Genomic DNA, 114,564 nt, shown 5'->3' with positions numbered 1-114,564 from the left:
TCCTCGGTGATCAACGGTTTTGCGACGATCGTCCTGGCGGTCGTTATCGATCCGCAAGTTTCAGTCATGACAGACGACGTGATCGAAGGCCGGGTTTCGGAAAACAGCTTCCGGCGAGCGATTACCACGCTTGTGGGGGCACGCGTGCTCGGAACGCTATGCGCGCAAGCGGTGCTTGTGCCAGCGGCATTTCTCATCGTTCGTATCGCGGAACTCATCTAGCGTGGCGATCTTACGGAGGCCGTCTCCCAGCCGGGTTTCATGATCCGTTTGCAAGTGCGGGACGCGTTCGAATCCCGCACCGCAAACCTCACGAGATCAGTGAAGCGTTTTGAGTTGCGACCACAAGCGATTCTCAAGGCGCACGATTTCAACCGATGTCGGCTTCATCAGCGTCATTTTCCTGAGTACGTCGTCGGGCGGGTACACCGTCGGGTCCTGCGCCACCGCCGGCATGACGAACTGGCGCGCCGCCTGATTCGCCGTCGGATAGAAGACCTCGTTGGTAATCGCCGCATTGACCTTCGGGTCCTCGATATAGTTGATCCACTTGAGCGCCGCTTGCGGGTGCGGTGCGTCTTTCGGGATCGCCATCATGTCGAACGCCACCAGGCCACCTTCCTTTGCGTTCGAGAACCTGATGTCATACGAACGTTTGGCTTCGGTGCTGCGCCGGCGCGCGATGCCGACGTCACCGGCAAAACCGATCGCCACGCAGATGTCGTTGTTCGCGAGGTCGTTGATATAGCCGGACGAGTTGAACTCCGTGATGTACGGCCGCACCTTTTTCAGCATCTCGAACGCGGCCTGATAATCGGCCGGGTTGGTGCTGTTCGGGTCTTTGTGCAGGTACTGTAGCGCCGCGGCAAATACATCGACCGACTCATCGAGAAGTGAGACGCCGCAACCCTTGAGCCTGGAAACGTTAGCGGGGTCGAACACCAGCGCCCAACTGTCGACCGGCGCGTTCGCACCGAGCGCTTTCTGCACGGCCTGCACGTTGTAGCCGATACCGGTGACGGCGAACGCCCAGGGCACGCCGTACTGATTGCCCGGGTCGGCGCCCGCAACCATCTGCATGAGTACAGGGTTGAGATTCTTCAGGTTCGGCAGTTGCGATTTGTCGAGCTTCTGATACACGCCGGCGGGAATCTGCCTCGCCATGTAGTTCGATGTCGGCACCACGATGTCATAGCCTGAACTGCCCGCCAGCAGCTTGGCCTGTAGCGTGTCGTTGCTGTCGTAGTTGTCATAGCGCACGTGAATGCCGGTCTGTTTCTCGAAAGTCGGGACCGTTTCCTTCGCGATGTAGTCCGACCAGTTGTACACGTTCAGCTCGGCGTCCGCGGCGCGGGCGGCGGGCGTTGTCCATGCCGTGAGGGTCGCCGCAATACAGGCGCCGGCGGCGGCCGCGCGACGCAGACGAATGACAGGATGGCAAGCGCGCATGATGTTTTTCCTTGCGAGGTGACGTTGCGAAAATCTCAGTGGTTTTGCGAATCAAACATTTCGCACTCAGGACTCGGTTCTTGCCTGAAGCGCTTCATATCGCAGACGTATCGAGGCGCCGATGTCGAAGAATGGCCGAGGGGGAAGCCATCCAGGTTTCGCGCTGCCGAGAACAGAAGTCAGCAACGCTGACTGGCCTCCCGATGCCATTTCGGCCAATAGCCGCCCCCACAGCGTGCCGCGCGCTACGCCGGAGCCGTTGCATCCGGCTGCGGAATAAATGCCTTCCGCCAGTTTTCCGAAGCGTGGCTCACCTGATCGCGTGGCGCTGAGGTGGCCAGTCCAGGTAAATTGCAGATGCTCATCGGTGATCCAGGGGAACCGGCGTTGTAATCCGCGCAGGTGTCTGGCCCGGCGTGCCGCGAGAGCATGGCCGGCCAGATCGCGCCGGCGATATTCCACCGTGTTGCGGATCAGCAGCCGTCTGTCCGGGGTCAGGCGCAACGTGGCGCCGGCAGGGCGAGTCGAGAGTACGCCCCAGGGCGCGGCGCTCCCCAGGCGCAGATACTCGTCGTCGGTCAACGGCCGGCTGAGCGACGCGCTGAGTTCAAGGGGGAATACCGTGTTATCCGTCAGCCCGATCCTGGGCAAAAATGCGCCGACACATGCAATCACCCGGTCCGCCTCGATGTGGCCGTTGATGGACCGCGCGCGAATGCCGCCGTGGCTCAAACGCTCAAGACCGGTGATGTCAGTGTTTTCGTAGAGCGAAACATTGGCGGGCAGCGTGTCCAGCAATCCCTTGGCATACTTCGCCGGCTGCAAGAGCCCGTTCCCACTCCTGCACCAGATCCCTGCCCGGTAGAACGGCGAGCCCAGCCGTTGCGACAGCGCCTCGCCCTCCAGCAGTTCGGCGCTCGCACCTGCTTCACGCAGGGTTTGCACCTGGAGCTTCGCGTCAGCGAGTTTGGCCGGATCGTGGGCCGCGAAGAAATAACCGGCGTCGCTCAGATCGCATTCGATGCCGAGACTCGCCACACGCCGGCGAACTTCGTCACTGGCGGCTTTGCCGATGGCGCTCGCGACGCGGTAATGGGCATTCAGTTGCTGACCGCTAAGCTCGTTCGGCGCAGGCCGCTCATAGGCGACCACAAAGCCCGAGTTTCGCGCCGACGCACCTTGGGCGGCGCGCTGACGATCGACCACGATGATGCGCGACTGCGGATGCAGTTCAGCGAGCGTATGCGCCGCCGACAGTCCCGTGAAGCCTCCCCCGATCACCAGCCAATCTGCTTTCTGTGTTCCCTTCAGGGTCGCGCCGGACGGCGAGACGCCGGCTTGAGCGATCCAGCCGCAGATATTTTCGACCACAATCGTGTCCCCTCAGTATTACGGATAACCAAGGCGGTCTAAAGTATGAATAATTAGCATGCTCGACCGGCACCGCCTTCACTTGAGTGTCAATATATTGGGAGCTGGATACGTTATCCAGCGCTATTAATTCATTCGAGTATTCTAAAAACGCATGGATAAACTCTATCGTCCGCCGTCTGTCAGCGCCCTGCAGACACTGTCGCTCGTGGCTGAGTCGGACAATTTCACCGAAGCGGCAGAAAAGTTGCACCTGACCCAGAGCGCGGTGAGCCGGAAGATCCAGCAACTGGAAAGTCACTACGGCGTGCCCCTGTTCGTTCGGAACAGTCGCAGCATGCAGTTGACCGAGCACGGTGAAGCGGTGCTGGAGGTGGCGCGAAAGATACTCAGAGAACTCCAGATGCTCGATGAGCGGATATCGCCGCGAGACAGGCCGTTTCGCATCCGCATCTTCGTGTCTCTGGCGGTTCGCTGGCTATTGCCGCGCCTGACGGGTTTCTATGCCCGGCACCCCGATCTGTCGCTGTCGATCGAAACGGTCGCGACCGAGTTGGTCGATCCTTCGGGTCACTGCGACGCCTATATCCTTTATCTGCCCGAACCGCCGGATGACCCTGCCTTCATCACGCTGTTCGATGAAATCCTCGTGCCGGTGTGCGCGCCGTCGTCCGTGAACGACAAACCCCTTCCAACGTCTCTGGAAGCGTTGACGCAGTACACGCTCATTCACGGTTCAACGGGTCAGCACGAGTGGGCAACGTGGTTGAAGGCCCACGGCGGATCGGCTGCCCGAAAATACAAGCACATCACGTTCAATCTGGATGAGCTTGCGATGAATGCCGCCGCTCGCGGGTTGGGCGTCGCGATGACGGACCTGACGCTGGCGCAGGAATCGATCAATCGCGGCGATCTGGTGATCCCGTTCGGCACGCCTCTGAAGACCAAAGGGGTCTATGTGCTCTGGCTGCAGACCGCAGGCGCGCTGCATCCGGCCCGGCAACGCATCTTGCAGTGGCTCGCCCAGCAGGAGCACGCCACACGCTAACCCGCCTTCGGCGCGCCGGCCTGCTGATGGTGATCGGCGGCGAGAAACATATACATCGCGGGCACCACGAACAACGTGAAGAGGGTGCCGATCGAAAGCCCCGTGAAGATCACGAGCCCCATTGCGTTGCGGCCCGCCGCGCCCGCGCCCGAGGCGATTACGAGCGGCACGACGCCCAGCACCATCGCCGCCGTCGTCATCAGAATCGGGCGCAGCCGCACGCCGGCCGCTTCTTCCAGGGCTTCGCGTTTCGATTTGCCGGCGTGTTGCAGTTCGTTGGCGAACTGCACGATCAGGATGCCGTGCTTGCTGACGAGCCCCATTAGCGTGACGAGCCCGACCTGCGTGTAGATGTTCAGCGTCGTCAAGCCGACGTTGATAAAGATGAGCGCGCCGAACAACGCCATCGGTACTGAAACCAGGATCACGATCGGGTCGCGGAAACTTTCGAATTGTGCCGCGAGTGCGAGGAACACGATGATCGTCGCGAACAGCAGCGTGATGACGAAACCACCGGACTCCTGCACGAATTGCCGCGATAACCCCGAATAGTCCGCCGAATATCCCGCGGGTGCGGCTTGCGCGGTTGCCTTGCGCAGAAAATCGAGCACTTCGCCTTGCGACACGCCCGGCACGGTCACGCCTGAGATCGTCGCCGAGTTGAGCTGCTGGAAGTGGTTGATCGATTCCGGCACGACGTTGTGTTCGATATGCGCAATCGTCGACGCCGGAATGACACTGCCGTCCGGCGTGCGCAGGTAATAATCGAGCACCTGCGAAGGATTCAGGCGGTCGGTCTGCAAGACCTGCGGGATCACCTTGTACGAGCGCCCGGCGATCGAGAAATAGTTGACGTAGCCGCCCCCGAGCGCCGAACCGAGCGCTTGCCCGACGTCGCTCTGCGAGAGCCCGAGCGAGGCGACCTTGTCGCGGTCGACAACGAGTGTGGCTTCCGGCTTGTCGAGCTTGAGATCGCTGTCGACGAAGAAAAACATCCCGCTCGCACGGGCTTTTTGCAGGACGGCTTGCGATACTTCATTGAGGTTCTCGAATGGCTCGGTCGTGCTGATGACGAACTGCACCGGCAAGCCCTGCGAGCCCGGCAGCGGCGGAAACTGGAACGCCGCGACGCGCGCCCCGGCAATCTGATTCCATTTCTGCTGCAATTCCTGCTGCAAGGCGGTTGCGCCCTTGCTGCGCTGGTCCCATGTCTTGAACAGCACACCGCCGATCCCCTGGTTGAGGGTCGGCGCGCCGGTGAGCTGGAACATCTGCGAGTATTCGGGCAACGCTTTGGAGATGTTGAATACCTGGTCCGCGTACGTCTGCATCTGCTGGATGGTCGCGTTCGGCGGCCCCTGGATCTGCGACAGGACGATCCCCTGATCCTCCTGCGGCGCGAGCTCCGATTTCGACGTCATGAACAGATAGACCGTGCCGGCGAGCAGCAGTGCCCCCATCACGATAAACACGGGCCAGGTGTCGAGCGTTGCGTGCAACAGACGGCCATAGCCACGATGCACGCGTTCGAACTGGCGGTTGACGAAGCGCGCGAAGCGCCCGGACTCCTGCTCCGCGCGAAAGAAGCGCGAGCACATCATCGGCGACAGGGTCAGTGCGATCACACCGGACACCGTCACCGCGCCGGCGAGCGAGAAGGCGAATTCGGTGAAGAGGGCACCCGTCAGGCCGCCTTGAAAACCGATCGGCACATAGACGGCGATCAGCACGACCGTCATCGCGAGGATCGGTCCGCCGAGTTCGCGCGCGGCGATCAGCGCGGCATCGAACGGCGCCTTGCCTTCCTCCATCATGTGACGATCGACGTTCTCGACGACGATGATCGCGTCGTCCACCACGAGCCCGATCGCGAGCACGAGCGCGAGCAGGGTCAGCAGATTGATCGAATAGCCGAGCAGTTGCATCACGAAGAATGTGCCGATCAGCGATAACGGCATCGCGATCAGCGGGATGACGACCGCGCGCAAGCTGCCGAGGAACAGGAAAATCACCACAGTGACGATCAGCAATGCCTCGACCAGGGTCTTGATGACTTCGTAAATCGCCGTGTTGACGAAATCGGTCGCGTCATAAACGATATCGCCCGTCATGCCGGTCGGAAACTGTTTCTGCAGTCCGGGAAAGATGGCCTTCACACGCTTGGCCACATCGAGGATGTTGGCGTCCGGCGCGACCTTGATGCCGATGAACACCGAACGCTTGCCGCTGAATGCGACGTTGAAGTCGTAGCTGTCGGCGCCGAGCACGACGTTCGCGACGTCTTCGAGGCGCACGATCGCACCGTTCTTCTGTTTGATGACGAGTTGCTTGAAGTCGTCGACGGTATGCAGATCCGTGCCCGCGTTCAGGTCGACGCTGACCATCTGCCCCTTCGTCGTGCCGAGCGTCGCGAGATAGTTGTTGTTGCCGAGCGCCGTGAAAACGTCGGCTGCCGTCACGCCATGCGCGGCGAGCCGCGTCGAATCGAGCCACGCGCGCAACGCGAACTGCCGCCCGCCGAGGATTTCAGCCGTCTGCACGCCTTCGACCGAATCGAGCTTGGGCTTGACGACGCGCAGCAGGTAATCCGTGACGTTATTGCTCGGCAGCACGTTGCTGTAAAAGCCCATGTACATCGCGTCGGTGGTCTGCCCGACCTGCACGGTCAACACCGGTTGTTGCGCCTGCGGCGGCAACTGGTTACGCACCGACTGGATCTGCGTGTTGATCTCGGTGAGCGCGCGGTTCGAGTCGTAGTTCAGGCGCAGCGTCGCCGTAATCGTCGAGACGCCGGTGGTGCTGGTCGAGGACAGATAGTCGATGCCCTGCGCCTGGGCGATCGCCGCCTCGAGCGGCTGCGTGATGAACCCGGCGATGGTGTCGGCGTTCGCCCCATAGTAAGCGGTGCTGATGGTCACCACGGCGTTTTCGGTCTGCGGATACTGGCTGACTTTCAGGGCGGCGAGCGAGCGCAGTCCGAGCACGAGGATCAGCAGGCTGACGACCGATGCAAGCACAGGCCGCCGGATAAAGAGATCGGTGAATGTCATCGCGGTCTCTCTATTGTTCCTGAGGCGCCGGGTTCGGATTGTCCGCCGGCTGCACGCTGTTGTTGATGATGAGCGGCGTACCGTTCTTGAGCTTGAGCTGCCCGCTCGTCACGACCTGCATGCCGGCCTCGACGCCTTTGAGGATCGCAACCTGATCGCCGCGTGTCGGGCCTGGCGTGACGAACACCTGTTGCGCGGTGGGCAGCGCCTTGCCCTGCGCGTTGGGTTGCGCGCCCGCTTTGACGATGAACACGGTCGCGCCGTAGGGGTTGTAGGTGATCGCTGTTTGCGGCAGCGTGAGGTAGCGCTGCCCGGCGCCCGCGTCGATTTTCACGTTCGCGTACATGCCCGGCAGCAGCTTGCGCTCATGATTGTCCACCGTGGCTTCGATCTGAATGTTGCGCGTGGCGCTGTCGACTCTCGGGTTCATCGACAGGATCTTGCCCGTGAAGGTTTGCCCGCTATACGCGTTGGTATCGACCACGATGGTCTGGCCGATGGCGAGCTGGCCGAACTGCTGCTGCGGCAGGTAAAAATCGGCAAAGATCGGGTCGATCGCTTGCAGCGTCACGATCGCATCGCCGGGATTGAGGTACTGCCCCGGATTGATCGTGGTGATGCCGAGGCGTCCCGCGAACGGCGCGCGGATCGTTTTCTTGTCGACGAGCGCAGCCTGTTGCGCGACTTGCGCCTTCTTGCCCTTGAGGTCGGCGGCGTCCGCATCGAGCTGCGCCTTGGCGATTGCCTTGATGTCGTATTGGGCCTTGTCGCGCGTGTAGACGGTCTGGGCGAGTTCTGCCGCGGCCTGCAGCGACTGGAGCAGCGCCACGTCGCTGTCGGCATTGAGTCTGACAAGAACTTGCCCGGCTTTCGCTTTCTGCCCCGAACTGAACGCCACCTCGCGCACGAGGCCCGCGACTTCGGTGGTGACATCGACGCCGCGCACGGCGCGCAGGCTGCCGACTGCCGTAAGCTGCGGTTGCCACGACTGATAGCCGGCGACGATCGCCGAGACGGTGGAGGGCGGCGCCGCGTTGCTCGCCATGAACTTGCCGATCATGTACGAGCGGAACTGGTTGAAGCCGACCAGTGCGGCGAGCAGCAGGCCGACACAGATCAGCATGATCACCATCCGCTTTGTCATCGGTTTTCTTTCAGTCATCGTTGTGTCCTTGCACGGCATGGGGCGAAGCGCCTGACGGTTGGTTGCTTCGTTCCTTTGTTTCTGACTGCGCGTGTTGTTGCAAAGAGCGGTGATGCGAGCGTTCTGCGGGCCGGGCCGGTTACGTCAATGCGTCAATGTGTCAATACGTCGTTGCGTCAATGCGTCGTCGCGGCGGTGGCCGGCACGGGCGCGTTCCACCAGCCGCCACCGAGCGCCTGGAAGAGGGCGGCGGTGTCGGCGTAGCGGGATGCCTGCGCCTGTGCGAGGCTGACCACCGTTTGCTGATACTGGCGTTGGGCATCGAGCAGTGAGAGGTAGCTCACGCCGCCGACGCGGTACTGTCCACGCGTGAGGTCCAACGAATCGCTGGCGGAGCGCCAGGCATCCGTCTGTGCTTTCAGGCCGGTCGCGTCGTGATCGAGCGCGCGCAGCGAGTCCGCGACGTTCTGGAACGCCAGCAGCACCGTTTCACGATATTGCGCGTCGGCCTGCTCGTACGCCGCCTCGGCCGCGCGCTTCTGTGCGCTCAGTTGGCCGCCGTGGAAGACGGGTTGCAGCAGGCCGGCCCCCAGACTCCAGATCGTGCTGCCCGCCTTGAACACCTGGGCCGGCGTGAGGGCCTCGGCGCCATAGCTGGCGGACAGCGTGATCTGCGGATACATCGCCGCGGTCGCCACGCCGACTTGCGCGCTGGCCTGATGCAGCACGGCGTCGGCGGCGAGGATGTCGGGCCGCTGCTGGACCAGCGCTGACGGCAGGCTCACCGGCAGCGACTCGGGCAACGAAAACATCTCGAGCCTGAATTCGGGCAATCCTGCGTCACTGGGCAGTTTGCCGGCCAGCACGGCGAGCTGGTGACGCACCTGGTCGAGTTGTTGTTGCAGCGGCGGCAGCGTGGCGCGGGTCTGCGCCAACAGGGTCTGTTGCGCGAGTACCGCCGTGCGGCCCACGCCCCCCAGTTCGAACTGTTTGCCGAGTACGCCGAGTTGCTCGGCCTCTTCCGTGGCGATCCGCTCGGTTGCCTCGATCTGCGCGCGCAGCGATGCTTCCTTGACCGCCGCGGTCACGATGTTGGCTGACATCGCGAGATAGGCCGCCTGCAACTGAAAGTCCTGGTAGTCGATTTGCGCGTGCAAGGCTTCGAGTGCGCGCCGCGAGCCGCCGAACACGTCGAGTTTGTACGACACATTCACCGATGCGTTGTAGAGATTGAACTCATCGACCACACCAGGTTCGCCGAAGGAGATGCCGTTCAGTTTTTGTCGCGTGGCGCCGAGTTGCGCATCGACGCTGGGCAGAAGGGTGCCCCCGGCTTGCGCCTTGAAGTTTTCGCGCGCCTGCCGCAAGGCGGCTTGCGCGGCGGCGATGTTCGGGCTGTTGACGAGCGCCTGACGGATCAGCGTATCGAGCGGTTCGCAATGAAAGAGGGCCCACCAGGCGGCGGGAATGTCCTGTCCTGGCACAAAGCGCTGGGGCAAGCCGGAGGCTCCGGGAGACGAAGCCGTCTGCCCGGGCAGCGGCGCGGCGGTGTAGGTGTCGGTAGCGGGCGCGGCGGGTGTGCGGTAGTTGGGACCGACCATGCAGCCGGTCACGGCGGCACAGCCGCAAAGCGCAGCACAGAAGCCACGAAGGCCACGCAAGCCACGAAGGCGCCGCCGCCCGGCAATACGCTGGTTCACGTCGATCATCGATCCACCTTACATCGCCTGCGTTTAGCTTAAGCGAGGGGAGCGGATGGGACTATTCGAGCCACCCGAACTTCGATGTTTCCTGTCCTGACCGCGGAATTTATCCCATGCGGCAAGAAATCTACGCGTAGCCTAGCACGCTCGATTGCGGCGCGTGACGCACGAGATCACGTAGTCGGTTCGCTCGATGCTCTTGCCGACAGCTATTTGTAAGGTGGCGAATTTTCCTGGAGCCGGCGAGCCGACATTCAGCCGCTCGTAACCAGTTGAAAGGTCAACGGCGAGCGGGAATAAAGACCCATATAATCGACCGCTGAAATGAATAGGGGCTCGCTGCTCCGGCATGGAATCTGAATTGCAAGGCCACACAAGTGGCATTCCTGAGAGGTTATGTTTGTGATCGATAAAACGGCTGTCATCCATCCAACCGCAGTGATCGAAGAGGGCGCGGTCATTGGCGCCGGTGTTCGCATTGGTCCTTATTGCTGCGTTGGCGGCGAGGTCGAGATTGGTGAGGGCACCCAACTCAAGTCTCACGTCGTCGTAAGCGGACGCACCCGCATTGGTCGGGACAACATAATCTATCCCTTCGCCACGATTGGCGAAGACAACCAGGACCTGAAGTACGCCGGGGAGCCGACGCTCGTAGAAATAGGCGATCGGAACAGAATCCGCGAGAGTGTCACGATCCATCGCGGCACGATCCAGGGCGGCGGCGTCACCCGGGTTGGCAACGACAATCTGCTGATGGTCAACGCTCACGTTGCCCACGATTGCAGCGTTGGCGACCATTGCATTCTGGCAAACAATGCAACGCTGGGCGGTCACGTCATCCTGGACGACCACGTGATCATCGGCGGTATGTGCGCGGTTCATCAATTCTGCATCATCGGCGCGCACGTCATGGTTGGAGGCTGTTCCGGCATCGCGCAAGATGTGCCGCCGTTTGTCATCGCCCAAGGCAATCATGCTTCGCCGATTGGCGTGAACACCACGGGGCTGCAACGCCGCGGTTTCAGCAAAGAGGCCATACAAGCCATTCGGAATGCCTACAAGTTGCTTTACCGGAGTGGCAAGACGCTTGATGAAGTGAAGCCGGAGATCGCTGAAATTGCGTCCGCTCACGTCGAGGTAAAGCCGTTTTACGAATTTCTGTCGCGCTCCACTCGCGGTTTGATTCGGTAAGGCACGGCCTCGCAATGCGCAGGGCCGGAGAAAACCGGCGTGGACTCATTCGACGCCCGGCAGGCCGGTTTTCATTAAATAGCGCTATGCCGCCGGGTGAATTGCCGCCCGACGGCATAAAACGTGAGCCCGTTACCGCCTAGAACGTATACGCCACCTTGCCGAATGCCGTGCGGCCGAGCGAGTTGTAGCCGTATGCGGTGACGTACTGCCGGTTAAAGAGGTTCGACAGACTGGCGGACACGGTGAGATGCGAGTTGATCTTGTACGCGGCGCGCAGATCGACTCGTGTGTACGACGGCAGATAGGTCGTGTTGAACTGGTCGTCGAAGGTCGAGCCGCCGTAAAGCAGCGAGACGCCGGTGCTGAGCGCGTGCAGGTGGAACTCGTCCCACATGTGATCGACGCTCAGGGCGACCGTCTGGCGCGGACGGCGGGGAAGCCACGTCTGGTCGGTGACGTCCTGCGGATTCAGAATGCCGACCGCGACACTGACGGGTGTCGATTTGCCGATTGTGCCCTTGTAGGACAGATCGATGCCCTGGACGTGGGCACGCCCTACGTTCACGGGCATGCTGGTCGCGGCGTTAAACGAGATGAGGTCATGGACCCGGGTGTCATATACGGCGGCCGTGAAGGTGCCGAAAGACGTCGAGGCGTCCAGTGCTGCCTCGACCGTGTCGCTGCGCTCGGGCAACAGGTTCGGATTGGCGTAGCCCGGATAGTACAGATCGTTGAAGGTCGGCAGGCGGAATGCATTGCCATACGAGAGCCGCGCCGTATAAACCGGCGTAATGGCATAGGCCACCGCCACATTGCCGGTATTGACCGGCAGGCCCTGAACAATGTCGTGGCGACCGGCGAGGAACACCGTCAGCGCACCGAGCGTGGCCGACTGATGCAGCGAGAAAGACGAATCGTTGCGCGCCGGCAATCCTTGAGGGACATCCACCGGCAGGAATGCCAGTTCACGGCTGAAGTCGTAGGCAAGCTTCGTCTCGCCGGAGAGCGGCAGGCCGAACAGTGCCGGCCCGCGTTCCTGGTGCGTTAGCGAGGTCGTGGTACTTAAGCGCGTCGAGTCGAATTCGTCGGTGGGGATGGCCGGATTGTTCGCATAGACGAACTGGCGGTCCGTAGCGTAGCCTACCGACTGGTCAAACTGCGTGGACGGCGTGATGTCCAGATGAAACGCGAGGCCGGTCGTCAACTGATGATCGAGTTGCCGGTCGGCGCCGCCCGCGTTGTCGTAAGACAGATCGGACCTGTGATACAGGGCAAATGCGGAGAGCGACCAGTTGTCGTGCGCATAGCCGAGCCGCGCATCCACGTCCTGCGCGTGGTACGGATTGCGGCCGTCCTCGTGGCCATAGGCGTAGGGCTGGGTCGCTTCGATCCCCGCGGTGTTGTAGTCGTGCAGACCGAGCGAGTAGGTCAGTCCGGAGAGTGCCGAAAGCGGACCGGTGGACGGGATACTGCCCGACGTGCGGATTTGCGTATCGAAGGTCTTGTTCGAGCCGCCGCCTAGCGAGATCGTGGTCCGGTTCGGCTGATTGGCCGCATGGTTGGTGAACAACTGTACGACGCCGCCCATCGCATTCGCACCGAACGAGGCGGCCGCCGGCCCCGAGATGACCTCGACGCGGTCGAACGCGGAGGTCGGCAGATCCGCCCACTCGGCTTGTCCGCTGGTCGCGGAACCGACCCGGATACCATCGATAAACACCGCGACCTGACTGGCGGACGAACCCCGGATACTGACCGAGGCGGTGGAGCCGGGTCCGCCGTTTTGCGAAAGGGTAACGCCGGGTAGCGTGGCGAGGGCTTGCGTGATACTCGGATCGATCGGCGACAGACGCTCGAGATCGGCGCGCGTCAGGACCTGAGTCGTGGCGAAGCGCTGGTCGAACGATTGCGGCAGATGTTGCGTGTCGCCGGTGACGAGAATATTCGGCAGCGTGGTTTCTGCCGGGGTCTGTGCCGGCTGCGGCAAGGACGTGTCGTCCGCGGCCTGTGCAACCTGCCATGTCGAGACGCTCAGGGCAGACGTGATGATGAAATGACGGAACTTCATGATGGAGATGGGCTGTGTCTTGTCGGTTCTTGCGGGTAGTGAGTGGGCCGCCTGGGCGCAGTCACACGGTTTAACGTCTGGCTGAACAGGCTTCCAGTTCGTCGTAACGTTTCACGCGCTAGAGGACGAACGAGCCAGGCCAGGCGCCAATATTGACGAGGGCGGAAGCGCTATCAACACGGATGACGCGCCGATGACGCGCCGGCGCAACGAGTGACGGGAACCATCAGCGCGAAGCGTACCGATGCGTCGTGGTTGTCGTCAATCACTACGACGCTGGCGGCACGCTTCCTTGCTGTTTTCAGGTTTTGCTTACTGTGCTGAGAGCCTTTGTCGCAGCGCTCTGGCGGCCAGCACCATATTGGACAAGGCCGCTTCCGTCTCCGGCCAGCCCCGGGTTTTCAGGCCGCAGTCGGGGTTGACCCACAGGCGGTCAGCCGGAATGACCTCGCATGCGCGTTCGAGCAATCGCTGCATCGTTTCGACGCTCGGGACACGCGACGAATGGGTGTCGTATACGCCGGGTCCGATTCCGTTCGGATAGGCGAACTCGCCGAAACCGTCGAGCAACTCCATCGAAGAGCGCGATGTCTCGATCGTAATCACGTCCGCATCCAGCGCGGCGATCGCGGGCAGAATGTCGTTGAACTCCGAGTAACACATATGGGTGTGGATCTGCGTGGCGTCAGAGACGCCGCCCGCAGAAATCTTGAAGGTCCGGGTCGCCCAATCGACGTACGCGGACCAGTCTGCCTTACGCAGCGGCAGCCCTTCACGGAAGGCGGGTTCATCGATCTGAATGATGCGGATGCCGGCCTTCTCGAGGTCCACGACTTCGTCGCGAATGACCAGCGCCAGTTGGAGCGCTGTGATCGAGCGCGGCTGATCGTCACGAACAAACGACCACTCGAGCATGGTGACCGGTCCGGTCAGCACCCCTTTCACCAGGCGGTCGGTCAAAGACTGCGCATGACAGGCCGCGTCCACGATCATCGGCTCGGGCCGGTAGACGTCGCCGTAGATGATTGGTGGCTTGACGCACTGCGCGCCGTAATTCTGGACCCATCCGCTCTCGGTGAGCGCACATCCCCAGAGCTTGTCCGCGAAGAATTCGACCATGTCGTTGCGTTCGACTTCGCCATGCACCAGCACGTCGAGTCCGAGTTCTTCCTGTCGCCGCACGACGCTCGCCGTTTCGGCTCGCATCCGTTCAAGGTATTCCAGTGCGCGCATTTCGCCTCGACGATAGGCGGCACGCGCTTGCCGGATTGCCGCCGTTTGCGGAAACGAACCGATTGTCGTGGTGGGCAGGAGTGGCAGTTTGAGCGAGTGACGCTGCACACGGCTCCGATCGGCGAACGGACTCTTACGGCTGGCCATCGTCTCGGTGACAGCGGCGACACGCCGTTGCACCAATACGTTGAATACCGCGCCTGAGTTGCGGCGCGACTCGAGCGCGGTAGCCGCGGCCGCGAGCGCCGACTGGGCTGCTGATGGATCGCGCAGCGCCAGCGCAATCGTGCTGAGCTCATCGAGTTTTTCGGTCGCGAAAGCCAGCCACGACCGGAGTTCGCCATCGAGCTTCTGTTCGGAGGCGAGCGTGACCGGCACATGGACCAGCGAGCAGGACGGCGCGATCCACAGCCGGTCGCCGCGTTCCGCCTGAAGGCTTTCCAGTGAGCCGACAATGGCGCCCAGATCGGCGCGCCAGATGTTGCGTCCATCGACGACGCCGACCGACAGGACCTTGTCCGCCGGCAGCGCCGAACGCCACGCCTCCAGTTGCTGCGGGGCCTTGACCAGATCGATATGCACACCGTGAACAGGCAGTTGTGCGACGCTTGGCGCGTGATCGGCGGCGGTGTCGAAATAGGTCGCCAGCAGCACCTTGAGGCCCGAGTCGCCCAGTACGTTGTACACGGCGGAAAACGCCTCGAGCCAATCCGCTTCGAGATCGAGACAGAGCGCGGGTTCGTCGAGCTGAACCCATTCGATACCTCGCGCCTTCAGCGTGTCGAGAATGCGCAGGTAGCGGATGACCAGCTTGGGCAATAACGACAGCCTGTCAAAGTCCGCAACGCGGCTTTTGGATAGCCACAGATAGGTGATAGGTCCGATCAACACCGGCTTGACGGCAAGACCCAGGGCGAGCGCTTCGTCGACTTCCTCGAAGAACCAGTCGATGCCGCCGTCGAACGCGGTGTCGGGACCGAGTTCCGGCACCAGGTAGTGGTAGTTGGTATCGAACCACTTGGTCATCTCCATGGCCGGCTGCGCCTTGTTGCCTCGCGCCAGTTCGTGATACTGGGCGAGCGACAGGGTCTTCGGCTCGAAGCCGAATCGTTCCGGCAGCGCACCGAGCAGGGCAGTCAGGTTCAGCATCGGGTCGTACCACGCGAAATCGCCGACTGCGACAAAATCCAGCCTGGCGGCGCGCTGCAATTCCCAGTGACGGGCACGCAACTCCTTTCCGACCCCACGCAGATAGGCATCGTCGGATTCTCCGCGCCAGAAAGATTCCTGTGCGAACTTGAGTTCGCGATGCGCGCCGATGCGCGGAAAACCGGAGATGTGAGTGCGGGCCATGCGGAATCCTTGAGTGGATGCCGCGTAGTGTGCAAGTCACGTTATGATTCATCAAGCGACATGTTTTCATCATCATATGAACCACATTCATATCAAGAATTTCTCCCCTTTGCTTTACTGTCACGGCCGATGCGGGCGGTGCGATGCTTGAACTGCGGCATCTTCGTTCGCTCATTGCGATATCCGAATCCGACAAGCTGGTGAGCGCCGCCGAACGGGTCAATCTCAGCCAGTCCGCGCTGTCGCATCAGATCCGCGACATGGAGGCGCATTACGAGGTGTCCCTCTTCGAGCGCACCCGCTACGGTCTGCGTTTTACGGCTGCCGGCGAGCGGCTACTTGCTCTCGCCCGGGAAACGGTGGCCGCGGTTGCCACCGCCGAGCGCGATCTCGTTCGTCTGAAGGGCGACGTGCGGGGCGAGCTTCGAATCGTGCTGGAATGCCATACCTGCTTTGACTGGCTGATGCCGGTCATGGATGAATTTCGCCGCCGCTGGCCGGAGGTGGAAGTCGATCTGGTCGCCGGGTTCCATGCCGATCCGATGAAGCTGCTGAACGAAGGCAAGGCGGACGTGGTAATCGGCTCGAAGCCTGCCACAAGGCGTAATTTGCACGTTGCACCGCTTTTCCGCTTCGAGATACAGGTGGTGATCGCCAATGAACACCGCTTGCGCAACAAGCGGCGTGTCGGTCCCGACGACCTGCTAGGCGAGACGCTGATTACCTATCCTGTGCCGGAATCGCGTATCGATCTGATTCGCGAAGTTCTGGAACCGGCAGGGATCAAGCTCGAACGGCGGACCGCGGAGTTGACTATCGCGATCATGCAACTGGTGGCGAGTCGCCGTGGCATTGCGGCGCTGCCGAACTGGGGGGTGAAGAACTACGTCGACCACGACTATGTGCTCGCCAAGCGCGTCGGTGCCGGTGGACTATGGAGCGAACTCTATGCCGTCGCACCCAGAGGGATCGCGGGTCGGCCGTACTTCGACGATTTTGTGCGGATCGTTCGGGACATCTGCGCGGCTCAACTGGACAGCATTGAACTGATAGCCGGCAACCCGTGAGCGCTTGGCAGCACGTCCAGCATAAATTGACATCAACCGCGGGCGTGCTCGATCGAGACGCCCGCCGCATTAGCCAGGAGTTGAAGTGATGAAGAAAATCCTGATCATCGGAATTGGGGCAGGGGATCCTGACTACATGACCGTTCAGGCGATCAACGCGCTCAATCAGGTCGACGTATTCTTCGTGATGGATAAAGGCGTCGCGAAGGAAAAACTGGTCGCGCTACGCAAGCAGATCATCGAGCGATTCATCAACGGTGACGATTATCGGATCGTCGAGGCCACCAGCCCTGAGCGCAGACGCGACGACTCAGACTACCGATCCGCAGTCGACGAACTGAACCGTGACAAGCAACGCCTGTTCGAGCGCCTGATTGCAGACGAGTTGCACGACGGCGAAGTCGGCGCTTTTCTGGTGTGGGGCGACCCTTCGCTCTACGACAGCACGATCCGCATCGTCGAGGCGATTGCGCAAGAGGGTCGGCACGCGTTTCACTACGATGTGATTCCCGGGATCAGCAGCGTCCAGGCGCTGGCCGCACGGCACAAGGTTCCACTGAACCTGATTGGCCGATCGATCGCGATCACCAACGGCCGCTCAATCGCCGAAGGGTTCCCGGAGAATGTCGACAGCGTGGTCGTGATGCTGGACTCGCAGAATGCCTACCGGCATCTCGCGGATGAAGACCTGGACATCTACTGGGGCGCGTACGTGGGCACGCCCGACGAGATTCTCATCTCAGGAAAGCTGCGCGACGTGATGGACGAAATCGAACGCGTCAGGGCCGAGGCTCGCCGCACCCACGGCTGGATCATGGACACGTATCTGCTGCGCAAGCGTGACGGAAAATGAGAGATGGCCACCAGAAGGTGGCCATCTTTCGCTATCAGCTTACCGGCTTCCTCAGACGGAAGCGCGCAGCTTTTTGGCAGCCGCCACCATGTTGGTCAGCGCCGGAATGACTTCTTCCCACTGGCGCGTCTTCAGACCGCAGTCCGGGTTCACCCACAGGCGCTGCGCCGGAATGCGTTCAGCGGCCTTCTTCATCAGTTGAACGATATGTTCTTCGCTCGGGATGTTCGGCGAGTGGATGTCGTACACGCCCGGGCCGATTTCGTTCGGGTAGTTGAAGTTGTCGAACGCGTCGAGCAACTCCATATCCGAGCGTGAGGTCTCGATGGTGATCACGTCGGCGTCCATGTCGGCGATCGACGAGATGATGTCGTTGAACTCCGAATAGCACATATGCGTGTGGATCTGCGTTTCGTCATCCACGCCATTGGCGGTGATCCGGAACGACGTCACGGCCCAGTCCAGGTATTCCTGCCATTGCGACTTGCGCAGCGGCAGACCTTCGCGCAAGGCCGCTTCGTCGATCTGGATCACGCGCACGCCGGCCTTTTCGAGGTCAAGCACTTCCTCGCGGATCGCCAGCGCCAACTGGTAGCACGACACCGAACGCGGCTGGTCGTCGCGCACGAAGGACCAGTTCAGGATCGTGACCGGACCGGTCAGCATGCCCTTCATCGGCTTGCTGGTGAGCGACTGCGCGTACTTGATCCATTCGACGGTCATCGCCTTCGGGCGGCTGATGTCGCCGAACAGGATAGGCGGCTTCACGCAACGCGAGCCGTACGACTGCACCCAGCCGAACTGGCTGAACGCGTAGCCGTCGAGCTGTTCGCCGAAGTATTCCACCATGTCGTTACGCTCGGCTTCACCGTGCACCAGCACGTCCAGCCCCAGCGCTTCCTGCTCGCGCACGCTGCGTTCGATCTCGGCGCGCATCGCGCTCCGGTAGCCGGTTTCGTCCAGCGCGCCGCTCTTGAACTGGCTGCGCGCATGGCGGATCTCGCCGGTCTGCGGGAACGAGCCGATGGTCGTGGTCGGGTAAGGCGGCAGCTTCAACAGTGCGGCCTGCTTGTCGGCGCGCGCCGGGTAGGCGTTCTTGCGCTGACCCAAGGCCGAGCTGATGTTCGCGAGGGCAGCCTTGACTGCCGGGTGGTTTACGCGTGGCGAAGCGCGACGGGCGGCGATGGCGGCAGCGTTAGCGGCCAGCTCTGCCTTGACCGCGTCGCGGCCCTGGTTCAAAGCGCTCGCGAGCACCTTCAGTTCGCCCAGCTTTTGCAATGCGAAGGCGAGCCACGAGCGGACTTCCGCATCCAGCTTCTGTTCGCTTTCCAGGTCCACCGGCACATGCAGCAGCGAGCACGACGGTGCGATCCAGACGCGCTCGCCCAGTTGCTTCGCGACCGGCTCGAGCCAGTCCAGCACACCGTTGAGGTCCGTTTTCCAGATGTTGCGGCCGTTGAGCACGCCGAGCGACAACACGCGGTCCTCTGGCAATTGGGCAATCACTGCAGCGACTTCTGCGCGCGCATTGATCGCATCCAGATGCAGGCCTTGCACCGGCAGTTTGCAAGCCAGCGACAGGTTGCCGAGCAACTGGCCGAAGTACGTCGCCAGCAGCAGCTTGACCTTGCTGTTCGCCAGCGCTTCGTACGCGGTGACGTACGCCTGTTGCCATTCAGCGGACAGTTCGGTGACGAGGATCGGCTCGTCGATCTGAACCCACTCGACGCCTTGAGCCGCCAGCGCGGCCAGCAGTTCGGCGTAAACCGGCAGCAGGCGCGGCAGCAGAGCCAGCTTGTCGGAGTCGTCCTTGGCCTTGCCGAGCGCCAGGTAGGTCACGGGGCCGACGATCACCGGCTTGGCCTTGACGCCTTGAGCCTTGGCCTCAGCCAACTGTTCCAGCAGGCGCGACGGGTCGAGTCTGAAGTCGGTGCCGGCGCTGAATTCGGGGACGATGTAGTGATAGTTGGTGTCGAACCACTTGGTCATCTCGCCGGCAGCAACGCCGCCGCAGCACGCGTTGTGGTCTTCGGCACCCTTGGCCGTCCGGCCGCGCGCGACGCGGAACGCGTTGTCGAGGGCATCGCCATGGAAGCCGTGCACGCGCTCCGGCAGGTTGCCCAGCGTGAAGCTCATGTCCAGCACCTGGTCGTAGAAGGCGAAATCGCCGACGGCGGCGAAGCCCAGGTCGGCCTGGTGTGCCCAGTGACGCTGGCGCAACTGGGCACCCAGCGCTTTCAGTTCGCCGAGTGAGGACTCACCCTTCCAGTAGGACTCGAGCGCGAATTTCAGCTCGCGCTTCGCGCCGATACGGGGGAAGCCCAGATTGTGTGTCGTTGCCATCGTGTCGCCTTGATTCGATCAGGTTGCGGATCGGTGCATCCTAGCGAAGGCGACTTATGAAGTAAAATGGTGATAATTCAACAAACCATTAGTTTAATTCATGGATCATCATGCTTGAGAGAATTCATCTCGCCATTGTCCAGGCCGTGGACGAGCGCGGCTCGCTCACTGCGGCGGCGGAAATCCTGTGCGTGACGCAATCCGCCCTCAGCCACTCCATGAAAAAGCTGGAGCAGCAACTGGGCACGGACATCTGGTTGCGCGAGGGGCGCAATCTGCGCTTGACCCAGGCCGGTCAATATCTGCTTGCCGTCGCCAACCGCGTGCTGCCGCAACTGGATCTCGCCGAAGAACGCCTGGGTCAATACGCGCAGGGCGAGCGTGGCGCGCTGCGCATTGGTATGGAGTGCCATCCTTGCTATCAGTGGTTGCTCAAGGTGGTGTCGCCCTATCTCGCGCGTTGGCCGGATGTGGATGTCGACGTCAAGCAGAAATTCCAGTTTGGCGGCATCGGCGCGCTGTTCGGCTATGAGATCGACCTGCTCGTTACGCCTGATCCGCTCTACAAGCCAGGCTTGCGCTTCGAACCGGTGTTCGACTACGAGCAGGTACTCGTGGTGAACCGCGAGCATCCGCTGGCTAACGTCGAGTATGTGAAGCCGGAGCAGTTGACGCGCGAGGTGCTGGTCACGTATCCGGTCGAGACGGACAGGCTCGACATCTACAACCAGTTTCTGATGCCGGCCGGTGTCACACCGCGGCGCCACAAGGTGATCGAAACCACCGACATCATGCTGCAGATGGTGGCAAGCGGCAGAGGCGTCGCGGCGCTGCCGCGCTGGCTGGTGGAGGAGTATGCCGGCAAGATGAACGTTGTTCCTGTGCGCCTGGGGCGCAAGGGCATTGCCAAGCAGATTTTCCTCGGCGCCCGCGAAACCGACACTGAAATCGACTACCTCAAGGCGTTCGTCGATCTGGCTCGCAAGCCGGAGGTGGGCCTGAACGAACCACGGTAGTCAGATCGTCGTGCGATCGGGAATGGCCCCCGGCTCACTTCGCAGCGGTTGCGAGCGTTCCCTCGACTAGCGAGCGGATCTGCTCCTGATCGGCCGGGGTCGCCGGGTTGTAGACGACCATCTGAAGATCCGGCCGCCCATCGACCGCGAAGGATGAGTATTCCAGCGAGATCGGCCCCAGCACGGGGTGGCGCAGGTGCTTGACGCCGTCGCCATGAGTCTGTACCTCGTTGTCTCGCCACATGGCGGCGAACTCAGGGCTTGCCCGGCACAGTTCGTCGACGAGCGGCGCCACCTCGGCGTCGGCGCCCGCGCGCGCGGCATCGATCCGGAAGGCGTTCACCACCAGGCGGGCCACGCTTGTCCAATCGAACTGCGCGGCACGCACGCGAGGGTCGCAGAAGATCATGCGCAGGATGTTGCGTCGCTCCGGGGGCAGGGTGGCGTAGTCGGTGAGCACCGCCGCAGCCGCGCGATTCCACGCAAGCACGTCCCACGTCGCAGTCCTGACGATCGCCGGGCTGTAGGGCAGTGCTTCGAGCAGGCGCTGCAGGCGCGGCGTGATCGCGTCGCTGCTCCGGTAGCGGACTTCGGGCGGATGGCCGAGGCCGAGCAGGAATACATGTTCACGCTCGATCTCGGTCAACATCAGGGCCTTGGCGATGCGGTCCAGCACGTCTGCCGATGGATTGCCGCCGCGCCCCTGTTCCAGCCAGGTGTACCAGGCCGCGCTGATATTGGCGCGCTGCGCCACCTCTTCGCGGCGTAGTCCGGCGGTGCGCCGCCGGCCACCGGAAATGCCGAAGGATGCGGGATCGAGCCTGGTGCGCCGGTTCTTCAGATAGCTGCCGAGCCGGTTGCCGCTTTCGTCGTCGTTCACTTGGGCCATGCTTAACCTGTTAAGACGTATACCCGGATAATGTCACCACTTTAACAGGATGATTTTGCCTCGTACATTGCTCCCAATCAACCGGATTCAGGAGCGTTTCACATGCGAGTCTTTGTCACGGGAGCGACCGGTTTCGTCGGCTCCGCTATCGTTCAAGAGCTGGTCGCGAACGGCCATCAGGTCCTCGGTCTTACCCGCTCGGCGCAAGGCGCGGCGGCGCTCGCTGCGGCCGGCGCCGAGGCGCACCACGGGTCGCTGACCGACTTCGACAGCCTGCGCCGGGGCGCGGCGGCTGCCGACGGGGTCATCCACACCGCCTTCAATCACGATTTCTCCCGCTTTGCGCAAAGCGCGGCGGAAGACCGTCAGGCGATCGAGGTACTCGGCCGTGTGCTGGAAGGCAGTGAGCGTCCGTTGCTCGTCACGTCCGGCACGGCGTTGCTGAGAAAGAGCGGCGCGGCGGCGACCGAGGCGGATGGTCATCCAACGCCGTCAGACAACTTTCCGCGCGCGTCGGAGGCGGCGGCAGAAGCGCTCGCCACGCGCGGCGTGCGGGCGAGCGCCGTGCGGCTGGCGCCGTCCGTCCACGGTGAAGGCGATCATGGGTTTGTCCCTCGACTCATCAGCATCGCGCGCGAGAAGGGCGTGTCCGCTTATGTGGGCGACGGCCTCAACCGCTGGTCCGCCGTGCATCGCCTGGATGCCGCCCGGGTCTTCCGGCTCGCGCTCGAGCGTGGCGCTATCGACGGTACCTATCATGCAATCGCTGAAGAGGGCGTGCCGTTCAAGGCAATTGCTGAATTGATCGGCCAGCGGCTCGGCGTACCGGTCGTCGCCAAATCACAGGACGAGGCGGCGGCCCATTTCGGATGGTTCGGTATGTTCATCGGCATGGATCTGCCGACCTCGAGCGCACGAACCCGTGCGATGCTGGACTGGACGCCGACCGGCCCGGACCTTCTCACCGACATCGGCCAGCCGGGCTACTTTGCGCATCCCTGAGGTTCAGCACCGGATCGGGGGCGAGCAGATTGTCGAGCGGTTGCCGGTGCTCGTGCTGAAACGCTAATAGCACGAATGCCGCGGCGTTTTGGCTGGGGTTTTGTATGCACTCAATTCAAGTGCGTTCGCAATCCCGGCTGATAGCATGGCGCTCACCCTGTTTGCGCCAGAGAAAAACGCCATGAAACTGAAGGACCGTGTTGCCCTGATTACGGGTGCCCAGCGAGGCATCGGCCACGCAATCGCGACACGTTTCGTCGCCGAGGGCGCCAAGGTGGTGCTTGCCGATATCACGGACGCGAGCGCCGAGGCAGACGCTCTTTGCGCCGCCGGCGGTGAAGCTTGCTACGTTCGTGTGGACGTGTCGCAGGAATCCGACGTGAGTGAGATGGTGCGTCAGGCCGAAGCGCGATTCGGCAACGTGGACATCCTGGTCAATAACGCCGGCATTGAATTCGCCAAGACCGTTCTCGATACCACCGTTGCGGAATGGGACCAACTCATGGCGGTTAACCTGAAAGGGGTTTTCCTGTGTTCGAGAGCCATCATCCCGGCCATGCAACGGCGCGGCCGGGGCGTCATCATTAACATTGCGTCCGAGTTGGGGCTCGTCGGCGAAGCCAATGTGGCCGCCTACTGTGCGTCTAAAGGCGGGGTGGTGATGCTGACCAAGGCGATGGCGATCGACCATGGCCGCAACGGTATCCGGGTGAATTGCCTTTGTCCCGGACCTGTCGCGACGCAACTGCTAGAAGATGTGTTTTCCAGCAGCCCCGATCCTGAAGGACTGCGGCGCTCTTTCGAAGCCGCTACCGTGCTGGGGCGCATCGGTTCGCCTGACGAAGTTGCCGGTGCGGCAGCCTTTCTGGCGAGCGACGACTCGGCCTTTATGTCCGGCGCAAATCTCGTCATCGACGGGGGATGGACCGCGCGCTAGGTGCAAGCCAAGTACGCGACGAGCCCGCGCTCATTCCGCGCTGAGGCTCACGACAGCGCGTCAAGCAGTCTGTACCATGCCACGCCCGCGCTGATATAAAACCGTTGCAACGCATGGAACGGAACGGGCTCGATCGACGTGGGCGGAAGCGGCAAGCCGCGTGTCGTCCCGCCGATCAAAGCGGCCAGATGCTTGCCCAAGGTCGTCGCCATCGCAATGCCGCGTCCGTTGTAGCCGAGCGCGATCGTCATGCCTTCTGCCGGCAGATGCACGTGCGGCAAAAAATTGCGCGTAATGGCGATGCGGCCGGCCCACCGGTATTCGTAGCCGATGTCCTTCAATTGCGGAAACATCAACTGGGCGGCCCGCTCGAGATGAGCCCAGTCCGCCGCGCTGCGAGGCTCGCGAAACGGTCCGCGTCCGCCCATCAGCAGACGCCCGTGCGCATCCTTGCGGAAATAGAGCAGCAGGCGCCGCGAATCGGAGGCCACTTCGCCGCCTGGCAGAATCGTGGCGCCGACATCCGCGGGCAGCGGTTTCGTTGCGACGATGAAGCTATTCGCCGCGATCACCGATTGCGCGAGACGTGGCCACAGGCCATCGGTGTAACCGTTGGTTGCCAGCAGGATTTGTTTCGAATCGATGAGCGGACCCTGCGCCGTGCGAATTCGCCAGCCTGCTGGGCCACGCTCGATACTCGCGGCAGCGGTTCCACCGTGGATCGCCGCGCCTGCCGTTTGCGCCGCGCGTGCGAGGCCGCGCGCGTAGCTCAACGGATGCACGCTGCCCGCGCGGCGATCGACCCAGCCGCCAACAAATGCGCCCGTGCCGAGCCGCCTCGATATCTGCGCACGGTCGAGCAGTTCGACCGGCGCGCCGCGCGATTCCCACTGCTTCGCCCGGGCGTGCAGCGTGCCGAGCAACTTGCTCGAATGGGTCGGCTGAATCCAGCCGGCGCGCGTCGCATCGCATTGAATGCCGTGGCGCTCGATCAGATCGAAAACCGCATCCGCGGCGCCGCCCGCCATCTGCACGAGCGCTGCGCCGTCGCGTGGGCCGTAACGCCGGATGAGTTCGTCGGGATCGTATTTCAGGCCAGGGATCACCTGGCCGCCATTGCGGCCGGACGCGCCCCAACCGGGCTCGTTGGCGTCGATCACGCACACGCGTAAGCCCTGTTCCGCCAGATGCAAGGCCGTCGACAAACCCGTATAGCCGGCGCCGACGATCGCCACATCCACCGTGACCGAGCTATCGAGCGGCGGCGCATCGACAGCGGGTTCCGCCGTTGCCGCCCAGAGAGAAGGGGGCAGCGGCTTTGCAACTTCAACCAGGCTCATAGTGGTATTCAAATCCGGGATGCTTCGGTAAGCGCGGGCATCTTGCCGAGAAACTCGCGTGTGCGAGGATTGCGCGGACGTTCGAACAGATCGGCGGCGGACCCTTCCTCATGGATCGTGCCGTCATGAAGAAAGCACACCCGGTCCGCCACTTCGCGCGCGAAGCCCATTTCATGCGTGACGACGATCATGGTCATGCCGTCGTCGGCAAGCTGGCGCATCACGCCGAGTACTTCGCCGACCAGTTCCGGGTCGAGTGCCGAGGTCGGCTCGTCGAACAGGATCGCTTTCGGTTCCATGGCCAGCGCGCGTGCAATCGCCACGCGCTGTTGCTGGCCGCCCGACATTTCGGCCGGGTAAGCGTCCATCCGATGCGAGAGACCGACTTTGTCGAGCAGATGCCGCGCCCGTTCGCGTGCCTGCGCCCGCGCTTCCTTCTTGACGAACACGGGACCCTCGAACACGTTTTCCAGCGCGGTGCGATGCGGAAACAGATTGAAGCGCTGAAACACCATGCCGACCTGGGCACGCAAGTCGTGGATCTGTTTCGACTTCGCGTCGACGGCGTTGCCTTCGACAGTGATCGTGCCGGCGTCATGCCGTTCCAGTCCGTTGATGCATCGAAGCAGCGTTGATTTGCCGGATCCCGACGGGCCAATCAGACACACCACCTGGCCGCGTTCGACGCTCAGGCTGACGCCCTTCAGCACGTGCTGATCGTGAAAGCGCTTGTGAATCGCGTCGACCTTGATCATCGTTTTCCCTTCAATCCGAGGCGGCGTTCTATCCGCCGCAAGCCGTAGACGAGCGGCAAGCTGAGCGCAAGATAGAGCAGCGCGACCAGCGTGAATACCGTCATGTTCTGAAACGTCGACGAGGCGATGAGTTGCCCGGCGCGCGTCATTTCGGCGACGGTGATCGTCGACGCGAGCGAGGAGTCCTTGAGCATCATCACGAGGGTATTGCCATACGGCGGCAAGGCGATCCGGAACGCCTGCGGCAACACCACGCGCCGCATGATCATCGCGCCGCGCATGCCGATGGACTGGGCCGCTTCGATCTGCCCGTGATCGATTGCCTGGATGCCCGCCCGGAAGTTTTCCGCCTGATACACCGAGTAGGCGACGCCGAGACCGATGAAGCCCGCCTGGAAAGCCGACAACTGCACGCCGAGATCGGGCAGCACAAAATAAATGTAGAAGAGCTGAACGATGATCGGCAGCCCGCGAATCACGTTGATGAAAGTCGCGGCGGCGTTCGATACTACGCGGTTCTGGGACACGCGCATCAGCGCGAGTGCCAGGCCGAGCAAGGTGCTCAGAATGAACGAGCAAAAGGTGATCTCGATCGTGACGATCGCGCCTTTCAGCAGGATGGGCAGAAACTCGATGGCGTTCTGGAAGAACATGGCAAACCGTCCTTATTCTGAAGACGACGTCATTCCACCTGCCACTTCTTGATGATCTGCGTGAGCGTACCGTCGGCCTTGATCTTTTTGATGCCGGTGTTCAATTGCTCCAGCGTTGCCGTGTCACCCTTGCGCACGACGAAACACAACTGGCCTTTTACCGACGGTTGATATCCGCTGACAAGGCGCAGTTGCGGATTCGGGTTGTGCTGAAGCTGGTAGGCGAGAATCGGCTGGTCGCCGAAGCCCGCCTTGATGCGGCCGAGCGCGACGTCGCGCATGATGTCGGCGACTGAATCGTAAGTCCGCACTTCCTTGTAGATGCCTTTCTTGTTCAACGCGTCGACGAATGCGGTGCCGACCTGCGCGCCGACGACCTCGCCCTTGAGATCGTCCATTGAGGTGTACTGGCCTTTATCGTCGGCGCGCACGATCAGACCTTCGCCATAGGAATACACGGTGTCGGAGAAATCGACGACTTGCTGGCGCGCCGGCGTTTTCAGCATGGCCGCCGAGATGATGTCGATCTTCTTCGTGGTCAGCGACGGAATCAGCGAAGAGAAGGTGGTCTGCTGGATCTTCACGTCGAACCCGGCAGCCTTGCCCGTTGCGGTAATCGCATCGACCAGAAGGCCCTGGATCGAGTTGGTCTTCACATCGAGAAAGGTGAACGGCACGCCGGTGGCCGTCGCTCCAATCTCGTAAGTGGGGGCGGCCACCGACAAGGCTGGTGCACCGGCGAGCAGCAATCCTGTTGCAAAGACACTGGCAAAGCGTTTGGCGAACTGGAACATGAGGTCTCTCCACGAGTTGACGACGGCCGATCGAAATATCGGTACCCATCAGTTGATACATGATATTCGAGTCAAAAATATCGACAAGCGGAATTTGCGTATCGATATTCGATATGATAGAGTCAATGTCAGGCTAAAACAATTGGGTGAATCCATGACACGCAAGACGCTCAGCAAGACGTTCAGCGCACCCCCGGAAGCGCCCCCGGAGCCGGAGGAAACGCCGGACGCGCTGTTCAATCAGTCGCTGGAGAAGGGCATTGCGGTGTTGCGCGCGTTTAGCGCGCAGCGCAGGTCGATGACGCTGCCGGAAGTCGCTGAGGCCACCTCCATCACCAAAAGCTCGGCACAGCGCATGATCTACACGCTGGAGAAGCTGGGCTATGTGAGAAAGCATCCGCGTACCCGGCGCTATCAACTGGCGCCGCGCGTGATGCAGATCGGTTTCAACTATCTGGCCGCCGACACGCTGATTGACGTCGCCAACCCGTTTCTATCCGAGCTCACCAATGTCACCGGTGAGACGACCAATCTGACCGAGCCGGACGGCGTCGACATGGTCTACGTGGCGCGCTTCGTGTGTATGAAGTTCGTGCCGATTCACATGCCGATCGGCAGCCGCATTCCGATGTACTGCACGGCGTCGGGGCGGGCCTATCTCGCGGCGCTTCCGGAAAACGAGTCACGCGCGCTGCTGCTGGCCAGCGATCGCGTCGCGCATACGCAATACACCGTGACGGATCTCGGCGAGATCGAGACGCGGCTCGCGCTGGTTCGGCGCAACGGCTATGCGCCGAATCGCGAGGAACTGTTCATTGGGGATATGACGATTGCGGCGCCCGTGCTCGACGGGGAACGCCGGCCGGTCGGCGCGGTTCACGTCGTCGCGCCAACGAGCCGGTGGACGCCGGCGGAAGCGGAGGCACGGCTCGCGCCCGCAGTGATCGATTGCGCCCGCGGGATCAGCAATTCGATCAGGACGCTCGCCTGAAGGCAGGCGCCGCTGATTGACCGCGAAGGATCAGGGAAAAGCCGGAATCGTCGGATCTGTTCCCTCGATGTCCGCTTCCGGATGGTGGCGTTTAACCAGTTCTTCGATTTCGTCGACGCGGTCTTTCCCGACGTCGACCATCATCAGCAATTCACCCTTTTCGATCGCGCTTTCGAAGCGCTTCAAACGCGTGCTCGGAATGCCGACACCGATCATGGTCGCGGTCCATGCGCCGAACCCCGCGCTCGCCAGCGTCATCAGGACCACGACGCCGCCCGCGATCGTCAGCCCGGTGGGTGGAAACGCCATCGCGACAAGGCCCACCAGCATGCCTGTCACACCGCCCGCGGCGGTGCCTCGCGCCAGCGCGGGCAGCAGGTCGCTGCGCTGCGCCAGCGTTGCCTCCGGTAGCTGTTCCAGGTGCACGTCCGGACGCGCGAGAACGTGGATGTGCCGCCACTCGACCCGCTTCAGCAACAGTTCGTCGATGATCGACTTCCCGCTTTGCACATCGGGCAACAGGAAATAAATGCGCCGCATGTCGGGCCTCCAATTGGGAAAATGCGCCGCCCAGCTCCGGGCGACGATACGGAGCCAGTCGCCTCGATAACGCCGGGTTCGCACGCTATGACTCTCAGACATCGAAATACGGATAAAACTCCCACGGATGCGGACGCAGTTCATGCGTGGACAGCGGCGGTCTCCTCTGGTCCAACTTTAGTTGGTCCGCCTGCTAAAACAGGCCAATCCCGCAAGGCGGACCACACGCCTCGCTACCGGTCCGCGGCCAGCCCCTTCAGATAGGCGTCACCGGCATCCTGAGCCGCGGCGCGCAGGGCAAATGTGTCGTCCGAAACCAGTGATCGTTTGATTTTTTTTGCTCCAAAGTCGACCAGCGTGATGACCCAGACATACTCGCCGGCCTGCTCGGCCGTTTGCACGAATGCGCGCACGTCTTCGTTGTCGTTTGCGTTTGTGTTCATTGTGATCTCCTGAGAAAGCGTCGCGGAGCGAAAACGGCTCGCGTTGCGGATGACGGCCTGTTTTATGGGAGTTTGCCGATAATCGCGCTGCATTCGTCCTTGGTGAACGCACGGAGCGTTTGCGTGCGGACATTGCCTGCCGACCCCAGCGCGTAGCCATATGCCGCGAAACTTTCGTCATCCGGTGCTTCGACGAGCGTGACGATGTCATATTTGCCCATCGTCCAATAGATGTCTTTCATTTCACAGCCAAAGGCTTTGGCCAGCTCCGCCGCTTGACTGGCGCGCTGCGGGCTGTTTTTGATGTTGCGAATACCCTGATCGGTGAATTGTGCAAGAACCACATAGGTTGCCATGGCGATTCTCCTTACGATTGATACGAAACGGGATTCACACGCGCAAGCCGGACCGCGAACGGTGTTGCGATCGTGGTGCCCGAAAACGTTTTGCGCGTGATCTGAGTGTAGGCAATGGAAGTGCTGGCGGTGTGCTGCAACGGGGCGTTTTCGTGTTTTCGCGTGAGTGGTTTGCGGTTAGACCGGCACAGTAGTGCGCCCGGTTTTCAAACGATGCTGAAGCCTGTTTTGTGCAAGAATCGGGACTCTCCCAACGAGGATGGAAAGTGGCGATGGTCGAGAATCACAATAAGAACCTGGACATCAGAAGGCTTGCCCCGGCAGAGTGGGCGGCAGCCTTTCCTTTGATCGCGCAACTACGTTCGCTTGATCGAACCGAGTTTCTCAAACGAGCAAGGCTGCAATCGGATTCTGGCTACGAGCTTGTCGGCGCCTTTCAGGGCGATACGCTGATTGGCGTGATGGGCATGAGGCCCGTCCACACCTTGGCACGCGGGCCACACTTGCACGTCGACGATCTCGTTATCGATGCGGCAATACGCGGCAGCGGCGCGGGTCGCGCCTTGATGGAATATGCGGAAACTGATGCGCGTGCTCGCGGCATGACTGCGGTGTTTCTCGACGCGCGGCCGGATGCGGTACCTTTTTATGAACGACAGAACTACGCGTTGCATCTCGCGCCGTCGATGAAGAAGGTTCTCTCGTCTTCGTGAAGCGAAACGGATTGCTGTTAGCGAACCAGAGCTGGACGCAAAACCGGGCAGTGGTTGGTTTCGAAAAGCTTCAACTTCCTGAAACACTAAGCCGTTGCAGTTTTCAATGTCGCAATGTCACGTCGTGGCGGCGCGCCAAACATGCGCGAATATTCGCGGCTGAATTGCGACGCGCTCTCATAGCCCACCTGATAGGCCGCCGTTTCGGCGTTGGCCGTTCCCGCCACCATCAGGTGACGCGCTTCAAGCAGGCGAAGCTGCTTCTGGTATTGCAACGGCGTCATTGAGGTCAGCGCCTTGAACTGCCGGTGGAATGCCGACGGACTCATTTGTGCAATGGCCGCCAGATCCTCGATGCGCAGGGTCTCGGTGAATTGGTCCCTTAACGCGTGGATGGCGGTAACGACTCGCTGCTCATGGCTGTTGGCCAGCACGACTCTCGCGACCTCGTTGCCGTGGGGGCCCGTTAGCATCCAGTAGCAGATTTCCCGCATGATCATCGGCGCGAGAATGGGAATAGCCTGAGGCGTATCGAGAGGGCGGACCATGCGAAGCACGCAGTCAGCGAGCGGGCCGTCAAAGTCGGTGACGAAAACGCCGTGCCCGAAATGGTCTTCCGGCGTGGGCGGCGTGTCGAGCGATGCGAGGACATCGCGCATGATGGCCAGGTTGAATTCGATCACAACGGCCAAGTACGGCTCGACCGGGCTCGCTTTCACCACCCTGCTGAATGCCGGCATCTCAACGCTGACAACCAGCGCTTGTCCTGCACGGTAGTCGTAACGCCTGTCGCCGAATATCGTCCACTTGGCGCCTTGAATGACGACGCAGAGGGCGGGTTTGATGATCAGATGAGTGGGATGTTTTTCATGATCCGACCGGAGGATGAGTAGCCCCTCAATGGCGGTCGCGAACGGGCTTTCCTTCCCGGCCTGCCTGTCTGTATAGCGTTTGACGCCTTCGATCAAGGCCTTTGACATAGGAATCCCCTTTGCGCTCACGTTGGTTCATGTTACTGCGTCTCGTAACGCGCGGTGCAAGCCCGGGCAGGATCAGGCAAGAAGTAGGGGAGTTAGGGCATTAAACCTCGCTGTGAGCCGGAATAAGCTTGCCTCCACACCTCTAACGTGGAGCGCAACAATGACAGCAGGACAATCAGCAGGCACCGTCTCGAAGATCGCAATCGTGACCGGAGGAAGTCGCGGCTTGGGACGCAATACCGTGCTCCACCTGGCGAGGCGCGGTGTCAATTCCCTGTTCACCTATCGCGCCAATCAGGCGGAAGCCGAAAAACTTGTCGACCTGGTGGCGCAAGAGGGGCAAAGAGCGATTGCGTTGCCGCTCGATACCGGCAAAGTGGCCACGTTCGACTCATTCGTGGAGCAGGCTCGGGCGTCGCTCGCCCAGTTGGGCAGCGAGCGTTTCGATTATCTCGTCAACAACGCCGGCACCTCGCATCACGCGCCGTTCGACCAGACAACCGAAGAGGAAATGGACAGTCTCTACAACGTCCATTTCAAGGGCGTGTTTTTTCTGACGCAGAAACTCCTGCCGCTGATCAATGACGGTGGCCGCATCGTGAATATCTCCTCGGGCCTCACCCGCATCGCTTTTCCGGGTAGTGCGCCGTATGCGTCCATGAAAGGCGCGGTCGAGGTTCTGACGCGCTATCTGGCGAAGGAGCTCGGTGCGCGTCGAATCGCGGTCAATACCGTCGCGCCAGGCGCAATCGCCACGGATTTCAGCGGTGGCATGGTCCGCGACAATCCCGAGATCGACAAGCTGGTGGCGGACGCGACGGCGCTCGGCCGTGCAGGCTTGCCCGACGACATTGGGCCTATGATCGCGTCGCTGCTGTCCGAAGATAATCGCTGGGTCAATGCCCAGCGTATCGAGGTTTCGGGCGGCCTGTCTATCTAGGCGTGAACGATCGGACACCTCATCGTTGGCTTTTACAGAGAAAACCTGACCCTATCGCTGTTCCAATCCGAAGGTGTCTGGATTTGCACGGCGCCTGAGATCTTCGGTTGTTTCCCCGTTCTGATCCGGCCGCCAGCCTGGCGGCTTGACGATATAGCCCGCTACCTCGCGCAGGGAGCGGGCGCTCAGGAGGTCGCGCCATAACGCGCGCCAATGAGTGAACTCGACGGTCAGCAGGTTGTAAGTCGTCATCGGCTGGACCAGACCGTAGCGACACGGTACGTCACGCCGTTCCGCGATGTAGGTCCCAAATAGCCGGTCGAATACGATCAGTACTCCGCCGTAGTTTCCGTCGAGGTATTCGAGGTTGGCCGCGTGATGCACGCGATGCGCGGACGGCGTGTTGAGAATCCATTCCAGCGGTCCGAGGCGGGGAATCCAGGTGGCGTGCAACCAGAACTGATAGAGCAGGTTGAGCGAAAGCAGCATCAGCACAATCCGGGGCGGCATGCCGAATAGCGGCGCGAGCACGAAGAACAGCGTTGAACCGGTAAGACGGCCGGTCCAACCGATGCGGTACGCGGCGGACAGGTTGAGTTGATTGGGTGCATGGTGGATGGCGTGAGTGCACCAGAACCAGCGCGTCCGGTGAGCCGTGCGGTGATACCAGTAGTAGCAGAATTCCTGACCCACGAAGCACGCCAGCCAGCCGCTCCAATGGTTCATCGGCAAGGTCCAGAGCCTGTGCTGCCAGAACCAGTGCATGGCGTCGCCCCAGAACGCCAGCGGCAGCAACCACTGCAACGGATACTCGCGGACGAGCAGATCGACCACCGAAACGCCGGCCGCACGCCAGTCGTAGTCGCGCCAGCCGCGCCGGAAGGAAAGCACCAGCGCCTCGGCCAATGAAGAGACGAGAATCAGACCGACGGAGAATTTGAGCAGGGTGAGCAACGCAGCCATGGCCGGAGCATCCTTATCGTGATGCTGGCCAGCGTAGGTTGAGGCTCTTCGATCCGCAATCGAACTGGGACGAGCCGGGTCCGCTGCGGGGTGGGTCGGGCGGATCGGCCGCTATGGCTGCAGGCGTTGCATCAGTGACTCCCTATACTGCCGGCTGCAGGAGACCTCGGCGCCGCTGCGCAGAATGACGGTGGCGTCGCCCTTTCCCCGTGGCCGTACGGTGAGCACGGCGGCCAACGCCACGGCTGCGCCGCGGTGCGTACGAACAAAGGCCGGGTCGAGGTCATTGAGCAAGGCGGCGAGCGTGCGGCGTATCAGCAGACTTTTGCCGGGAAGATGAAGGTTGACGTAGTTGTCGGCGGCCTCCAGCCATTCGATATCGGCGCAGCGCACGATATGCGTTTGCCCGCGCTCGGCGATCACCAGTTGGGCGGGCATGCCGACGCTCGGGCGTGCCGTGCCGCGCATCGATTTGCGCAAGCGCTGCACGGCGCGCGCGAGGCGCTCCGGCTCGACGGGCTTCAGCAGATAGTCGACTGCATGGGCGTCGAATGCCTGCAACGCGTACTGGTCGAATGCGGTCACGAACACCACCGCGGGCGCGTCTGCCGTTGTGTTGTCGGGCAGCGAGGCAGCCACGTCGAAACCGCCGACTTCGGGCATCTGTACGTCGAGGAAGATCACGTCCGGCCGCAGCTGTGCAGTCAGCGCCAGCGCCGTTGCACCGTTGGAGGCTTCGCCGACTACTTCGACATCGGGGAATGCGCGAAGCATGCGCAGCAGTTTGCTGCGGGCGAGTGCCTCGTCGTCGACGATCAGCACGCGCATGGCAGTGTCATCCCGGCGATCAGGCCGCCGCCCGGCCGCAGTTGCAATGTGAGACTCGCCTGCGTGCCGTACAAGGATTGCAGACGGTCCTCGAGGTTGCCTAGTCCCACACCGCGCCGCTCGGGGAGGCGCTGCAAATCTCCGTCGTCTTCAATCTCGATCCGCACATGGTTCGCGCTGCGCTGTATGCGTATCGCGATGTGCGTGAACGCGCTGCGTTGTTCCACGACGTGCCGGAAGCAGTTTTCCAGCAGCGGTTGAAGTCCGAGCGTGGGGACACGGCAGGCCTGCGCGGCGGCATCGACATCCCAGGAAATCTGGGCCCGGTCGGCGAAGCGCCTGACCATGATGTCCGCATAGGCGTGGAGCAAGGTCAGTTCGTCGGCGAGAGACTGTTCGGGATGCTGGCTCGCGTCGGTGGCCGCGCGCAACAAGGTCGCGAGGCGGGTGAGCAGCATGTCGGCGGTGTCGGGATCGCTGTGGATCAGCGACGAAATGGTGTTCAGCGCGTTAAAGAGAAAATGCGGTTGCAGTTGCTGGGTCAACTGGGCAAGTTGCGCCTGGCGCGCGAGGCTCGCCTGCTGTGCGGAGCGCAGCCGCTCGGCGGACCACGCTCTGTAGGAACGCAGGCCGAATTGAATACCGCCGAGCAATGCGTAGAACAGCACGAATTGCGTCACTTCGTAAGCGATTACCTCGGCCCACGGTCCGTGCCTGAACCTTACGCCGGCGAGTGCGTAGATGCCGATCCGCAATGCATACACCGCGGGGACGTAGACGACCAGTTGCAGCGGCATCCATGTCCAGACGCGGAGAAACCATTGCAGCGGCTGGTTGAGCAGACTGTCGAAGCGGTCCGCGCGTCTCCTCTGCATGACTGCCAGCACGGTGGCGCCAAGCGCCGACGAGCCGTTGTTGACGAGCGGCTGCCAGACAAGCAGTTTGCCGCTCCACAAAGATTCCTGCATGCCAACCGCCAGCATCAGCAACCAGAACGCAATCCAGAGCCATAGCAGGCGCCGGAAGCGGGGCGCTGGTCTCGGTTCGCCGACGAGGTAGCTAGTATTCACTTGGCGGGCTCATTGCTGGACTATTGCTGGCTCAGTCGTATTGTCATGTTGGTCGAAAAGTGTGCAAGCCGTCAGGTATTGGCGACCAGCAGTTCCTCGGCATGGTTCGGCGGGCGCAGACCATCTGTCCTGCCCGCGAAGTAGCGCTGGGTAAGATCGGCCGCGGAAACGTGCCGTGCTTCTTTAAAGCCCGCATCATGGGCGAGCGTCAGGATATCGGGCGGGGTGAAGAAACTGAGGAACGGTGTGCCGCTTGCTCGCGCGCCTTTCTCCGCCATCTCGAGCCCGGGACGTACTTCAGGGTCGGCCATCTCGAGCGGCAGCAGGAACGTCATGGCGAGTGTCGATCCCGCAGCGAGGGCCGCGACTTCGCGCAAGGTGGCCATGTTCGCCTCCTTCGTGAGATACATGCTGACGCCGGTGGAGACCACGATTGCAGGCTTGCTGTTGTCGAAGCCGGCGCTCACCAGTTCGTCTCGCCAGGAACCGCCCGCCTCGAAATCGACCGGCACGAAGCGCAGCCAGTCCGGCACGCCGAAGCCGAGCTCGATCAGACGTTGACGCTTCCATGCCTGAGGGCCTGGCGGGTCGACTTCGAACACCGTGAGGCGCGACGCGATCTCCGGTCTGCGCTGCGCGAAGGTATCGAGGCCCGCGCCGAGAATGACATACTGGGTCACCCCGCGGCCGGCTTGTTCCGCGACCAGATCCTCAATAAAGCGGGCTCGTGCCACGATTGACGCGCGAAAGGGCCGGGTGAACTGCGGATCCATGTCTCCGCGGCTGCGCCAATCCTCGCCCGGGGCCAGCAGCTTGAGGCCGACTGTGTCTTCCAGCACGTGCGGCGGCGAATCAGCCTCGACATGCAACGCGCGCCATAAGGCGACGCGTGCTGCTGTGCTGTCTGGCGCTGCATCCTGCTTGTCGTTCATGAGGTTCAATCCTGTTGGTTGGTTTGTCCCGGTCTGAAACGCACCTGCCAGTACTGCAGCCTGTCGTATGGCTGCAGTGCGTCCGCGCATGTGGTTCCGCGAAGACAATGGTAATCTTCCGCCGCTCCAGTCAACAAGTTTCATGACCGGCCAGACATTGAACCGACCGGCGCGGTACCTTCCGCGCCGGCATCCCACATCCCACATCGATCGAAAGAGTGACCATGACAAGTTCCATCTACAGCGCATCCGTCCCGGTTTTCAAGCAAATGCTGACGGCATTGTCCGAGGTGCTGAAGAAAGCCGAAGCACACGCGACCGAAAAGAACATCGAGCCGAACGCGCTGCTGCAGGCGCGCCTGTTCCCGGATATGTTCCCCCTCGTGCGTCAGGTGCAGATCGCGGCCGATTTCGCCAAAGGTATCAGCTCGCGCCTGGCCGGCGTGGAAGTGCCGTCGTGGCCCGACACTGAAGTCACATTTGCCGACCTGCAAGCGCTGATCGCCAAGGCGTTGACCCACATCGGCGCACTCGAAGCCGCTCAATTCGACGGTAGCGAGAACAAGGAAATTGTGCTGCGCCCGGGTACGCCGAAAGAGAAGAAGCTGGTTGGCAGCGCCTATTTGCAAAACTATGGCCTGCCCCAGTTCTTCTTCCACGTGACGACGGCCTACGCGATTCTGCGCCACAACGGCGTCGAAATCGGCAAGCGCGACTATATGGGTTCTTACTGATCGTCGGCGCAGGGGGCGGGCGAGCTAGCGGCAAAGGTGGAGGGGCATCGTATGTCAGGCGAAAGATTTTCTTTCCCCCTGGACAAGATATCGTCGATAGTCGGTGCGTGCGCGAGCACGCATACTCCTGCCTCAGTGAGCCCGCCCGGACTTCACCCCCTGCGCCAGAATTGATCTATTAGGGACATGAACTTCAGAGCCGTCAGCGTTATCGCAACAACCCTCCTTGCGTGTGCAGCCACGCCCGTTAGTCACGCGGCCGACGATCAGCAAGACAGAATCAGTCAGACCGTGACGCGAGCCATACAACCGGTCATGGCGAAAGACAACATCGCCGGCATGGCAGTTGGAATCGTCGACGGGGACAAACACTACGTATTCAACTATGGCCTGGCGTCGACGGAAACGAGGCAGCCGGTCACGCGCGACACCTTGTTCGAACTGGGTTCTGTCAGCAAGACATTGACGGCGACGCTCGCCTCCTATGCGCAGGAGAGCGGTTATCTATCCTTGTCGGATCCGTCGGGCAAGTATCTCCCGGCTCTGCGAAATAGCGAGTTCGGCAAGGTCAGTCTTCTCAATCTGGGCACGCATACACCCGGCGGGCTCCCTTTGCAGGTGCCCGACGCGATTCGCAACAACGACCAGTTGATGCAGTATTTCAGGCAGTGGCAGCCCACCTATGCGCGCGGAACCTATCGGACGTATGCCAATCCCGGCATCGGCGCGCTCGGCCTGATTACGGCAAAGAGCATGGGGCAGGAATTCAGCGCGCTAATGGAAAATCGGCTGTTTCCCGCGCTCGATATGAAGCGCAGCTACATCAACGTTCCCGCTGGTGCATTGAACGACTACGCTCAGGGCTATACGAAACAGGGCGCGCCGATCAGAATGGCACCCGGCGTGCTGTCCGATGAGGCCTACGGCGTGAGGACCACGGCTGCCGACATGGTCCGTTTCGTAGAGGCCAACATGAATCTGATCCCGTTGGATCCGACACTCCAGCGTGCGATTACGAATACCCACACGGGATACTTCAAGGCCGCAGCGATGACGCAGGATCTGATCTGGGAACAGTATCCGTATCCCGTCAAGCTGCAGACGCTTCTGGACGGCAATTCACCGGCGATGATTTTCAACGCCACGCCGGTCACTGAAATATCGCCACCGCAGGCACCTCGCGAAGACGTCTGGATCAACAAGACGGGGTCGACCAACGGTTTCGGCGCGTACGTCGCATTCATTCCGCAGAAACGGCTGGGGATCGTCATTCTCGCCAACAGGAACTTCCCCATTGAAGAACGGGTAACCGCCGCATACCGGATTCTCACCTCGCTGGCCAACGACAAACAATGACCAGGACCCTCTCCGATGAAAAGCGCGCGCTGCATTGCACTTCTTCTTCCTGCGCTCATGTGCGTTGAACCCGTCCGCTGTTATCGACCGTAGTCCTTAAGGAGAACAACCGATGAGCCGCCCGGATTTCATCAAACACTGGACTGAACTGGAAGAACCGGATGCGCATTCCTATCGCGGCGATACCGAGAAAATGGCGCTCGACGCGCCGCTCTCCGCCGCACTCGGCATCACGCGCATCGGCATTCATCATGTGAGGCTTTTGCCCGGCCGGCGAACGTCCTATCCACACGCTGAAAGCACCGAGCAGGAGTTTGTGTACGTGCTCGAAGGCCAGCCCGATGTCTGGATCGACGGCGTGCTGCATTCCGTTGCGGAAGGTGACTCTGTCGCATTTCCGGCCGGTACGGGGATTTGCCACACCTTCATCAACAATACGAAGGACGAAGTCAGGCTGATGGTAATCGGCGAACGTCCGCGCGACGACAACCGCATTCGTTACCCGCTCAACGAAGCGCACGAACGCACCCGCGCGGACCGCTGGGTGGACTGGCCCGTAAGGCCGCTCGGAGACCATGACGGGATGCCGGACTGAACCTTGTGCGGGGTGACTGCTTCAGTTGATGTCCTGAGCACGGCCCTGCAAAGCCTGGCGATTCAGGCTAGGCTACCGCGTGGGCCGTCTATGCGTCGTTCCGAGGCGGCCGTGTCACAGGTCATTCCCGTCAGGAAAGTCATGAAACAACAGCTAACAATCGATTTTGTCTCCGATATCGCCTGCCCGTGGTGTGCGATCGGCCTGTCTTCGCTTGAGCTTGCACTATCGCGCTTGAGCGATTCGGTCGACGCCCAGGTCAGCGTGCATCCCTTCGAACTGAATCCGGACATGGGGCCGGACGGCGAGGCCATTGTCGATTATCTCGGCAAAAAATACGGTCGCACGCCGGAGCAGATCGCCGAAACGCAAGCCATGATCCGCGAGCGTGGCGCGAGTGTCGGTTTTGACTTCGGCGCGCGTACGCACGTCTATAACACCTTCGACGCGCACCGCCTGCTGCATTGGGCCGGTCTCGAAGGCAAGCAGCTACCGCTCAAACTGGCGCTACTGCGGGCCTATCATTCCGAAGGCAAGGACCCGAGCAATCACGAAGTCCTGGTCGAAGCGGCCCAATCCGTGGGGCTCGATGCCGGCGAAGCCAATGAGGTGCTGCGCAGCGGCGCCTATGCCGACGAGGTTCGTGCGGAAGAGCGGGAATACCAGGCGAAAGGCATCCAGTCGGTACCGGCGATTATCTTTAACGGCCGCTATCTGGTGAGCGGCGGCCAGCCCGTGGAAACCTTCGAGCAGGTCATTCAGCAGATTCTGGCCGGAGCGTAACCGGGCTTTCCTGCGCTCGATGCGTCACGGATTATCGTCCTTAAGCCGCATTCCGCCTGGCATGACAGGCGCGAAGCGGCCCGAAATGAACACAAAGGCCGACGCAAAAACAGACATCAAACCAAACGTCAAATAGTGGGAAGACGGCGCGCAAACCGTTCGTACCCGATATTAGGGAATGCCTAATTGAGCCGCCGCCATTCAGCGGCGTAAAATCGTCGCACATCGATTTGAGGGCACCAGGCAATGTGTCTGGCTTCTCGTTGCGATTTCGGCCGCGATTTCGGCCGCGATTTCTGCCGCACTACCCGGCGACGCCCGGCGCGGCGGCGTCCGCGGCTTTTTCGACCCGCTCCTCCCCATGCGGCCGGCGGCGCTCGCGGCATTGCCGTGCGATCCGCGCCATGACCCCGCTCATTTCCGTCAGGAGACTCAGCAAGCGCTTTCCCGGCGTGCGGGCGCTTCACGAAGTCCAGCTCGAGCTTATGGCGGGTGAGGTTCACGCGCTGATGGGCGAGAATGGCGCCGGCAAGTCGACGCTTATGAAAATTCTCGCCGGCGTCTACACCCGCGATACGGGCGAAATCCTCTACGACGGCCAGCCGGTCGAGTTTACGAGCCCCCGCGAGGCGCAGGCCGTGGGCGTCGGCATCATTCATCAGGAACTCCAACTGATGAATCATCTGAGCGTCGCCCAGAATATCTTCATCGGCCGCGAGCCGCGCGGCCGTCTCGGCCTGTTTCTCGATGAAGACAGGCTCAACGCGCAGGCGCGCGACATTCTTGCCCGCATGCATGTGAATCTCGACCCGCGCGCGCTTGTCAGCGCCCTGACGGTGGCGAGGCAGCAGATGGTCGAGATCGCCAAGGCTTTGTCGTTCGATTCGCGCGTCCTGATCATGGACGAGCCTACCTCCGCGCTTAACGAAGCCGAGATCGCCGAACTGTTTCGCATCATTCGCGAACTGAAGAGTCGTGGCGTGGGCATCATCTATATCTCGCACAAGATGGATGAGCTCAAGCAGATTGCCGATCGCGTTACCGTGCTGCGTGACGGCGAATATGTGGCCACCGTGACCGCGAAAGATACCAGCGTGGAAGCGATCATCGGCATGATGGTCGGTCGAACCTTGACCGACGTCGCGCCTTCTCACGGTACGCCGCACCAAGGCGAGCTTGCGCTCGAAGTCAGGAATCTGAACGCCGGCCCGCTCGTCAGAGACGTGAGTTTCGCGCTGCACAAAGGCGAAATACTGGGCTTTGCCGGCTTGATGGGCGCGGGCCGCACCGAGGTTGCGCGCGCGGTGTTCGGCGCCGATCCGATCGAATCGGGTGATATTTCGGTGAGCGGCGTGAGGGTAACGATCAGGAATCCGAGCGATGCGGTGGCGCGCGGTATCGGCTATCTCTCGGAAGACAGGAAGCGCTTCGGCCTTGCGACCGGCATGAACGTCGAGGCGAACATTGTGATGTCCAACTTGCGCCGATTCCTGTCGTTCAACTTTTTCTTGCGCCGCGCCGAGATACGCCGGACAGCCTCGCATTTCATCAATCTGCTCGCCATTCGCACGCCCTCCGCGACGCAGGAGGTACGGCTTCTCTCGGGTGGCAATCAGCAGAAAATTGTCGTGGCGAAATGGCTCGAACGTGACTGCGACGTGCTTTTCTTCGACGAGCCGACACGTGGCATCGACGTCGGTGCCAAGAGCGAAATCTACAAGCTTCTGCGCTCGCTCGCCGGGCAAGGCAAGGCGATCGTGATGATCTCCTCGGAACTGCCGGAAATTTTGCGTATGAGCGACCGCATCGTCGTGATGTGCGAGGGCCGCATTACCGGCGAACTCCTCGCCACGGAGGCGACGCAGGAGCGCATCATGCAACTGGCGACGCAGCGCGAAACCTTAAAAGCGGCGTGAGCTAGCAGAGGTCTATTTCATGACACAGCCATCGGACACGTCGGCGCTGGGTAACAAGGAGAGGCCCTCAAGCCTCAGAGCCCGCGTCTTCGCGCCGACCGCCCTGCAAAAACTGCTGGCCTTCGGGAGCCTGATCCTGCTGCTGGTCTTTTTCAGCTTCGCCTCCCCCGCGTTCATGCAGATGGACAATATGCTCGGGATTCTGCAGGCGACGGCGGTCAACGGCGTGCTGGCGATCGCCTGCACGTTCGTCATCATCACCGGCGGCATCGATTTGTCTGTCGGCACGTTGATGACCTTCACGGCGGTCATTTGCGGCGTGTTTCTGACCTACTGGCATTTGCCGATGTGGACCGGCGTGCTTGCCGCGATCGGGACGGGTGCGATCTGCGGGACTATTTCCGGCACCCTCACGGCGAAAATGAAAATACCGCCGTTCATTGCCACCCTGGGCATGATGCTGTTGCTGAAGGGCCTCTCGCTCGTCGTCTCGGCCGACAAACCCATCTATTTCAGCGACACCGAAAACTTCTACCGGATCTCGCAGGACTCGCTGATCGGCTATCTGCTGCCGAGCTTGCCCGTGCCGAACGCGGTCCTGATCCTGTTTTTTCTCGCGATCGTGAGTTCGATCACGCTTAACCGCACGGCACTCGGCCGCTATACCTTCGCGCTCGGCAGCAACGAAGAAGCCGTACGGCTTTCCGGCGTGAATGTCGACCGGTGGAAGATTGCGATTTACGGCCTGGCCGGAGCCATTTGCGGCGTCGCCGGGCTGCTGATCGCCTCGCGTCTGAATTCAGCTCAGCCGGCGCTGGGCCAAGGTTATGAACTCGAAGCGATCGCCGCCGTAGTCATCGGCGGGACCTCGCTGAGTGGTGGCGCGGGCACGATTCTGGGCACAATTATCGGCGCGTTCATCATGAGTGTGCTGACCAACGGTCTGCGCATCCTGTCCGTCGCGCAGGAGTGGCAGATCGTGGTGACCGGACTCATCATCATTCTCGCGGTCTATGCCGATATTTTGCGGCGCAAGAAAAGCTGACGAAGGCGAGCGCCACGCTGGACAAGATCAAAGATCGAAGATCAAGAAAAGGGAGCGCCGAAGGCTCCCCCAACGGCTGAAGGTTGATGGCCCACTTAGGAGGAGAAACCCCATGTTGAAAAGAAGACTAATCGGTGTCGTGGTCGGCGTTGGCGCGCTCGTTGGCGGGGCGAGTGTCACGTATGCGCAGGACACCTACATCCCGCTGATTTCGAAAGGCTTCCAGCACCAGTTCTGGCAGGCCGTCAAAGCCGGCGCGGAGCAGTCGGCCAAGGAGCATAACGTCAGGATCACCTTCGAGGGTCCGGAAACCGAGGCCATGGTCGACAAGCAGATCGACATGCTCTCGGCCGCGCTCGCCAAGAAGCCCCAGGCGCTCGGCATCGCCGCGCTCGATAGCAAGGCGGCCATTCCGCTGTTGAAGCGGGCGCAGGCCGCCAAGATCCCTGTCATTGCGTTCGACTCCGGCGTCGACAGCGACATTCCGCTCACCACCTGCGCGACCGACAACGTTGCCGCGGCCGCGCTCGCCGCCGACAAGATGGCCGCGGCGATCGGCGATGCGGGTGAGGTCGGCCTCGTCGTGCACGATCAGACGAGCCGCACCGGTATCGATCGCCGCGACGGCTTCCTGAACGAGATGAAAGCAAAGCATCCGAACATCAAGATCGTCTCAGTGCAGTATGGCGGCGGCGACCACCTGAAGTCGGCGGAAATCGCCAAGACGATGATTCAGGCCAACCCGAATCTCAAGGGCATTTTCGGCGCGAATGAAGGCTCGGCGGAAGGGGCCGCGATCGGCGTCAAGGAGTCGGGCAAAAAACTCGTTCTGATTGGCTACGACTCCGGCAAGGAACAAAAGGACGACATCAATTCCGGCCTGATGTACGGCGCTATCACGCAGAACCCGGTGGGTATCGGCAAATGCGTGGTCGACTCCGCCGTGAAGGCGCTGAAGGGCGAGAAGCTGCCTGGGAAAGTCGACACGGGCTTCTACTGGTACGACAAGAGCAATATGAGCGATCCCAAGATCGCCGCCGTGCTCTACGATTGACCGTCGCCGCGAGGCGCGTGGACAGAAGAGGAGGCGCGACGCTTCCTCTTCTTTTTGCGCCGCGCATTGGAGGGCGGGAATGTGGCCGCAACGAGGCCGTGTGAGCACACGGGGCTCCCTTTGCTCATAGGCTGAAGTCGATCGCTGTCGAACAGGAGGGTGTTCAGATGCCCACGATCACGAAGCTGTCCGTCCGGGATATTCGGTTTCCAACCTCGCGTTCACTCGACGGCTCCGATGCGATGAACGCCGCGCCGGATTACTCCGCCACCTACGTGACGCTCGAAACCGATGCGCCGAACGGGCTCACGGGTCACGGCCTCACGTTCACCATCGGCCGCGGCAACGAGATTTGCGTGACGGCGGTGCAGGCGCTTGCGCCGCTGATCGTCGGCAAAACGCTCGAGGATATCGCCGCGAACATGGGCGCTTTCTGGCGCACGCTGACCTCGGATAGCCAACTGCGCTGGATCGGTCCGGACAAGGGCGCTATTCACCTGGCGACGGCGGCGCTCGTGAATGCGGCCTGGGACCTGTGGGCCAAAGCGCAAGGCAAACCGGTGTGGAAACTGCTCGTCGACATGAGCCCCGAAGAACTTGTGCGTTGTCTCGACTTCCGCTATGTGACCGATGCGATCACGCCGCAGGAAGCCATCGCCATGTTGCACCGTCATGCGACAACCCGGGGCGAGCGCGAAAAGGAAATGCTGGCGCACGGCTATCCGGCCTACACGACGTCGGCCGGCTGGCTCGGCTACGACGACGACAAGATTCGCCGGCTCGCGCGGGAAGGCGTCGCGCAAGGCTGGACGCACTTCAAGCAGAAGGTAGGCGGTAATCTTGACGAAGATATGCGCCGGGCTCGCATCCTGCGCGAGGAAATCGGCGAGAACCGGAAGCTGATGATGGACGCGAACCAGGTGTGGGATGTCGATGAAGCGGTCGCGAACATGCGCCGCCTCGCGCAGTTCGATCCGTGGTGGATCGAGGAACCCACGAGTCCCGACGACATTCTTGGTCACGCCGCGATCCGGCAGCGGATTCGGCCCATCGGCGTCGCGACGGGCGAGCACTGCCATAACCGAGTGATGTTCAAGCAGTTGCTGCAGGCGCAGGCGATCGACTTCTGTCAGGTCGATAGCTGCCGGCTGGGCGGTCTGAACGAGGTGATCGTGGTGTTGCTGATGGCGGCGAAATTTGGCGTGCCCGTGTGCCCGCATGCGGGGGGCGTCGGCTTGTGCGAATACGTGCAGCACATTTCACTGTTTGACTATATCTGCGTGTCGGCGTCGCTGGAAAACCGGGTGCTCGAATACGTGGATCATTTGCATGAGCATTTTGTCGATCCGGTTGTGATTCGCAGCGGCCGTTATATGCCGCCGCAACGCGCCGGTTACAGCATCGAAATGCATGCGGCGTCGCTCGATCAATATGACTTTCCTGAGGGGCCGGCCTGGCGGGTATGAGAGGGTACGCGCGGGGACCTTGTTCTTCTATTCGATGCTGGGTCCCGGGCGTATACACGGCGTGACCCGCTCGTCATCCTGCTGATTAGCAGGGTGCGTTGGGTATGCTGTTTCAGGTAGCATCGGTTCCAATATATGGGTTCGATTGTCTCGTCGGCGAGGTTGGCCACGCGATCGTTGAGCCACAAAAATTAGAAGCCAGAAACCTGAGAGAACCCTGAGAGAAACCAATAAGAGCCCGGAAAACGCGTGCAAAACCGGCGGGCTCTACATAAGAAAAGCATTCGGCAACGCTTGTTCGCATGATTAACCGGTACGACTGGTTCGCGAGCGCTCCTCCCGCGCGGGAAGAGCCGCGCTTACCGGTCGCCAGGTTGGGTGATGCCGTTAGAGAGTTGCTTGAGCCACAGGCTCATCAAGCCTGCCCGTCCCCGTACGCCGTATTTGCGGAAAATCCCGGTGATATAGGAATGGGTGGTCGAGGCGGCGAGACCAAGCCGCTCGGCGATCTGTTTTTCGGTCGCCTCGGTCAGCAGTAGTTCAACCACCTTGCGTTCGTGCGGCGCAAGGACAGACAACAGCGCCGCGGGCGCGGCCTCCCGGCGACGGAGTTCCGTCACGTCGCGGGCTACGCCGACGCGCAGCCGCTCGTGCTCCAGCCAGCGCGCTGACCACGTGACGTAGACGTCGTTGCCATTCTTATGACGATAGCGGTTCTCGAAGCCTACGCGCTTGCGGCCGGCCAATACTTCCTTGGCTTCCTTGCGCGTGGCGTCCTGATCGGCCGCGACCACAAAGTCGATGATGAACTGATCGACGAAATCGCCCGGTGCGTAGCCGAATATATCCTCGCACGCAGGACTGGCGTGGCGTATACGTCCTTGCTCACTCACGAGGAAGATTGCGTCAGGTGAGAAATCCGCGGCAGTGATGACAAGGTCGTCGATGAGTTCGCTTTTCATGGCCGTGTGCTGACTCCTGCGCCTGCGGATTGCGCTTGTGAGATCCCCATCGCGTGATGCTTGAGAGATGGAAAGCAGACGGAAAGCAGGCAGGGTTGCCGGGACAGCGTAACGCGACAAAAATATCCGGTCAATTTTGCCTGGCATGCAGCCGAATTCATTCAGTCACTGAAAAAATTTCCAGTCACCGGCCTGCTGACCCGTGAACGCTGGCAGTTTGATCCGGCCCGAACAAATGAACTGCGCGCCGGCGATGGCGCGCAACGCTGTGGGTGTCGTCAATCGGGGATCACGGGCTCCACGAGCCTCGCCAACTGAACGAGCGACTCCTGCCAGCCGAGGTAGCACATCTCCACAGGAATGACCTCGGGCACGCCTTCTTGCACGATGGAGAGTTCTGTTCCGCAGGACACCTGCCGCAATGAAATGGTGACGTGCATCTGGCCGGGCAGGTTCGGGTCGTCGAATCGGTCTGAATAGCGGATCTTTTCGAACGGCACCAGTTCGAGGTACTCGCCGCCGAACGAGTGGCTATGGCCGGTGCTGAAATTACGGAAGGACATCTCGTGGGTGCCACCCACGCGGGCATCCATGTGATGGACCTGACACGTGAACCCGTAGGGCGGGAGCCACTTTGCTATCGCATCAGGTTCGAGGAAGGCTCGATAGATGCGTTCGGGAGTAGCGCGCAAGACGCGTTGGAGACGGACTGTTCCGGTAGTCATGGTGTGCCTGCCTTTCAGTGAAGGGGGTGAACATACCCCAACGACGCTTCGGCAACACCGGTCTCGACACAGGTGGAGACCAGGAAAAACCCGTAGACGCCAATGCGTTTTGCCCGCTACCGATCGGTCACAGAGACTTCACAGACTCTTCAGGGCCTCAATCGCGGCCTCGTCGATCAACGCTGCAACCTCGGCAGGCCTCGACGCCAGTGAGGCATGACTGGCCGCGAGCGTGATGATTTTCCTTGCGCCCAGCCGTGCTGACATCTTCGCCTCGTTCGCTGGCGAGATCATTCTGTCTTCGCTCGAAATCTGGTACCACGATGGTTTCTTTTTCCACGCGGGTGCCGTGATCGTGTTGCCAAACGTGCTGGCGAGCGGCGCCTTCTGTGTCACCGCCATGACCAGACCTTCTTCCGGCGTCAGGTCCTGACAGAAGCTCTCATGAAACTTCTCTGGCTTGACCCATAGATAGCCGTCGCTGTCCGGGGCGAGATTGGCTGCGGCAACGGGAGGGCTTTCCTGAGTGATGCCGCCGGGGCTTTCGCCGGCATCGGGCGCAAACGCCGCGATGTAGACCAGTCCGACGACGTTTGGAAGATCGCCTGCTTCGGTGATGACCGCGCCGCCATATGAATGACCGACGAGCAGCACCGGGCCGTCGACCTGCGCAACCATCTTCCGGGTTCGTTCGGCGTCGTCCGCAAGCGAGGTCAATGGCATTTCGACCGCGCGTATCGACGCATATCCCTTGCGTGACAATTCGATGATCACTTTGCTCCAATGAGCGGCGCCGCCCCAAAAGCCATGCACGAGGACGACCGTAGGTTTGTTGCTCATAGTGTGACTCCGGGTTCCATATCCACAAAGACATCCCGCCGGTTGTCATTGCCTCATGCGATCCGCCGGCGCTTCGGATCGCACGTAGAAAGCCGCAGTGCGGATGCAGCGCCCACAGACGGTCAGAGCGAGCCGATTGACGGGCAGTGCCCAGCATTTCCGTGGACCGCAGGTGACTTGCATTAGGAGTATTGGACGAAAAACGCCCGTTTGCTAAGGCGAAATGCTAAATGCGTGCTGACACGCAGTCTGGCGGGGCGGGATGGCTGCTGTCCTGTCATGCTTCGCAGAAGTCGGTTGTTCTGAACAATGACGTAGGCAGGGAAAACGTTGAGGGTTCCTGAATTTTAACAAGTGGCATGAGCATCGTGCACGACCACGAAGGCCGACGGTGAACCGTCTGTGTCGGTCGAGGAAACCGATGGGATCGGGAAATTATTTTCGTGAATCCCATGAAGTTCAAGATATCAGACATCCCATAACATGGGATGTCATTTGGGCCGCAACAACGTGATGGCAAGGCGCAAGTTTGATGAATGAGAGAAGCAGCGGAAATCACGCATTCGTTATTTTTCAAAGGCCAGTCTGAATTGTATGATAACGTATATCAATAAATTGGGACGAGGATCGATCGCGCCGCGATTAGACATACCGCTTGTGGATCAGCGCAGCGCCATCGTGCGTGCTGAATCTTGCGAGATCGAAGTCTCAGGTTTCAGTTGTTGATGTCGTAAACAGATAGACAATAATGGCCAACGGGATCGGTAGGCATGCGTAATTTGACAATAAGACATAGTCTCCTTGCCGTGCTGCTGCTTTTCGCGGGCATGATTCTGATCGGCGGCGTAGTAGGGGTGCTGGCACTGGGCCGTTCCAATGACAACGCCCGGCGTCTGCACGACATTGCCAGCCAGGAAGTGCTGGTCAACGATGCTTATAAAGACTCCACGCGCACCCGCGCGGCGCTGACGCGTGCTTATTCGGCATTGAAAGAGCGCAATGACGAAGTGACCCGCGATTCGGCGCTCAAGAGCGCGGCCTCGACATTGGAGCGTGCGGCCCGCGAAACCAGTATGTTTCGTGATGCTGATAAATTTTCTGGGCAAGACGACGCGCTGAAGCAAAAACTCGTCGATTCCTCCAATACCCTGGCCACGATTCTGCAGACGGCGTTTGCGGCCTTGCAGCGGGGCGATACGAATACGTACGTATCGATCAACGACAAAGACATCACTTCGGCCGGCGTCGCCTATTCGGCCAATGTCGAGAAGTTCCAGAACCTCGCCGAGACACTCGCCAAGGATTCGGCCGCGCAAGGGGACCGTGAATACACGTGGGTCGTCACGATGGTGGCGGCGGGGGTGGCACTGGCCCTTGCGTTGATCGTGGCCGCGCATTTCGCTTTGCGCAAGATCGTGGTCCGTCCGCTGCAGCTCGCCTCTGATTTGCTCAACCGTATCGCAGGAAACGACCTGACGGTATCGATTCCTGAAGGCGGCAAGAGCGAGTTGGGCCAGCTATTTACATCGATGTCACGGATGCAGGCGGGTCTCGCGAGGACCGTATCGAATGTGCGTGTGAACTGTGAAGCCATCCACGGCGGCGCGCGCGAGATCGCTGCCGGCAACCTCGACTTGTCGAGTAGAACCGAGCAGCAGTCCGCATCGCTCGAAGAAACAGCGGCAAGCATGGAAGAACTGACTTCGACGGTCAAGCAGAACGCCGACCATGCCCGTCAGGCAAGCAGGCTCGCAGCCAACGCGGCAGACGTCGCGCAGCGAGGCGGCAGCGTCGTGCAGCGGGCAGTGCAAACGATGACCGCAATCACAGCCAGTTCGAACAAGATCGCGGAGATCACCGGGATGATCAACAGCATCGCATTTCAGACCAATATCCTGGCCTTGAATGCGGCGGTCGAGTCCGCGCGTGCTGGCGAACAGGGCCGTGGCTTTGCCGTCGTCGCCGGTGAGGTGCGCACGCTCGCGCAGCGCAGCGCGGTCGCGGCACAGGAGATCAAGACGCTTATCGCTGCATCCGTCGACGATATCCGTGATGGAAATGAACTCGTTGTTCAGGCCGGGCAGACCATGAGCGAGATTGTGGGCGCGGTGCAAGGCGTCGCCACCATCATGGCTGAGATTACCTCGGCGACAGTCGAGCAGAGCACCGGCATCGAGCAGGTAGGGCAGGCGGTCAGCCAGATGGACCGGGTGACGCAGCAAAACGCCGCGCTTGTCGAGGAGGCTGCCGCCGCCGCGAGCGCACTTGAGCAGCAGGCGCAATCCATGACGGATGCCGTGTCGGCATTCCGCCTCAAGCCGGCCTGACCCGTATCCGTATTCAGTAAAAAGCATCCACCGCACACGCGCCGTGGCGGCACTGTGCTGCCTATCGGCTGCCGCCTTTCCGGCAAGGCTGGGCGGTGGGATGCGCAATGTTCATAGCCGACGGATTCAACATCATTTCAACGGAGTGTCACGATGAACGTTAGGGCCAGCCTGATAGCGGCAAGCATCCTGTTTGCGGGTGCGTTGGGAGTGAATGTATCGCAGGCTGCTACGTACGCCTACGTATCGAATGCGGACAGCCAGGACATCTCTGTCTTCCGCCTCGACCAATCGAGCGGTGCGCTCGCCGCAGTCGAGACGGTGCCGGTTGGGGGCACCGTCATGCCAATGGCCCTTTCGCCCGACCATCTCCGGCTCTATGCCGCGTTGCGCTCCAAGCCGTACAGCGTGGTGAGCTTCGCGGTCAACCCGCTCGACGGCCGGCTGATCGAGCTTGGCAGGGCGCCGCTTGCGGAGAGCATGGCTTATGTATCGACGGATGCGAGCGGTCGCTACCTCTTTTCCGCATCGTATGGCGGCAACCTTCTGGCGGTGAACCGGATCGGCGCGAATGGCGTGGCGGGCGAAATCCTGCAAACCATCAAGACGGGCCCGATGGCCCACGCCATCCGCAATGCGCCTGACAACCGTTATGTTTTCGCGTCAGTGCTCGGCTCGGATGCGTGGTTGCGTCTGAAATTCGATGCGTCAAATGGTCAACTGACCGAAGACGCCACGCCCGCCTATTCGTTGCCGGAGAAGTCGGGGCCACGCCACTTTGTGTTCTCGACGGATCATCGCTTTGTCTATCTGATCGATGAGCTCGATGGCAAGCTGCATGTGCTCGCTTTCAATAGCACGCGTGACACGGTCAAACCCGTCCAGACCGTTTCCATCCTGCCGCCGGATTTTTCTGGTGACAAGCCGTGGGGGGCGGACGTGCACGTCACACCAGACGGGCGCTTCCTGTACGCCTCTGAGCGCACGTCCAGTACGCTGGCAGCCTATCGGGTGAACGCGAAAACGGGTGAGTTGACGCGCATCGGCACGTATCAGACAGAAAAGCAGCCGCGCGGCTTCAGTATCGATCCGTCGGGCAACTATCTGCTGGCAGTCGGTCAGCTATCGTCAAACATGAGTGCTTATCGCATCGACGGCAAGTCCGGCGCGCTCTCCGCGATTGGGCAATACCCTGTGGGTAAGGGAGCGAACTGGGTCGAGATCGTTGAGTTCGCGGGAACCAATACCCAGTGAGATTGCCGATGCACCATGCCAGACGAGCCCGGGCAAGTTCCCTTGCCGGGCCGTGGGCATGTCTGCTGCGTGTCATTCTCGAAGCGGTGTCCAGTCCGGAAACGGGTCGGGAAAGTTACGCCACGTGGATTCCGAATGGGTGAGTTCCTCGTCGCTCAACAGGCAGACATCGAACGACGCGCGTAACGACGCTTCGTCCATGCCCGTGCCGATCAATACCAGCTCCTGTTGGCGATCCCCAAAGCGCCCATCCCAACGGCTTCGAATCATTGCTTGCGCCTCGGAGTCCTGCGGCCACGATTGCTTCGGCACGGCCGCCCACCACGTCCCCGCGCGCCCATGCCGCGAGATCGCGCCGGCCTGTGACCATTCGCCGACGGCGTGATTGCGCGACGCGAGCCAGAAGTACCCTTTAGATCGCACTACGCCGGGCCATTCGCACTGAATCCAGTCGAAGAAGCGCTTCGGGTGGAACGGGCGGCGAGCGCGATAGACAAAGCTGGTGATGCCATATTGCTCGCTTTCAGGAATGTGCTCACCGCGCATTTCCTTGAGCCACCCGGGCGCCTCAGATGCGGCCTCGAAGTCGAACAGACCCGTATCGAGGATCCGGTCGATCGGAACCTGCCCGAAGCGGCTTTGCACGATCGCCGCCCGCGAGTTGAGCACGCGCAGCACACCCTTGAGCTGATCGATCTGATCCGCCGTCACGAGGTCTGTTTTGTTCAGAACGATCACGTCGCAAAACTCGATCTGCTCGGTCAGCAGATCGACGACCGTTCGCCGGTCGTCTTCACCCATGGTCTCACCCCGATCGGCGAGGAAATCGTGCGAACCGTAATCGCGCACGAAATTGTAGGCGTCGACGACTGTGACCATTGTGTCGAGGCGCGCGACATCGGCAAGACTGTGTCCTTCTTCGTCGCGGAAAGTGAAGGTCTCGGCAACCGGTAAGGGCTCCGAAATCCCCGTCGACTCGATCAGTAAATAGTCGAAGCGTTTTTCCCGCGCGAGGCGCTGGATTTCGATCAGCAAATCCTCTCGCAGGGTGCAGCAAATGCAACCATTGCTCATTTCGACAAGCTTTTCGTCGATATGCGAAAGCTGGCTGCCACCGTCGCGGATCAGTTGGGCATCGATATTGACTTCTGACATGTCGTTCACGATCACGGCCACCCGCTTGCCTTCACGGTTATTCAGGACGTGGTTCAGAAGCGTGGTTTTACCTGCGCCGAGAAAGCCGGACAGCACGGTGACAGGGAGCTTGTGCATGGGGGAGGAGCCTCGAGACGATGAAAGGCAAGGCGCGCGGATCGGCGCGGCCCGGTTGATTTGCCATGTTATAACATAACACGAACAAGGTGCTCAACCGGATTCCCCAAGCCTCCTGCGTAGCCGGTATTTCGCAAGGGCCCGGGCGATCGCGTGAATGTGACTGCCTGGCAGGAGGCTGATCGAACCGCTGTGGATCGATCGTGAAACGCTTCTATCCGGCCACCACCCGGTTCCGGCCATCATGCTTGGCCTGATAGAGCCGCTCATCGGCCACTTTCAGGAGGGTGTCGATCGTGTCGCCGTCGCGGCCGAACTCGGAGATGCCGACACTGACGGTAACGGCGACAGCGCGTCCGGCTCGGGTATAGAACTCCTCGGTCGCGACAGCGCCCCGCACGCGTTCCGCGATCGAACGCGCCACGTCTAGCGCGGCTTTAGGCAGGAGCACCATAAACTCTTCGCCGCCCACCCGCGCCACACCCTCGTAGGGTCGAATGGCATCCAGGCATTTCTGGACGAATCGCTGCAACACCTCGTCGCCTACCTGATGGCCATAGTTGTCGTTGATCAATTTGAAGTGGTCGAGATCCAGCGCCAGCAGCGAGAACGGCGCACCGCCACGCCTCGCTCGCGCGATTTCCGCGTCCACTTGCTGGATAAACTCGCGCCGGTTCGCGGCGCCCGTCAGTGGATCGGTTGCGGCGAGATGCTCGAGCTTGTGATTGGTGCGCTGGAGTTCCTGCAGCGCGTTTTCCGTGCGCGCCATCGCCTCGGCGAGGCGGGCCATCAGTTCTTCCTGGCTGTAGATCGTCGAAAAGGAGCGCGTCGTGCGAAACGCCTGAACGACGCCATAACTCAACAGGAAAAAGCCGGCTGCGAAGATCGCGTGTGCCAGCCACCACATATGATTCCAGGGCTTGCCGATAATGAACGCGAGGGACGCAAGCGCGAAGGACGTGATCGAGATGCCATAGATCACCATCAGCGGCGAGCGAATGCGACGCAGCATCAGCACCATGACGTTCAGCGTCGAGAAGAGGAGCGCGCCGCCTTCCATTGATAGCCGCACGGCGAGGTCGCCCGCAATGGGCGAGTTCGCAATCACGCCGACCACCACGTCGATCAGGATGAACACGGCGATCCACCTCAGCCACGGGCCTGGTTTCGAGCGCTGTTCGAGCGCGTCTGGCGCGCGGTGGTATGAGAGAAGTCCGATCAGCAGCAGCACCGACATCACCAGGCGCGACGCCGGTCCATAGAGCAGGAATAGCCAGATATTGTGGTGAGCCATGCCGGTGAATGCGCCGTGAAGCGCATAGACCAGTACAAAGCCGAGAAAGCCCAAAGTCAGCCAGCGCAACAGCGGTTCACCCGACGACAGATAGCAACGCCAGGTCACATAGGTGACAAACAGTCCCTCGAGCGTTGCCGCTGCGATTGCGATTTCGTGGAACGCATGGTTTTCGAACTTCAGGCTCGGGTCCTGAAAGAAAACCAGATAAACAATCAGGTAGGCGGGAATCAGCGCGAAACCAATGATCAACAAACTCGAGTAGATCCTGGTCACGATCCCGATGACGCGGGGCGGTTCTTCGACTGAGATGGTCGTGCTCATAGGCCAGTCTCCGACAAAATCGCAATGGATTTTCGCATCGCCGGGCGATTGACGCGTGAATCGCTCGACTCGGACACGGCATCACGCTTCCGTGCAGAGTCAAGCATACCGCGCAGCGGGCACTTGAGCGACAAAAAATGGACTACGGATGAGATCCTGGCGAATATCGGCGTCGGGCATCATGTTGGTGCGGCATGCTGAACCCAGCGATGTGGAATGCATCAATGTCGCCCGTCCGAACGGCCGGCACCCAGCGCCTCGAGCAGTGGCCGCAACGCATCCAGTTCCGCGCCGAAGCCGCTCCAATCCCCGGCCTTCAATCGCGCGATCGCGCGGTCATAGTGTGCCAGCGCCTCGCGGGCACGCGCGTCCGCCGTGCCCTGAGCAGGCGACGCGAGCGGGGCGCTTTCTTCGAAGAGCGCCGCCAGCGCTTCGCCCAAGGTCTCCTTCATCACCACCCGGTCCCCATACGCGGCGATCACGCGTTTCAACTCGGGTAACTGGCCTGACTCCGCGCGCAGATAGAGCGGCGAGACGTAGAGGATGGAGTTCTCAATTGGCACGACGAGAAGGTGGCCGCGAATGACTCGCGAACCCATCTGGTTCCACAGCGAAATCTGTTGCGAAATCTCCGTGTTTTGCTGAATGCGCGCCTCGATCTGGAATGGCCCGTAGACGAGCTTGTCCTTCGGAAACGAGTAGACGATGAGCTTGCCGTAGTTGGGCGGATCGCAACGCGCGGCGAGCCATGCGATCATATTGTCGCGCTGGCTGGGCACCATCGGCAGCATCAGGACGAACTCCTCGCGTGATTCCCCAGGCAGCCGCATGATCATGTAGTAGGGCGTCATGGGCGTGCCGGGGCTATTCCCACCGTCAATGCCAATCAATTCCCGGGGAAACTGCCAGAGGTCCTCGCGATTGTAGAAAACCTCCGGCGCATCCATGTGGTAAGCCCGATAAAGTTGCGCCTGAATCAGGAACAGATCTTCGGGGTAGCGGATATGTTGCTGCAGATCTTGCGGCATTGTCGCGAGAGGCTTGAATAGACCCGGGAAGATGCGCTGATAAGTCCGCAGGATCGGATCGGCGGGATCGCTCACATAGAAATCGACCGTGCCGTTGTATGCGTCGATCACCACCTTGACCGCGTTACGGAGGGTGTTGGCGCCATCGCCGAAACCCGGTTGAACGTAGGGGAACCAGCTGCTCGTCGTATAGGCGTCCTGCATCCAGAAGAGGCGTCCGTTGCTCGTGACGAGATAGGGATCGTGGTCGAGGCTGAGAAACGGGACGATCGTACGCACCCGGTCCTGAATGTTACGGTGCAGCAGGATACGGCTGGCGTTCGTGATGTAGTCGGTTAGCAGAATGTTCAGGTCGCCGAATTGCCAGGCGAACAGACTGCGGCGCGCGGTGCTGCCAATGGCAATCCCATCGTGCCCGCTGTAAGTGGTGTAGACGTTGTCCTTGCCCTTTGGGTAGTCGAATTCGGGGGCGTTGCCTTTCACGATGACGTAGCCTTCACTGCCTTCACCGAAATACAGACGCGGCTCGTGAATCGCCGGTCCGCCGTGGGCGACGGGTGGAATATCCTGCAGATAGAAAGAGGGCAGACCTTCCGTCGATTTTTCGGTGACGGGCGACATCACGAGCCCATTGCCATGCGTGAACAGGAGGTGCAGGTTCACCCAGGTCTGGGCATTCGGGGAAAGCATCGATGGCTCCAGTTCGCGGGCCGACAGCATCACCTGCCGGTAACCGGTGTCGAGCCGGTAGCGGTCGATATCGACAGAGAGGAATTTGTAGTAAGTCCTGATTTCCTGCAGTTGCGCGTAGGTATCCAGCAGCGGCTGCACATCCCACAGGCGGATGTTGTCGATGGTTGCGCGATTGGCTTCGAGCGAGGCGAGAGTCAATTCCTGCTCGGCTGGAAACGGCTTGACCTCGATCTGCGAGAGACCGTAAGCCATTCGCGTGAGCGCGATATTGTGCTTGATATAGGGCGTCTCCAGTTGCAGCTCGCTCGGCTTGACATAGAAGCGCTGGAACAGCGCCGGATAGATCACGCCGAACACGAACGAGGTGCCGAACACCAGTAGTACCGAGGCGGCGGGAATTCGATAATCCCGCCGGCGCATATTGATCCACGACGCGACGGCTGCTACGAGGGCAAGACCGGTGAGCACCCACAAGACCGGAAGCTCGACGTGAATGTCGGTATAACCCGCGCCGACCACGACGCCGTTATCGCCGTACAGCAGTAAAAAGCGGTCGAGTGTATAAGACCATGCCTTCAGCACGAAGAACGCACCGAGCAGCGCTGACGCATGAACGGTGGCAGCGGCGGAGAGTCCGCGCGGGGTCCGTTCGAACGTGATGTCGCCGCGTATCCCGTAGACCAGGCCTGCAACGATCGCACTCAGGAAGATCAATTGCAGCAGCCAGTTCTTGAACGCAAGATAGGCGGGCAGTGAAAACAGATAGAAACCGATATCCCGTCCGAAGACAGGATCACGCTCGCCGTAGGGCACCTGATGAAGAAAGCGCAGCACCAGATCCCAGTTGGAGATGTCGCTGGCCGCGATGATCAATCCCAGGGCAATCGCGCAACCGGCAATGCTGGCGCGCCAGCGAATCCGCGGCGCGAGCTGCTCCGCCAGTTCGCTGATGAACTCCGGCGGACCTGACAGACGGGCTGCTTCCACTTGCCAGCTACCGGGACGCCTCGCGTAACGATGCGCGACGAATCCCGATACGGCTATCACGCTCGCCGACGCTGCGAACACGGCGGCAAAAAGGAACGCCTTGGCGGCGACTAGCGTCCAGAAAACGTCGCTATAACCGATTGAAGAGAACCACAGCCAGTCGACCACGACGCCGCTGATGCGCCCGGCAACGATCAGGGCGGCCACGATGAGCACCACCGTGATTGCGGCGCGTCTGAAGTACACGCGCGAGCTTGGTTGCGAATGCATTGCCCCTCCTTTGTCAGGGCACCACTCGTGACTGGCTGCGATCAGGTCTGCTTAAATGGCTGATCCGCCGTGAAGCTGGCGGACAGGCCTGGCCGATGCGTCGGTCGAAGCCGCCTTGCGGGCAACGCATGATTGGGGCCATATAAAGGATTGTAGTCCGGTGGGGCAGGGTGCGCGGGCGCCGCAATGGAACGCTTTGGGTGCTACCGGGGTGCTACCGGGGTGCTAGCGAGAAACGCCCTGCGCCGGTTTTTTTTCGACCGTTTGACAACATTGCGAATGACGTTCGTCGCTACCGCGTCAATACACCTGGCGAGATGTCGCGTGGCTATTTCAATCTCGCCGTCGCTGAACGCACCGAGGCCCAGTATCAAACCCGCTCGACCGTTGCCTGCCGAATACATTGGCGAGACCGCCCGTACGGCAACGCCGCTTTCAGCGGCTAGCGACGCTACGGCCGTGTCGTCGACGCCTTCAGCCAGCCACAGCACCATATGCATGCCTTGATCACTGGGCTGCAGCCAGGCGAGCTCCTTTGGCAACAGTCGCTCGACGGTCTCGATGATTCGCACACGTCGCTCGGCATACACCCCGCGAATTCGCCGGATGTGACGGTCCAGATGGCCTTCCGCAATGAAGGCGGCCAGCACGTGCTGATCGGCATTCGGTGGATTGCGATCCATCAGCACGCGCGCGCCGCAGAACGCATCCACCAGGTAGTCAGGAACCACGGCATAACCCAGGCGCAGCGACGGAAACAGGATCTTGCTGAAGGTGCCGAGATAGATCACCCGGCTCGGATCGAGTCCCTGCAGCGAGGGAAACGGATGGCCTGCATAACGCAGTTCGCTGTCGTAGTCGTCTTCGACGATCCAGGCGTTGTTCGTGCGGGCCCATGCCAGTAGCGCGTTGCGTCTCGCCATGCTCATCGGCATGCCCAGCGGGTATTGATGCGACGACGTGACGAATGCGGCGCGGGCGTGCGCTCCGCGTTCAATGCCCGCCTCGACGTCGAGTCCCTCTGCATCGACGGGCACCCGGATCATGCGCTCCGGACGACCGGTGCTTTCGAGGATCGCCGTGATACCCCGGTACGCCGGGTCTTCCACCCACGCTGAGTCGTCGGCGTCGAGCAGCACCTGGCACGACAGATAAAGGCCTTGCTGCGTGCCGCTCGTGATGATGACCTGTTCGGCCTCGCAACGGACCGAGCGGGAGCGCCTGACGTAATCGGCGACCGCTTCACGCAGCGCGCGTGCTCCCTGTGGATCGCCATAACCTGCCGGTGCGCCGGGTCCCCGGGCGCGCACGCGGTTGCCGAGCCGCCGCCAGATATCGTCCGGGAGGGCACGGCCAACCGGCACCGATACGGCGAAGGGCGCAGCCGGGATAGCTGAAAATTGACGCGCGACCTGTGCGAGCAGGTTGGCACGTCCCGGAAGCGAAGAGGGCTCGACCGAGGGCGGGCGCGCCCGGCTGTCACCAGGTGGCGTCAACGACTGGGCCACGCTTGTGCCTGCTCGAGGACTTGCAGCCAGGAAGCCCTCGGCGATCAACTGGTCGAATGCCTCGATAACGGTGCCGCGTGCGACATGCAACGAGGCTGCGAGTATGCGCGTGGACGGCAGCATCTCGCCTGGCTTCAGATCACCGCGACGTATCGCATCGCGCAGCAGTTGGGCGAGTTGACGCCCTAGTTGGCCGGCCGTTCGATCCAGCGTACCGATCGACGGCAGTTCGACCGTTTTGGGTTGCCTGGGCATGGCATTCTGGTTCAGTGAGATTTACGGAAACTGGCTCTACGAAACAAACCAGTTTAGCGTGAAAATTTTGTCCTGGCGGGAAGCGCTTCGATGTCATGCAGACATGAGGGGCAGCGGAACCGGCATCCCTGTCATAGCGGCGCAATTCCGGGGTAAGGACGAGCGCCTTGAAGCCTCTAACGGAACTGACATGTACGTACCAGCCCATTTCGACGAGCCTCGTACCGAGGTGCTGCACACCCTTATCAAGGAGAATCCCTTTGGCATTCTGTTCACGCACGGCAAGAGCGGAATGGACGCCAATCACATTCCCTTTGAGCTAAAAAGCACCGACGGAACCTGCGGCGTTCTGCATGCCCATGTCGCCCGTGCCAATCCGGTCTGGCAGGACGTGGCCAATGGTGACGAGGTGCTGGTGGTGTTTCGCGCCGGGGACGCGTATGTCTCGCCGTCGTGGTATCCGAGCAAGCACGAGTCTCACAAGCAGGTGCCCACGTGGAATTACCGGGTGGTTCACGCCTACGGTCGCATCAGTATCCACGACGACGAGCGATACGTTCGCGGAGTGGTCGGCCGCCTGACGCGCACGCATGAGGCGTCCCAGCCCAAGCCATGGAAGATGACGGATAGCTCCGCCGACTACATCGACACGCTGCTGAAAGCGATCGTCGGCGTGGAGATCGAGATTACCCGGCTCGTTGGGAAAATAAAGCTGAGTCAGAACAAGGAAGCGCGGGATATCCGCGGAGCCGGTGCGACGCTCAACGCGCAAGGAGAAAACGTGATCGGTGACGCCATGCTGGCCTATGCGCAGACCAAGGCCTGATCGCGGCATCCGTCCTTCCTGATGGTGTTGTCAGGAAGGACGAAAACACGGCTGTATTTTTCGTTACCTTAAGCCGTAGTCGACACCAGGCTTCCAACCGGTTGCATATGCGAATTTCCCTTGAGGTTATTCGCGAGCGTCTGCACGAACGACTGCAGCGACGTGCCCGAGCCGCTATCGCCGAGTGAGCTCAACAAGGCCTGAAAATCGGTCTGCAGTGTCGACGTCTGCGAAGAGGACGACGAAGAATCGCTACTCGCATCCGAGGTGCTGGACCCAGTGCTCGAACCTGTCGTGCTGCCAGACCCCAGTTGCTGGGCGAGCGCATTCAACGCTCCGCCAATATCCCCATAGGAAGAGCTCGCGATCGAGTTCGAGTTCGTCGAAGCGCTCGTGCTATTGGACGTGGCGCTATTGCTATTGCCCGGTTGCTGAAGCGATCCCAGTGCCTGAAACAGCGCTCCGAGAAAGGCCTGCAAGGCGCCGGAAACCGAACTGGTCGACGACGAATCGCTCGTGGCGGACGTGGAAGAAACGGCGGTGGCGGACGTGCTCGAAGACGCGGCCGTACTCCCGGTTCCCGACGTAGCCGTGGTCGACGAGGTGCTGCTGATCCCAAGCGCGGACAGCGCCGCATCGAGTGCCGACAACAGCGGGTTCGATTCCGTCGAACTGGTCGATGAAGACGACGAGGACGCCGCCGCTTCGCGGTGACCGCCGCCGTGGCGATGAGTGGCGCCGACCGAAGACAGGTCGGTGCCAGTTGGTGAACCGCTTACACTTTGTATGCTCATGGTGCTTGATCCCCTTACGAGTTGAGCACTCAGCGTAAGTGATGGCAATACTTCCAAATTCCTGGTAAGGAGGGGGTTTCCCGCCTATCTCGGCTATCGGTAAGGCGCGGAAAGTTTTCGCTCGAAAATTGTCGTTGTTTCGACGTGCTGCGCCGTTGACGTCGATTTGTGAATGTGTCGGCAGCACCCGTGGCGACGATTTCGCTGCGCCCCTTATGCGACACGCGAGCTGGAAGCGATAGCGTATGCCACCCAGGTTGACGGCACCCCAGGTTCGTAATATTGATCATTTGAAAAGCACAGCTGCTGAGCACCGAGCCGCTCTACCTCGAGTATGAAGCGGCCGGCGTCGCGCTCCATCATGACCGTTCGGGATTATTACCGCCATGGAAATTGCCGAAATGCCGCGCGCCGAACAGCCCCATCGCCAGGATACCCATGCCGAATGGCACGACATCGGCGGTTACCTTGAGCCCAAAATCGCCCACGCTGCACACGAGGTGGTAGCCGACGACGAGATTGAAGAAACCCCACAGCACATTGACAGTCGATGACGACAACCCTTTTCCAGACGGTTTCGCGAACGGGGTCTGGAAGGGCGCACCCATCACACCGCTGACGAAATGAGGCACGGCATTCGCGAGAAACGCACCACCGAAAAAATAAGAGATCCCATGTAACCAATCCATTTCAGACGTTCCTTGTAGCGAGTAAATCGATGATGTCGTGAGCTGAGCCTGTTCAGAAGTCTGCCAGGCGCTTGAGCAGTTCCACCGCAGCCGCGAGTTCAGCCTGTTCTTGCGCAGATAGCTGCGCCTGGAGCGCACGGACCAGCCAGTCTTCTTTCGCCGCCCGATTCGCCTGCAGCGTTCGCCGGAACGTGGGGGTCAGGCCAATCAGCGTTTTGCGCCCGTCGCCTGGGTCGGCCTCGCCTTTCACAACGCCTAACGCTTCCAGGCCGGCAACCGTAATCCGCATGGACTGTGGTTTCACGCCTTCCGCCCGTGCCAAAGCAGACACGGTGGCTGGACCGTCACGCTCCAGATGGAAGATCACCGACTTCTGTGCCGACGTGAGGTCGTTAGGGTTCGCAAGTTCTCGCGCGCGGCGCACCAATTTGCCCACGGAAATGCGCAGTTCGCCAGCAAGGGTGGGCAGGTCGGTCGGCTTGGGCGAGGGTGATTGTTTGCTCATGGCGCAAGCATAGCATGTATGCAGTTAAACTGTACATATTAACTGTATATATTTCGTGTGTACGCGAGAAGTCGCTTCTTTCCTGCCGCAGACCTGATATCTGCGCACGCCTGGAGTTACCGGCGGCTTGCGTCTATCCTTGTCTCACAGCTTTGGCTGCCAGCGAGGCCGATGAGGTCCTACACACGCCTCGATAGTGGCTACCGCCCTGCAAGGGCAAACCCAAAAGGAGAAAACCAAATGTCACGATCCATCTCGCAGCGCGTTTTCATGGTGTTCGGCGGCCTGGCCCTGGCAGGTGCACTGAGCCTGGCGCAAGCGGCGCCGGTTTCATTTGACGTACCGTTGACGGGGGCTCAGCAGGTTCCTCCCGTGCAGACGCCAGGCAGCGGCAGCGCCAGCCTCACGTACGACGCCAGCACACGGGTCGTCACCTGGAACATCACCTTTAGCGGACTGTCGAGTCAGGCGACGATGGCGCATTTCCATGGACCCGCACTAGCCGGCAAGAACGCCGGCGTGAAGGTCTGGCTCTCGCAGAAAGGCACCATGGAGATGACGAGCCCGCTCAGCGGTCAGGCCACGCTATCCGCGGATGACGCCAAGATGTTCGAAGCCGGTGACATGTACATCAACGTTCATACCAAAACCAATCCGGACGGCGAAATCCGCGGCCAGGTGGTGCCGCCGAAGAGCAACTGACGCGACCACGCAAGCGGCACACTGAGATCAGGTTCGCGGCAGGCTCAGAGATAGGCCGCGAGCAGCATCACCACGGCAACGCCTACGCCGAGCGGCAGCAGCGCCAGCAGCGCTGGCGTCTGCCGCGGCGCATCGATGGAGGCGGGCAGGAGCTTGTAGCCGGTTAGCATTGGACGCAACAGGTTGTGTCCCTTCGCTATCGCATAGAGCGCGATCACGAGTACATGCAGCGTGACTGCGGCGAGCAGCACGTCCCACACGATCCCGTGCAATGTGGATATGGCGTTGGCGAGCCACGCGGGCACCAGTTCGCTCAGTGGCCCTTCGTCGGCGATGTCGTTGTTGACGTAGAGTCCGCTCAGCGTCTCGACCAGCAGCAAGGCGAGCAGCAACAAAACCATCCAGCCGCCGGCCGCATTGTGGCCCACCTGCAGATCCGGTTCGCGGCGCAACAGGCGACGCAAATGGCGAAGTGCCGCCGTGGGCGACGCCACGAAACTGCGAAAGCGCGCGGTCTCACTGCCAAAGCAGCCCCATAGCAGCCGGAATATGACCAACGCGAGCAGCGTCTCCCCGACCCGGATGTGCCAGTCGATCCAGTTCAGTTTCAAGGTGACATAGGCTGCGGTGACCAGGACGACCACCAGCCAGTGAAACAGGCGTACCGGCGCGTCCCAGACCAGCACCGGGCGGCGGACAGGCTGTGTCGGCCGCGTGACAGCTTCGCGAGCATCCATGTGTCGTGCCTCCGTGCGCATCATATATTACGAAGGAGCATTCAGCATGCTGAACTACCCTGCCGCTTATCAATCCACCAAGGGTTCCGCGCTCGACGTCGATAAGGCGTTCTATCAGCGCGTCGCCTCACAGCACGACACCCGCACGCTGGTTGAATCGATCGTCGTGCCGATCCGCTCGGGTCAGGCGTGGACCGTACTGGCCGGTCAAGTGTTTCGCATCGTGACGATCGAAGGTCCGCAGGTGGCCGACCTGAATATGTGGAACCTGCACAACCCGCGCGAGCGTATGTGGGCCTCGCGCACGCGCCAGTTGCAGCAAGCACACGTGAGCACGTTCGACCGTTTGTGGTCGACGCTGCCGTTTCTGCGTCCGATGGTGACGATCACGGACGACAGTCTCTCCGACTACGGCATCGACGAGCATGGCGGCCGTGTCCACGATCTGCTCGGTACGCGGTGCGATCCCTATGTGAACCGGATGCTGACGGGTGAGGATTTCCATTTTCACTGCCACTCCAACCTCACACGCGCGATCGCTCCGTACGGATTGACCGAATACGACGTGCATGACGTGCTCAACGTATTCCAGTGCACCGGCCTGAATCAGGACGACAAATATTTCATGAAAGCATGTCCGGCCAAGAAAGGTGACTACCTCGAATTCTTCGCTGAGATCGACTTGCTATGCGCGCTGTCGACCTGCCCGGGCGGCGATCTCTCGGTGCCGATGTGGGGGCCGGACGCGCGCGATCCGCTGGAGGTGTGTCGACCGCTCGGCATTGAGATTTACCAGCTTGGACCGCGGATGCTGGACGGATGGGCGTCGCCATCCGTTGCTGCGTACAAGGGGCAACATGGAATGGCACTGCTGCAGCCGAAATGGGAATGCGGTTGTTGACCGGCACTGAAGATTCATCCATCGGCACCTTCATGCCGGTGTGCCCGTCACTCGCACCAATCGGTACAGGCGTAAATTGGCGAGCTTAAAATAAGCTCGTGTGGTTTAACGCGCCAACAGGACGTCCTACTTTGCTACGGGATCACGATATGCTCGCGAATGGCATCGTCTACAACCGATTCGATGTTTCCGTGAGACCGCCGCAACAGCAATTGCTAGCCTATTGGGAGCAGCTTGGCCAGATTGTCGAGGTTGTGCCATCGCTAGAACAGGTTCGACAGCCCTTTGTCTGCATCAACGACCGTTACGACATCGGCGAATTCCGCATCAGCGACACCCGCACCGATCATGTCGTGATCGAACGCACCGTCGCCCGTATTTCGCGCGACAGCGTGCGAGGCATCGGTTTTACCCTCTTCCTGGACGGCGAGGCTCATTCGGCAACCAAGCTCGGTGGGCGGCCTGAGTACCTCGTGGGTGGGGGCAGCGTACTTGCCACCGACTTTGAACAACCCGTACGCCTGCGGCGGCAGGCGTGCCGGTATATCACGCTCGTTGTGCCGTCCAACCTGCTGCGACACGTGTTCTCCGACCCGGCCGCGCTACATGGGCGCCTGCTCGACCCGAACAGGCCCGCTACCCGGCTAATCCTCGAGCGCGCCAGGAAACTCGTCGAGAACGTCCGGCATATGCCGCTCGAGGAGGGGCGCCGCAAGCTGACCGGTCTCATTGAACTGATCGTCGCCGCGTTTGGGGAAGAGGCTGGCTTGAGCGGCAGCAAGCGAGCAGTCGGCCGCGCGCTCATGTTCGATCATGCACGGCGGTATGTCCGGGCAAACCTGCAGGATTGCGAACTATCGCCCGACAGCGTAATTGAATCGTTGGCGCTCCCACGCAGCACGATTTATCGGCTATTCGAACATGAGGGTGGGCTGGGTGCCTATATCCGTCATCTGCGCTTGCGTACCGCCGCTGACGAGCTCGTTCGATTTCCGGGTGTTCCGATCAAAGACGTTGGCTATTCAGTCGGCTTCAAAAGTGCATCCGACTTTACGCGTGCATTTCGGCGGGCCTATGAGATGACACCCCAGGAAGTGCGCCTGAACGACTACCGATATCTTCATGTTGAACGGTGATAGCCAGTCGTATCGATAAGGGCTTCACTGTGACCGGCCTCATGCCCTGAACCGGCTGGCGCGAAACGGATGCGCGTTCACCAGGAGGGATTCTCCGGTCATCATCTCGGCCACCAGGCGTCCGGTGACGGCGCCCAGCGTAAATCCGTGATGGGCGTGGCCGAATGCGAACCAGAGATCTTTGTGACGTGTTGCGGGGCCGATGATCGGCATCATGTCGGGTGTGCAGGGGCGTGAGCCCATCCATGCTTCGCCGTCGATACGCGCCGCAAGAGGAAACAGCGTGCGCGCAATCGGCTCGACGGCGTTGAGTTGCGCTGGCGTGCGGGGCGCATCGCGATGCGCCAGCTCGGCGCCCGTGGTCAGCCTGATTCCGCGGCGCATCGGAGCGATCAGGTAGCCGTGCTCGACGTCGAGCACCGCATGATTCAGGCGCGCTTCCGGTCGCGCCTCATAGTGCATGTGATAGCCACGCTTGACGGCCAGCGGCAGGCGATAGCCCAGGCGCGAGGTCACCTGTTCCGACCACGGCCCCATCGCCACGACCACCGATGTGGCTTCAATCAGCCCCTCATGGGTGTACACCGCCCACTGATCCTTGAGCGTCGTGCCGTCGCCGATGAAAAAGCGGCCGCCCAATTGCTCAAAATACTTTGCATAGGCGCTCACCAGCGCATTCGGATCGCTCACCGAATCGGCTGCGACATATCGGAGTCCACCCAGCAGCGAGCTATCCAGATCCGGTTCAGTCTGGCGCAAACGCGTGGCGTCGAGCGAGTCGAACTCGACGCCGAATTCACGATGCCACTGCTCTGCGAGCCTCGTTTCCTCGTCCTGTTTGGCTGCCGTTCTGAAAATTTTCATCCAGCCGATCGGACGCAGTAACGAACTCGCGCCGGCTTCCTGCGCAAGCGCCCGGTGCTCGGTCACGCAGTGTTCGATCAGCGGGGCATAGGAGCGGGCGATGGCCGCGTGGCGGCGCGGGTGCGAATTGCGCCAGTACTTCCAGAGGAAAGGCGCCAGCTTGAGCATCGCGTCCGGGTGGTACCGGACATCGGTCGACTGGTTGCGTGCGTAGCGCAGGAGCGTCTGCCATCCGCGCGGAAACGCATACGGATAGACACCTTCACGTTGGATCAGCCCGGCGTTGCCGAATGATGTCTCGTTGCCTGGCTGCCTGAGGTCTACCAGTGCGACCGATCGACCGCGTTTTTGCAGGTGCGCGGCCACCGACACACCCACGATGCCGGCGCCGAGGACGAGGGTATCGAACTTCATCGGTCGTTCCTTATGACGCGTTTCACGTCAGTGCCCATGCTATCCAGCATGTTGGTGATCGGCGTGCTTGCCGGACTGCCCAGTGGAACTCAGAGGGTTTCGGCGCAGGAGTCGGCCGGATGCTTGCCCGTAAAACGCGGCTCGCTATAGACCCCGAACATCCAGATGGCGGCGCAGGCAATCAGCAGGGGAACCAGAGGACCCACCAGGCCCAACAGGGCAATGCGGTGATGGAGTTCGACCGTGGCCGGCGCGCCTGCGTGGTAGCCGATAAGCGACAGGAGACCGCCCGAGACCACGCCGCCGAGCGACATGCCGAGTTTTTGCGCGGACATGAACATGCCCAGGTAAAGCCCAAGAGACGGCCCGCCCTTGGCCGACTTTACGGTGTCGAGCACCGCGGCCGTCAGGGCCACACCGGCTACGGAACAGATGATGCCGTAGATCGCGCCGGCCGCCATGACCACCGGTATCAGCCCACTGGCAAGACCGGCCCAGTAACCGATAAACGCGGCGACGGTAATGAGAAAACCGATCCGCAGCGTGCCATTGTCGCCAAGGCGGCGCAACACCGGAACAGCAAGCGGCAGACCGAGGAGACTGCCAATCAGCACGGGTCCCGCGAGCAGGAACAGGTCCTCGGGGCGGCGTCCAAGCAGATACTGATTTTCATAGGCAATCAGGGAATTCAGACAGCCCCCTGCCGTGCCGAGCGCGATGATCACGATGATGAGCGCAAGAAACGCCCGGTTACGCAGGACCGCAACGATGCCGTCACGCAGCGACATTTCCGCGGCGGATTCCGACAATGCAGCGGGATGAACCGGGGCGTTACGAACCGCGCAGTAAAACCAGGTGTACATGAACGCCATCGCCAGCGCCACCACCAGGGTCATGGTCAGGTAGCCGCGCTCGCCACCGCCGCCGAACCGGATCAGGATCGGTACGCAAACCACGAGAGAAATCGTAGTGAGGGCGGCGCCGAGATTGCCGACAGTCAGGAATTTGTTGCGCTGGAGGGAGTCCGTGGCGAGATCACCGGCGAGAGCAAGAAAAGTCACGCCGAAGACGGTATAGCAGGTCGCCTGGAGGATCTGGACCAGCACATAAAACGCGGCAAGCAGCGGTTTGGAGGCGATCGCGGGGTGAAAGAAGGTGAGGGGCAGAAGCACCATCAGCGCGAGCCCACTCATGATGCAGACGCGCAGACGGCCGCCCGCACGCAACGCCAACTGGTCCGAATACCGTCCGATCGGCATGTCGACCAGGACGTCCCACAGCTTGGGAGCCGCCAGAATCATCCCGGCGAGCCATGGTTCGAGATGCACGTATTCCGTGAGGAAATACAGTAGCAGCATGGGGACGGGGGTAGCGGCGAGCGCGTTGGCGGAGCCGCCCGCGCCGTATCCGCCCAGGCGCATCAGACTGATACCGCGGCTGGAATTCGAAGTAGATGACATGCCAATTCCTGTTAGGCATCCTGGGATGCAAGTGTCCCGGCCGGCCGATGTCGGCACGGTGGTTTTTCTGCATAGTGCCAAATAAGAAAAATATTTACAATATGGAAAATACTTGTAGACATTTCTCTGCCGCTGCCAGGTTGACGATCGGTCCGGCTAGCGACTGACCGGGAAATCACTGCCGATCAGGTGTTGTGTCTGGCTGGGCGGGGCTTGTGGGGCAATGCGCTGGCCTTGCGAGTGTCGCAAGCCAGCTCGACGGTATCTTGAGTGAGACCGGATTTATCTATTTTAGAAAAAATTGACTTATTAGAAAATTGATCAATATACTGCGTGCCATTGCGCCGGTGGGGTGCGATGACCTGTGGAGAAGACCGATGGCTGGCGTAGATCCCGATTCACGAGTGAGTGGCCTTGACGACATCTTTGCGCCATTCGATCGCAGCGATGCGCCGGGCCTGGTGATTGGCATTGCCCAACATGGCAAGCTGCTTTACCGACGCGGCTTCGGGCTCGCGAGCGTGGAGTTGGCCGTGGCGAATACGCCGGGCACGCGTATGCGCATCGGCTCGACCAGTAAGCACTTCGTCTGTCTCGCAGCGCTGTTGCTTGCCGAAGACGGAAAGCTCGATGTCGATGCGAGCATTCGCGCCTATATCCCCGAGTTGCCCGTGCTGGCTGGCGAGCCGACGCTGCGCCAGCTCATGACCCATACCGGCGGATACCGGTGCTACCTGGATCTGAGCGTGCTGGGCAACGTCGGCGCGATGATGGAAAAGGGCGAAGCGTTCAGGTATCAACTGCTGCAACAGGACGTGAACTTTGCGCCTGGCGAGCGCATGGCGTATTGCAACGGCGGCTACCATCTCCTGTCGATCGCTATCGCGCGCGTCAGCGGCATGGCGTTTGAAGCCTTCCTGAAGCGGCGTATCTTCGAGCCGCTCGGCATGGTGAATACCGATTCCGTACCGAGCGACCTCACCGTGGTGCCGGGCAGGGCCACGCCGCATGTACCGCTGCCGGACGGTGGCTATCGTCGCGGTGTTCTGCCGCTGGAAGATCTCCTGGGCGAAGGCTCGATCGTCTCGAGCGCAGCCGACATGCTCATATGGCTCGCGCACTTGCGCGGCACGAAGCGGATCGGCAGCGAGGCAAGCTGGGCGCAGATGCTGTCGCCTGCCCGTTACTCGAGCGGTGTGGTGGGCACGTACTGCCTTGGGCTGGAGCGGGAGAGATATCGGGGCGTCGAGGTGATCCACCATGCCGGGGCGGTGGACGGCGGCGCTTCGCAGATGATCACCGTGCCGGAGCAGGAACTCGACATCATTGTGATTACGAACGGCGCCGCCGTTAGTCCGACCGAGCTTGCGTGGCAGGTGATCGACCGGCTGTTGGGCGACGACGCGCTGGAGGCCGCACCGCCGCGCGTCAAAACGGCGGAGCTAGCCGGTCTCCTCGGACGCTACTGGTCGCAGGACACGCGAACGCTCGTCGAACTGCTCGACGATAACGGCGAGCCTGGCTTCAATCTGCTCAACTCGATAGCGTTGCCGGTGATCGCCGACCAAAGCCGGTATTGCGTGACGTTTCCCGGCATGGGGCCGCTCTCGTTTCGCCATGTGCCGACGTCGCTGCTGAGCGATGCGCCGGTCATGGAGTTGTCCAATTGCGGGCACGTCGACCGGCTTGTGCGCCTGCCGGATGTCACCACGTCCGACACGGAATTCGGCAGCGGGTTGACTGGGGAGTACGTATCGAATGACCTTGCGGCGTGTGGAACGATCCGCTTCGACGGCAGCAAGGCAAGCCTGGCCGTCAGGGGCACGCGTAGCGGCTGGAGCAGCGAACTGAAGGTTGTATCGCGAGACGTTGCTGCAACCTCTGCCAGGCCTGGGGAGTTGAGCGTGCCCGCCGTGCTGGTGGTCGAGCGGGACGACACGGGGCGAGTCCGCGGCTTCTGGCTGAGTACCACTCGCTCGATGAATCTGCACTTCGTACGGACTGACGACAACGCGACTCAGGAGCGCAAATAGTGAAAATTTTTACCACAACGCTGATCACTGAAACGAATACCTTTGCGCCGAGTCCGACCGGACTCGGTGGCTACGCTTCATATGGGATCTATCACGGCGACGCCAGCAAGGTGGCGCCGGACGGGCTCGGGGTGGGAATCGCCGAGTTGCGCAAGCTTGCGGCCGCGCAGGGCCACGAAATAGTCGAGAGCCTGTCGACGATGGCGCAACCGGCAGGCCGCACCGTGCAGCGGGTGTACGAGAGTTTTCGCGAGGAAATTCTCGCCGATCTGCGGGCGGCGCTTCCCGTCGACGCCGTGCTGCTGATATTGCACGGCGCAATGATCGCGGAACACTGTGACGATTGCGAAGGAGACCTGATCGAAGCCGTTCGCGCGCTGGTCGGCGACGAGGTGCCGATCGGCGTGGAACTCGATTTGCATTGTCACTTTACCGAGCAGATGCAGCGCAACGCAAACGTCATCATCTGCTACAAGGAATATCCCCATACCGACATTATCGAACGTCTGCGCGAGGTGTTCGCGTTGACCGTGGCGACTGCGGAGGGGCGCGTGCGTCCGGTGACCGCGGTTCACGATTGCCGCATGGTGGGTAAATGGCATACCACCACCGAACCCATAGCCGGGTTCGTCAGGCACATGCAGTCACTGGAGGGGCGCGACGGCGTCTTGTCCGTGTCGTTCGGCCATGGGTTTCCGTGGGGCGACGTGGCGGAGACGGGCGCCAGGATCTGGGTGGTCACCGACAACGATGAAGCCCAGGCTCAGCGTATCGCCGCACAATTGGGCCAGATGTTATGGGACATGCGTGAGGCGGCCCGGCCGGCGGGATTGTCGATTGACGACGCCCTGGATCGCGCGCTGGCCGGTGCCGGCAGGCCCGTCGTGTTGGCCGACGTCGCTGACAATCCAGGTGGCGGTGCGCCATGCGACAGCACCTTCATTTTGCGGCGGCTTATCGAACGAGGTACGCGCGACGTGGCGCTCGGCTGCGTGTACGACATCGGAGCAGTCCAGGTCTGCAGGGAAGCAGGTGTCGGCACGCGGCTCACGCTTCGGATCGGCGGCAAGCTGGGGGTGAGTTCCGGCGCGCCGCTGGATTTGGCGGTCACGGTGCGCGCGCTGGCGGACGAACATCATCAAAGCATGGGCGGCATGCAACGCCCGCTCGGCTCTGCGGCGTGGGTGTCGACGGACGACAACATTGATATCGTCTTGATGACGGTGCGGGAACAAACCATTGCGCCCACTGCCTTTACCGGACTCGGCATTGATCTCGCGAGCAAGCGCATTGTCGTGGTCAAATCCTCGCAGCACTTTCATGCGGAATTTGCGCCGATCGCGCGGGAAGTGCTGTACGTATCGGCGCCGGGGGCGCTAACGCCCGATTTTGCCAATATCCCGTACCGGGTTCGCAGTCCAAACTACTGGCCGCGTGTTGAGAATCCATTTGAGGCGTAATTGGGAGGAGACGCAGGGAAGACACGCCGGGAAGACACGCGAGAGCAAAACTTCGCGCGGGCCGGGCATGCGCCCGGCTGCGCCGGGGCGCTAATCCGGCCTTGACGATCACGGCATCAGGCGGCTCCCTGGACCCTCTGCGGGCGCAGAGAACGCCGGCTCATTCCTGATTCTGAACCTGATCGATGACGCGCTGTTCCTGATCCGGGTCTGTGCACACGGACAGAAGGCGGCACGAACCCTCAGATGCTGCGAGGAACGCGTGCCCCATGCTGCTATCGAAATAGACCGACTCGCCTTGCTTGAGCCGCACCGGAGCATAGAAGTCTGTGTGGAACTCGACTTCGCCTTCCAGTATGTAGATAAATTCCTCGCCGGAATGCCGGATCAGGCCGCCGAATTCGGTGGTGAACTCCTGAATGGTGCGGGCTCGCACGTCGACAATCAGCGGTACCAGTTGCTTGTTCAGCAACTCCACGGCAAGGAATGTCTCCACATAGGGGCCAGTCCGCACGGCCACGCCCTCACCTTGCCGCTGGATGACGCGCCTGCCTGGCACCGACGGGGCGGCCGCCTCGCTGCCCGGGCTATCGCCGAGCAGCCCAAGCAACTCCGACATGTTGACGCCCAAGCCGGCGCTCACAAGCGAAAGCTTCTCGTACGACAGGGACGCGCGCCCCATCTCGAGCTTCGAGATGGTTGAGATGGCAAGCCCGGTTCGTTGGCTGACTTCCTGCAATGTCAGCCCAAGTTTGTTGCGCAGTGCGCGAATGGCCTGGCCGGGCTTGCTCGGCCCGGATGGATCGTGGGTAGCGAGATTTTTCCGCATAGGTGTTTTCCGCATAAGCGATCAGTATGCCAAAAATTTTCATTACAGGACCATTACTTCCTAAATTATTCATTGTGGAAAAAAATGTTCTATTTGGAAAATTATTGGTGTAAGGTGTGGTTCATGCAGCGCTTAACGGTCTGGCTGCGATGTGGACAGATATGAGAAATGACACCTGGGGAGCGCCAACAAGGCGCCGGTGCCTGGAGGAGAGACAAATGAAATACGCTGGTCAGCGCCACTATTCCGCCAGCCGCTTTGGCGGTATCGGATTCGTGGCACTCCTACACGTAGGGCTCATCTACATTCTGGTGAATGGTCTTGCCTCGAAGGTGATTGAGGTGATCCGCAAGCCCATTGAAACCAGAATCGTCGAGGAGGTGAAGCCGCCCGCGCCCAAGCCGGCGATCATCTTGCCGCCCCCGCCGAAATTCGCGCCCCCGCCGCCGTTCATTCCGCCCCCTGAAGTGGTGGTGCCCGCCCAACCGCAGCAACTGGCGGTAGCGCAGCGTTCGGCCACGCCTCAGCCGCAATCCGCACCTATGCCCGCGCCGGCTGTGGCGGCAGCGCCTGCGCCTGCGCCTGCGCATACGGTGCACACGGAAGTAGGGGTGGTCTGCCCGAATTCGCAGCAGGTCAGGCAGTCGATGCGCTATCCGCGTGAAGCCCAGCGCAACAGCATTACCGGGGACGTACTGGTGGAGTTCGTGGTGGACGCACGCGGAAACATGCAGGACGTACAGGTTGTGAAGTCGGCGGATCCGCTTCTCGACCGGGCCGCAGTGAATGCAGTCAAGCAGTTCAACTGTGTCGCGCAAGGAGAGGACGTCCGTCTGCAGGTCCCGTTCTCGTTCAATCTGAACTGAAGGCAACGTCAAGCAATGCTGGCGGGTGCTCCCTGCCAGGTCTATGAAGAACGATCTTGGAGTGATGACATGAAGAACCCGAGTGTGGCCGCCATTGCGGCAAGCGCAATTTTCGCCCTGACCTCTGTGGCCCTGCTGAGCGCAACGGGGACCGCTTACGCGCAGTCCGCCAGCAGCACAGCCGCCACGACGAGCGCACAAACGAGTGCACAAACGAACGCACAAACGAGCACCGCACCCGCTGCGCAAGCGCCGGCGGCGCAGGCCGACCAGCCCGCTCCGCCGCCGCCGGTGGCAATGACCGAAGGGGTGTCGAATCCGTATGGGCTCGACGCGCTGTGGAAGGGCGGAGACATTGTTTCGCGGGCCACGCTCGTCATTCTGGTGATCATGTCGATGGGTAGCTGGTACATCATGGTGACCAAATTTTTCGAGCAGTTCCGCGCCAATCGTCGCGCGCGCTCGGCGGACGAGACGGTGTGGGATGCGCCGTCCCTCGAAGCCGGGGTGCAACAACTGGACGAAGCCAGCCCATTCCGTTTCATAGCGGGCAGCGGGATTGAAGCGAGTCGCCATCATGAAGGGGCGCTGCTCGAGAAGGTCGATCTGAATACCTGGATCAGCGTGTCGATCGAACGGGCGACCACGGTGGTGTCCAACCGCCTGCAGGATGGTCTCGCGTTTCTCGCGACAGTCGGCTCGACCGCGCCTTTTGTGGGTCTGTTCGGTACGGTCTGGGGTATCTATCACGCGCTGACGGCAATCGGTATTGCCGGGCAGGCGTCGATCGACAAGGTGGCAGGGCCGGTGGGCGAAGCGCTCATCATGACGGCCATTGGCCTCGCGGTCGCTGTGCCGGCGGTGCTCGGCTACAACTTCCTGGTACGCCGCAACCGCTCGGTCATGGAACGGGTGCGCGGCTTTGGCGCACAACTGCATACCGTACTCCTGAGCGGTGCCGGCACGGCTACGAAGGTTTCTTCGTATTCCATTCCTGACGACGCAGCGTCACGGCGATCCATGAAGGCGGCAACGTCGTAAGCGGAGCAGACCATGGCCATGAGTGCAGGACAAGGCAGCGAAGACCACGACGAGGTCATGTCGTCGATCAACACCACGCCACTGGTGGACGTGATGCTGGTGTTGCTCATCATCTTCCTGCTCACCATTCCGGTCGCCACGCATACGGTGAACGTCCGCTTGCCGACGCAGACGGTCCAGCCGTTGCAGACCACGCCGAAGAACATCGTGCTTGCGATCAATCGCGACGGCGACGTGTTCTGGTCGGAACAGCACGTCGATATGCCGACGCTGGTGGCGCGATTGAAAGAGATCGCCGTACAGCAGCCGCAACCCGAGGTTCAGATCCGGGGTGACGAGAACGCGCGTTACGAGTACGTCGGCAAAGTGGTGGTGGCATGCGAGCGAGCCGGCATCGCGAAGGTAGACTTCATTACGAACCCGGCTACGCACGGCGGCTGAGGAGGCAGAAATGGGAATGAATATTCCAGCGGGTGGTAGTCAGGAACCCGAAGTACTGGTCGAAATCAACACGACACCGTTAATCGACGTCATGCTGGTGCTGCTCATCATGCTGATCATCACCATTCCGATCCAGTCGCATGCGGTGAAGATGAATATGCCGGTGGGTACGCCGCCGCCCATCGTGAAGGCACCGCCGCCAGTGGTGGAGGTTGACGTGGACTTCGACGGCACCATTAGCTGGAATGGTGCCGCCCTCGCGGACCTCACGGATCTCGATCAGCACCTGAAGACGGTAGCGGCGCAAGCGGACCAGCCGGAGCTGCACCTCAGGCCCAACCGGCTGGTGCCGTACCGTCGCGTGGCTGCTGTGATGGCGGCGGCGCAGCGGCAGGGCGTCACCAAAATCGCGCTCGTCGGCAATGAGCAATTCATGCAGTAGGAACGTCTGGGATAGGTGGAAAATGAGTCGTGGACTTGGTTCTGGACGCCTGTCGTCCGCTCTGCTGCGCGCGCTGTTACTCGCTATCGGGATGAGCGCACTGCTCGTCGGCAAGTCGGGGTTTGCGGCAGAGACCCTCCGGCCTGAAGTCGCCAAACCATTGCAGACTGCGCGTGCGCTGTACCAGGCGCAGCGTTACAAGGATGCGCTGGCGAGCGTGGCGCAGGCAGAGGCCGTGCCGGGGAAATCGCAATACGAGAGCGATCTCGTTGCGCAGATGGGCGGCGCGGCAGCCGTTGCCGCCGGCGAGCTCACGGTGGCCGCGCGCGACTACGGATTTTTGATCCAGAGTGGCCGCCAGCCGCTTGCGGAACAGCAGAAGATGATGGCGGCCCTGGCGAGTCTCGCCTATCAGCAGGGAAACTATGCGCAGGCCGTGCAATGGGGCCAGCGTTATCAGAGCGCGGGGGCGGGCGATCCGCATATGAAAACGCTGCTCGCGCAGTCTTACTACATGGCGGGCAACGCCGGTGCGGCAGAAAAGCTCCTGCGGCCCGCAGTGGATGCGGAGATGCGCGCCGGGCGTGCGCCTGACGCCGACGCACTGAAACTGCTGGCGAGTTGCTACCAGAAGCAGGGCGACAACGCCGGCTACGCGGCGACGCTGGAACAACTCGTCAAATATTATCCGACGCCGGCTTACTGGAGCGAGTTACTCGAGCGCTTGCAGGCCGATCCAAAATTCGCGGGCCGATTCGAACTCGATGTCTATCGTCTCAAGCGAGCCACCAACAATCTAGGCAGCGCGAGTGACTACATCCAGATGGCGCAGCTCGCGATTCTGGCGGGACATGGGGCGGAGGCGTTGAGTGTGGTGAACCAGGGGTTCAATTCCGGCGCGCTGGGCAAAGGCGCCGATGCGGCACGCAGCGAGCGGCTCAGGAACCTCGCCACCAAAGCGGCCGCTCAGCCGCAGCCGGCCGCTACGGCAGGCAACGGCGCCGCGTTGGTCGAAACGGGTTTCAACGAGGCGCTCTCGGGGAAAAGTCAGCAAGGCATCGCCGCGATCGAGACGGGTCTCGCGAAAGGCGGCCTTGCGGATCCGAATGAAGCCCGCTTGCATCTTGGCATTGCTTACTACCTTGCCGGTCAAAAGGGGAAGGCGCTGAATGCATTTGACACGGTCACCGGCAATGGCGAAGCGGCCACGCTGGCACGACTGTGGAAGCTCGCATCGCGTAGCACGTGATCCATATAAAAAAAGGCCTCTATGCATAGTACAAACGCAACCCTGAGATTTGTCGTCGCCGGAATCTGCCACGAGACCAATACCTATGCGACGGAGTTCACGGGTTACACGCAGCTAGCCGACTTCATGTGTGTCAGCGGCGATGAAGTTGAACCGGAGTACGCAGGAACCAATCGCTCCGTAGGCGGCTATATTGAAGCGGCCGCCGCGTCGGGGATCGAACTGGTTTACTCGACGCTGGCTTTCGCGTGGCCGTCCGGGACCATTGGCGCGGGTGTCTACGAACACCTGAAGCAATCTGTGCTCGCCGGAATCCGCGACGCACTCCCGGTTGATGGCGTCCTGATGGCGCCGCACGGAGCCGGTGTGGTGGAGGGGATCGACGATCTGGAAGGCGACCTGCTTGCGGCGGTACGCGAGCTGGTCGGCGACAACGTGCCGATCGCATCGGTCTACGATCTGCATGGGCAGATGACTGATCCGATGCGTGTCTATGGCGACCTGACGCTGCCGTGCCGGCTCTATCCGCATACGGACCTGCTTCAGCGCGGCGTCGAGGCTGTCGAACTGCTGGCTCAGACAGCCCGCGGCGCGATCAGGCCGGTCACCGCAATGCACCGGTTGCCCATGTTGGGTATCGTCATGAGCACGGATCCTGGTTTTCCCGCTGCCGACGTCAATGATTTGTGCATGCGTATCGGTGAACGGCCGGGGGTGATCGATTGCTCCTGGTTCCATGGTTTTCCGTACGCGGATATTCCCGCGCCGTGCCCCACGGTGGTGTGTACGACCGATGGCGACCTTGACCTCGCGCGGCGCTGCGCCGACGAAGTTGCCGACTGGATCTGGGCAAACCGGGAGGCGTTCAGGCCCAGGGTCCTGGCTCCCGAGGACGGCGTCAGGCAGGCCCTTGCCGTCGAGTCAGGTCTGGTGGTGATCAACGAGAGTTCGGACAACCCGGGCGGCGGCGCGCCCGGCGATGCGACGCATTTGTTGCGGGCGCTTCTGGACGCGCAGCTTCCGCCCGACACTGCGTGCTTCGTGGCGATTCACGACCGGGAAGTCGCGCAACAAGCGGAGCGTGCCGGCGTCGGCGCGACGATAGAAGTCAGACTCGGCGGGAAGCTCGGCACGATGCAAGGCGCGCCCATCGTTGCGCAAGCGTATGTCAAAGCCGTCACCGACGGCCGCTTCACGAATCTTCCAGGGTCGATGCTGGAGGGCCTTCAATTCGATCTCGGGACATCGTGCAGGCTCATCATCGAGGGCGTCGATGTCATTGTTATCTCGCGTCCGACGCAGACCTTCGATCACGCGATGCTGTTGCTTCATGGCATCGACGTGAAGGGCCGCAAGATCGTTGCGCTAAAAAGCTCCAATCATTTCCGGGCGGGTTTCCAGGCCTTGGCCTCCGCAATCATTACTGTCGATAGCCCGGGTCTTAGTTCAGCCGATGTCGCATCGTTTCCTCGTTCGCGTCTCGCTCAGGACCTTTGGCCACTTCGTGAAGACATTGTGCGAGTAAGGCCCGAACTATGAGCAGCATTCACAATATCCAGGTTCTACCGGCAGCGAGTCCGGGCAATCCGATAACAAGCATCGACACACCGGCGCTGCTGCTGGACGCCGACGTGTTCGAGCGCAATCTGGACATCATGCAGGCGCGAGCCGATGAAGCCGGCGTCGCGTTGCGTCCGCATGCCAAAGCGCACAAATGCCCGGCGATCGCGCTCGCGCAGATCGAGCGCGGCGCAGTGGGTATCTGCTGCCAGAAGGTCAGCGAGGCGTTGCCGTTCCTTCATGCCGGCGTCACGGACATTCACATCAGCAACGAAGTGATCGGGTCGGCAAAGCTGGACCTGCTGGCGCGGATGGCGTTGCATGGGCGTTTCAGCGTTTGCGTCGACCACCCGGATCAGGTGATCGCGTTAGCGGCGGCAACCGCCGAGCATGGCAGCCGTATCGATGTTTTCGTCGAAATCAACGTCGGCCAGAACCGCTGCGGTGTAGCCGATGCCCGGCAGGTGTTGCAATTGCTGGAGGTGATATCCGCCCACGCTCAATTGACGTTCAAAGGCTTGCAGGCCTATCAGGGCGGTATCCAGCACATCCGCGACTATGGCGAGCGGCGTGACGCCTCGGCGCTCGCCGCGGCCCGCACGGACGAGGTCGTCGACGCACTCCGCCGCGATGGTGTGGCCTGTGCGGTTGTCACGGGCGGTGGCAGCGGCAGCGTCGAGTTCGATCTCGCCAGTGGGGTCTACACCGAAGTGCAGCCCGGTTCTTACGCCTTCATGGATGGGGACTACGGCCGCAACGTCTATACCGACGCACTGCGTTTCGAACACAGCCTGTTTCTCGCTGCCTCGGTGATCAGCGTTGGCCATAGTGACGCCGGACAGGTCGTGGTGGTCGACGCGGGACTCAAATCTCTTGCTGTCGATTCCGGTTTGCCGACGGTTTGGGGCGACGACGGCGCAAGCAATACCTTGAACTATACGGTCGTCAACGACGAGCATGGAAGTGTGCAGATGCTCAATAGCGAAGTCGTCAAACCCGCGCTGGGCAGCCAGCTTCTACTGGTGCCAGGACATTGCGACCCGACGCTCAATCTGCATGACGAGATCATTGTCTTTCGCGGGGGGCACGTTGAGGTCATATGGCCGGTGAGTGCTCGCGGTCATAGCCGGTGAACCGTTAGACTGGCGTCTTCGCCGAGATGCTCATAGTTCCGGTTCGGCCGGTTTGAAAATGATTTTCTGTTGGAAATTGCTCCAACGTACTACTAACTGTTGCGCCTCCGTGGCGCTATGTCTTGTGGAGAGGCGTCATGGTGGGTCCAGAGTTGAACGCGGATGTCAGCAAGGCACTTGACGGTATTTTTGCACCCTTCAATCGCAGCGATGCGCCGGGCCTGGTGGTGGGCATTGCGCAGCACGGCAAGCTGTTGTACCGGCGCGGTTTCGGGCTCGCCAGCCTGGAGCATGCTGTGGCCAACACGCCGGGCACGCGCATGCGGATCGGCTCGGTCAGCAAGCACTTCGCCAGTCTGCTGACGCTGCTGCTGGTCGAGGACGGCAAGCTCGATCTCGACGCACCGATCCGCAGCTACGTTCCCGAGCTTAGCGGCCCGGGCGGAGACCCCACGGTCCGGCAACTCCTGATGCATCGCGGTGGTTCGCGCTGCTATCTCGACCTTGGCTTCCTGTGCCGCGGGCTGGCGATTGCACCGCTGGGTACCGCGCTGGCCACGCAGGTTCGCCAGACCGGGCGTAACTTCGCGCCCGGCGACATGATGATTTACAACAACGGTGGCTATCACCTGGTGTCGATCGCGATCGAGAGGGTGGGCGGTGCGTCGTTCGAGGCGCAGCTAAAGGAGCGCCTGTTCGATCCTCTTGGGATGCTCGATACCGAGTCGATCCCAAGCGATTACAGCATCACGCCGGGCATCGCGACGATGCACACGCCCGCGCCTGGCGGCGGCTGGCGGCGCGGCCTGTTTCCTTCGGAGGAGAACCGCGGCGAGGGCGCCATCGTTTCGACGGTCGACGACATGCTGCGCTGGACCGAACATCTTCGTACGCAAGACCGGTTCGGCTCGCCCGCGACCTGGGCTGCGCTGACCGGGCTTGCCCCCTTTCCTGACGGAGCCGCCGGAAGTTATGGATTGGGTTTGATGGTCCAGTCTTATCGCGGTGTGCGAATCGTGCATCACTCCGGCGGTGTGGTCGGCGGCTCGAGCCAGATGCTCACGGCGCCCGACCACGAACTGGGCATCGTGATCATGGCCAATGGCGCGCCGGCGTGCTTTCCTGTGAAGCTGGCCGAGCAGGCGCTCGATCTCATCCTCGCTGAGCATCTGGGAGAGCGCACGCCGACAATCGCGGCGGCCGACTACAAGAACCTGCTCGGCGACTGGTGGTCCGCGGACACCGGCATGATCTATGGCCTCGTCGAGGAGGAAGGCGTGCTGAAGCTGTCGCTGTGCAGCAGTCCGAAAGGGTTTCCGCTGGAGAGCGGACTTAACGGCCAGGCCGTTGCACGGGGCGTCGGCGCGGGCATGGGCGATGTCGAAATCGGGCTGGACGAAGCTGTGCGCGGCGCTGGGCTGCCGGTCAGGTTCGGCGGGCAATCCGCGGTCTATCGACGGGTCGCGAAGGATGTCGCGAGCGCTGAGGCTTTCGCCGAAGCGGCCACGGGTCAGTACTACAGCGCCGATGCCGACTGCACGGCTGTTATCGCGCGGGAGGGTGAGCGCGTCGTGCTTCGCTGCGGCGATGCTTACGGGCAAGCCGAGAGCGAGCTGGTTTGTCTGGGCGAGACGCTCGCATGTACTGCACCCTCCCTGGCGGGGTGGTCCTGCGCGTTGAGTTTTTCGAAGCAAGGCGGGCGAATGAGCGGATTCCAGATCAACTCGGGGCGGACGCGGAATCTCTCGTTCGAACGGAAGCAGGCGAACTGAGTCCCGGTCAAGGTTGGATATTCGAGTGCATGAGTATCCGTTCTGGAAAAATGTCTAAATTGGAAGATATAGCAACGTACTGTTTGCTATCGCGCCGCTGTGGCGCCAAATCTGTGGAGAAGCGCTAATGGTGGGTCCAGAGTTGAATGCGGATGTCAGTAAGGCACTTGACGGTATTTTTGCTCCCTTCAATCGCAGCGATGTGCCGGGCCTGGTGGTGGGTATTGCGCAGCACGGCAAGCTGTTGTACCGGCGCGGCTTCGGACTCGCCAGCCTGGAGCACGCAGTGGCCAACACGCCGGGCACGCGCATGCGGATCGCCTCGATCAGCAAGCACTTCACCGCGCTCCTGACACTGCTGCTGGTCGAGGAAGGCAAGCTCGATCTCGACGCGCCGATCCGCAGCTACATTCCCGAACTCGCCGGCCCGGGCGGCGACCCCACGGTTCGGCAACTCCTGTTGCATCGCGGCGGCTCGCGTTGCTTTATCGACATCGGTCTCCTGTGCCGTGGATTGGCGGTGCCGCCAGTCGGGACCGGACTCGCCACGCAGGTTCGCCAGACCGGGCGTAACTTCGCGCCCGGCGACACGATGCTTTACAACAACGGCGGCTATCACCTGGTGTCGATCGCGATCGAAAGGGTGGGCGGTGCGTCGTTCGAGGCGCAGTTAAAGCAGCGCCTGTTCGATCCTTTGGGGATGGTCGATACCGACTCGATCCCAAGCGATTACAGCATCACGCCGGGCATCGCGACGATGCACACGCCTGCGCCTGGCGGCGGCTGGCGGCGCGGCCTGTTTCCTTCGGAAGAGAACCGCGGCGCGGGCGCCATCGTTTCGACGGTCGACGACATGCTGCGCTGGACCGAACATCTTGGTACGCAAGACCGGTTCGGCTCGCCCGCGACCTGGGCCGCGCTGACCGGGCTTGTGCCCTTTCCAGACGGAACCGTCGGCGCTTATGCGCTGGGTCTCGTAGTCGAACCCTATCGGGGTGTGCGTGTCGTGCATCACTCCGGCGGCGTGATCGGCGCGTCGAGCCAGATGCTCACGGCGCCCGACCATGGGCTCGACATCGTGATCATGGCCAATGGCGCGCCTGGATGCAGTCCGGTGAAGCTGGCCGAGCAGGCGCTCGATCTCATCCTTGCCGACCATCTGGGTGAGCGCGCGCCGACGATCGCGGCGGCTGACTACAAGGAGCTGCTCGGCGACTGGTGGTCGGCGGACACCGGCATGATCTATGGCCTCGTCGACGAGGAGGGCGTGCTGAAGCTGTCGATGTGCGGGGTGCCGCAAGGGGTGCCGTTGAGAAAAGTACCTGACGGACGGATCGTCTTGCCGGCCGTAGGCATGGGTGAGGTCGAACTCGGGCTGGACGATGCGGCCAGCAGCCGCGAGTTGACGATCCGGTTCGGCGGGCAATCCGCGGTCTATCGAAAGGTCGCGCGGGACACCGCCAACGTTGAAGCTTTCGTCGAAGCGGTCACGGGCCAGTATTACAGCGCCGACGCCGACTGCACAGCCGTTATTGCCCGCGAGGGTGAGCGCATCGTGCTTCGCTGCGGCGATGCGTATGGGCAAGCCGAGAGCGAGCTGGTTTGTCTGGGCGAGACGCTTGCCTGTCTCGCGCCCTCCATGATGGGGTGGTCCGCCGCGTTCAGTTTTTCCAGGCAGGGCGGCAGAATGACAGGATTCCAGATCAATTTGCCGCGCACCAGGCATCTCTCGTTCGAGCGGAAGCAGATGCGCTGAGCGCTGACCGGTATCGGCTCACACCAGGAATACACCAGGAATACCCCCGCAATCATGAATGCCGGTGACGGGACCCCGGCCCGTCACTTTTGTTTCGCAACACGATGGAGTCTGCGTTGTGCGGACCCTAACCAATCATTGAGGTAGATGAAGCGTATGACGCAAGTTCAGCCTGTTTCGATCCCCAATACCCGGAAAATCGATTTTGTTTCCGGGGTCAATGGCCATCAATACTCGATCAGCGTGGCGTTGCCGTTGCTACCGGCGCCTGAACGCGGCTACCGGGTGCTCTATGTGCTCGATGCGCATGCCTATTTCGCGAGCGCCATGGAAGCCGTTCGTGCCAACGTACATGACGTGGTTGTCGTGGGTATTGGCTATCCCAGCGATCCTGCTTTCATCAAAAAGGCCATTGAACCGCTTGGGGCGTTACCGGGATTGAATGAACTGACGTCGATGTCCTACGCCTTCGGGTTGAAGCGCATGTACGACCTTAGCTTGCCCGTCAATGCCGAAATCCTTGCTACGCAGCAGATACCGGGCTTCAATCTGACACCGGAACGGGTTGGCGGTCTCGACGACTTTCTTGCGACGATCGAAACGGAGGTCAAGCCTCGCGTCGCGGAGATGGTCTCCATCGACCGCTCGAACCAGGCGCTTTTCGGGCATTCGCTTGGCGGTCTGGCGGTTCTCCACGCGTTATTCGTCGAACCGAACGCTTTTCGAACCTTTATCGCGGCAAGTCCGTCGATCTGGTGGAGCGAGAAAGCGGTGCTGGCGAACGAGGAAAAATTTTCGGCCGCGGTGAGCGCCGGCACGGCCAGTCCACGGGTGCTCGTGACCATGGGTAGCGAGGAGGAGACGCCGACTCCTGTCCCGGCCGCGCTCGCCATGGCTCAGGCCGAACTCGACGCGCGCGTTCGCAGCAACCGCATGGTCGGGAACGCGCGTGATCTCACCGCAAGATTGCAGGCCTTGCGCGGGTCGAACGGTTATCAGGTTGAAGACTATGCGGTCTTCGCCAAACAGGGGCATGGACTTGCAGCTTGGCCGGCGCTCGGTCGCGCGATCGACTTCGCGTTTAATTGAGCGGAACAGGGCGTTGCCCAGTGATGCGTCGGAGCACGGGAGCGCACGGCCAAACTGCGTCCGTGTCATACCGCGCGCGTCACTGGGCATTGCCTGAAGACCTGAAGAAGGAGGCAGGTGCAGGAGGCAGGTGCGAACCTGCACCAGCCCCTTAGCCGCGAGAAACGTCCGGCGCTTTCGCGCGCGCCTGGAAGCGCCGATGCTCCTCGGGCGGCACCAATGATCCGCCGGTTGTCCAGATCACATGCGTCGCGGCGCTCAGGTCGAGCTTGCGAGTACGCAAGTAGTCACGGCCGGCGGCCGACTCGCTCAGCCACGCCGGTCCCCCGACTCCCGCCACGGCCGACGGTTCAAGCTCGATCTCCATCGTCCGCTTGACGACATGCAACTGCGTGTAGAGGTCGTCGTCAGTGACTGTGAATACGCCGGCGACCTGCGCGGCCATGAGCGGGCTCACAAGATAGGAGGCCTGTCCAACCGCGAGGCCGTCGGCATCCGTGCGATTGTCGAGGCCGATGTCATACACGGACACCGGTTCGTCGCAACCGGCCGCCAGTTGAACCAGCATGCAAGGTGACGCCACGGGCTCCGCGAAGAAGCAATGCACGTGCGGGCCGAACAGGGCGGTCAGGCCGTAGGTGATGCCGCCCGGCGCACCGCCGACGCCACACGGGATGTACACGAAGAGTGGATGTTCCGCGTCGACGCTGCGGCCCGCTTCGGCAAGCTGCTTCGCCAGATGGCGGGCAGCCGCTGCGTAGCCGAGAAACAGCATCAACGAACCTTCATCGTCGACGAAATGACAGCGCGGCATGGCCAGCGCCTGCGCGCGTCCGCCCGCAACAGCCTGGGCATAGTCGCCCTCGTGCTCCACGACCTGGACGCCACGTTGCCTCAGGCGCTCCTTCTTCCACAGTTTCGCGTCGGTGGACATGTGCACGACCGCCTCGAACCCCAGCGCCGCCGCCATTACGCCGATACTCAAACCGAGATTGCCGGTGCTGCCTACCGTAACCGTATGCTGCGCGAACAGCGCCCGTGCCGACGGTGAGGCGAGGAGCCGGAGATCGCCGGTGGCGTCCACGAGACCCTGTTCGATGGCAATCGATTCGGCCAGCGCCAGCACCTCGTGAAAACCGCCGCGAGCCTTGATGGAACCTGCAACCGGCAGCGCATCGTCGCGCTTGATGAACCACGTGCCCAGGGACCTGCCCGGATCGGTCAATGCGGCTTGCAGACGGTCGGCGGGCACCAGCGGCGATTCGACCTTCCCGGCGCTCGCACGGAGTTCGGGAAACAACTGCGCCATCAACGGCTCGCAGCGCGCCAGCCGGTTCTCGGCTTCGGTGATCTGGTCCGCCGTCGGAGCGTCCGCCGGCAAGGGTCGACCGGTATTCGGATTGAGCCACAGCAGCGGTTGCCGCGATCTTAGTTCGGATAACAAATCGTTGGATTCAAACATGGACTGTCTCAGTGACGCCGGCTCGAATGAGCAACGCGTGCGGGTGAGGGCGGCGTGCGCCGCCCTCACCCCGGTATGGCGGCGCGGCCCGACGATGCAGGCCGCGCCGCTGCGGAGATGCCGGCAATCTCCGCGCCCATGATCCGCTTTAGAACGGCACGTCAACCTGCATGCCGACTGTCAGCGGCTGGATAAAGATGACCGAGGCCGGGCCTCCGAGCGGAACGAACGAAGTTCCCGCCGCTTGCATGCCGCGTTTGTTGAACAGGTTATGAACAAAGAGGGAGACGTTCGCCTTGCGCAGATCGATACCGGCACGTAGATCGGTCGTGAAATAGCTCGGCATGCTGAAGTTCGGCGCGGTCTTGCTGCCAGGGAAGTTCGAGTTGCGCTGCCCGATATAGGCTTCGGTCGCACCGACGTAGGCGCGATACGAGGCGACGTTGAAGAGATAGTCGACATTGACCGTGGCCGAGAGGTCGGGCGTATTGGGCAGGCGGTCGCCCGACATGGCCCCAATGCCCAGCACGTCCTGGGTGAGCCGCGAGTCGAGATAGGTGAGGCCCGCGCCCAGATGCCACTGCGAAGTCGGATTCAGTGTGCCGAAGAACTCCAGTCCCCGCGAACGGGCCTTGCCGCCATTGGCGACCACACCGAGGGTGTTGATGATGGTATTGAGCTGGATGTTCTTCCACTCGATATCGAAGGCCGAAACGGATACCGATGCGCGCTTATCGAGGAAATCGGCCTTGTAGCCCACTTCATAACTGGTCAGCGTGTCGGGGTTGAACGTTCCCGGCGACATTTGCCCAGTGACCGGATCGTGATAGCTCGGCTGCGGACCGCCGGGGCGGTAGCCGCTCGCAATCCGCGCGTACAGGCTGCTGTTCTGCGTCACCAGATAGCCGAGCGTGAAGAGATACGTCTTGCTCGTGTCAGCCGACTGGCCAGGCTGATTCCCGGATCCGGCAAGCGGGCCCGACGCGATGGCGCTGAATGTCTGATCGTTGTGGGCAACCCGCAAACCGGCGGTTGCCGACAAGCGGGTGGTGAAGTGATAGGTCAGATCGCCGTAGGCCGCATATTCCTTGTAGGTCGACGGAAATTGATTCGTGAGCAGATTGAGCGATGTCGCGGGCCCAGCGGCAGTGAGAGACTGATTCTGGCTGGTGCGCTCGCTTGTGTAGAAAAGCCCTGCAATCCACTCGAGCTTGCGATTCGCCGGGGACGTAAGGCGCAATTCCTGCGTGAACTTATCCGTCGAGATCGCCAGGTCCGCGGAAGTCGTACGAAACAGCGGCGCACCGAATTTGGCATTCAGGATGCCAGGATAGACAGCCGAATCGTCGCTGGTCTGGCTTGAGCGTATGGTCTGATAGGCCGAAATCGCGTTCAGGCGTGCCCACCCGAAATCGTATTCGATGTTCGCGGAATACAGCTCGATGATCTGGTCGAACGGTTCATCGACCAGCCGGTTCTGGGTCAGGTCGCCGTAGACGGGTTGCCGCGTGTAGAAGTTGTAGTCGACTGACGCCGTGCCATCGCGCTTGATCTGCTGCGTGGTCGCGGTCAGGCGCACCGTCAGGGCATTGGTTGGCGTGACGGTCAGGGATGCCCGGCCGCCGCGCGTGCTGGCGCCGTCCACCCCTTTTTCCGGATCGCTGCCGATACGGTTCACGTACCCGCCATCCTGCTGGTTGAAGGCGCTGACTCGCAGGGCGGCGACATCCTGCTTGATGGGCACATTCACCACCGCGCTTTCGGTGTGGTTGAGGCCGCCGTGGTCGGTGCCCGAGAGCATCACGCCGGCATGACCGGTGACGCCGCCTTCGGTGTCCGGCTCGTTTGTCACGTATTTCAGCAAGCCGCCCATCGCGCCCGCACCGTACAACGTGCCTTGCGGACCTCGCAGCAACTCGATGTGGTTGAGGTCGAGCAGGCCCATGTCCAGTGAAAGCTGTGAACCGGACCCATAGATCGTACTGGAGCCAAACGGCACTTCGTCGACGTAGACACCGACCGTCGGCGAGATGTCGGTGCCGGTCGTGACCCCGCGCATCGTGATCTGGGCATTGCCCGCTCCCACCGAGGAAAGGGATACACCGGGCTCCTTCGTCAGGTAATCGCGCATCGACGCGTCGCCCTTGCGTTGAAGCTCTTCCGAGCTCAACGCATTCACCTGCATCGGCACTTCACGCGCCGGCTCGCGGCGCCGGTTCGCCGTAATTTCGACGGTGTTCAGGGTGGTGGCGTTGCCTGCCGCAGCGCTCTTCGCCGGCGCCTGCGGTTTGGCCGGCGCCGCTGCGTTGGCGGCGCTCGCGGCGACCGGCGCGGAAGCCGGCGCCGGCATGGAGGGCGCCGTTTGCGCGTGGGCGCACAGGACCGTCAGCCCGACAGCGGGTCCGACGAGCATCGAGGCATAGCGCCCGCCTGCGGGCCGCACGACAACGCGGCCGATGTGGTGTTTTCCCCGCGGGGGCCTGTTCTGCTTGGTCTTTATACCCACGATGGGTCTCCTCCTTGAATTCCATGGTCTCGGTTCAGCTGGCTGGCGTGGACCGGCCGGATCTTTACCGCTTCTTGTACCGGGCCACGTGCACAAGGTAGCAAAAATTATCCTAAAAAGAAAAAGATTTTCAAAAATGGGTATTTGAGCCGTCCTGGACAACCCGGGAAAGCGCATCATCCCGGTCGCGACCGGCGACTTTTGCCACACGCGGCGTGCTTGTCACGGTGTTCAAGGAAGTGCAGTTTTCCTAAATGGAAATATTTTTCCCGTTCTGTACAATGGGAAGTACTGGCAGGGCGCCCCCGGCCTGATGACAATTCGCGATCGAAAGAGACAAAATGAAATTCTTCATGGCCGGGCTCGACACCGAGACCAATACCTTTTCGCCCATCCCCACCGGGCGGCAAAGTTTCGAGCAGCTATTGCTCGCCTATGGAGACGCCACGCAGCGTCAACTGAACTGCTGCTCCGCCCAGCTTGCAACCTGGAAGCAGATGGCCGAGGCGCGAGGCTGGACGGCGGTCGAAAGTCTCTGCGCGGTGGCGGAACCGGGCGGCATTACCAGCCGCGCTGTGTACGAAGAGTTTCGGGAAAGGATCGTTGCCGATCTGAAGGCAGCGGGCACAGTCGATTTCGTCATGCTCGCGCTGCACGGCGCGATGGTGGCCGACGGTTATGACGACGTTGAAGGAGATCTGCTCAGCCATATCCGGCAGGTTGTCGGGCCGGACCTGCCGATTGGGGTGGAACTGGATCTGCACGCCCATCTCACACCGCTGATGCTCGATAAGGCGACGGCAATCGTGACGTACAAGGAGTACCCGCATGTCGATATCGAAATTTGCGCGGCCCAGCTCTTCGAGCTCGTTGCCGACACGGTCGCCGGTAAAGTCAGGCCCCGGATGGCGATGTTCGATTGCCGGATGCTCGGTATCTTCAGGACGCAGGATCAGCCTCTGCGCGAGTTCGTCGAAAGAATGAAAGCGATGGAAGGCGCCGATGGCATTCTCTCCGTGTCTTTCGTGCACGGTTTCCCATGGGGCGATGTCACGGACGTCGGCGCCAGGATGCTCGTGATCGCCGACGGCGACCAACGCAAGGCCACCGCCGTGGCCGCGGCACTGGGCCACGAGCTCTGGAGCAAACGCGCAGCCCTGACGCCGGTTTTCCAATCGATAGACGAAGCGTTGGATCGCGCATGCGCCGCCGCCGAGGGCCCGATCGTTCTGGCCGATGTGTCCGATAACGCGGGCGGCGGTGCACCCGGCGATTCGACTTTTATTCTGCAAAGAATCCTGGAGCGCGGCATCGACAATGTGATTAGCGCGCTGTACTGGGATCCCGTTGCCGTCCGTTTCTGCCAGGAGGCAGGCGAAGGCGCGAGACTGAAACTTCGCGTTGGGGGAAAAGTCGGTGCCGCTTCGGGGCAGCCACTGGATCTGGACGTGACCGTGCGCCGGATCGCGTCCGGCATCACGCAGCGATTCGGCCTCGTCCCGATCAGTATCGGCGACGCGGCATGGGTCAGCATCGGTAACGTCAATCTGATTCTGAACACGCATCGAACGCAAGTTTTCCACCCTGAATTCATGGTCGCGTTGGGACTCGATCCGAGTCAGTTCAAGATCATTGTCGTGAAGTCCCTGAATCACTTCCACGCGGCCTTTGCTCCGCTCGCCAAAGACGTTATTCATGTCGACGCGCCGGGCACGCTCGAAAGAGACTTCGCCACCCGGTCCTATACGAAGGCGGGCAGGCCGTTGTGGCCGGCTACAGACGATCCGTTCGCGGACGCGTAGATGGACCACTAATCGACCCGTGGCGGGATGCGGCGTAGCGGATTCGAATCTCTCACGAGCCGGTTACAGGCGGGCGGAACAGATGAGAACGGAGCAGCGCTATCCTTCAGCGAAGAAAGGAATGGCTTCATCGCCCGGCGTTCATACAAAGATTGGAGACATTGAAATGGCGGTACAAAACTACTTTTCAGCCACCTACGTCGAAGCGCGAGAAAAATTTCTTGGCGCCTCTCAGGCTTTGGGCATGAGCGTTGGGCGCGTATTTCATCCGCACAGGATCGGGCCCGATGGAGCGGCGCTGTCGATCGATTCCGCGCTGTTCTCGCCCGGCAACGCCAGGTCACTGCTCGTCATCACGTCTGGAACGCACGGCGTGGAGGGGTTTTGCGGATCGGGATGCCAGGTCGGCTTGCTGAACGACACGGATTTTCTGGACGAACTGCGGCATGAGGCGGTCGCGCTGCTCCTCATTCACGCTGTCAATCCTTATGGGTTTGCGCATCTGCGCAGAGTGAACGAAGACAATGTCGACCTGAATCGCAATGGCGTTGATTTCAGCATGGCTAACGGCGCCAACCCGGATTACAGGGAACTCGACGCGTTGCTCCTGCCTGAGACGTGGCCTCCGACGGATGCCGACAATGACGCGCTTGCCGGCTACATCCGGCAGCATGGCGAGCGCAAGTTGCGCGAGACCGTGACGAAGGGGCAATACGAAGTGCCCGACGGCATGTTCTACGGCGGAAGCTCGCGATGCTGGAGCACGCGTGAGGTCAACGCGATTCTCGGCGCGCACCTGCCCAACGTCGATCGTTTGGCGTGGGTGGACATCCATACCGGTCTCGGCGCGCATGGTCACGGCGAGAAAATCTTCATGAGAGACGACCTGCCTGAACTGCAGCGAGCGCGTGACTGGTGGGGCGCCGATGTCAAACAGATCGTCGATCCGCGTTCAGTGTCGGCCGTGATCGACGGGCCGTTGATGAATACCGTCTACGAGGGATTCCCGGCAGTCGAAAAGACCACGCTCGGCCTCGAATTTGGAACCTATGAGACGTCGCGGGTCTTGCATGCGCTGCGCGCGGACCATTGGCTGCATCGGCATCCGGATGCATCCGCTGAACAGTCGGAGCAGATCGGGCGCGACCTGAAAGACGTTTTTTACTGCGATTACGACGCATGGAAAGGCATGGTGTTCGCACAGGCGCGCGTCGTCGCACTACAGGCGATTATTGGTCTTTCCGGGAAGGGCGGCCAGGCCTAAGTCCCGGCTGACTGGCTATCTCATGGGCGGGGGTTAAACCCGCCACTAGTCGATATCCAGTAGTTCGGAATCCTTGTCACCCTACGAAGTCGCATACCCCAGCCGCTCAAACGCTCTAAGCCGCCCGCGTTCGACGCCTAAAACAATCGCTCCCAGCAGCACGGCATCGGTGGCAGTCGCCGACACCGCGAACTCAGGCACAGGAATGGGCAGCCAGTCAGCGAGATGAGCCCGGATCGTCGGTAGAAGCAGGGCACCGCTTCGCCCAATACCGCCACCGAGCACAACCAGCTTCGGATCGAGAATCGGAATAATCGACGCGAGGCCCCACGAGAGCTGTCGCGCTTCTTCCGCGACGCAGTCGAGTGCGCGCGGATCGCCCGCGTGAGCCGCCACGAATACGGCTTCAGCATTGGCCACGTCGAGACCAAGCCGTTGCGCATGGGCAACGATTCCCTTCGCCGCGGCGGACACCTCGAACATCGGGCGATAGATACCATCGGACTTCGAGCCGACCACCGGAGCCGCGGGCAGCACCGCAATCTCGCCGGCAAAACCATGGGCGCCGCGATGCAGCCTGCCATCGGCGATGATCCCCAGCCCGACACCGGTGCCGACCCACATAAAAACGAAGTTGTCGACGCCGCGCCCCAGGCCGTGCTGCTGTTCGCCGAGCGTGGCCAGGTTGATGTCGTTCTCAACCAGCAGGTCGGTATCGAGCGTTTCCCGCAGTGACGGAATCAATCCCACTCGCTCCAGATCCGGCAGGTTCGGCGCGAGACGGAGCCGGTCGCTTTCCGCATCCAGCACGCCCGGCGAGCCGAGCACGGTTGCGAGGACCTCGCTCTTCGAAATGTGCTGTTCTTCAAGCATTGCGCCGACGAGCTCGACGATTCGGGCGACCAGCCGTTCCACGCGGGCAGGAGTGCGCTTGTCGAGCCGCGCCACCACTGTCCCGGTCAGATCGGCCACCGCGCCCCGTATCCATTCGGCGCCGACGTCGATCGCGACCACGAAACCTGCTCGCGCCCGGGGCGCGTAAAGACGCGGGGAGCGTCCCGCGCTGCCGCCGCGCACGCCGGTCTGTTCGACGAGTCCCAGCCGTTCGAGATTGGCGAGTGCGGCCGAGACCGTCACCTTCGACAGCCCGGTGCTCTGCGCGAGTTGCGGGCTGGAGGCGGGCGCCAGCGACAACAGATGCTGGTAGATGGCCCATTCGTTGCCCTGACGGACGAACGCGGGACCTCGGGTGACGGTGACTGTCGGCCGGCTGTTCTTTCTATGCGCGTGCATGGGGCGTCTGGTTTCGGGATGGCCGATCCTATCAACGACTGTCCGGCTGGGCAAGCCGCTCGCCGTCGATTCGAACCGAAAACATTTTTGGTTCGATTGCATTAGTAAAGAAAGTTTCCTATCATTCGCAAAAAAACAGATGGGCCCCGGAGCATCTGACTATCAACGCGGCGTGCGCCGCAAGGAGACATACATGAGCGATTCCGCCTGGCAGGAGCCGTCCCCACCCGCATTGGCTGACGTGGCCGAGCGGCCCGCGACCGAAGCGCCGCATTTCCAGCGTTCCGTCGGCCTGTTCTCGGCGACCGCGGTGAACATGATTCAGATCTGCGGCGTGGGCCCATTCCTGACCATTCCGGCCATCGTGGCCGTGATGAATGGGCCGCTTGCCGTCATCGGCTGGATTCTCGGGGCGGTGCTGGCCATGGCGGACGGCCTCGTCTGGGCGGAACTCGGCGCGGCGATGCCGGGCGCGGGCGGCACCTATCTCTACGTGCGCGAAGCCTTCCAGTACCGCACCGGCAAGCTGATGCCCTTTCTGTTCGTCTGGACCGCGATGTTGTCCATTCCACTCATCATGAGCACGGGCATCATCGGCTTTGTCCAGTACCTGGGGTTCTTCCTGCCGACGCTTTCGGCGTGGCAGACGCACGCGATCGGCGTCGGCGCGACCGCGCTGGTCGTCCTCGCGCTGTATCGGCGGATCGAGTCGATCCGTGCCTTGAGCGCGGTGCTGTGGATCATCATGATGCTTGCGGTCGGGCTCACCATTGCCGCCGCGTACTCGAACTTCCATCTGAACCTTGCCACGACACTGCCGCCCGACGCGGGCGATCTCGGCAAGTTCTTCACGGGCCTCGGTGCGGGTCTGATCATCGCCATCTACGACTACGCGGGCTACAACACGACGGCGTACATGGGGGACGAACTGAAGAATCCCGGCCGTGTCATGCCGCGCTCGATCATCGTGTCGATCGTCGCCATGATGTTTCTTTATCTCGCGTTGAACGTCGGCGTGATCGGCACGGTGCCATGGCAGGAGGTGGCCAAATCGACCTCGGTCGCGTCGCTCGTCGTGTCGCGCAATTGGGGGCATGCAGCGGCGGCGGTAGTCACCGTTCTGATCCTGGTGGCGGCGCTTGCGTCGGTATTTGCAGGACTGCTCGGCGGTTCGCGCGTGCCTTTCTATGCGGCCCGCGACGGCGTATTTCTTGCCGCATTCGGCAAACTGCATCCGAAGCACAACTTCCCACACGTCGCGTTGCTTGTCATGGGCGTGGTCACCGCGGCCGGAACGTTTTTCGATCTGACCTCGGTGATCAATATGCTGGTCGCCGTCGCGGTGCTGCTGCAGTCGGTGGCGCAGATCGCGGCGTTGACCGTGCTGCGTCGCCGTCAGCCGACCTTGCATCGCCCGTATCGGCAGTGGCTCTATCCGGTGCCGAGCCTGGTCGCGCTGGTTGGCTGGCTCTATGTTTTCTATGCGACAGACCGTCAATCCCAGTTGATGTCGACCGGTTGGCTCGTCCTCGGGCTGATCGCGTTCCTGATCTGGGCGCGTGTCGCGCGGCAATGGCCGTTTGGTCCGAAGCCTATCCGTGAGGTGTTTCTCGAACGCCAGGCGGACAGTATTGCAACAGCGAAAACCGAAACACATGCACGTTAAAGACCTGGATGAAATCCAGCGCACCGGCGCTGACGCACACGGATTCCTGCTGGCTATCGATTTCGGCGGCACCAAGATCGCCATGGCGACCACGACGCCAGCCGGACAGCGCCTTCATGAAGCGGAAATTCCGACCCTGGCGGAGCAGGGCGCGGACACCGTCATGCAACGCATGTTCGAAGCCGCGCGGGCGCTGATTGCGAAGACGCGCGCCGGTGTGGAGCGGCGATTTCTGGCGGTGGCCGCGGTCACGCCCGGCATTATCGAACCCGACGGCATCCGGCTCGCCCCGAACAATCCCGGTTGGGATCGGCTCGCACTCCGCGATGTACTGCGCACAGGCTTTGCTGCCCAGTGCATCACTGTCGAAACCGACGTCAAAGCCGCGGCGCTGGCGGAAGCCCGCTGTGGTGCGCTTGCCGGCGTCGATTGCGGCCTGTATCTGAACCTGGGAACGGGTTTGGCGGCGGCTGCCGTGATCGATGGAAAAGTGCTGCGCGGCGCGAATGGCGCGGCGGGCGAGATCGGCTATCAGTTGCGCGGCGCGCCGGACGACGTGCTATTCGCCGACGGCGGCGCGTCGCTGGAAAACTTCGTCTCCGGCCGTGCGATTGCCGATCGCGTGAGCGCGCTGCTGGGACGACATGTCAGTACGCACGAAGCGTTCGCGTTGCAGGATTCCGTACCCCAGGTGGCGGCGCTGATCAAGGACGCATTCGGCAGCCTCGCGAGGCACGTCGTCAATCTGACGCTGATGCTGGATCCGTCGCGGATTGTGATCGGTGGCGGTATGGCGCGTATCCCTGGCATTCCTGATGGCATGCGTTCGCTGCTGGCGCGAGCCGTCCCTTATCCGCCAGAGGTGGCGATTGCCGCTTTCGGTCACGGCGCCGCTTTGCAAGGCGCGATTGTGGCCGCGAGCGATGCGTGGGCATTGCGCCAGTCGTCATCCGGTCACTCGCCGTTTCGGGAAGTCGCGTCCGCGATGTAGTTGCAGCTCGGCGATGTGCCCCGTTCAACTGGTTTCCCCGAGGGGCAGGCCTGACGCTTTAAAGCTTGTCAGAAAATGTGGAACCTACTAATATGGTTCCAACGCCAGAGGCCGCGAGACGTGAGTGCTCGCGTACCAGCCAGGATCGCGGCACCTGCCGCGGCCGACCCTGTGCACGAGCGGTTATGCGCCAGACCCTGTTCAGGCGGGCACGTTTTATCTGAGGCTCCGATGTCGATAACTGCTGACGATCTGAATTTTCGATTTACCGCGGACCGATTGTGCCTTGATCTCGCCTCGACGCTAGGGGAGCGCGGCCATAGAGATATCGAGCGACTCAATACCGCGGAGGATCTTGAGGTTTGGACCGTTGAAGCCGGACTGCTGGACTCACCTATACCTGCTTCGGACGATGATCTCGCCCGGGTCAAGGCGCTGCGACGCGTGCTGATCATGGTCTTTGAGGGAATGCTTGAGGGGTTGCCGCCTCGCAGGCGCGATCTGCACGTATTGAACGATCTGGCGGCCGCAGCGCCGGTGGGGCTGCAAATCGGGAACGATGCCGCGACGTTGCGAAAGGTACCCGTTGACGGCTATGCGTGTGTTCTTTCCACTATTGCCCGGGATGCAATTGAGTTGCTTGCGTCGCAACCTGACACGCGCCTGAAGGCATGTGAAGAGCCCGCATGCAAGATGTTGTTCCTCGACACAAGTCGCACCGCGAACAGGCGTTGGTGTTCGATGGTGGGTGCCGGCTGCGGCAACAGGGCGAAGAAAAAAGCCTTCAACGAACGGAACAGGGAGATATAGCGCGAGAAGTGGCGTGATATATCCGTCTTCCGATCTTGTTGATAAGGTATGTAGTAATGCTAATGGAGTTGTAAAAATGACTGGTGCCGAACCTGATGCATTTGCGACTTTGATGGCGTTTTACGAAGCCGAAACGCAGTATCTCGCGTCTGATGGCGAAGATTTCTCGCCGATTGCGAAGATACTTGATGCTGAGTGCGTGATTCGTCAAGCTGCGTCGCTTCCGTATGGGGGAATCTGGCGGGGGCACGCGGGCTTCGAGGCATGGATGAAAGCTTTTGCCCAACAATGGTCGAGTCTTGACGTAGTCGACCCGACTTTCTACACGATCGACGAGAACATCTTTAGCCGGTCGCACGTTTATGCCGTCGCGAAGCGCAGTGGCGTTGCGGTTGACTGGCCGCTTCTTCAGCACTTCGTCATCCGGAACGGGAGGATTCTCGAACTCAGCCCGTTCTACTGGGACACGTCGCTCGTGCTGCGAGCGTTGGCGGATTAACCCGCTCAACCAGACCGTCCATTGCCCCGGATTACTCGCCCCCCAGGTAGCAGGGCCTCAGCGCAAGCCCGGCGAAAGCCGTGCGAATGAATTTGTAAATGCGGATGATTGTCATTTGCGTTTTTATTGACGTGCCAATGCACGATAGGTAGGATGCGCTGCTGCCCGGGAAGTGGGTGACCTGGACGGCACTAAGTATGGACAGTGTTCGCGGGCAACCAGCCAGGCGCGGACCGTACATCGACGTTTCGAAACGGCCTAACGACTTTGGACTTTGGATCTGAACATGTCTGTGAACTGGATGCCGCGAGAAGCAACACAAGGTTGCGGTCAACCAGCTGAGCCGCGCGCCGCGGCGCCGCAGAACGGTCTGCTTGACGGGCATAACACGTGTCAGCCGAAGAGCGCGCGAGCCGACCATCGTTACGACGCTCTCACGCGATTTTTCCATTGGATTTTCGCCGCCGTCATCATCTATGCGAGTGTCGCGGGCTACACGTTGGCCCACATGGCTGGCGGAGCCGTACACGATTTCCTGTCGCGACTGAATATGTCGATCTCCACCGTGCTGATCGTGCTCTTTCCGTTGCGAGTGGTGTGGAAGTTCGTCCGGGCCGAACCTCGCGCAATGCCGGGTATGCCGGGGTGGCAACGTTTGCTGGCAAGCGGCGTTCACAATCTGATTTACGTAACGATCTTTGCGGTGCTGGCGAGCGGCTTCCTGATGGTCCCGAACGGTTATTCGTTCTTCGGCCTGATCGAGATTCACACGCCTTTTTCGAAAGGCGCGCTGACCGACGAACTCTTCACCGTACATCGCGCGAGTTGCGCTTTGTTGGCCGGGTTGGTCGCGCTGCACGTGCTCGCGGTCATCAAGCATCAGTTGATCGCGCGTAACAAGGTCTTGCAACGCATGCTTTGAGCAGGCGGAGCGCTGATGAGCGCGCCTCTTTCGTTTGACTCGCAGCGCCCATGACCACTGCTTTTACGCAGCGGACAAAAGCGCTTGAGCCTGCCTGAGAAGCGCATGCGACGCCGCAAATTCATTGCGCCCTGCCATGGTGAGGGCGGCGTGACCCGTGCGTGCGAACAGGGTGTCGTCGGAGGTTGCTGGCGCATTCAAACCGGGCGCTGCATGCTCGTATTGACGAAAGAACGCGAGCATCTGGAAAGCATCGGACTGCAGACTTTGTGGGCCGGCCTTGGCTAGAATCTCAGCGGCGGCGGCCAATTGCCGGGTGGCGGCGAGAAATTCGGTGCGCTCCATGACATCACTCTCCTCATGCCTCTGACAACAGCCACGTGCGGAATGCCGCGGCGTTAGGGCGGTTCATTGCGGCCGGCGGATAGACGAGCCAGTAACTGTAGTCGTTGGGCAACACAATGCCGAACGGCTGTACCAGACGGCCGCTCTGAAGCTCGTCCTGAGCGAGCGTGAGGCGGCCTAACGCCACCCCCTGTCCATCCACGGCGGCTTGCAATGCGAGGCTGGCGTCGTTAAACGAAGCGCCCGCCTCCATGTCGAGTCCGTCCACTCCGGCCTCGTCACACCAGCGTTGCCACCCCTGCCTCGGCGTATCGTGCAGCAAGCGAACGTGGCGCAGGTCAGCCGGAACCCGAATGGCAGGCGGCCCATCCGCGAGTTTCGGGCTACAGACCGGACTCAGCGTTTCCCGCGCGATCAGGTCGGTCTTCAGACCTGTCCATTTCCCGAGTCCTGAGCGAATGCCAAGATCGAAGCGTTCGGTGGCAAACGGCCAGACGTCCGCCGAACTATCGAGGCGCACGTCGATTTCCGGATGCAAAGCGCGAAACGCGTCAAGACGCGGCACCAGCCATCGCGAAGCGAATGACGGCAGAACGGTAATGCGCAGCGGTCGTTCATCAGGCTCCATGAGGCGCACGGTTGCCGCCGCAATGCGATCGAGCGCGCCAGCCAGTTCCGGAAGATAGGTTTCGCCCTTTGCAGTGAGCTTGAGCGCATGCCCTCGACGCTCGAAAAGGCGCACGCCCAGCCATTCCTCGAGCTGACGGATTTGATGACTGATGGCGGCTTGTGTCACGCAAAGTTCAGCCGCGGCACGGGTAAAGCTCAGGTGCTTCGCCGCAGCCTCGAAGGCCCGCAGCGCACCGAGCGGAGGCAGGCGTCGCATGGATTGGTCGATTACTTCATCTTATCGAGAGCATGAAGATAACCCGTTTGTGAGCCGGGAGGAAGTCGCTTCTAATCACACACGCCCTGGGTGGACGTGCTGTTTCCGGCCCTTCCCGACTCTTTGCCGACATAAGGTTTATTCATGATTTCATGGAACATCTGGATCCTGTTTTTTGGCTACACCGTCCCCATGGTCGTGAGCCCCGGGCCTGGCAACACGGTTCTTGCGACCGCCGGCGGCCGCTACGGCGTGACCGGTTCGATCCCGTTCTGGGCCGGCTTCGAGATGGCGAATCTGGTGCTGTGCTTCATCTATGGAATGGGTTTGGGCAAGGCATTGCATGGTCACCCTGAAATCCAGATGCTGCTCAAATGGGCGGGCACCGTCTATCTGCTCTACCTTGCCTGGGGGTTTTTCCGTTCGTCAGTTACATCGCCGAGCAGTGGCGAGGAGGGCGCGGTGCGGCTGCGAGCCGGTGACGGATTCCTGTCCGTGCTCCTCAACCCCAAGATTCACTCGATGATTCTGGTGATGTTTTCGCAGTTTCTCGATCCGGGGCAAGCGCTCCCGACACAGGTTTTCCAGCTCACGACCGCGTTTCTTTTCGTGTGCGTGGCGTGCCACTTTCCGTGGATAGCGGGTGGCCAGTTGATTCTCCGCCGGTTTCGATCAGCACGTGCGGTGCGGATCCAGGGATGGGTGTTCGGCGCTTGCATGATCCTAGTGGCGGCTTATGTCGCGTTCAACTGAGATCTTGCATGATCCTGTCTAGACAGCTTTGCATGGAACCGAAAAACCCGATATGTATATACAACATGGGCAATTTGACTAGGAATAGCAGGTCTCAAACTCGTCGAAGCTATTTGTAAACTCCCGTAAATTCGAGCGTAAATCGCGCATCATGCGCGCAAACCCTAGTTGCGATGTCGAAAGGCAACTCGCTACTATGATGTCTATACAACATCTGACGATGTGAACGGATACGAATCAAGACCATCCTGTCTATACAGCATTGCCGGGCAGAACCCACGGATTAGGGGCTGTTCGCCCCTTGTACCGTTCAGCGCCTCGAAGTCCGTCTCTGGAGAGAGTTTATGAAGAAGTTTGTCCTGTGCCTCGCGCTTGCCGCCATTGCAACCGGTGCGTATGCAAAAGACTGGTCGACCGTGCGCTTCGGCGTGGACGCCAGCTACCCGCCGTTTGAGTCCAAGGGCCCGGACGGCAAGCTGGTCGGTTTTGACGTCGACCTCGGCAACGAAATCTGCGCGCGTTTGAAGGCCAAATGCGTGTGGGTCGAAAACGACTTCGACGGCATGATTCCCGCACTGAAAGCGAAGAAATTCGACGGCGTGCTGTCGTCGATGTCGAAGACGCCGCAACGCGCGGAACAGGTTGCCTTCTCGGCGAAACTGTTCAACACGCCGACGCGCCTCGTTGCGAAGACGGGCTCGCCGCTGCTGCCCACGCCGCAATCGCTGGCAGGCAAGACGATCGGCGTCGAACAGGGCACGATCCAGGAAACCTACGCGAAGACCTACTGGGAGCCGAAGGGCGCAAAGGTCGTGCCGTACCAGAACCAGGATCAGGTTTATACCGACCTGCTCTCGGGGCGCCTCGACGCATCGCTGCAAGATGCGGTGGAAGCTGAAATCGGCTTCCTGAAGACCCCGCGCGGCGCAGGCTTTGCATTCGCCGGCAAGGATATCGTCGACGAAAAGGTGCTGGGTAATGGCGCTGGCATCGGCATGCGCAAGGACGACGCCGATCTGAAGGTAAAGGTTGACCAGGCGATCTCCGACATCATCAAGGACGGCACCTACAAGAAGCTCGAGAAGAAGTACTTCGACTTCGACGTCTATGGCGGCTGAGCGGTAGCTCAGCGCTTTTCTCGCGGAACGACACGACACACTCGCCGCGCGGCTGCGCGGCGTCATCTGCTCAAGCTCCCGAAACCGGCCGTGCGCAGCAACTGTGCCGCGCGATAAAACGCTTCTCCATCAAGGATACCTAAGCATGTCATTTCACGGGTATGGCCCGCTTCTTCTCGCGGGCATGTGGGAAACGATCAAGCTGGCGATGTTGTCGCTGGCCGCTTCGTTTGTGCTGGGGCTGGGTGGCGCCGCGGCGAAACTGTCGCCCAACCGGATACTGTCGCGCATCGGCGTGACCTATACGACGCTGATCCGCGCAGTTCCCGATCTCGTACTGATGCTGCTGCTGTTCTACGGGATCCAGATCCTGCTCAATAATCTGACCGACTCGCTGGGTATCGATCAGATCGACATCGACCCGTTTGTTGCCGGCGTTATCACGCTCGGCTTTATCTACGGGGCTTACTTCACCGAGACATTTCGCGGCGCTTTTCTCGCGGTTCCTCGCGGGCAACTGGAAGCAGGCTTTGCCTACGGCATGAGTTCATGGCGAGTCTTTAGCCGGATCATGTTCCCGCAAATGATGCGCTTTGCCCTGCCGGGTATCGGCAACAACTGGCAAGTCCTGGTCAAGGCCACGGCGCTGGTTTCGATCATCGGCCTCTCCGATGTGGTCAAGGCGTCTCAGGATGCAGGCAAGAGTACGTTGCAGTTCTTCTTTTTCACCTTGACCGCGGGCGCGATCTATCTGGTGATCACAACCGTGTCGAATCTTGTATTGATCTGGCTGGAAAAGCGCTATTCCATGGGCGTACGGAGGGCCACGCTGTGATTGAACTCGTCAGGCAATATTGGCAAAACTATCTGTACACCGACGGCTATCACTACAGCGGTCTTGTCGTCACCCTGTGGTTGCTCGTCGCTTCGATCGGACTGGGTTTCTGTCTTGCCGTTCCCCTTGCCGTTGCGCGCTCGTCGCGTAACCGCTTGATCTCCGGACCGGTCTGGCTCTATACCTATGTTTTCCGCGGCACGCCGCTCTATGTCCAGTTGCTGCTCTGCTATACAGGCCTCTACAGCCTGCAGGTCGTGCACTCACACGCATTGCTCGACGCTTTCTTCCGTAGCGCGATGAATTGCACCTTGCTCGCGTTCACGTTGAACGAGTGCGCGTACGCCACGGAGATATTTGCAGGCGCGATAAAGGCGACACCGTACGGTGAGATCGAGGCCGCCCAGGCTTTCGGCATGTCGAAATTCAAGCTCTACACCCGTATCGTCCTGCCGTCCGCCTTGCGGCGAGCACTGCCCAACTACAGTAACGAAGTCATCCTGATGCTGCACGCCACAACGCTCGCTTTCACCGCCACGGTACCTGACATTCTGAAAGTGACGCGCGACGTCAACTCCGCAACCTACGCTTCCTTCCAGGCATACGGCATTGCCGCCCTGTTGTATGCCGCCATCGTGTTTACGCTGGTATGGGCATTTCGCCGGATGGAAACACGCATGCTGGCGTTTCTGAAACCTCAAGGGCATTGAACCCGGCTACCCGCAGCCATGATGGAGTGTATCGAGCATGTATAAGCTGATTGTCGACGATCTGCACAAGAAGTTTGGTGACAACGAGGTTCTGAAGGGTGTGTCGCTCAAGGCAAAGGCCGGTGACGTCATCAGTATCATCGGGTCGAGCGGCTCGGGGAAAAGCACTTTTTTGCGTTGCATAAATTTTCTCGAACAACCTTGCTCCGGACGTATCACTGTCGACGCGGAAGAGATTCAGACGAGCCGCGATAGAAAGGGCGCGTTGCAGGTGAGCAATCGCAAGCAACTGCAGAAAATGCGCGCGAAGCTGTCGATGGTGTTTCAGCACTTCAACTTGTGGGCGCACATGACCGTGCTCGAAAACATTATCGAGGCGCCGGTCAGCGTGTTGGGTTTGAGCCGCGCCGAGGCGCAGACGCGGGCTCGCAAGTATCTGACCAAGGTGGGACTCACGGCCAGTATGGAGAACAAATATCCGTCCCATCTCTCGGGTGGTCAGCAGCAGCGGGTAGCCATTGCACGCGCTCTGGCGATGGAGCCTGAGGTCATGCTGTTTGACGAACCCACTTCGGCGCTCGACCCGGAACTGGTCGGCGAAGTGTTGAAAGTCATGCAGGCGCTGGCCGAAGAAGGGCGCACGATGATCGTGGTCACGCACGAAATGGGCTTTGCCCGCAACGTATCGAATCACGTCGTCTTTCTGCACAAAGGCAAGATTGAGGAGGAAGGTGATCCCAAAGACATCCTGGTCAATCCAAAGAGCGAACGGTTGGGGCAGTTTCTTGCCGGCAGCCTGAAATGACGCTGCGCAAACGCCAGGTTATTCAGTTCTCGATCATCACTCAGTGCCCCAGCCCGCTCAGGGCGATCTGCTGCTCGACATACTGAGCAAACAGCGCATGCAGATGCGTCGTCGGATGAAGGTCGTCGGCGAACATATAGGTCTGGTCGGCATTGGATGTCACGTAGGTCGCCGGTGAGCACAGCAACGCCGTGTCATCCGGCGTTTTCGTGGGGTCGCAGGCCTGGGCGGTATTTGTCACCGTGAAGCCGTTGGCCTGATAGTTCGCAATGATCTGATCCACCCATGTGTAAGCGTCGATCTGGATGACCTTGCCTTGCACACCATCGGCCTGCAGCGCAGCGTTCAGGTCCTCGTTGAAAAGTTGCGACAACTGGGTCAGATTGGCCCCGCCGTCGGGCGAGGCGATGCCTTTGGGCGACAGGCCGATATTCGGCACATTGACCACTACCACATGCGTGGCGCCGTTCTGAACGATCTGCCCGACAAGCTGCGCGAGGGCGGATGCCGCCGTTTGCACGGTCGGCGCCGCGGCCGGTAGCGAACCGGCGCGAAGCACGTCGTTTGCGCCTGCCCAGACCAGTACTAACTGATTGGCGTTGAAGCTCCCGTGCGCGCCCAGATAGCTCGACACCTGCTGGTTGACCGGCATTTCGACATTGCCGATCACGTCGGAAAGAAAGTCGTACTGATTTGCCGGCGTTGCCACGGTGGCGCCGCCCTCCGCATAGCCGAAACCGCCTTGCGCATTCAACTGATGGCCGATGTCGATCGTAAACGCGGCGCCTAACGAGCCGCCGTAGTACTGCGCGACGTCCTGATCCCACACCTGCCCTGGGTTGGTCGTGAAGCGCCCCCCGCCGACCGCGCTCGCAAGCGGCGCATAAGTGCCGACGTCCGACAGGCTGTCGCCGAACGAGACGACTTGCAGATTGACACCGCCCGGCGGCGTGCTTGTGCTGCTGCCGCTACCCGAACTGCCTCCGTGCCCGCCGCATGCGGTAAGCAGTGAAATCATTCCGGCGAGAATTGCAATACGTACCGGATGAACCGTGTCATGGATTGCTCGCATAGCGCCTCCGCTGCGGGTCGGCCGGGCAGATGCCCGACACGGCGGGCCTGGTTCCCGCCTGTCTGTCGCGCTCGTGACGCTTTGCGACAGCTACCTCGGAGAAGCAAAAAACGTGCACCGTCGTGGGATGGCCGTCGATGCGGCCACACGCTTCGCATGTCGGCCCGATGTGCTTACTCGCGCCTGTCCCTGCGCGTCTTCAGATTTTTCAGAAGACTTACGGCTCGGACGTCCCGGACTTCGCGTACGTTCCGCACGTCGGGCACGTCACGTTTGTGTTTATCGAGTGCCTCTCGCAGGATTTGCTGACCTCGCGGATTTTGCTGTTGATCTCGATGTTGATCTTGCACGCCGCGTTTCTCGCGCATGAGCCCGGTCTTCGCAATGACCACGGCGATCCAGCAACACGCGCAGATCAGTACGACAACAATCGCCGAAAAGCTCATTCTGTCTTTATCCTTTCATGCGCCACGCGACTCAGCCATTATCCCGCATCGAAATCGACTCGATCGATCCGGTCGCCAGCGCGAGCGCCGCCGCCGCTGCCAACGCACTGCTGTAACTATCTGCGTCTGCGTTTTTTGCCGCCAGCAATTGATTCTGCGCGAGCAGCGCGTCGGTGATCGAGCCGACTCCTTGCCGATAGGCGTCGAACGCGGCGTCGTAGGTCGTCTGCGCCGCGACGAGTAGTTCTTTCGCCGCGGCCTGCGCGGCAAGGCTGGTCTGCAGCGTATTCTGCGCGGCAACGATTTGCCGGACCGCTTCTTCACGGCTTCGAGTCAGACGCGTCGACGCGCTGTCGGCGTCGTTGCGCGCCTGCGCGAGCACCGCCGAGCGCAGGCCGCCGTCATACAGCGGAATCGTCACGCCGACGATCACGCTGCCGCCGTAGCGGCCGCCGCTCAGATTCACTGTCGGCAGTTGCTGACCGATTGCGGGCACCGCTGAAATCGCCGAGCTGCCAGTGTTGTACGCGCCGTTCGCCGCGAGGAACACCTTCGGCATGAAGTCCGATTCGGCGGCTTTCACTTTCGCGAGATTGACCCGCTCTGCCGCATAGGCGCTCAGCACGTCCGGCCGCCTGGCGATCGCGGTCGACACGATCTGGTCGATCGAATCGTTCGTCATGGCGGGGAGCGTGTGCGCCGGCATCTCCGCGACTTTGGGTTTGGACAGCGGGGAAATCCCCATCGCGGCAATCAGCGCGAGATAGCTGTTGCTGTCGGCGCCCTGGGCCTGGACCAGCGCGAGCTTCGCTTGTGCGCGATTCTGGTTGGCCTGCGCCACTTCGATGACCGTGCCGATGCCATGCTTGTAGCGCGACTGTGCCGCGGCCAGGATCGCTTCGGCATTGCCGAGCCCTTGCTGTGTCGTGACGATGCGGGCGCGCGCGGCCTGGTACGTGTAGAACGCGACGCTGACGTCGAAAATGACCTGTTGGTGGACCGCGGTGAAACCGATGTTCGCCATCACCGATGCTTGCGACGCCGCCTCGACGCGCGCGGCACGTCCGCCGAAATCGAACAGCAGCCATTGCAGCGCGACCACGGACGTCATGCCGTGCCCGGTTGCGCTCGAGGACGAATCGCCGAGCACGGACGTCTCCGAATTATGAAGACCGGCGTATTGCCCCATCGCGGCAACCGACAGTTGCGGAAGGTACGCGCTCTTCGCGATGCCGGCCGCGAGCGCCACATTGCGCGCGTCGTTCCACGCGATGCGGGTCAGCGGGTTCGCCGATTCCGCGAGATCGATCAGTTCGGACAGGTCGTATGCATGCGCCTGGTCGAGCGCGGGTGGCGGCGGCACGGCGGCGAGCGCGGGGTTCGCGGGAAGTTGATAGCCGCGAGCGGCGTTGGCGGCGTTAGTGGCGTTGACCGATACGGCCGAAGCAGCCGGGCTAACCGAACTGGCGGCACTGGCCGAACCCGCAGCAGCCGCAGGTCCAGGCACGATCGCGCCGGCCGCGTCCGTCTGCGGTTGCCACGGACGGTCGGGGCTGTCCGGCGCCATGTCCAGCGATGACGTGGCGCAGCCGGCCAAACCCGCTGCGGCCAGGATCGCCAGTGCGAATGAAGGGTTAAGCCGGCGCATGAGTGGCGAGTCCCTTCGCTGCGTCGTTCAACGCAGCGTGTTCGAGTTGAGTGAGGCGTGCATCGCCGAGACGGTGTAAAGCGGGACGTGTGTCGTCACCGATTGTTACTTCCCGCAAAGCGGCATTGGGGGCGACGGGTAAAGCCGGCTCTTGCGTGAGTGGCAACGCCGCCCCCGCAGTACCGCTTTCGCCTGCCGATAGATCAGGTTCATCCACCACCCGCTTGAGCCAGCCTTCAACCGCGGCATCGCCCGGTCGACGCTCGGCGAGCAGAAACATGGGGCCTTCCAGCGCGTCGAGTTTGGCTAGCGTGCTGCGGCGTCCGACGATCCACTGCGGGTCGGGGCGGACCCACGACGGCTCGTAATGCATCAGCGCGAGGTCCTGTTTCAACGCCCCGCATTGAGCCATGGCGCTCGCGGCGAGTGCGCGGCGCGTGACGGCATCAGGCAGCGCTGCCAGCCGCGCCCACTGCTGCCGCAGCGCGGCGAGGCCCGTGTCGACGCGCGCGGCCACGGTGACCGGCCACACGCGGGTGAAGACCAGATAGACCACCACGTTGCCGATCAGGATCCCGATCGTGCGATCGCGCGCGAGCGTTAGATCGTAGCCCGGCGCCGCGCCCTGCAAGACGCACATGAAGAACACCAGGGCGATCTGGAAGCCGGCATACGCAATCCGTGGCGAACCGAAAGCGATCCATGCCGACAGCCATGCACCGACCAGCACGAGCGTCATCAACCCGGCGACGGATGTCAGCACCGGCGTGACGAACACGATTGCGGCGATACCCAGGACGGCGCCCACGAGACACCCGGCGATCCGCAGCGTCATCTTCTCGACGGTCTCGGCGGTGGTGCCGAGCGACACCATATAGACGGTGATGAAGCAGGTATGGATGCCCGGCCAGTTGATCTGCGAATAAAGCAGATAGCAGAACATTGCCGCCACCGTGGTTTTCAGTGCGTAGCGGACATGATCGGGATTGCTAAATGCATCCGGAAGGAAGAACCCGCCGCGCTTGCCCGCAGATGGGGGCGCGCTCGTGTGAGGTTGTGCTTCGACCACTGCAAAGCGGGTGATCGCATCACGCAGATCCTCGGCGACGATCCTCGCCAGCGACGTCAGTTCGGTCGCGCGGGGCAGGCTCAGTTCGATGTCGACCGGATAGCCGCCGGCCTCGAGTATGCGAGCCATGTTCTCCAGCGTTTCGGCAATCGGTGCGGCGAACGCTGCGGGCAGCCGCGCCGAGGGTTCGCGCGCCGCCAGATCGGCCGCGACCAGGATCGCCAGCGTCGACGACACCGCTTGCCGCAGCGGAGCAACATCGGTACGCGCCGATGACCCGTCGACCACCGAAAGCTTGAGCCACGTGCCGATTTCCGCATCGCCTTCGCGCAGGCACGCACTGAGCGCGTCGGCCGCCGCTTCGGGTTCGGCGAGGCTTTGCGCTGCGAGCCGCAAACGCTTCGCCAGCGCGCGGCCGGCGAGCTTGCGTGGCGACGGTGCGATCAACAGGTTGACACCGATCGACACGCCGATCGGAATCGCGACCATCAGCCATGCATAGAGCAGGGCGCGGGTCGCCGCTTCGCCGAACGGGACGCTGCCGAGTTCGTCGAGCGCAAAGCCGACGATCATCGCGATGATCGCGCCTACCGGCCGCAGCTTGCTCGCCGAGGTCACGAACAGGAGACCGAACGATAGCACCGCGATGCACGCGACCCGCCACATGGGATCGTCGAGCGCGACCATGGCCACGACCATGACGAGCCCGATGATCAACGTGACGAGCACGAGCAGGGCCGAGCTCAGCACCACGCTCAAGACCCGGTCGGGCCGGTTCAGAAAGAACACGACATAGGCGGAGATCGCGGCTTCGGGCGTGCCGTATGCGCTCGTCACGAACGCCGTCAACGCGCAGATCAGCGCGATGCGGGCCGCCATGGCCGCGCGCCCGGGATAGGGCGCAAGCAGCTTCAGGATATCGGCGGGGCCCGGTCGGGCGAGATCACCGGCAGGCTGCGCCATGCCGGACCTCGACTATCGCACTTGCACCGACCCGCACCAGCCGGGCGGCCGGCTCGTCGAGCCGCACCCGCACGGGAAAACGCTGGGCGACCCGCACCCAGTTCACGGACTGCTGGACGATCGGCAGGGTGCGCGGCAGATTGATCCGGTCCGAATCGGCCACGCCCGCGCTGATGCCGACCACCTTGCCGCGAATCGCCTGGCTGCGGTCGATCATCGAGTAGACGGTCGCACAATCGCCCGGCTGGATTCGCGCGAGCGCGCCTTCCCGGAAGTTGGCGACAGCGAACCATTCGTCCGCGTGGACGAGCGTGAAGATCGACTGATGCGGCGCGATCGTCTCGCCCGCCAGAACCGACAGCCCCGTGACGAAACCGTTCTGCGACGCGCGCACCACGGTGTCGTCGAGGCCGCGCTGCGCGAGCGCGAGAGCGGCCTCGCGCGCATGCACGGTGGCGACGGCGCCGGCTTCGTCGCCGATCGTCTGTGCGCTAGCCTGCTTCTGCTCCTGCGCCTGTTTGAGCGACAACGCCGCGTCGCGCTGCGCGACCTGCGCCTGATCCAGTTGCTGGACCGGCACATAGCCCTTCGCCACCAGCGGCGTGAGCCGCTGCACGGTGCGCGAGGCCAGTTCGTAGTTGTGTGCCGCCTTGCCGGTCTGGTCGCCGGCAATGGCCGCATTGGCGCGCTCGCCGACCAGCGACCTGCGCCGTGTTTCGAGCGCCGCGCGAGCCACTTCGAGATCGGCCTGGGCTTGCGCGAGCGCAAGCCGATAAGGCACGGGATCGATCTCGAAGAGTACGTCGCCCTTTGCGACCCGCTGGTTTTCCTGCACCGGCAGCCGGATGATCCGGCCGCCGACGGGCGACGCGACGTGCACGACGTCGGCGTCGATCGTGGCGTCATCGGTTGATGGGAACCGGTTGGTCCGGTCATAGCCATACCAGGCCGCCGCAACGCCAATTACGACGATCACGCCCGCGATCAGGCGGCCTTTGACGGAGGCCAGGCGCTTGCCGGCAATTTTCATAAGAGCTGTCCTGTTCCCGAAAGCCAGAAGAGCACGGCGACCGTCAGGCCGATTGCCATGCAGACGGAGAGCTGATACGGGACGATCCGCACCCACCCCGTGGAGACGAAGATCCGATGGGCGATGACTGCGCCGACGAACCCGACCACCGCGCTCAATAACCAGAGCGGGAAATAGGCGCCGAAGATTTCATACGAAGGCGCGCCGCGCAGCGCGCACCCCTGTAAAGAAAGGCATAGGCCACCGGCGGCCGGGATGGCCGGAAGCGACGGCGCGCGGTGCACGAGCGAGGCGCGGACGCCTCCTGGACTTTGCTTGAGCGGCATTGCGGCGTCGCGAGGTGAGTGAATGCGTTAGGGGAGCAACAGGATCAGGGGGCACTTTACCAGCGCGCCCGTTTCGTTTCGACTCTTTCCAGTGTGCCGGCATGGTGCATCAGCCATTGCCAGTGATTCACCGGCTCCACGTCGTTGATATTCATAGACATATTCGTATTTGGCGCGAGTGCGTTCCATGCGTTTCGAATAATAAGCCTCGTGCCAATGCCGGCGTGAATCGCAAAAAACGATTTTCGTCAAGTCCGCATTATCGAAAAGCAATTCTTCAGTAAGTGTTAAAGACTTTTCTTTTACTGCCGTATACAAGATGGCGCGATTTTGCGCAGGGTAAATCGAGATCCAACCAATCATTTTGCGGCATTGAGAGTCCGCACTCTGAACAAATAAAATGAAAATGAAATCAAAATCACTTCTACTCGTTTCAATGCTGGGCTCTATGACGCTGGCCGCGTGCGGGGGCGGGGGCGGCGGCGATAGCGGCACGCCGACCCACCAATCGGCCAGCACACCGGCCGTTGCACCTGCTGCTCCGACGCCGGCACCGGTCTTGAGCGGTGAGGCCCTGCCGAGCCTGACGTCCCCGCAAGCCGGCTCGACGGCTGCCACCGGTAACGGTTCTGAAGGGATCTGGACGCAATCGGTCTCAACCAACATGACGGCCTTCCTGGACCCGGCCGGCAACTTTTCCTACCTCAACGGCCTGTTCTCCTTCGTCACGGGGACCTTCTTCGGGACGATCTCCACCGCGGCGTCGAACTGGGCCTTGACCACCGGCTTCGAGACGTTCAGCAGCATCAGGTACACCGCCAGCCTGGGAAGCGGCACGATCGCCGCGAACCAGACTTTCACGGGCAGCTATTCGGCCAACGGCAGCACCGTGAATCTCGCGCTGAAGTACGACCCGGCGAATGCGCTCGCGGTCACCCAGTCGAGCGTTGCAGGCACGTGGGCACAAACGTCGACTTCGATTACGGTCGACAATGCCGGCGGCCTCAGCGGCACGATTCAAGGTTGTGCTGTCACGGGCACCCTGGCGTTGACCACGCCGGGTTCGAGCAAGAACCTGTACACGATGACCGTGACGGGCACGACGAGCACCTGCACCTTGAATTCGGGCGCGACCTATACGGGGAATGCGGCAATCACGTTCCTGCCCGTTTCCGGCAGCACGACGTTGTACAGGCGGACCATCGTCTATCTGTTCAAGGCGGCCGATAACTCGGTGATCGGCTACGGTCAACTGTCGAAGCAATAAGGCGGTTGCGGGCTGCGGCGCGCGTGGGCGTGCCGCAGCCCGCATTCGGCGCACTACCTTTGCTGCACAGGTGGCCGAGCCTGACGCCGCAAATAGACATTGTTGAAAATCAGCGCGGCGCCGGTTATGCATGCGCCTGTAATCTGCCAATATCCCGGCACCACGCCGGTCAGCGAAGAGACGACGAAAGTGGTGACGGGTAGCACGTCCATGAACAGGACGCCGTTGAGCGGAGTGAGAATCCTGTTACCCATGTTCCAGAACAGGATCGCGATAAAGCCGGCGATCGGGCCCATATAGAGAAGGTGAGGGACGATTGCGCGCAATGCGCCTGCCGACGGCACCGGCACAACGTGAAGCGCAAACAGCAAAACGTTCAGGCCGATAATCGTGGTGAGTCCGAGCCAGGTGGTAATTGTCGTGTATTTGAGTGCGGACCAGTTCTTGAAGTGGGACGCACTAAAGGTGTATATCACCCAGCACAGCGCGCCGAGCACGATTAAGGCATTCGCCGAATAATGCTGCGGTTCACGCAGAACGCCCGCGATATCCCCTTTTGTCACCACCAGCGAGACGCCGGCGAACGACATCAGGATAAATAGAAAAGAATAGAGCGGTGGCCGGCGTTTGCGCACGATCGAATTCACGAGCAGGCCCATCATCGGCTGGGTGGCCATCATGATCGACGCAGTCAGCGCGCCTTCGCGTCCCGCCAGTTGTTGCCCCAGAAAGACGAAAGATCCGAATCCGCAAAAACCGACCGACCCGAGCAGCCACGCCAATGCCAGCGATTCCCCGTTCGCCTTCAGCGCCTGCTTTCCTTCCTTGGCCCGCAGCAGGGCAAGAAACGCTGCACCGGCGATCAGGTATCTGAGCGACGTAAACGTGAACGGGTCGACATGCACGAGAGCGCTCGTCATCACCGGAAACATGATGCCCATCAGGATGGTCGCCATCACGCAAAACGCGACCCCCTTCCAGTAGCGGCCACGAATCGACTTCCCAGCCAGGCCGACTGGCTGGGTGCCCGGCACCGGCACCGGTGTGGTCAAAAATTCGATGGGTTTATTCATGAACGATCGTTCCAGAAATAAGCAAAATTTTTTAGACCAGCGCTCGCATCGTCATGTCGACGATCGACACCAGCTCGCGCTTGCTGACATTCACTTTTCCCAGTACGCGCAAGCCCTGAACCATGCAGAGCAGGAAGTTGCCGACAGACTGCTCGTCGAGTTCGGCGTTGAATTCGCCCGCTTGCTGGCCGCGGACCACCGCGGCTACAAGGTGCGAGGCGATACGTCTCAAGGTGGTTTCGATGTGAGGGCGTAAAGCCTCGTCGGCCGGCAACATCTCGATGGCGGCATTCGTGATGAGGCATCCGTGGCGCCCCGACAGCTTGCTGGCGACCTCGGTGTAATGGAGCAAAGCCGCGCGAAGTGCTTCCTGCGGCGGCAGATCGACGGCTAGCCGTTCTTTCAGGCGAGCAATGGCGCCTTCCGCATAACGGTCGAATGCGGCGACAAGAAGCCCGTGCTTGTCGCCAAACGTGCTGTAAAGGCTGGCCCGGAACAGGCCGGTCGACTGACATAAGGATTCAATCGACGTGGCATGGTAGCCCTGCTCCCAGAAGACTTTGCCGGCAATCCCGGTGACTTCGTCAAGATCGAATTCACGCGGCCGCCCGCGCTCGGGCGACTCAGTGGCGGGGCGGGCAGAAGAAGGGGTTCGTCTCATGGTGAGACGATATTAAGACTGATCGTTCTGAAATTCAAGTACGATCGGCACGGAGTCGAAAGATAACGCGTGATAACGGCCAATAACCGCCAATAACGCGCCCGTGGAATCCGTCTCACGGGCGCTGACACGGCGCCTAGTTAGCGTCGCCGATGAGCCACCGGTAGTAAGCGTTATCCGGGTCCCTGTGCACGGCATCGCCGATGTCCTGCGCCCAGGCCTCCCGATCGCCTTTGTAGGCATCCAGTCCGGCCGAATAGAAGCTCTGCAACGCGCTGCGCGAGTTTTCCATGGCGGTGCGCAATCCAGCATCGGCGCCTTGCAACGGCGGGGCCGTGCGAAGTGCCAGCAGGTGGGTCAGCGTCGTCGGGAAGGCGTCCTCACGAACCCACGTGGCGTATTCGATGCGCGGCTGGTCGTCCGTGACCGGCTGGGCATCCGCGGCGTAGTACGCGAGGCCGGCGCGGTCGGTGATCCAGGTGGCCAGCAGCGCGGCCGGCGACGCAATACCCACTTCGCGCAGTGCCGTGGCAACCTGCGGTTGCGCGAAACGCGCCTCGATTCGCGGCACGTCCAGTTCGAGCGGCTGCATTGAACCGACCAGCATCATCTCGTGCAGCTCGGTGGTCCACAACGCGGCATGCGGAAACACCTGGATGAAGCTCTGGATCAACGAGCGCGTGTCCTCTTCATTCTGCGTCGGTAACGGCAACCATTGCGCGACGATGCCGCCTGGCTGCAAACGTGCCGCCGCCAGGCGGTAGAAGTCCGACGAGTACAGATTGACGATACCGGCCGCCGACGGCGGTGGCGGCTCGAGCGTGATCAGGTCGTAGCGTTCGGCATTGCGCAGCAGTTCGCGCCGTCCGTCACGCATCCGGATGTCCATGCGGGCGTCGGTGCTCATCGCGTAGTTGCCCTTGAACTGCGGCGCGGCACGCACGACGGCCGGCAACAGTTCGGCGACCACGCGATGCTCCAGCCCCGGCCAGGTGAGCAGCGCGCCGCCGGTAATGCCGGTGCCGAGTCCGATCACCAACGCCGTGCGCGGCGTTTCGCGATGGATGATCAAAGGCAGCAGCGCTTGCAGGCGCATATACCGGCGCGACGCCATCGTGTCGCCGGAGTTGGAGACTCCCTGGATATAGAGTCGCCGGAATTGCCGCTGGCCGGCCTGCTGTTCGACGACCGCCACTGTGCCGCCCGCGCTCTCTTCGTAGAAGCTCAGATTGCCGCCGCGCGATTCGGCGAGGAGCGTGGCGAGCCGGTCGGACGGCGTCACTATCACAATGACGAGCGTCAGCACGGCAAGGAGCGGCACACTCCAGCGAGCGAGCGCTCGCACGTTCTGGCCGCGCAGCACGGCGGCGAGACTCACCACGCAGGCGATGACGGCAAGCGCTGCGAGCGTGTGAATGAGGCCCAACTGCGGCACGAGCACGAAACCGGTCAGCAGGGTGCCGGCGATCCCACCGGCGGTATTGAGCGCCACGACTGCGCCGACGTCGCGGCCCGTATGCCGGTTGTCCACGTTAAGACGCAACGCGAACGGGAATGCCGCGCCTAACAGCAGGGTAGGGACGAAAACAATGCACAGGGCCGCTACCGCGAAGCCCGCGCACATCGCGCTCAACAGGCTGCCGGTGGCGCTGAATGCGGCGTCTCGCGCAAGGCTTTGCCAGTGCAGCAACCCGTTACCCAGCACGGTAATTTCCAGCAGAGCGACCAGTCCGGCCGACACGATCAGCGCCGCAAACGCGCCCCACGGATCGCGGGTCCGGTCGGCATAACGCGACGCCAGGGCGCTGCCGAGCGCGAGGCCCAGCAGATAGGTGGCCAGCACCACGGCGAAGGCGAAACTGCGAGTGCTGATGAATTGCACGATCACCTGCGACCACACCACCTCGTAACCGAGCGCGACGCCGCCTGCGATGGCGTAGAGCACGAGCGCAAGACGGGCCTTCGAAGGTGTCACGGGCGCCGATGAAGACGCGTCATGCGCGATGTCTGCTGAAGACTGGTCAGGAACCGTGGCGGGTGCGGATAATTCGACCACCGGCACAAAAGCCTGCTGCCTGCGCCCCAGCAATGCCGCGACGAGCGCTGCGCCGGCATTCAGCGCGGCAGCGGCGCAGGCGCTGCCCAACACGCCGAGCCATGGAATCAGGACAAAACTCGCGGCCAGCGTGCCGGCAATCGCGCCGGCCGTATTGGCCGCATAGAGACGGGCGCCAGAGCGGCCCATATGGGCGGTGGCGGGGCGCAGCGCGCGCATCAGCACCGGCAGCGTGCCACCCATCAGGACGGCGGGCAAGCCGACCAGCGCGAAGGGTATCGCCCAGGCAAGCGGTCCGATCCGATCTTGCAGCGAGGCAAATGGCGCCGCGGCATGCGGCAGCATCCATGTGCTGACGATCGCCAACACGAGTACGCCGGCTTCGAGCAGCGCATAGAGGTGCAAGGGTCGAACCAGCCGGTCCGCCAGCTTGCCCAAAACCCAACTGCCCACCGCAAGGCCTGCAAAAAAAGCACTCACGCCGGTGGTGACGGCTTGCACCTCGACGCCGACCACCAGCGTGAGCTGCTTGATCCACAGAACCTGGTAAATCAGCGACGCCGCGCCCGAGGCGAACAGAAGCAGCAACGGCCAGGCGATCGGCAAGCCGGTTGGATTGGTCGATTCGTTCAGGGGCGCCTGCCAGGGTGCATCGTCGCGACGCTGTGCGCGTTCATGGGCCCGGCGCTCGCGGCGTGAGCTTTTGGCACGGTTGGCCAGCGTTTGAGTCATGGGATTGATCTGCGTCGGGAGGGGGTGAACTGATCTGGATCGGCTTGGCGTTACTCGGTGTTGCTTGGTGTTGCTTGAGGTGGCTCGAAGCGGCTTGCGCGTGATCGGAACGTTGGGGGGGGGGGCCCCCCCCCGGCCGCCCCCCCCCC

100 protein-coding genes (1 of these 100 only partly in view) are annotated in these 114,564 nt (G+C 61.5%); 50 read left to right on the top strand and 50 right to left on the bottom strand.

What is annotated here, in order from left to right; translation table 11 throughout:
* On the top strand, window positions 1–222 hold the 3' portion of the coding sequence (locus PQR67_RS20645) for a lipid II flippase Amj family protein (RefSeq protein WP_408463189.1). 582 nt of this gene lie to the left of the window's left edge; the window shows 222 of its 804 coding nt (coding positions 583–804); the start codon falls outside the window, past its left edge; its stop codon occupies window positions 220–222.
* A gap of 96 nt (window positions 223–318) precedes the next feature.
* Here PQR67_RS20645 and PQR67_RS20640 read toward each other — a convergent pair whose 3' ends face one another.
* Entirely contained in the window at window positions 319–1,449 is a 1,131-nt protein-coding gene (locus PQR67_RS20640; protein WP_408463187.1) for a polyamine ABC transporter substrate-binding protein, read from the bottom strand.
* A 66-nt stretch (window positions 1,450–1,515) separates the two neighbouring features.
* A complete protein-coding gene (locus tag PQR67_RS20635) occupies window positions 1,516–2,820 on the bottom strand; it encodes an NAD(P)/FAD-dependent oxidoreductase (RefSeq protein WP_408463184.1) in 1,305 nt (434 codons plus the stop codon).
* A gap of 154 nt (window positions 2,821–2,974) precedes the next feature.
* On the opposite strand from PQR67_RS20635, the gene PQR67_RS20630 reads away from it, so the two are divergent.
* On the top strand, window positions 2,975–3,868 hold the full coding sequence (locus PQR67_RS20630) for a LysR substrate-binding domain-containing protein (protein WP_408463181.1): 894 nt from the start codon (window positions 2,975–2,977) through the stop codon (window positions 3,866–3,868).
* Here PQR67_RS20630 and PQR67_RS20625 read toward each other — a convergent pair.
* From PQR67_RS20625 to PQR67_RS20615, 3 genes are all read right to left on the bottom strand, one after another.
* Complete coding sequence (locus tag PQR67_RS20625) at window positions 3,865–6,918, bottom strand: efflux RND transporter permease subunit (protein ID WP_408463178.1); 3,054 nt, start codon at window positions 6,916–6,918, stop codon at window positions 3,865–3,867. The two genes, PQR67_RS20630 and PQR67_RS20625, sit on opposite strands and share 4 nt — an antisense overlap.
* Before the next feature lie 10 nt (window positions 6,919–6,928).
* Window positions 6,929–8,080 carry an efflux RND transporter periplasmic adaptor subunit gene (locus PQR67_RS20620; protein WP_408463175.1) on the bottom strand — a complete coding sequence of 384 codons (1,152 nt, stop codon included), beginning with the start codon at window positions 8,078–8,080 and terminating at the stop codon, window positions 6,929–6,931.
* Window positions 8,081–8,238: 158 nt separating this feature from the next.
* Window positions 8,239–9,771: an efflux transporter outer membrane subunit gene (locus PQR67_RS20615; protein ID WP_408463172.1), complete on the bottom strand. Its 1,533-nt coding sequence runs from the start codon at window positions 9,769–9,771 to the stop codon at window positions 8,239–8,241.
* Window positions 9,772–10,161: 390 nt separating this feature from the next.
* Here PQR67_RS20615 and lpxA point away from each other — a divergent pair, with 390 nt between their 5' ends.
* Entirely contained in the window at window positions 10,162–10,956 is a 795-nt protein-coding gene (gene lpxA, locus PQR67_RS20610; protein WP_408463170.1) for an acyl-ACP--UDP-N-acetylglucosamine O-acyltransferase, read from the top strand.
* A 139-nt stretch (window positions 10,957–11,095) separates the two neighbouring features.
* Here the strand turns inward: lpxA and PQR67_RS20605 are convergent, their stop codons facing one another.
* The gene (locus PQR67_RS20605; RefSeq protein WP_408463167.1) at window positions 11,096–13,027 is read right to left on the bottom strand and encodes a TonB-dependent receptor domain-containing protein; all 1,932 of its coding nucleotides are present in this window, start codon (window positions 13,025–13,027) and stop codon (window positions 11,096–11,098) included.
* 312 nt (window positions 13,028–13,339) lie between these two features.
* The gene (gene metE, locus PQR67_RS20600; protein ID WP_408463165.1) at window positions 13,340–15,613 is read right to left on the bottom strand and encodes a 5-methyltetrahydropteroyltriglutamate--homocysteine S-methyltransferase; all 2,274 of its coding nucleotides are present in this window, start codon (window positions 15,611–15,613) and stop codon (window positions 13,340–13,342) included.
* Window positions 15,614–15,756: 143 nt separating this feature from the next.
* Here metE (PQR67_RS20600) and PQR67_RS20595 point away from each other — a divergent pair, with 143 nt between their 5' ends.
* Window positions 15,757–16,680: a LysR family transcriptional regulator gene (locus tag PQR67_RS20595; RefSeq protein ID WP_408463163.1), complete on the top strand. Its 924-nt coding sequence runs from the start codon at window positions 15,757–15,759 to the stop codon at window positions 16,678–16,680.
* 88 nt (window positions 16,681–16,768) lie between these two features.
* The gene (cobF, locus tag PQR67_RS20590; protein WP_408463161.1) at window positions 16,769–17,533 is read left to right on the top strand and encodes a precorrin-6A synthase (deacetylating); all 765 of its coding nucleotides are present in this window, start codon (window positions 16,769–16,771) and stop codon (window positions 17,531–17,533) included.
* A gap of 51 nt (window positions 17,534–17,584) precedes the next feature.
* Here the strand turns inward: cobF and metE (PQR67_RS20585) are convergent, their stop codons facing one another.
* Window positions 17,585–19,876, bottom strand: coding sequence for a 5-methyltetrahydropteroyltriglutamate--homocysteine S-methyltransferase (gene metE, locus PQR67_RS20585; RefSeq protein ID WP_408463158.1), 2,292 nt, complete (start codon window positions 19,874–19,876; stop codon window positions 17,585–17,587).
* 110 nt (window positions 19,877–19,986) lie between these two features.
* On the opposite strand from metE (PQR67_RS20585), the gene PQR67_RS20580 reads away from it, so the two are divergent.
* Window positions 19,987–20,892, top strand: a complete 906-nt coding sequence (locus PQR67_RS20580) for a LysR family transcriptional regulator (RefSeq protein WP_408463156.1) — start codon at window positions 19,987–19,989, stop codon at window positions 20,890–20,892.
* 34 nt (window positions 20,893–20,926) lie between these two features.
* On the opposite strand, the gene PQR67_RS20575 is transcribed toward PQR67_RS20580, so the two are convergent.
* Window positions 20,927–21,781, bottom strand: a complete 855-nt coding sequence (locus PQR67_RS20575) for a helix-turn-helix transcriptional regulator (protein ID WP_408463153.1) — start codon at window positions 21,779–21,781, stop codon at window positions 20,927–20,929.
* 102 nt (window positions 21,782–21,883) lie between these two features.
* On the opposite strand from PQR67_RS20575, the gene PQR67_RS20570 reads away from it, so the two are divergent.
* On the top strand, window positions 21,884–22,783 hold the full coding sequence (locus tag PQR67_RS20570) for an SDR family oxidoreductase (protein ID WP_408463150.1): 900 nt from the start codon (window positions 21,884–21,886) through the stop codon (window positions 22,781–22,783).
* A 145-nt stretch (window positions 22,784–22,928) separates the two neighbouring features.
* Window positions 22,929–23,720, top strand: a complete 792-nt coding sequence (locus PQR67_RS20565) for an SDR family NAD(P)-dependent oxidoreductase (protein WP_408463147.1) — start codon at window positions 22,929–22,931, stop codon at window positions 23,718–23,720.
* A gap of 47 nt (window positions 23,721–23,767) precedes the next feature.
* Here PQR67_RS20565 and PQR67_RS20560 read toward each other — a convergent pair whose 3' ends face one another.
* From PQR67_RS20560 to PQR67_RS20545, 4 genes are read right to left on the bottom strand one after another with little or no spacing between them, the layout of a single operon-like run.
* Window positions 23,768–25,060 (bottom strand): NAD(P)/FAD-dependent oxidoreductase, encoded by a 1,293-nt coding sequence (locus PQR67_RS20560; RefSeq protein ID WP_408463145.1) that lies wholly within the window; start codon window positions 25,058–25,060, stop codon window positions 23,768–23,770.
* Between the two features lie 8 nt (window positions 25,061–25,068).
* Window positions 25,069–25,815: an amino acid ABC transporter ATP-binding protein gene (locus tag PQR67_RS20555; protein ID WP_408463142.1), complete on the bottom strand. Its 747-nt coding sequence runs from the start codon at window positions 25,813–25,815 to the stop codon at window positions 25,069–25,071.
* Window positions 25,812–26,468 carry an amino acid ABC transporter permease gene (locus PQR67_RS20550; protein WP_408463140.1) on the bottom strand — a complete coding sequence of 219 codons (657 nt, stop codon included), beginning with the start codon at window positions 26,466–26,468 and terminating at the stop codon, window positions 25,812–25,814. The genes PQR67_RS20555 and PQR67_RS20550 overlap by 4 nt, the downstream gene beginning before the upstream one ends.
* A gap of 29 nt (window positions 26,469–26,497) precedes the next feature.
* A complete protein-coding gene (locus tag PQR67_RS20545) occupies window positions 26,498–27,262 on the bottom strand; it encodes a substrate-binding periplasmic protein (protein ID WP_408463137.1) in 765 nt (254 codons plus the stop codon).
* 154 nt (window positions 27,263–27,416) lie between these two features.
* Here PQR67_RS20545 and PQR67_RS20540 point away from each other — a divergent pair, with 154 nt between their 5' ends.
* Complete coding sequence (locus PQR67_RS20540) at window positions 27,417–28,253, top strand: IclR family transcriptional regulator (RefSeq protein WP_408463134.1); 837 nt, start codon at window positions 27,417–27,419, stop codon at window positions 28,251–28,253.
* Window positions 28,254–28,283: 30 nt separating this feature from the next.
* Here PQR67_RS20540 and PQR67_RS20535 read toward each other — a convergent pair whose 3' ends face one another.
* The 3 genes from PQR67_RS20535 to PQR67_RS20525 all read right to left on the bottom strand — a co-directional run bounded on the left by PQR67_RS20535 (window position 28,284) and on the right by PQR67_RS20525 (window position 29,592).
* Complete coding sequence (locus PQR67_RS20535) at window positions 28,284–28,793, bottom strand: DUF1269 domain-containing protein (protein ID WP_408463131.1); 510 nt, start codon at window positions 28,791–28,793, stop codon at window positions 28,284–28,286.
* A 233-nt stretch (window positions 28,794–29,026) separates the two neighbouring features.
* Entirely contained in the window at window positions 29,027–29,236 is a 210-nt protein-coding gene (locus tag PQR67_RS20530; protein WP_408463128.1) for a hypothetical protein, read from the bottom strand.
* A gap of 62 nt (window positions 29,237–29,298) precedes the next feature.
* On the bottom strand, window positions 29,299–29,592 hold the full coding sequence (locus PQR67_RS20525) for a GYD domain-containing protein (RefSeq protein WP_408463126.1): 294 nt from the start codon (window positions 29,590–29,592) through the stop codon (window positions 29,299–29,301).
* A gap of 272 nt (window positions 29,593–29,864) precedes the next feature.
* Here PQR67_RS20525 and PQR67_RS20520 point away from each other — a divergent pair, with 272 nt between their 5' ends.
* Entirely contained in the window at window positions 29,865–30,305 is a 441-nt protein-coding gene (locus PQR67_RS20520; RefSeq protein ID WP_408463124.1) for a GNAT family N-acetyltransferase, read from the top strand.
* A gap of 86 nt (window positions 30,306–30,391) precedes the next feature.
* Here the strand turns inward: PQR67_RS20520 and PQR67_RS20515 are convergent, their stop codons facing one another.
* Window positions 30,392–31,285 carry an AraC family transcriptional regulator gene (locus PQR67_RS20515; RefSeq protein ID WP_408463121.1) on the bottom strand — a complete coding sequence of 298 codons (894 nt, stop codon included), beginning with the start codon at window positions 31,283–31,285 and terminating at the stop codon, window positions 30,392–30,394.
* A gap of 160 nt (window positions 31,286–31,445) precedes the next feature.
* Between PQR67_RS20515 and PQR67_RS20510 the strand changes: the two genes are divergently transcribed.
* The gene (locus PQR67_RS20510; protein ID WP_408463118.1) at window positions 31,446–32,225 is read left to right on the top strand and encodes an SDR family NAD(P)-dependent oxidoreductase; all 780 of its coding nucleotides are present in this window, start codon (window positions 31,446–31,448) and stop codon (window positions 32,223–32,225) included.
* A 51-nt stretch (window positions 32,226–32,276) separates the two neighbouring features.
* Here the strand turns inward: PQR67_RS20510 and PQR67_RS20505 are convergent, their stop codons facing one another.
* The 4 genes from PQR67_RS20505 to PQR67_RS20490 all read right to left on the bottom strand — a co-directional run bounded on the left by PQR67_RS20505 (window position 32,277) and on the right by PQR67_RS20490 (window position 36,018).
* Window positions 32,277–33,188 (bottom strand): sterol desaturase family protein, encoded by a 912-nt coding sequence (locus tag PQR67_RS20505; protein WP_408463115.1) that lies wholly within the window; start codon window positions 33,186–33,188, stop codon window positions 32,277–32,279.
* A 111-nt stretch (window positions 33,189–33,299) separates the two neighbouring features.
* On the bottom strand, window positions 33,300–34,016 hold the full coding sequence (locus PQR67_RS20500) for a LytR/AlgR family response regulator transcription factor (RefSeq protein WP_408463112.1): 717 nt from the start codon (window positions 34,014–34,016) through the stop codon (window positions 33,300–33,302).
* Entirely contained in the window at window positions 34,004–35,086 is a 1,083-nt protein-coding gene (locus PQR67_RS20495) for a sensor histidine kinase (protein WP_408463109.1), read from the bottom strand. Before PQR67_RS20495 ends, PQR67_RS20500 begins: the two co-directional genes overlap by 13 nt.
* A gap of 71 nt (window positions 35,087–35,157) precedes the next feature.
* Window positions 35,158–36,018, bottom strand: a complete 861-nt coding sequence (locus tag PQR67_RS20490; RefSeq protein ID WP_408463300.1) for a class I SAM-dependent methyltransferase — start codon at window positions 36,016–36,018, stop codon at window positions 35,158–35,160.
* A 224-nt stretch (window positions 36,019–36,242) separates the two neighbouring features.
* On the opposite strand from PQR67_RS20490, the gene PQR67_RS20485 reads away from it, so the two are divergent.
* From PQR67_RS20485 to PQR67_RS20450, 8 genes are all read left to right on the top strand, one after another.
* Window positions 36,243–36,752, top strand: a complete 510-nt coding sequence (locus PQR67_RS20485) for a DUF1993 domain-containing protein (RefSeq protein ID WP_408463106.1) — start codon at window positions 36,243–36,245, stop codon at window positions 36,750–36,752.
* 186 nt (window positions 36,753–36,938) lie between these two features.
* Window positions 36,939–38,108 carry a class C beta-lactamase gene (gene ampC, locus PQR67_RS20480; RefSeq protein WP_408463103.1) on the top strand — a complete coding sequence of 390 codons (1,170 nt, stop codon included), beginning with the start codon at window positions 36,939–36,941 and terminating at the stop codon, window positions 38,106–38,108.
* A 112-nt stretch (window positions 38,109–38,220) separates the two neighbouring features.
* Window positions 38,221–38,703, top strand: coding sequence for a cupin domain-containing protein (locus PQR67_RS20475; protein WP_408463100.1), 483 nt, complete (start codon window positions 38,221–38,223; stop codon window positions 38,701–38,703).
* A 141-nt stretch (window positions 38,704–38,844) separates the two neighbouring features.
* Window positions 38,845–39,486 carry a DsbA family oxidoreductase gene (locus tag PQR67_RS20470; RefSeq protein ID WP_408463097.1) on the top strand — a complete coding sequence of 214 codons (642 nt, stop codon included), beginning with the start codon at window positions 38,845–38,847 and terminating at the stop codon, window positions 39,484–39,486.
* Window positions 39,487–39,890: 404 nt separating this feature from the next.
* Entirely contained in the window at window positions 39,891–41,402 is a 1,512-nt protein-coding gene (locus PQR67_RS20465) for a sugar ABC transporter ATP-binding protein (protein WP_408463094.1), read from the top strand.
* Window positions 41,403–41,421: 19 nt separating this feature from the next.
* Window positions 41,422–42,447 (top strand): ABC transporter permease, encoded by a 1,026-nt coding sequence (locus PQR67_RS20460; protein WP_408463092.1) that lies wholly within the window; start codon window positions 41,422–41,424, stop codon window positions 42,445–42,447.
* 112 nt (window positions 42,448–42,559) lie between these two features.
* Window positions 42,560–43,501 (top strand): ABC transporter substrate-binding protein, encoded by a 942-nt coding sequence (locus PQR67_RS20455; protein WP_408463089.1) that lies wholly within the window; start codon window positions 42,560–42,562, stop codon window positions 43,499–43,501.
* 167 nt (window positions 43,502–43,668) lie between these two features.
* Complete coding sequence (locus PQR67_RS20450; protein WP_408463086.1) at window positions 43,669–44,967, top strand: L-fuconate dehydratase; 1,299 nt, start codon at window positions 43,669–43,671, stop codon at window positions 44,965–44,967.
* A gap of 359 nt (window positions 44,968–45,326) precedes the next feature.
* On the opposite strand, the gene PQR67_RS20445 is transcribed toward PQR67_RS20450, so the two are convergent.
* The 3 genes from PQR67_RS20445 to PQR67_RS20435 form a co-directional block, all read right to left on the bottom strand.
* The gene (locus tag PQR67_RS20445; protein ID WP_408463083.1) at window positions 45,327–45,929 is read right to left on the bottom strand and encodes a helix-turn-helix transcriptional regulator; all 603 of its coding nucleotides are present in this window, start codon (window positions 45,927–45,929) and stop codon (window positions 45,327–45,329) included.
* 278 nt (window positions 45,930–46,207) lie between these two features.
* On the bottom strand, window positions 46,208–46,654 hold the full coding sequence (locus PQR67_RS20440) for an SRPBCC family protein (protein ID WP_408463080.1): 447 nt from the start codon (window positions 46,652–46,654) through the stop codon (window positions 46,208–46,210).
* A gap of 138 nt (window positions 46,655–46,792) precedes the next feature.
* Window positions 46,793–47,494, bottom strand: a complete 702-nt coding sequence (locus PQR67_RS20435) for an alpha/beta hydrolase (RefSeq protein WP_408463077.1) — start codon at window positions 47,492–47,494, stop codon at window positions 46,793–46,795.
* Between the two features lie 770 nt (window positions 47,495–48,264).
* On the opposite strand from PQR67_RS20435, the gene PQR67_RS20430 reads away from it, so the two are divergent.
* Both PQR67_RS20430 and PQR67_RS20425 read left to right on the top strand, forming a co-directional pair.
* Window positions 48,265–49,821, top strand: a complete 1,557-nt coding sequence (locus PQR67_RS20430; RefSeq protein WP_408463074.1) for a methyl-accepting chemotaxis protein — start codon at window positions 48,265–48,267, stop codon at window positions 49,819–49,821.
* A 153-nt stretch (window positions 49,822–49,974) separates the two neighbouring features.
* Complete coding sequence (locus PQR67_RS20425; RefSeq protein ID WP_408463071.1) at window positions 49,975–51,075, top strand: lactonase family protein; 1,101 nt, start codon at window positions 49,975–49,977, stop codon at window positions 51,073–51,075.
* A gap of 72 nt (window positions 51,076–51,147) precedes the next feature.
* Here the strand turns inward: PQR67_RS20425 and zigA are convergent, their stop codons facing one another.
* From zigA to pdxR, 4 genes are all read right to left on the bottom strand, one after another.
* Window positions 51,148–52,347 carry a zinc metallochaperone GTPase ZigA gene (zigA, locus tag PQR67_RS20420; RefSeq protein WP_408463068.1) on the bottom strand — a complete coding sequence of 400 codons (1,200 nt, stop codon included), beginning with the start codon at window positions 52,345–52,347 and terminating at the stop codon, window positions 51,148–51,150.
* A 214-nt stretch (window positions 52,348–52,561) separates the two neighbouring features.
* The gene (locus PQR67_RS20415) at window positions 52,562–53,965 is read right to left on the bottom strand and encodes a GGDEF domain-containing protein (RefSeq protein ID WP_408463065.1); all 1,404 of its coding nucleotides are present in this window, start codon (window positions 53,963–53,965) and stop codon (window positions 52,562–52,564) included.
* A gap of 221 nt (window positions 53,966–54,186) precedes the next feature.
* The gene (locus PQR67_RS20410) at window positions 54,187–56,943 is read right to left on the bottom strand and encodes a UPF0182 family membrane protein (protein WP_408463062.1); all 2,757 of its coding nucleotides are present in this window, start codon (window positions 56,941–56,943) and stop codon (window positions 54,187–54,189) included.
* 203 nt (window positions 56,944–57,146) lie between these two features.
* The gene (pdxR, locus tag PQR67_RS20405; protein WP_408463060.1) at window positions 57,147–58,706 is read right to left on the bottom strand and encodes a MocR-like pyridoxine biosynthesis transcription factor PdxR; all 1,560 of its coding nucleotides are present in this window, start codon (window positions 58,704–58,706) and stop codon (window positions 57,147–57,149) included.
* A 190-nt stretch (window positions 58,707–58,896) separates the two neighbouring features.
* On the opposite strand from pdxR, the gene PQR67_RS20400 reads away from it, so the two are divergent.
* Window positions 58,897–59,532: an FMN-binding negative transcriptional regulator gene (locus PQR67_RS20400; protein ID WP_408463297.1), complete on the top strand. Its 636-nt coding sequence runs from the start codon at window positions 58,897–58,899 to the stop codon at window positions 59,530–59,532.
* Window positions 59,533–59,600: 68 nt separating this feature from the next.
* On the opposite strand, the gene PQR67_RS20395 is transcribed toward PQR67_RS20400, so the two are convergent.
* The 3 genes from PQR67_RS20395 to PQR67_RS20385 all read right to left on the bottom strand — a co-directional run bounded on the left by PQR67_RS20395 (window position 59,601) and on the right by PQR67_RS20385 (window position 61,520).
* Entirely contained in the window at window positions 59,601–60,326 is a 726-nt protein-coding gene (locus PQR67_RS20395; RefSeq protein WP_408463057.1) for a hypothetical protein, read from the bottom strand.
* Window positions 60,327–60,685: 359 nt separating this feature from the next.
* Window positions 60,686–61,015, bottom strand: a complete 330-nt coding sequence (locus PQR67_RS20390) for a hypothetical protein (RefSeq protein ID WP_408463054.1) — start codon at window positions 61,013–61,015, stop codon at window positions 60,686–60,688.
* Window positions 61,016–61,067: 52 nt separating this feature from the next.
* The gene (locus PQR67_RS20385; protein WP_408463051.1) at window positions 61,068–61,520 is read right to left on the bottom strand and encodes a MarR family winged helix-turn-helix transcriptional regulator; all 453 of its coding nucleotides are present in this window, start codon (window positions 61,518–61,520) and stop codon (window positions 61,068–61,070) included.
* Window positions 61,521–61,760: 240 nt separating this feature from the next.
* Here PQR67_RS20385 and PQR67_RS20380 point away from each other — a divergent pair, with 240 nt between their 5' ends.
* Window positions 61,761–62,222 carry a CHRD domain-containing protein gene (locus PQR67_RS20380; protein WP_408463048.1) on the top strand — a complete coding sequence of 154 codons (462 nt, stop codon included), beginning with the start codon at window positions 61,761–61,763 and terminating at the stop codon, window positions 62,220–62,222.
* A gap of 44 nt (window positions 62,223–62,266) precedes the next feature.
* Here PQR67_RS20380 and PQR67_RS20375 read toward each other — a convergent pair whose 3' ends face one another.
* Window positions 62,267–62,959 carry a cytochrome b/b6 domain-containing protein gene (locus PQR67_RS20375; RefSeq protein WP_408463046.1) on the bottom strand — a complete coding sequence of 231 codons (693 nt, stop codon included), beginning with the start codon at window positions 62,957–62,959 and terminating at the stop codon, window positions 62,267–62,269.
* Window positions 62,960–63,005: 46 nt separating this feature from the next.
* Here PQR67_RS20375 and PQR67_RS20370 point away from each other — a divergent pair, with 46 nt between their 5' ends.
* A complete protein-coding gene (locus PQR67_RS20370) occupies window positions 63,006–63,860 on the top strand; it encodes an urea carboxylase-associated family protein (protein ID WP_408463043.1) in 855 nt (284 codons plus the stop codon).
* A gap of 149 nt (window positions 63,861–64,009) precedes the next feature.
* Window positions 64,010–64,996, top strand: coding sequence for a helix-turn-helix domain-containing protein (locus tag PQR67_RS20365; RefSeq protein ID WP_408463040.1), 987 nt, complete (start codon window positions 64,010–64,012; stop codon window positions 64,994–64,996).
* 39 nt (window positions 64,997–65,035) lie between these two features.
* Here PQR67_RS20365 and PQR67_RS20360 read toward each other — a convergent pair whose 3' ends face one another.
* Together PQR67_RS20360 and PQR67_RS20355 are read right to left on the bottom strand one after the other, a co-directional pair.
* Window positions 65,036–66,274 (bottom strand): NAD(P)/FAD-dependent oxidoreductase, encoded by a 1,239-nt coding sequence (locus PQR67_RS20360; protein WP_408463038.1) that lies wholly within the window; start codon window positions 66,272–66,274, stop codon window positions 65,036–65,038.
* Window positions 66,275–66,363: 89 nt separating this feature from the next.
* The gene (locus tag PQR67_RS20355) at window positions 66,364–67,734 is read right to left on the bottom strand and encodes an MFS transporter (RefSeq protein WP_408463035.1); all 1,371 of its coding nucleotides are present in this window, start codon (window positions 67,732–67,734) and stop codon (window positions 66,364–66,366) included.
* A 377-nt stretch (window positions 67,735–68,111) separates the two neighbouring features.
* Here PQR67_RS20355 and PQR67_RS20350 point away from each other — a divergent pair, with 377 nt between their 5' ends.
* Together PQR67_RS20350 and PQR67_RS20345 are read left to right on the top strand one after the other, a co-directional pair.
* Window positions 68,112–69,767 (top strand): serine hydrolase domain-containing protein, encoded by a 1,656-nt coding sequence (locus PQR67_RS20350; protein ID WP_408463032.1) that lies wholly within the window; start codon window positions 68,112–68,114, stop codon window positions 69,765–69,767.
* The gene (locus tag PQR67_RS20345; protein WP_408463029.1) at window positions 69,767–71,227 is read left to right on the top strand and encodes a M81 family metallopeptidase; all 1,461 of its coding nucleotides are present in this window, start codon (window positions 69,767–69,769) and stop codon (window positions 71,225–71,227) included. The genes PQR67_RS20350 and PQR67_RS20345 overlap by 1 nt, the downstream gene beginning before the upstream one ends.
* Window positions 71,228–71,387: 160 nt before the next feature.
* Here the strand turns inward: PQR67_RS20345 and PQR67_RS20340 are convergent, their stop codons facing one another.
* Window positions 71,388–72,056 (bottom strand): helix-turn-helix domain-containing protein, encoded by a 669-nt coding sequence (locus PQR67_RS20340; protein ID WP_408463026.1) that lies wholly within the window; start codon window positions 72,054–72,056, stop codon window positions 71,388–71,390.
* A 218-nt stretch (window positions 72,057–72,274) separates the two neighbouring features.
* Here PQR67_RS20340 and PQR67_RS20335 point away from each other — a divergent pair, with 218 nt between their 5' ends.
* The 10 genes from PQR67_RS20335 to PQR67_RS20290 all read left to right on the top strand — a co-directional run bounded on the left by PQR67_RS20335 (window position 72,275) and on the right by PQR67_RS20290 (window position 83,405).
* Window positions 72,275–72,922, top strand: coding sequence for an energy transducer TonB (locus tag PQR67_RS20335; protein ID WP_408463023.1), 648 nt, complete (start codon window positions 72,275–72,277; stop codon window positions 72,920–72,922).
* Window positions 72,923–72,991: 69 nt separating this feature from the next.
* Window positions 72,992–73,963, top strand: coding sequence for a MotA/TolQ/ExbB proton channel family protein (locus PQR67_RS20330; RefSeq protein WP_408463020.1), 972 nt, complete (start codon window positions 72,992–72,994; stop codon window positions 73,961–73,963).
* 12 nt (window positions 73,964–73,975) lie between these two features.
* On the top strand, window positions 73,976–74,404 hold the full coding sequence (locus PQR67_RS20325; protein ID WP_408463017.1) for an ExbD/TolR family protein: 429 nt from the start codon (window positions 73,976–73,978) through the stop codon (window positions 74,402–74,404).
* 10 nt (window positions 74,405–74,414) lie between these two features.
* Window positions 74,415–74,846 (top strand): ExbD/TolR family protein, encoded by a 432-nt coding sequence (locus tag PQR67_RS20320; protein ID WP_408463015.1) that lies wholly within the window; start codon window positions 74,415–74,417, stop codon window positions 74,844–74,846.
* 22 nt (window positions 74,847–74,868) lie between these two features.
* Window positions 74,869–76,095: a tetratricopeptide repeat protein gene (locus tag PQR67_RS20315; protein WP_408463012.1), complete on the top strand. Its 1,227-nt coding sequence runs from the start codon at window positions 74,869–74,871 to the stop codon at window positions 76,093–76,095.
* Window positions 76,096–76,116: 21 nt separating this feature from the next.
* Window positions 76,117–77,634: a M81 family metallopeptidase gene (locus PQR67_RS20310; protein WP_408463009.1), complete on the top strand. Its 1,518-nt coding sequence runs from the start codon at window positions 76,117–76,119 to the stop codon at window positions 77,632–77,634.
* Window positions 77,631–78,788, top strand: coding sequence for a DSD1 family PLP-dependent enzyme (locus PQR67_RS20305; RefSeq protein WP_408463006.1), 1,158 nt, complete (start codon window positions 77,631–77,633; stop codon window positions 78,786–78,788). The genes PQR67_RS20310 and PQR67_RS20305 overlap by 4 nt, the downstream gene beginning before the upstream one ends.
* Before the next feature lie 137 nt (window positions 78,789–78,925).
* A complete protein-coding gene (locus PQR67_RS20300; RefSeq protein WP_408463003.1) occupies window positions 78,926–80,560 on the top strand; it encodes a serine hydrolase domain-containing protein in 1,635 nt (544 codons plus the stop codon).
* A gap of 127 nt (window positions 80,561–80,687) precedes the next feature.
* A complete protein-coding gene (locus tag PQR67_RS20295; RefSeq protein WP_408463000.1) occupies window positions 80,688–82,316 on the top strand; it encodes a serine hydrolase domain-containing protein in 1,629 nt (542 codons plus the stop codon).
* A gap of 156 nt (window positions 82,317–82,472) precedes the next feature.
* The gene (locus PQR67_RS20290; protein WP_408462997.1) at window positions 82,473–83,405 is read left to right on the top strand and encodes an alpha/beta hydrolase; all 933 of its coding nucleotides are present in this window, start codon (window positions 82,473–82,475) and stop codon (window positions 83,403–83,405) included.
* Window positions 83,406–83,556: 151 nt separating this feature from the next.
* On the opposite strand, the gene dsdA is transcribed toward PQR67_RS20290, so the two are convergent.
* Window positions 83,557–84,867 (bottom strand): D-serine ammonia-lyase, encoded by a 1,311-nt coding sequence (dsdA, locus tag PQR67_RS20285; protein ID WP_408462994.1) that lies wholly within the window; start codon window positions 84,865–84,867, stop codon window positions 83,557–83,559.
* Between the two features lie 148 nt (window positions 84,868–85,015).
* Window positions 85,016–87,373, bottom strand: coding sequence for a TonB-dependent receptor (locus PQR67_RS20280; protein ID WP_408462991.1), 2,358 nt, complete (start codon window positions 87,371–87,373; stop codon window positions 85,016–85,018).
* 341 nt (window positions 87,374–87,714) lie between these two features.
* Here PQR67_RS20280 and PQR67_RS20275 point away from each other — a divergent pair, with 341 nt between their 5' ends.
* Together PQR67_RS20275 and PQR67_RS20270 are read left to right on the top strand one after the other, a co-directional pair.
* A complete protein-coding gene (locus PQR67_RS20275; RefSeq protein ID WP_408462988.1) occupies window positions 87,715–89,175 on the top strand; it encodes a M81 family metallopeptidase in 1,461 nt (486 codons plus the stop codon).
* A gap of 166 nt (window positions 89,176–89,341) precedes the next feature.
* Entirely contained in the window at window positions 89,342–90,439 is a 1,098-nt protein-coding gene (locus PQR67_RS20270; protein WP_408462985.1) for a M14 family metallopeptidase, read from the top strand.
* A gap of 81 nt (window positions 90,440–90,520) precedes the next feature.
* Here PQR67_RS20270 and PQR67_RS20265 read toward each other — a convergent pair whose 3' ends face one another.
* Entirely contained in the window at window positions 90,521–91,732 is a 1,212-nt protein-coding gene (locus PQR67_RS20265; protein ID WP_408462982.1) for an ROK family transcriptional regulator, read from the bottom strand.
* A 193-nt stretch (window positions 91,733–91,925) separates the two neighbouring features.
* On the opposite strand from PQR67_RS20265, the gene PQR67_RS20260 reads away from it, so the two are divergent.
* From PQR67_RS20260 to PQR67_RS20240, 5 genes are all read left to right on the top strand, one after another.
* Window positions 91,926–93,398 carry an APC family permease gene (locus PQR67_RS20260; RefSeq protein WP_408462980.1) on the top strand — a complete coding sequence of 491 codons (1,473 nt, stop codon included), beginning with the start codon at window positions 91,926–91,928 and terminating at the stop codon, window positions 93,396–93,398.
* Window positions 93,388–94,389, top strand: a complete 1,002-nt coding sequence (locus tag PQR67_RS20255) for an ROK family protein (RefSeq protein WP_408462977.1) — start codon at window positions 93,388–93,390, stop codon at window positions 94,387–94,389. Before PQR67_RS20260 ends, PQR67_RS20255 begins: the two co-directional genes overlap by 11 nt.
* A 231-nt stretch (window positions 94,390–94,620) precedes the next feature.
* Window positions 94,621–95,199, top strand: coding sequence for a CGNR zinc finger domain-containing protein (locus PQR67_RS20250; protein ID WP_408462975.1), 579 nt, complete (start codon window positions 94,621–94,623; stop codon window positions 95,197–95,199).
* Window positions 95,200–95,275: 76 nt separating this feature from the next.
* Window positions 95,276–95,698 carry a nuclear transport factor 2 family protein gene (locus PQR67_RS20245; RefSeq protein WP_408462973.1) on the top strand — a complete coding sequence of 141 codons (423 nt, stop codon included), beginning with the start codon at window positions 95,276–95,278 and terminating at the stop codon, window positions 95,696–95,698.
* Window positions 95,699–95,984: 286 nt separating this feature from the next.
* Window positions 95,985–96,620, top strand: coding sequence for a cytochrome b (locus PQR67_RS20240; protein WP_408462970.1), 636 nt, complete (start codon window positions 95,985–95,987; stop codon window positions 96,618–96,620).
* Between the two features lie 63 nt (window positions 96,621–96,683).
* Here PQR67_RS20240 and PQR67_RS20235 read toward each other — a convergent pair whose 3' ends face one another.
* A complete protein-coding gene (locus PQR67_RS20235) occupies window positions 96,684–96,965 on the bottom strand; it encodes a hypothetical protein (protein ID WP_408462967.1) in 282 nt (93 codons plus the stop codon).
* 13 nt (window positions 96,966–96,978) lie between these two features.
* On the bottom strand, window positions 96,979–97,851 hold the full coding sequence (locus tag PQR67_RS20230) for a transcriptional regulator GcvA (protein WP_408462965.1): 873 nt from the start codon (window positions 97,849–97,851) through the stop codon (window positions 96,979–96,981).
* A 144-nt stretch (window positions 97,852–97,995) separates the two neighbouring features.
* On the opposite strand from PQR67_RS20230, the gene PQR67_RS20225 reads away from it, so the two are divergent.
* The 5 genes from PQR67_RS20225 (at window position 97,996) to PQR67_RS20205 (ending at window position 102,072) form a co-directional block, all read left to right on the top strand.
* Window positions 97,996–98,604 carry a LysE family translocator gene (locus tag PQR67_RS20225; RefSeq protein ID WP_408462963.1) on the top strand — a complete coding sequence of 203 codons (609 nt, stop codon included), beginning with the start codon at window positions 97,996–97,998 and terminating at the stop codon, window positions 98,602–98,604.
* Window positions 98,605–98,948: 344 nt separating this feature from the next.
* Window positions 98,949–99,722 carry an ABC transporter substrate-binding protein gene (locus tag PQR67_RS20220; RefSeq protein ID WP_408462960.1) on the top strand — a complete coding sequence of 258 codons (774 nt, stop codon included), beginning with the start codon at window positions 98,949–98,951 and terminating at the stop codon, window positions 99,720–99,722.
* A gap of 145 nt (window positions 99,723–99,867) precedes the next feature.
* Complete coding sequence (locus tag PQR67_RS20215) at window positions 99,868–100,557, top strand: ABC transporter permease (protein ID WP_408462957.1); 690 nt, start codon at window positions 99,868–99,870, stop codon at window positions 100,555–100,557.
* Window positions 100,554–101,267, top strand: a complete 714-nt coding sequence (locus tag PQR67_RS20210; protein ID WP_408462954.1) for an ABC transporter permease — start codon at window positions 100,554–100,556, stop codon at window positions 101,265–101,267. The genes PQR67_RS20215 and PQR67_RS20210 overlap by 4 nt, the downstream gene beginning before the upstream one ends.
* A 37-nt stretch (window positions 101,268–101,304) precedes the next feature.
* Window positions 101,305–102,072: an ABC transporter ATP-binding protein gene (locus PQR67_RS20205; protein ID WP_408462952.1), complete on the top strand. Its 768-nt coding sequence runs from the start codon at window positions 101,305–101,307 to the stop codon at window positions 102,070–102,072.
* 40 nt (window positions 102,073–102,112) lie between these two features.
* Here PQR67_RS20205 and PQR67_RS20200 read toward each other — a convergent pair whose 3' ends face one another.
* The 7 genes from PQR67_RS20200 to PQR67_RS20170 form a co-directional block, all read right to left on the bottom strand.
* Window positions 102,113–103,144: an SGNH/GDSL hydrolase family protein gene (locus tag PQR67_RS20200; RefSeq protein ID WP_408462949.1), complete on the bottom strand. Its 1,032-nt coding sequence runs from the start codon at window positions 103,142–103,144 to the stop codon at window positions 102,113–102,115.
* A 173-nt stretch (window positions 103,145–103,317) separates the two neighbouring features.
* Window positions 103,318–103,590, bottom strand: coding sequence for a hypothetical protein (locus tag PQR67_RS20195; RefSeq protein ID WP_408462946.1), 273 nt, complete (start codon window positions 103,588–103,590; stop codon window positions 103,318–103,320).
* A gap of 31 nt (window positions 103,591–103,621) precedes the next feature.
* Entirely contained in the window at window positions 103,622–105,238 is a 1,617-nt protein-coding gene (locus tag PQR67_RS20190; protein ID WP_408462943.1) for a TolC family protein, read from the bottom strand.
* The gene (locus PQR67_RS20185) at window positions 105,225–107,270 is read right to left on the bottom strand and encodes an FUSC family protein (RefSeq protein WP_408462940.1); all 2,046 of its coding nucleotides are present in this window, start codon (window positions 107,268–107,270) and stop codon (window positions 105,225–105,227) included. Before PQR67_RS20185 ends, PQR67_RS20190 begins: the two co-directional genes overlap by 14 nt.
* On the bottom strand, window positions 107,251–108,300 hold the full coding sequence (gene mdtN, locus PQR67_RS20180; protein ID WP_408462937.1) for a multidrug transporter subunit MdtN: 1,050 nt from the start codon (window positions 108,298–108,300) through the stop codon (window positions 107,251–107,253). Before mdtN ends, PQR67_RS20185 begins: the two co-directional genes overlap by 20 nt.
* Window positions 108,297–108,626, bottom strand: a complete 330-nt coding sequence (locus tag PQR67_RS20175) for a hypothetical protein (RefSeq protein WP_408462934.1) — start codon at window positions 108,624–108,626, stop codon at window positions 108,297–108,299. Before PQR67_RS20175 ends, mdtN begins: the two co-directional genes overlap by 4 nt.
* Window positions 108,627–108,653: 27 nt before the next feature.
* Complete coding sequence (locus PQR67_RS20170) at window positions 108,654–109,292, bottom strand: hypothetical protein (RefSeq protein WP_408462932.1); 639 nt, start codon at window positions 109,290–109,292, stop codon at window positions 108,654–108,656.
* Here PQR67_RS20170 and PQR67_RS20165 point away from each other — a divergent pair.
* Window positions 109,291–109,893 carry a hypothetical protein gene (locus tag PQR67_RS20165; protein WP_408462929.1) on the top strand — a complete coding sequence of 201 codons (603 nt, stop codon included), beginning with the start codon at window positions 109,291–109,293 and terminating at the stop codon, window positions 109,891–109,893. The genes PQR67_RS20170 and PQR67_RS20165 overlap by 2 nt on opposite strands.
* A gap of 53 nt (window positions 109,894–109,946) precedes the next feature.
* Here the strand turns inward: PQR67_RS20165 and PQR67_RS20160 are convergent, their stop codons facing one another.
* The 3 genes from PQR67_RS20160 to PQR67_RS20150 form a co-directional block, all read right to left on the bottom strand.
* Window positions 109,947–110,966, bottom strand: coding sequence for a DMT family transporter (locus tag PQR67_RS20160; protein ID WP_408462926.1), 1,020 nt, complete (start codon window positions 110,964–110,966; stop codon window positions 109,947–109,949).
* A 31-nt stretch (window positions 110,967–110,997) separates the two neighbouring features.
* Complete coding sequence (locus PQR67_RS20155; protein WP_408462923.1) at window positions 110,998–111,627, bottom strand: TetR/AcrR family transcriptional regulator; 630 nt, start codon at window positions 111,625–111,627, stop codon at window positions 110,998–111,000.
* A gap of 136 nt (window positions 111,628–111,763) precedes the next feature.
* Window positions 111,764–114,415: a fused MFS/spermidine synthase gene (locus PQR67_RS20150; RefSeq protein WP_408462920.1), complete on the bottom strand. Its 2,652-nt coding sequence runs from the start codon at window positions 114,413–114,415 to the stop codon at window positions 111,764–111,766.
* Between the last annotated feature and the right edge of the window lie 149 nt (window positions 114,416–114,564).

Origin of the sequence: Paraburkholderia fungorum, assembly GCF_046026025.1 — a bacterium.
Lineage (GTDB): Bacteria > Pseudomonadota > Gammaproteobacteria > Burkholderiales > Burkholderiaceae > Paraburkholderia > Paraburkholderia fungorum_E.
The sequence above is the reverse complement of the archived record's forward strand: the minus strand, read 5'-3'. Positions and strand labels throughout refer to the sequence as shown.

Excerpts from the sequence above, each read along its gene's own strand:
- PQR67_RS20640 (WP_408463187.1), bottom strand. The coding sequence starts at position 1,449 with ATGCGCGCTTGCCATCCTGTCATTCGTCTGCGTCGCGCGGCCGCCGCC.
- PQR67_RS20630 (WP_408463181.1), top strand. The coding sequence starts at position 2,975 with ATGGATAAACTCTATCGTCCGCCGTCTGTCAGCGCCCTGCAGACACTG.
- PQR67_RS20625 (WP_408463178.1), bottom strand. The coding sequence starts at position 6,918 with ATGACATTCACCGATCTCTTTATCCGGCGGCCTGTGCTTGCATCGGTC.
- PQR67_RS20620 (WP_408463175.1), bottom strand. The coding sequence starts at position 8,080 with ATGACTGAAAGAAAACCGATGACAAAGCGGATGGTGATCATGCTGATC.
- PQR67_RS20615 (WP_408463172.1), bottom strand. The coding sequence starts at position 9,771 with ATGATCGACGTGAACCAGCGTATTGCCGGGCGGCGGCGCCTTCGTGGC.
- lpxA (WP_408463170.1), top strand. The coding sequence starts at position 10,162 with ATGTTTGTGATCGATAAAACGGCTGTCATCCATCCAACCGCAGTGATC.
- PQR67_RS20605 (WP_408463167.1), bottom strand. The coding sequence starts at position 13,027 with ATGAAGTTCCGTCATTTCATCATCACGTCTGCCCTGAGCGTCTCGACA.
- metE (WP_408463165.1), bottom strand. The coding sequence starts at position 15,613 with ATGGCCCGCACTCACATCTCCGGTTTTCCGCGCATCGGCGCGCATCGC.
- PQR67_RS20595 (WP_408463163.1), top strand. The coding sequence starts at position 15,757 with ATGCTTGAACTGCGGCATCTTCGTTCGCTCATTGCGATATCCGAATCC.
- cobF (WP_408463161.1), top strand. The coding sequence starts at position 16,769 with ATGAAGAAAATCCTGATCATCGGAATTGGGGCAGGGGATCCTGACTAC.
- metE (WP_408463158.1), bottom strand. The coding sequence starts at position 19,876 with ATGGCAACGACACACAATCTGGGCTTCCCCCGTATCGGCGCGAAGCGC.
- PQR67_RS20580 (WP_408463156.1), top strand. The coding sequence starts at position 19,987 with ATGCTTGAGAGAATTCATCTCGCCATTGTCCAGGCCGTGGACGAGCGC.
- PQR67_RS20575 (WP_408463153.1), bottom strand. The coding sequence starts at position 21,781 with ATGGCCCAAGTGAACGACGACGAAAGCGGCAACCGGCTCGGCAGCTAT.
- PQR67_RS20570 (WP_408463150.1), top strand. The coding sequence starts at position 21,884 with ATGCGAGTCTTTGTCACGGGAGCGACCGGTTTCGTCGGCTCCGCTATC.
- PQR67_RS20565 (WP_408463147.1), top strand. The coding sequence starts at position 22,929 with ATGGCGCTCACCCTGTTTGCGCCAGAGAAAAACGCCATGAAACTGAAG.
- PQR67_RS20560 (WP_408463145.1), bottom strand. The coding sequence starts at position 25,060 with ATGAGCCTGGTTGAAGTTGCAAAGCCGCTGCCCCCTTCTCTCTGGGCG.
- PQR67_RS20555 (WP_408463142.1), bottom strand. The coding sequence starts at position 25,815 with ATGATCAAGGTCGACGCGATTCACAAGCGCTTTCACGATCAGCACGTG.
- PQR67_RS20550 (WP_408463140.1), bottom strand. The coding sequence starts at position 26,468 with ATGTTCTTCCAGAACGCCATCGAGTTTCTGCCCATCCTGCTGAAAGGC.
- PQR67_RS20545 (WP_408463137.1), bottom strand. The coding sequence starts at position 27,262 with ATGTTCCAGTTCGCCAAACGCTTTGCCAGTGTCTTTGCAACAGGATTG.
- PQR67_RS20540 (WP_408463134.1), top strand. The coding sequence starts at position 27,417 with ATGACACGCAAGACGCTCAGCAAGACGTTCAGCGCACCCCCGGAAGCG.
- PQR67_RS20535 (WP_408463131.1), bottom strand. The coding sequence starts at position 28,793 with ATGCGGCGCATTTATTTCCTGTTGCCCGATGTGCAAAGCGGGAAGTCG.
- PQR67_RS20530 (WP_408463128.1), bottom strand. The coding sequence starts at position 29,236 with ATGAACACAAACGCAAACGACAACGAAGACGTGCGCGCATTCGTGCAA.
- PQR67_RS20525 (WP_408463126.1), bottom strand. The coding sequence starts at position 29,592 with ATGGCAACCTATGTGGTTCTTGCACAATTCACCGATCAGGGTATTCGC.
- PQR67_RS20520 (WP_408463124.1), top strand. The coding sequence starts at position 29,865 with ATGGTCGAGAATCACAATAAGAACCTGGACATCAGAAGGCTTGCCCCG.
- PQR67_RS20515 (WP_408463121.1), bottom strand. The coding sequence starts at position 31,285 with ATGTCAAAGGCCTTGATCGAAGGCGTCAAACGCTATACAGACAGGCAG.
- PQR67_RS20510 (WP_408463118.1), top strand. The coding sequence starts at position 31,446 with ATGACAGCAGGACAATCAGCAGGCACCGTCTCGAAGATCGCAATCGTG.
- PQR67_RS20505 (WP_408463115.1), bottom strand. The coding sequence starts at position 33,188 with ATGGCTGCGTTGCTCACCCTGCTCAAATTCTCCGTCGGTCTGATTCTC.
- PQR67_RS20500 (WP_408463112.1), bottom strand. The coding sequence starts at position 34,016 with ATGCGCGTGCTGATCGTCGACGACGAGGCACTCGCCCGCAGCAAACTG.
- PQR67_RS20490 (WP_408463300.1), bottom strand. The coding sequence starts at position 36,018 with ATGAACGACAAGCAGGATGCAGCGCCAGACAGCACAGCAGCACGCGTC.
- PQR67_RS20485 (WP_408463106.1), top strand. The coding sequence starts at position 36,243 with ATGACAAGTTCCATCTACAGCGCATCCGTCCCGGTTTTCAAGCAAATG.
- ampC (WP_408463103.1), top strand. The coding sequence starts at position 36,939 with ATGAACTTCAGAGCCGTCAGCGTTATCGCAACAACCCTCCTTGCGTGT.
- PQR67_RS20475 (WP_408463100.1), top strand. The coding sequence starts at position 38,221 with ATGAGCCGCCCGGATTTCATCAAACACTGGACTGAACTGGAAGAACCG.
- PQR67_RS20470 (WP_408463097.1), top strand. The coding sequence starts at position 38,845 with ATGAAACAACAGCTAACAATCGATTTTGTCTCCGATATCGCCTGCCCG.
- PQR67_RS20465 (WP_408463094.1), top strand. The coding sequence starts at position 39,891 with ATGACCCCGCTCATTTCCGTCAGGAGACTCAGCAAGCGCTTTCCCGGC.
- PQR67_RS20460 (WP_408463092.1), top strand. The coding sequence starts at position 41,422 with ATGACACAGCCATCGGACACGTCGGCGCTGGGTAACAAGGAGAGGCCC.
- PQR67_RS20455 (WP_408463089.1), top strand. The coding sequence starts at position 42,560 with ATGTTGAAAAGAAGACTAATCGGTGTCGTGGTCGGCGTTGGCGCGCTC.
- PQR67_RS20450 (WP_408463086.1), top strand. The coding sequence starts at position 43,669 with ATGCCCACGATCACGAAGCTGTCCGTCCGGGATATTCGGTTTCCAACC.
- PQR67_RS20445 (WP_408463083.1), bottom strand. The coding sequence starts at position 45,929 with ATGAAAAGCGAACTCATCGACGACCTTGTCATCACTGCCGCGGATTTC.
- PQR67_RS20440 (WP_408463080.1), bottom strand. The coding sequence starts at position 46,654 with ATGACTACCGGAACAGTCCGTCTCCAACGCGTCTTGCGCGCTACTCCC.
- PQR67_RS20435 (WP_408463077.1), bottom strand. The coding sequence starts at position 47,494 with ATGAGCAACAAACCTACGGTCGTCCTCGTGCATGGCTTTTGGGGCGGC.
- PQR67_RS20430 (WP_408463074.1), top strand. The coding sequence starts at position 48,265 with ATGCGTAATTTGACAATAAGACATAGTCTCCTTGCCGTGCTGCTGCTT.
- PQR67_RS20425 (WP_408463071.1), top strand. The coding sequence starts at position 49,975 with ATGAACGTTAGGGCCAGCCTGATAGCGGCAAGCATCCTGTTTGCGGGT.
- zigA (WP_408463068.1), bottom strand. The coding sequence starts at position 52,347 with ATGCACAAGCTCCCTGTCACCGTGCTGTCCGGCTTTCTCGGCGCAGGT.
- PQR67_RS20415 (WP_408463065.1), bottom strand. The coding sequence starts at position 53,965 with ATGAGCACGACCATCTCAGTCGAAGAACCGCCCCGCGTCATCGGGATC.
- PQR67_RS20410 (WP_408463062.1), bottom strand. The coding sequence starts at position 56,943 with ATGCATTCGCAACCAAGCTCGCGCGTGTACTTCAGACGCGCCGCAATC.
- pdxR (WP_408463060.1), bottom strand. The coding sequence starts at position 58,706 with ATGCCCAGGCAACCCAAAACGGTCGAACTGCCGTCGATCGGTACGCTG.
- PQR67_RS20400 (WP_408463297.1), top strand. The coding sequence starts at position 58,897 with ATGTACGTACCAGCCCATTTCGACGAGCCTCGTACCGAGGTGCTGCAC.
- PQR67_RS20395 (WP_408463057.1), bottom strand. The coding sequence starts at position 60,326 with ATGAGCATACAAAGTGTAAGCGGTTCACCAACTGGCACCGACCTGTCT.
- PQR67_RS20390 (WP_408463054.1), bottom strand. The coding sequence starts at position 61,015 with ATGGATTGGTTACATGGGATCTCTTATTTTTTCGGTGGTGCGTTTCTC.
- PQR67_RS20385 (WP_408463051.1), bottom strand. The coding sequence starts at position 61,520 with ATGAGCAAACAATCACCCTCGCCCAAGCCGACCGACCTGCCCACCCTT.
- PQR67_RS20380 (WP_408463048.1), top strand. The coding sequence starts at position 61,761 with ATGTCACGATCCATCTCGCAGCGCGTTTTCATGGTGTTCGGCGGCCTG.
- PQR67_RS20375 (WP_408463046.1), bottom strand. The coding sequence starts at position 62,959 with ATGGATGCTCGCGAAGCTGTCACGCGGCCGACACAGCCTGTCCGCCGC.
- PQR67_RS20370 (WP_408463043.1), top strand. The coding sequence starts at position 63,006 with ATGCTGAACTACCCTGCCGCTTATCAATCCACCAAGGGTTCCGCGCTC.
- PQR67_RS20365 (WP_408463040.1), top strand. The coding sequence starts at position 64,010 with ATGCTCGCGAATGGCATCGTCTACAACCGATTCGATGTTTCCGTGAGA.
- PQR67_RS20360 (WP_408463038.1), bottom strand. The coding sequence starts at position 66,274 with ATGAAGTTCGATACCCTCGTCCTCGGCGCCGGCATCGTGGGTGTGTCG.
- PQR67_RS20355 (WP_408463035.1), bottom strand. The coding sequence starts at position 67,734 with ATGTCATCTACTTCGAATTCCAGCCGCGGTATCAGTCTGATGCGCCTG.
- PQR67_RS20350 (WP_408463032.1), top strand. The coding sequence starts at position 68,112 with ATGGCTGGCGTAGATCCCGATTCACGAGTGAGTGGCCTTGACGACATC.
- PQR67_RS20340 (WP_408463026.1), bottom strand. The coding sequence starts at position 72,056 with ATGCGGAAAAATCTCGCTACCCACGATCCATCCGGGCCGAGCAAGCCC.
- PQR67_RS20335 (WP_408463023.1), top strand. The coding sequence starts at position 72,275 with ATGAAATACGCTGGTCAGCGCCACTATTCCGCCAGCCGCTTTGGCGGT.
- PQR67_RS20330 (WP_408463020.1), top strand. The coding sequence starts at position 72,992 with ATGAAGAACCCGAGTGTGGCCGCCATTGCGGCAAGCGCAATTTTCGCC.
- PQR67_RS20325 (WP_408463017.1), top strand. The coding sequence starts at position 73,976 with ATGGCCATGAGTGCAGGACAAGGCAGCGAAGACCACGACGAGGTCATG.
- PQR67_RS20320 (WP_408463015.1), top strand. The coding sequence starts at position 74,415 with ATGGGAATGAATATTCCAGCGGGTGGTAGTCAGGAACCCGAAGTACTG.
- PQR67_RS20315 (WP_408463012.1), top strand. The coding sequence starts at position 74,869 with ATGAGTCGTGGACTTGGTTCTGGACGCCTGTCGTCCGCTCTGCTGCGC.
- PQR67_RS20310 (WP_408463009.1), top strand. The coding sequence starts at position 76,117 with ATGCATAGTACAAACGCAACCCTGAGATTTGTCGTCGCCGGAATCTGC.
- PQR67_RS20305 (WP_408463006.1), top strand. The coding sequence starts at position 77,631 with ATGAGCAGCATTCACAATATCCAGGTTCTACCGGCAGCGAGTCCGGGC.
- PQR67_RS20300 (WP_408463003.1), top strand. The coding sequence starts at position 78,926 with ATGGTGGGTCCAGAGTTGAACGCGGATGTCAGCAAGGCACTTGACGGT.
- PQR67_RS20295 (WP_408463000.1), top strand. The coding sequence starts at position 80,688 with ATGGTGGGTCCAGAGTTGAATGCGGATGTCAGTAAGGCACTTGACGGT.
- PQR67_RS20290 (WP_408462997.1), top strand. The coding sequence starts at position 82,473 with ATGACGCAAGTTCAGCCTGTTTCGATCCCCAATACCCGGAAAATCGAT.
- dsdA (WP_408462994.1), bottom strand. The coding sequence starts at position 84,867 with ATGTTTGAATCCAACGATTTGTTATCCGAACTAAGATCGCGGCAACCG.
- PQR67_RS20275 (WP_408462988.1), top strand. The coding sequence starts at position 87,715 with ATGAAATTCTTCATGGCCGGGCTCGACACCGAGACCAATACCTTTTCG.
- PQR67_RS20270 (WP_408462985.1), top strand. The coding sequence starts at position 89,342 with ATGGCGGTACAAAACTACTTTTCAGCCACCTACGTCGAAGCGCGAGAA.
- PQR67_RS20265 (WP_408462982.1), bottom strand. The coding sequence starts at position 91,732 with ATGCACGCGCATAGAAAGAACAGCCGGCCGACAGTCACCGTCACCCGA.
- PQR67_RS20260 (WP_408462980.1), top strand. The coding sequence starts at position 91,926 with ATGAGCGATTCCGCCTGGCAGGAGCCGTCCCCACCCGCATTGGCTGAC.
- PQR67_RS20255 (WP_408462977.1), top strand. The coding sequence starts at position 93,388 with ATGCACGTTAAAGACCTGGATGAAATCCAGCGCACCGGCGCTGACGCA.
- PQR67_RS20250 (WP_408462975.1), top strand. The coding sequence starts at position 94,621 with ATGTCGATAACTGCTGACGATCTGAATTTTCGATTTACCGCGGACCGA.
- PQR67_RS20245 (WP_408462973.1), top strand. The coding sequence starts at position 95,276 with ATGACTGGTGCCGAACCTGATGCATTTGCGACTTTGATGGCGTTTTAC.
- PQR67_RS20240 (WP_408462970.1), top strand. The coding sequence starts at position 95,985 with ATGTCTGTGAACTGGATGCCGCGAGAAGCAACACAAGGTTGCGGTCAA.
- PQR67_RS20235 (WP_408462967.1), bottom strand. The coding sequence starts at position 96,965 with ATGGAGCGCACCGAATTTCTCGCCGCCACCCGGCAATTGGCCGCCGCC.
- PQR67_RS20230 (WP_408462965.1), bottom strand. The coding sequence starts at position 97,851 with ATGCGACGCCTGCCTCCGCTCGGTGCGCTGCGGGCCTTCGAGGCTGCG.
- PQR67_RS20225 (WP_408462963.1), top strand. The coding sequence starts at position 97,996 with ATGATTTCATGGAACATCTGGATCCTGTTTTTTGGCTACACCGTCCCC.
- PQR67_RS20220 (WP_408462960.1), top strand. The coding sequence starts at position 98,949 with ATGAAGAAGTTTGTCCTGTGCCTCGCGCTTGCCGCCATTGCAACCGGT.
- PQR67_RS20215 (WP_408462957.1), top strand. The coding sequence starts at position 99,868 with ATGTCATTTCACGGGTATGGCCCGCTTCTTCTCGCGGGCATGTGGGAA.
- PQR67_RS20205 (WP_408462952.1), top strand. The coding sequence starts at position 101,305 with ATGTATAAGCTGATTGTCGACGATCTGCACAAGAAGTTTGGTGACAAC.
- PQR67_RS20200 (WP_408462949.1), bottom strand. The coding sequence starts at position 103,144 with ATGCGAGCAATCCATGACACGGTTCATCCGGTACGTATTGCAATTCTC.
- PQR67_RS20195 (WP_408462946.1), bottom strand. The coding sequence starts at position 103,590 with ATGAGCTTTTCGGCGATTGTTGTCGTACTGATCTGCGCGTGTTGCTGG.
- PQR67_RS20190 (WP_408462943.1), bottom strand. The coding sequence starts at position 105,238 with ATGCGCCGGCTTAACCCTTCATTCGCACTGGCGATCCTGGCCGCAGCG.
- PQR67_RS20185 (WP_408462940.1), bottom strand. The coding sequence starts at position 107,270 with ATGGCGCAGCCTGCCGGTGATCTCGCCCGACCGGGCCCCGCCGATATC.
- mdtN (WP_408462937.1), bottom strand. The coding sequence starts at position 108,300 with ATGAAAATTGCCGGCAAGCGCCTGGCCTCCGTCAAAGGCCGCCTGATC.
- PQR67_RS20175 (WP_408462934.1), bottom strand. The coding sequence starts at position 108,626 with ATGCCGCTCAAGCAAAGTCCAGGAGGCGTCCGCGCCTCGCTCGTGCAC.
- PQR67_RS20165 (WP_408462929.1), top strand. The coding sequence starts at position 109,291 with ATGACGGCCTTCCTGGACCCGGCCGGCAACTTTTCCTACCTCAACGGC.
- PQR67_RS20170 (WP_408462932.1), bottom strand. The coding sequence starts at position 109,292 with ATGTTGGTTGAGACCGATTGCGTCCAGATCCCTTCAGAACCGTTACCG.
- PQR67_RS20160 (WP_408462926.1), bottom strand. The coding sequence starts at position 110,966 with ATGAATAAACCCATCGAATTTTTGACCACACCGGTGCCGGTGCCGGGC.
- PQR67_RS20155 (WP_408462923.1), bottom strand. The coding sequence starts at position 111,627 with ATGAGACGAACCCCTTCTTCTGCCCGCCCCGCCACTGAGTCGCCCGAG.
- PQR67_RS20150 (WP_408462920.1), bottom strand. The coding sequence starts at position 114,415 with ATGACTCAAACGCTGGCCAACCGTGCCAAAAGCTCACGCCGCGAGCGC.